Consider the following 110,524-nt stretch of genomic DNA (forward strand, 5'->3'; position numbering starts at 1 on the left):
TTCAGCCGCTCCATCTGCTCGTCCGTCAGCCAGAAAAGATTGCTCATCATGCCCCCCGTCAGCGCGGAGCGCTTGAATCACGCAGGGGCGGCGACATCAAGCCAATCAATGGGTCCTGACCCTAGGCCCGATTCAGCGCAGGATCCTCGGTCCACTGCGAGATTTTATAGGAGCTGCCGCCGAGCTGGAACTTGAAGTGATCTACGTGAAGTTTTTCGACAAGTCGGATAGCGGCATGCATGGGTTCCTCAGTAGGAACGGTGTGTCTCTGCCCGTCATATCTCGTCATAATCTCATGCAAAACGGACTGCCTTTTAGAAGTGGTGACATCTGCATAACTAGCCGCTTCCATTTTCACCTTCTCGCCTCTAGGCTTGGCGCGAAGGGTCTGGTTTTGCACGATGGAGGTAGCTACTATAGCGCCAAGCACAATTCTGTAATGGCGCTTGGTTCTAATTGGCAATATTTTTCGCAGCACCTTGAGCAGAATTCGGAGGTGAAAGTCGAAAATATTCGACCGCCTCAGATCGATGAAAGAACAAATCACGACTTGAAGGTCGACGTTATTAAGCCCCTGATTTCACTATACTCCTAAAATTAATCGGCGCCCTATCTGTGGCGCCGATTGCTTCAGTGTTTGACGCAAAGAAACCAGTTACTCAAGTAGGTCCGCGAGACCAGCAACACCGCGACGTCGCTTCGAAAAGCTATCGAGGGTTTTTCTTTCTGCTTCATCTAGAGGGCCAAGTGCGTCTAGGTATTGGCCTAGCATCGGCCCCGGAACCTTGTTCGCAATCATGGTGCGCATCTTTACCAGGTATTTTTGGCGGTCAACTGCCGGATGATACATGGTGTTCCCCATGTCATGATTCGCGACATCGAAAAACATATAAGGTCGCGAAGTTGAGAAAGTCTCCGAAAGCTGCGGGAAATAGTTAAATACGTCACCTACATCTAGACCGGCGAGCGCCGCTTCTGTCCCGACGAAGGCTTCGCAATGAGGCCACTGGTCGACGCCGGAGTTTGAAATTTCAACTCGTCTCTTGGTCATAAACTCCGCAGTTGCTTTTGAAAAGCCGAGGAAAATGATAAGAGCGCCATAAATGTCTTCATTTCCGTAAATTTTCTCGAGATTCTGGCGCCACTTCCAACGTCTCCCCCTGGTCTTGTAATTCGCCACCACAAGTTCATGCTTCGACATCTCTTCAAGTTTCGCTTTCCAAGCGGCAGGATCTTGAACGCTTGGAACAACGTCGTTTTCCACAACGTAACAAAACTCGTCATCTTCCATGGTGGAGGCGACGGCGGCCATTGTATAGTCACCGCAATACCATGCTGCCTTGCCCTCAGGTTTAGCTGGTAGCCCATCCTCGGACAGTTTATTGAGGTTAAAGCTAACCTTCTGGTAATTCGTATCAATAGTTTGATTTGTTTCATCCAAGAGCAGACCTACTCTCCCTGGCAGTACACCGCTCCATTTCTCGTAGAGAAAGTCGATACGAGGATCAATGTAGTGGGTTCTGATTAGCAGGCGCAACTTAGTTGACATTAGCCTCTACCTTTTCTCCTCGCTCCATAAGCCACTTGTTGGCCTTCTGAAGCGATTGATTGATTACTTGGTGCATGTCGAGATATTGGTAAGTGCCACATCTCCCGATAAATGCAGTGCGACCTTCAATCTCCATTGCGAGCGCTTTATATTTGTCATAGAGCAGTGTGGAGGCACCGTCTGACCGCTTTACAGGGTAGTAACGTTCGAAGTTGTTATCTCTGTAATCGCATGGCTCCTCCCGAGTAACGGGCTGAACAGAGCTCGGCTTCACAGCGTGACCTGGTAGACGGCGCCAGTAGGTCTCCCGTGTGTACGGTCCGGAATCTGTGAAGTTTAGTACGGATGCACCTGTTTCATCACCAACGTCTTGGATCCGGGTGTGAAACTTGATCGAGCGGTAAGGAAGGTCTCCTTCGCAAAAGCCGAAGTATTCATCAATAGGCATCGAGTTAAAGGTGTAGTCATAAAATTGCTCTCGCGACCTATCGAATGACTCATTGAGATGGACCTCAATGGAGGGGTGGTCGAATATGCGCCGGAACAGTTCCGTGTAGCCGTCCGCAGGAAGGCCTTGAAACGTGTCGTCTGGGAAATAATCTCTGTTATCGTCTGCTCTGAGCGGAATACGTTTCACTACGCTTGCGTCAAGATCTTCCAGGTCCAGATCCCACATCTTTTTCGTATACGGGCGAAAGAAAGTGTCGGTCAACTCGCGCCCGAGGCGGCTATTTAGGTATTCCGCCGCATTTGCGGGATTTGAGATTCCGACTGCTTGCGCGGCCAATAGATTGTTCACCGAACCTTCCCCGTCCAGTGACACATTAAAAAATCGTTCTAATGTTGTCTTGTTGATCGGAAGAGGGGCCAGCTGACCGGATGGCAAAAGGGCGTCAACGAAATGTCGATAGGGAAGCCACTCTGTGAAGCGAGACAGCCACTTAACGACTCCCATGTTCGATGTATGGAACAAGTGCGGACCGTAAACGTGCACTCGAGTGCCGGTGGCGTCAACCTCATCATATGCGTTACCTGCGATATGATGTCGCTTGTCTATAACCGTTATGTGATATCCGGCTTCCGCAAGTGTTCGCGCAAACACAGCGCCAGCAAAGCCAGCACCTACTACCAAGACACTTCTCAAAGGCATCTCCTTTTACTTTTATAAGTCACGTGTTGCGAAGCACGTGACGCTAGCTCTCCAAATCACGGTCTGAGGGAGTAGATGCGTTCTGACGCCGAGCCTCGAAAGCAGGCGCCAGCAGCTTCAGTTGGGGAAGAGCTTTAGCGGCAGCTGCTGAACGCTTCTTGGGGTTCTTCGCAAGAACCAAGGATATGAGCTGCTCCTCAATTGCTTGGACTGCGGCCAAGCCCGTGTCAGTCGAGGAGATTATCATCGCGCGGGAGGCTTCGTCAGATTCGTCAATTGAGATCAACTCCGCTGCCGCAAGTTTTCTAACTGACTGGGCTATCGCTTGCCGCGTAATGCCCATCTTTCGAGCAACTGCGAATGGCCTTGATGGACCTTCCGCCGCTAAAGTCTCAAGCAGCAGCCACTGCGACATCGTTAACGCTGGATCTTGCTTCCGTAAGAGCTTGTCGAGGTTTCCGCTCAATCGCCCAACGAAAAGCATCAATTCTCTGATCTGCTCACCAGACTCTTCGTCCCCAGCCGTAGAAGGGCTAACGTCGGTCATCTTATCCTCGTGATCCTGTGGCCTCGTCCTAAGGAACAGCTTGGGCCGGGGGTCCAATGGAGTCAAGTGAATTTACTACGGCGGCATGGGTCGCGCTTTGCTGTGGTACATGCGCATGAGCGTCTTGACGCGCTTAGATCTCTGGTTTCTACAGGTGTTGTGCTAAATTTTCCGGATCGTGCTTCGCTTCTAGTCGGTCTAGGGCGGCATGAGGGCTGATGTTGTAGCTGAGGCGATGACGGAGATGTACCGGCAGACGCCATAGCAATTGGAGCGACAATGACGAGTTTCAGTGATTTTAAGCGGTTGCCGGTTGAGGCTTACTGCAATCGGCTCCGGGCTTCCGGTGGCCTATGGATCTTTCATCACATCCCGAAGACCGCGGGCTCGTCTTTGACCCGGGAGTTAAGAATTATCTTGCCGCCATACCGTAACATCTGCGCAGAGGAGGTCCCGGGGCAAGCTGAGGACCGAAACGCTCAGTTGATGCAGGCCGTTGAAGTGTTTTTGCGGGACAGTTCGTCTACGAGCTTTAGATCGGCCTCGGGCCACCTGCGCTGGCCTCACATCCTTCGGATACAGGAAGGTTTTCCCAACGCAAAGCTATTCACCTTCTTGCGAGATCCGGTGGACCGCGTGGTATCCGACTATCGCTACGCAAAGACGCCTAAGCACCCGTCTCATGAGGTTTTTCAGAAGCGGTTTCCTTCGTTGGAGCACTACATCGAAAGCCCCGAAGCTCAGAATAAAATGTGGAAGTTCTTGACGGGAAAGAAAGATGCGGTCTCGACCTCCGTTCGTAGCGTGTTCGATTCCTACACCTTTGTGGGATTGCTCGAGAGCATCGAAAGCGATTTCCTCTTCTTCTCATCTATCAATGGCTGCCCGAGACGCATGGGGGCACGGGCCAACGTCACCAAACCCCAGACTGATAACGTCGTCGAGATGGATCGAAGCCTGAGAGAACGCATCGAATCGTTAAATCCGCGCGACATGGAGCTTTACTCAACAGTCAAGCAGGTGCTTGATGCCAAGAGGCAGGAAATGCAGGCTCAAGTGGAAGCCCGTCGCGCTCTTTGGTCATGACTTTCTGTGCTGTCGCATCGTTCTTAGGGGTGGTGCGGGTGTTGCGTTCGTCATGGGGCGGGTTTATTCGTCCTGTGCCGGAATGGGAGAATAATAATGCGGTTTAGTCAACTCAACGATGAAACTGTCCATGAGTACCTTTCGGCGAACACTGACTCTACAACCCCGTGGATTTTCCAGCACATTCCGAAGACGGCCGGTTCTTCCCTGACGGCCGAGCTTTCTCGCCATCGGTCGCCGTACGTGAACCTGTTCGTCGATGACTCGAGCGCCATCCCTTATAGGCAGCAAATGATGCAGCACGCTGCTAGCGTCGAGCCTGTGTCAGACGGGCGTCCGCTGAGGTCCCTCTCGGGCCACTTCACGCATGACGAAATTGACGTGCTTCAGGGGCGGCTTCCTGACGCCCGCCTCTTCACCTTCGTCAGGAGCCCGGTGGAACGAGTCATCTCGGATTTTCGCTACTCAAGAACACCTCAGCACCCTGATTGGCGGAAAGTCATTGAGGACTTCCCCACTTTGGACGCGTTCATTGAGCACTCGTCTGCCGCGCGCAATCAGATGGCGTTCTTCATGCTCGGTGTCCGGGAGGGGGATCCGACCGAGATCGCCACAGCGGCTATGAAGCGGTTCAACTTCGTCGGATCGCTCGACAGCTATGATGTGAGCTTCCGCGCGCTATCCCTGATGCTGTGGACGCAGTCTGAGCCGACGGTGCATGCCCGGCCCACGCGCGAGACAGCGGAGAACAAGGTCGAGATCACTAACGGACAGATCGCCAGGATCAAGGAGCAGAACGCGCTCGATCAGGCGATCTTCAACAGGGTGACGAAGAAGCTCAGCTTCATTGAACAATACCTGAACAAAGCCGCTGCTTAATCGAGTGAGGCGGGGCGAGGTCCCTCCTTTCAAGCTCCCTTCCGGAGCGCCTTCCGCTGGACGTCTGCGCGACTCGCCTTGCTCAGCCTCGTCACAACGGCGTTGAAATCATGACACAATCCAAGGATTGTGGATCTTGCGCCCCGTTTGAGCCGGGAAAGCCGTACCATCGCCGACTCCGCACTGGTTGGCTGAGCCGCGGAAAGCCGCCTTCTCACGATTTGACTCAGGCAGGCGACGCTTTATCACCCCCGCCCCTTGCAGGGGTTTCGCTGCGCCACTAAGACTCTGTCAAGCATCAGGCGATAGACAGACGGCACCAATAGCAGGCAGGCGCTTCCCATGAGAGATCCGATCGACACCTACATGAACACGCTCGTCCCAATGGTGGTCGAACAGACCAGCCGCGGTGAGCGCGCCTACGACATCTTTTCTCGCCTGCTGAAAGAGCGGATTATCTTCCTGTCCGGGCCGGTGCATGACGGAATGTCGTCGCTGATCGTCGCGCAGCTTCTGCACCTTGAGGCCGAGAATCCGTCCAAGGAAATCTCGATGTATATCAACAGCCCAGGCGGTGTCGTGACCTCCGGGCTGTCGATTTATGACACCATGCAGTATATCCGCCCCAAGGTTTCGACGCTGGTGGTGGGGCAGGCGGCCTCAATGGGATCGCTGCTCCTTGCGGCTGGCGAAAAGGGAATGCGCTTTTCGCTGCCGAACAGCCGCATCATGGTGCATCAGCCCTCCGGCGGGTTCCAGGGGCAGGCCACCGACATCGCGCTGCATGCGCGTGAGATCCTTGAACTCAAGGAGCGGCTCAACAAGATCTATGTGAAACATACTGGCCAACCGCTTGAGAAAGTCGAAGATGCGCTTGAACGTGACAACTTCATGACTGCGGAAAAGGCAAAAGACTGGGGGCTGATCGACGAAATCGTCGAGAGCCGCGGTAAAATGGAAGACACGTCAAAGTGATAATGGGGGTCTGTGGCGGAACTGCCGCAGCCACCAATTTGGCGTTGTGAAGGATGGGGGGCTGTCCTAGAGTCGAGGGGCAGACCGATCGGCCCAGGGCCGCCCACTGCGAAAGACAACCGCAGAGGTAACACATGGCGAATAATTCCGGCAGCGACGGCAAGAACACTCTCTACTGTTCCTTTTGCGGCAAAAGCCAGCATGAGGTCCGAAAGCTGATCGCCGGCCCCACCGTGTTCATTTGCGATGAATGCGTCGAACTTTGCATGGATATCATCCGTGAAGAGACCAAGAGTTCGGGTCTCAAGGCCACCGACGGCGTGCCCACGCCGCGCGACATCTGCAACGTGCTGGACGATTACGTCATCGGTCAGGCCCATGCAAAACGCGTGCTGTCGGTTGCGGTGCACAACCATTACAAGCGGCTGAACCACTCGGGTAAATCCGGCGATATCGAGCTGTCGAAGTCGAACATCCTGCTGATCGGGCCGACCGGCTGCGGCAAGACGCTGCTCGCCCAGACGCTTGCACGTATTCTCGACGTCCCCTTCACGATGGCGGATGCCACCACGCTGACCGAGGCCGGCTATGTTGGCGAGGACGTGGAAAACATCATCCTCAAGCTGCTGCAAGCGAGCGAGTATAATGTCGAGCGGGCCCAACGTGGCATCGTCTATATCGACGAGGTCGACAAGATCACCCGCAAGTCCGACAACCCCTCGATCACCCGCGACGTGAGCGGGGAGGGCGTTCAGCAGGCCCTGCTGAAGATCATGGAGGGCACTGTGGCCTCTGTGCCGCCGCAGGGCGGGCGCAAGCATCCGCAGCAGGAGTTCCTGCAAGTCGATACGACCAACATCCTGTTCATCTGCGGCGGCGCTTTTGCCGGGTTGGAGCGGATCATATCGCAGCGCAACAAAGGCTCCGCCATGGGCTTTGGCGCCGATGTGAAAGACAAGGACAGCCGCGGAGTTGGTGAACTCTTCAAGGAGCTTGAGCCGGAAGACCTTCTGAAATTCGGCTTGATCCCGGAGTTTGTCGGTCGTCTGCCTGTCATCGCCACTCTGACCGATCTGGATGAGGCGGCACTGATCACGATCCTGACCGAGCCCAAGAACGCGCTGGTCAAGCAGTATCAGCGGCTCTTCGACATCGAGGGTGTCAGTCTGACCTTCACCGACGATGCGCTGCGCGCGATTGCCAAGCGGGCGATCAAGCGCAAGACCGGTGCGCGTGGATTGCGTTCGATCATGGAGGATATCCTGCTCGATACCATGTTCGAACTTCCGGGTATGGATGGCGTCGAAGAGGTTGTCGTTAACGAGGAGGCTGTGTCCGCCGAGGTGAAGCCGCTCTTGATCTATGCAGAGCGCAAGGGCGAATCCGCGACGGCGGGCTGATCCGGCCATTTCACTGGACCTTTCGCTGCGTCTCGTCCATATGAGAGCCGTATCTTGGCGGCACTTTCCGGAGGCATGAATGGAAACCCTGAAGCGCATTCTGACCTGGTGGAACAGCCAGACGGTGGGGACGCAGTTCTTCACCTGGCGCTTCGGGAACAAGGTGGGCGAGGACGAATACGGCAACGTCTTCTATCGCAACGCCGATAACAGCCGCCGCTGGGTGATCTACAAGGGCGAATCCGAGGCGAGCAAGATTTCCCCGGAATGGCATGGCTGGCTGCATCACACCTGGAATGAGCCGCCGACCGAGCGTCCGCTTGCGCGCAAGGTGTGGGAAAAGCCGCATCAGGAAAACCTCACGGGCTCCGCGGCAGCCTATGCCCCGCCGGGCTCGATCCGCCGGGCTGCGCCAGAGCCAAAGAAGGACTATGAGGCGTGGCAGCCGGAGTGATGATGCGCTGGCTTGCCGTGCTTGCCGCATTGACCGTTGCGGCACCTGCGACAGCGCAGGAGGTCTCGCAGGCGAATGCTGCAGTCTTCCGTTGGCTCGACAAGGTGTCGGGCGTGGCGACCGACGTCGAGGTGCCGGCCGGGCAGGAGGTGACCGAGGGGCGCCTGCTGATCTCGCTTCGCGAATGCCGCTATCCGACGGAAGATCCGTCTTCCAACGCCTATGCCTATCTGGTGGTTCAGGATCAGCTCTACCCCGACTCGCCCGTGTTCGAGGGCTGGATGATAGCTGACAGCCCGGCGCTCAGCGCGCTGGATCATTCCCGTTACGATCTTTGGCTGCTGCGCTGCGTCACGCCCTGACGCGCGCGGACAGCAGTTCCTGTGGTGCCGGAATGGCCGTGGGAAAGGATGACGGCAGCCGCAAGGCCCAGGCCAGCCGCCGATGATATTCGCTGCGCGGGATTTCGACGGCGCCGAGGGTCGCCAGATGCGGGGTCAGGAACTGGGTGTCGAAGAGGACAAACCCGCCCGACCGCAAAATATGCACAAGATAGGCCAGCGCGATCTTTGAGCCGTCCCTACGGCGGGAAAACATGCTCTCCCCGAAAAACGCAGCCCCTAGCCGGACGCCATAGACCCCACCGGCAAGCATGCCCCCTTCCCACACCTCGACGGAATGGGCGTCGCCGGTTTCGTGCAGCGCCTGATAAAGTTCGCGGATCGAGGTGTTGATCCAGGTGTCGGGCCGGTCGGCGCAGGCGTCCACGACCTCGGCAAAGGCGCTGTCGATCCGGATGTCATGGGGCCGCGTCAGAAGGCTGCGCCGCAGCGAGCGGGAGATGTGAAAGCCGTCCAGCGGAATGATGCCGCGCCGGCGCGGATCGACCCAGTGCAATTCGGCAGAATGGCGCGAGTCTGCCATGGGAAAGATCCCTGCCGCATAGGCACCGAGCAATAGTTCGGGGGTGACGCGCATCATGACGATATCCGCGTGGAAGGGACCCCTGCCACGCGGACCGGTTTCATCAGCCGATATTCTCGGCCAGCCACTTTTCCAGCCAGTGGATGTTGTAATCGCCGGCGAGGATGTCGGGTTCGTCCAGCAGCGCGTGGAAGAGCGGGACGGTGGTATCGACGCCATCAACGATCAGTTCGCCAAGCGCGCGGCGCAGACGTGCCAGTGCCTCTGGGCGGTCACGTCCGTGGACGATCAGCTTGCCGATCAGGCTGTCGTAATAGGGCGGGATCCGGTAGCCGCCGTACAGCGCCGAATCCATCCGCACCCCCAGCCCGCCCGGCGCGTGAAACACATTCACGAGGCCGGGGCAGGGCGCGAAGTTCGGCAGCTTTTCGGCGTTGATCCGCACCTCAATGGCATGCCCGTTCAGCGACAGATCCTCCTGTCCGAAGGACATCGGCAAGCCGGAGGCCACACGGATCTGTTCCCGCACGAGATCGACGCCAAAGATCGCCTCGGTCACCGGATGCTCCACCTGAAGGCGGGTGTTCATCTCGATGAAATAGAACTCACCGTCCTCAAAGAGGAACTCGATCGTCCCCGCGCCGCGATAGCCGATCCGGGCGATGGCCTCGGCGCAGGTCTTGCCGATGCGCGCGCGGGTCTCGGCGTCGATGGCCGGCCCGGGGGCTTCCTCGAAAACCTTCTGGTGGCGGCGCTGCAGCGAACAATCCCGTTCGCCCAGATGCACCGCACCGCCATTGCCGTCGCCAAAGACCTGAATCTCGATGTGACGTGGGCGGCCCAGGTATTTCTCGATATAGACCTCGTCATTGCCAAAGGCCGCCTTGGCCTCGGCGCGGGCGGTGCGGAAGGCGGTCTCCAGCTCATCTGCGGCTTTGGCAAGCTTCATGCCGCGGCCACCGCCGCCGGCCGTCGCCTTGATGATGACCGGATATCCGATTTCCCCCGCCACGCGGCGCGCGGTGTCCATGTCGGGCACACCGCCGTCGGAACCGGGGACGCAAGGAACACCCAGCGCCTTCATCGTGTCCTTGGCGGTGATCTTGTCGCCCATCATGCGGATATGTTCCGCCGTGGGGCCGATGAAGGTGATCCCGTGATCCTCGACGATCTGCACGAAGTTGGCGTTTTCCGACAGGAAGCCATAGCCGGGGTGGATCGCCTCGGCGCCCGTGATCTCGCAGGCGGCGATGATGGCGGGGATGGACAGATAGCTGTCGGTCGAGGGCGGGGGGCCGATGCAGATCGCCTCATCCGCCATGCGGACATGCATTGCATCGCTGTCGGCGGTCGAATGGACGGCCACCGATTTGATCCCCATCTCGCGGCAGGCCCGGATGACGCGAAGCGCAATCTCGCCGCGATTGGCGATCAGGATCTTGTCAAACATACTGTCTGCCTTATTCGATGATCATCAGGGGCGCGCCGTATTCAACCGGGCTGCCATCGGCGACGAGGATGCGCTTGACCGTGCCGGACCGCGGCGCGGGAATGTGGTTCATGGTCTTCATCGCCTCGATGATCATCAGCGTCTGACCTTCGCGGACAGTGGCGCCGACCGAGACAAAGGCGTCAGCGCCGGGTTCGGGCGCCATATAGGCGGTGCCGACCATGGGCGAGGTGACGGCACCGGGGTGCTGCGCCGGATCGGCATCGGCCTGCGCCGGTGCGGCGGGGGGCGCCGAGGGGGCGGCGGGTGCCGCGACTGCGGCCGCCGGGGCCGCCGAAACGGTTGTCACCACATTCGTCTGCTTGGAGACGCGCACGTTCAGGCTGTCATTCTCGCCGTATTCGCGCTTCACGGAAAGCTCGGTCAGATCGTTCTTGTTGAGAAGCTCCGCCAGAGCCTGGATGAAGGCCACGTCAGCGGTATTGCGGTCTTTCGTCATGCCGTCCTCGAAATGTCTGGTAGGCGGGCTGCCCCAGGGGCAGGCCGTGCCAAGCTGAGCCGCTTATACGTCAGAGGCCCATGGGTGAAAAGCATCCTTTCTACCGGGCCGACCAGGGGGCATTTCCGAGGCGCCCGAAAAATCGGCAGATGCCTGCGGAACGGCGGTCTCTTTGACAGCTGTGCCTCGATTTTTCGCCCCCTGAAAAATTTACCGTTTGATAAAAAATGGACCCTGTGGCAGCGTTTTCCAAAAGAACAACGCCAACGGGAGATGAGATTTGACCAACAGCCAGCTGACCCCGGGCATCGTGCCGGGACGCCTGCCAGCAGAGGTGATCGCGCGTAACTTTCAGGATGTGGAGCCGCCGCTCGACCCGCATGAGGCGCTCGTCGCCGCGGACCGCTGCTATTTCTGCCATGACGCGCCCTGCATGACGGCCTGTCCGACCACGATCGACATCCCTCTTTTCATCCGCCAGATCGCGACCGGCACCCCCGAGGCTGCGGCGCGCACGATCCTGAACCAGAATATCCTGGGCGGCATGTGCGCCCGCGTCTGCCCGACCGAACAGTTGTGCGAGGAAGCCTGCGTGCGTGAGACCGCCGAGGGCAAGCCGGTCGAGATCGGGCGGCTTCAGCGCTATGCGACCGACCGGATCATGGCGCGGGGCGTCCATCCATTCACCCGGGCGACACCAACCGGCAAACGTGTGGCCGTCGTGGGTGCGGGCCCTGCGGGTCTTTCGGCCGCGCACCGGCTGGCGATGAAGGGCCATGACGTCACGATCTTCGATGCGCGGCCCAAGCCGGGTGGTCTTAACGAATACGGGATCGCCGCCTACAAGGCGACCAACGACTTTGCCCAGCAAGAGGTCGAGTGGCTTTTGTCCATTGGCGGGATCGTCGTGAAGAACGACATGGCGCTGGGGCGCGAGATCAGCCTCGAAACGCTGCGGGCCGAATACGACGCGGTGTTCCTGGGCGTGGGCCTTGCCGGGGTGAACGCCCTGCGGGTCGAGGGCGAGGAGAAGGAGGCCGTCACCAACGCCGTCGACTACATCGCCACCCTGCGGCAGGCGGATGACAAGTCGGCGCTGCCGGTGGGGCGTGACGTGGTGGTGATCGGCGGCGGCATGACGGCGGTCGATGTGGCGGTGCAGTCGAAACTGCTGGGCGCGGAAAACGTCACCATTGTCTATCGCCGCGGGCAGGACCGGATGAGCGCGTCGCGCCATGAGCAGGACCATGCCCTGTCTACCGGCGTGCGGATCATCTGCAACGCCGCGCCGCTCCGGGTGATCGGCAATGGCGCGGTGCGCGAGGTCGAATTTGCCTATACCCATGACAGCGGCGCAGGGCTGACCATCGGGAACGAGACCTTCCGCCTGAAGGCCGATCAGCTTTTCAAGGCGATCGGCCAGACGCTGGAAGGCGGGGCCGAGGGGCTTGCGATCGAGGGCGGCAAGATCGCCATAACCGGCGCGGGCCGCACGACCCTGCCGGGCGTCTGGGCGGGGGGCGACTGCGCCCAGGGCGGCGACGACCTGACCGTGACTGCGGTGGCCGAAGGCCGCGACGCCGCCGAGGACATCCACGCCGCGCTTACCGCCTGACACAAAGGCCTCCGGGCCAACCGGGGGCGCATCCGACATCAGGGAGACCAGCATCATGGCCAATCTCGCGACCGATTTCATCGGCATCAAGTCACCGAACCCGTTCTGGCTGGCCTCGGCCCCGCCGACGGACAAGGAATACAACGTCCGCCGCGCCTATGAGGCCGGCTGGGGCGGCGTCGTCTGGAAGACGCTGGGCGCCGAAGGCCCGCCCGTCGTCAACGTCAACGGCCCCCGTTACGGTGCGGTCTGGGGCGCGGACCGGCGGCTTCTGGGCCTCAACAACATCGAACTGATCACCGACCGCCCACTGGAGGTGAACCTGCGCGAGATCAAGTCGGTCAAGCGCGACTATCCGGACCGGGCGCTGATCGTCAGCCTCATGGTGCCCTGCGACGAGGAAAGCTGGAAAGCGATCCTGAAGCATGTCGAAGATACCGGCGCGGACGGGGTGGAACTGAACTTCGGGTGCCCGCATGGCATGGCCGAACGCGGCATGGGCAGCGCCGTCGGGCAGGTGCCGGAATATATCGAGATGGTGACGCGCTGGGTGAAACAGCACAGCCGCATGCCCTGCATCGTCAAGCTGACGCCCAACATCACCGATATCCGCAAACCGGCCGAGGCCGCAAAGCGGGGCGGTGCCGATGCGGTGAGCCTGATCAACACGATCAACTCGATCACCGGCGTGAACCTCGACAGCTTCAGCCCCGAACCGATGATCGACGGCAAGGGCACCCATGGCGGATACTGCGGGCCTGCGGTCAAGCCCATTGCGCTGAACATGGTCGCGGAAATCGCCCGCAGCCCGGAGACCCACGGCCTGCCGATCTCGGGCATCGGGGGGGTCACCACCTGGCGTGACGCGGCCGAGTTCATGGCGCTGGGGGCGGGCAATGTGCAGGTCTGCACGGCGGCCATGACCTATGGCTTCAAGGTCGTGCAGGAGATGATCTCGGGCCTGTCGCAGTGGATGGACGAAAAGGGGATCACCTCGGTTCAGGAGGTCGTCGGCCGCGCGGTACCGAATGTGACCGACTGGCAGTATCTGAACCTCAACTACGTCACCAAGGCGCGGATCGATCAGGATCTCTGCATCAAGTGTGGCCGCTGCTATGCTGCCTGCGAGGATACGAGCCACCAGGCCATCGCCATGAACCCCGGCCGCGTGTTCGAGGTGAAGGACGACGAATGCGTCGCCTGCAACCTTTGCGTCAATGTCTGCCCGGTGGAGGACTGCATCACGATGGAGCGTCTGGTCCCCGGCTCGGTCGATCCCCGCACGGGGCGAGTGGTCGAGGTCGCCGCGGCCGACTGGACGCAGCATCCGAACAACCCGATGGCCCGCGCGGCCGAGTGATCCCTATCCGCCGGGGGTCAAGGCCCGGCGGAAGAATGTCGTCAGGTGCGCCTCGGCGCTGGCAATCGGGTCGTCCTGGCCCAGGACAAGGCGCACCTGAATGTCGAAATCGGCGTAATGCTGGGTCGTGGCCCAGATCGTGAAGATCAGATGATGCGGGTCGAGCGCCGCGATCCGTCCGGCCGCAATCCAGTCGCGGATCGTTCCCGCCTTCTGGTCGACCAGCGGTTTCAGCTGCTCGACAATCGCCGCCTGCATCCGCGGCGCCCCCTGAAGAACCTCATTCGCGAACAGCCGGCTTTCCCGGGGAAAGTCGCGGCTCATCTCCAGCTTGCGGCGGATGTAGCCCAGAATCTCTTCGACCGGGTCGCCTGCGGGATCGAGTTCGCGCAACGGATCGAGCCATGTGTCCATCAGCCCGGTCAGCAGCGTGACATGAATCGCCTCTTTCGATGCAAAGTAATAAAGCAGGTTCGGCTTGGACAGCCCCGCCTGTTCCGCGATCTGGTCCAGCGTCGCGCCGCGGAACCCGTGCTGCGAAAAGACCTCGAGCGCGGCGTCCAGAATGGCCTGCATGTTCTTGCGCTGGATTCGTGTGCGGGGCCGGGGCGACATGGGAACTCCTGCCGGGGTGGGATGGTCCATTTCAGTCCTGTCCTTCCCGCCCGTTCAAGCGGTGCTTACAACTTCTTGCGTCTCGGCGTCGCGATGCCTTAAATTGAGGCAGCGGAAACGGGCTCCCGGGCGGGCGCCGATCTCTCGCCTTGACTGGTTCCGGTGCTCTGTTAGCGTCACCTTGACCATTTGGTCAAATATGGAAAGCAACCCGCGCCGGCGGCGCATCGGCAGCGGAACCAGAGGGGGTCGCCAGATGGCGCTCGATCGCAATGTAGTCCCGAACGATCTGAATGCGTTCTGGATGCCGTTCACCGCAAACCGTCAGTTCAAGAAGGCCCCGCGCATGTTCGTCGCGGCCGAGGGCATGTTTTACACCACCGCGGATGGGCGGCAGGTGCTGGACGGAACCGCGGGTCTCTGGTGCTGCAATGCGGGTCACAAGCGCCCAAGGATCGTCGAGGCGATCCAGAAGCAGGCGGCAGAGCTTGACTATGCGCCCGCCTTCCAGATGGGCCACCCCAAGGCATTCGAGCTTGCCAACCGTATCATCGACATCGCCCCCAAGGGCATCGAGCATGTGTTCTACACCAACTCTGGATCGGAGTCGGTCGAAACGGCGCTGAAGCTCGCCATCGCCTATCACCGCGCGCGGGGCGAGGGCACGCGGACCCGGCTGATCGGGCGTGAGCGCGGCTATCACGGGGTGAACTTCGGCGGGATTTCCGTCGGCGGGATCGTCAACAACCGCAAGTTCTTTGGCACGATGCTCGCGGGTGTCGATCATCTGCCGCATACGCATCTGCCGGAAAACGCCTTCACCAAGGGCCAGCCCGAACACGGCGCGCATCTGGCCGACGATCTGGAGCGGATCATCGCGCTGCACGGCCCGGAAACCATCGCCGCCGTGATCGTCGAGCCAATGGCGGGATCGACCGGCGTGCTGCTGCCGCCCAAGGGCTATCTGGAAAAGCTGCGGGCAATCACGAAAAAGCACGGCATCCTCTTGATCTTCGATGAGGTCATCACCGGCTTTGGCCGCCTGGGGAGCGCCTTTGCCGCGCAGCATTACGACGTGCTGCCCGACATGATGACGACGGCCAAGGGCCTCACGAACGGCGTCATCCCGATGGGCGCGGTGCTGACCACGGCCGAGGTGCATGACGCCTTCATGCAGGGGCCGGAGCACATGATCGAGCTGTTCCACGGCTATACCTATTCCGGCAACCCTATCGCCGCCGCCTGTGGCATCGCCACGCTGGAAACCTACAAGGAAGAAGGGCTGTTCGAACGCGCGGCGGAACTCGCCCCCTATTGGCAAGAGGCGCTGCATTCGCTCAAGGGCCTGCCGCATGTCATCGACATCCGCAACGAAGGCCTGATCGGCGCGGTGGAACTCGAACCCATCGCGGGGGAACCCACCAAGCGCGCCTTCAGCGCCTTCCTCGAATGCTATGAAAAGGGCGTGCTGATCCGCACCACCGGCGACATCATCGCCATGTCGCCGCCGCTGATCATCGAGAAGGAACATATCGACCAGTTGATCGGAACGCTGGGCGACGTTCTGAAATCCCTCGCCTGAAGAGGGCAAGACGACGAGAAGACGACGGTAAAGGGCGGCACAAGACCGCCTGCCGGAAATCCAACAGAGAGAATGAAGATGCCGGCACCCGCCGAGAACATGAAGATCAATGCCGACCGCCTGTGGCAAAGCCTCTCCGACATGGCCAGGATCGGCCCGGGCGTTGCAGGCGGCAACAACCGCCAGACGCTGACCGATGCGGATGCCGAGGGGCGCGCCCTTTTCCAGTCCTGGTGCGAGGATGCGGGCTGTTCCATGGGGCTTGACCAGATGGGCAACATGTTCGCGATGCGCGCGGGCACTGACCCCGACGCGCTGCCGGTCTATGTCGGCAGCCATCTGGATACCCAGCCCACCGGCGGGAAATATGACGGTGTGCTGGGCGTGCTGGGCGGGCTGGAGCTTATCCGCAGCCTGAATGACATGGGCATCCGCACCCGTCACCCGATCGTCGTCACCAACTGGACGAATGAAGAGGGCACGCGCTATGCCCCTGCCATGCTCGCCTCGGGCGTCTTTGCGGGCATCCATACGCAGGACTGGGCCTATGACCGCTTGGATGCCGATGGCAAGCGGTTCGGGGACGAACTGGCGCGGATTGGCTGGAAGGGCGACGAAGAGGTCGGCGCCCGCAAGATGAAGGCGTTCTTTGAACTCCACATCGAACAGGGTCCCATACTGGAGGCCGAGGGCAAGGACATCGGTATCGTTACCCATGGCCAGGGCCTTTGGTGGTTGCAGGTCACGCTGACCGGCAAGGACGCCCATACCGGATCGACGCCGATGCACATGCGGGTGAACGCAGGCCTCGGCATGGCGCGGATCACCGAACTGGTCCACCGCATCGCGATGGAAAACCAGCCTGACGCGGTGGGGGCCATCGGCCATGTCAATGTCTATCCGAACAGCCGCAACGTGATCCCGGGCAAGGCGGTCTTTACCATCGACTTCCGCTCGCCCGATCAGGCAAAGCTCGACCGGATGAAAACGCGGCTGGAGACCGAGGCGCCGCAGATCGCCGCCGAGCTGGGCCTGCAGATCGAGATCGAGGTCGCGGGACATTTTGACCCGGTGACTTTTGACGCCGGATGCGTCGACGCGCTGCGTCGGGCGGCGGACCGGCTGGGCTACAGCCATCGCGACATCGTTTCCGGCGCCGGGCATGACGCCTGCTGGATCAACCGGGTCGCGCCCACGGCTATGGTCATGTGTCCCTGCGTGGACGGTCTCAGCCATAACGAGGCCGAGGAGATCACACGGGACTGGGCCGCGGCCGGTGCGAACGTGCTGTTCCACGCCGTCGTCGAGACGGCCGGGATCGTCGAATAAGGCGGCAAACCGCCACCAGAAGACAGGGAGAGACCGATGACCACAGTCATCAAGAACGGGACCATCGTCACGGCCGATCTGACCTACAAGGCGGATGTGCTGGTCGAGGGGGGCAGGATCGCGAAGATCGGGCAGGGGCTTTCCGGCGACAAGGTGCTGGACGCCACCGGTTGCTATGTCATGCCCGGCGGGATCGACCCGCATACCCATCTGGAAATGCCCTTCATGGGGACCTATTCCGCCGATGATTTCGACAGCGGCACCCGGGCGGCGCTGGCCGGTGGCACGACGATGGTGATCGACTTCGCGCTGCCGTCGCCGGGGCAGGGGCTCCTGGATGCGCTGGCGATGTGGCACAACAAGTCCACCCGCGCGCATTGCGATTACAGCTATCACATGGCGATCACCTGGTGGGGCGAACAGGTCTTTGACGAGATGGCCGAGGTCGTGGATCGCGGCATCACCAGCTTCAAGCATTTCATGGCCTACAAGGGCGCGCTCATGGTCAATGACGATGAGCTGTTCGCGAGCTTCCGCCGCTGCGCCGAACTGGGCGCGCTGCCGATGGTCCATGCCGAAAACGGTGACGTGGTGGCAGAGCTTTCCGCCCGCCTTCTGGCCGAGGGCAACCGCGGACCCGAGGCCCATGCCTATTCCCGTCCGCCGCAGGTCGAGGGCGAGGCCACGAACCGCGCCATCATGATTGCCGATATGGCGGGCGTGCCGCTTTACGTCGTCCATACAAGCTGCGAGGAAAGCCACGAAGCCATTCGTCGCGCCCGGATGCAGGGCAAGCGGGTCTATGGAGAGCCGCTGATCCAGCACCTCACCCTTGACGAAACCGCGTATTTCAACGCCGACTGGGACCACGCCGCCCGCCGCGTGATGTCGCCGCCCTTCCGCAACAGGCAGCACCAGGACAGCCTTTGGGCCGGGCTTTCGGCAGGCTCGCTTCAGGTGGTCGCGACGGATCATTGCGCCTTCACCACCGATCAGAAACGGTTCGGCAAAGGCGATTTCACAAAGATCCCGAACGGCACCGGCGGGCTGGAGGATCGGCTGCCCATGCTCTGGACCCACGGGGTGAACACGGGCCGGATCACGATGAACGAGTTCGTCGCCGTGACCTCTACCAATGTCGCCAAGATCATGGGGATGTATCCGCGCAAGGGGGCGGTGCTGGAAGGGGCCGATGCCGATCTGGTCGTCTGGGACCCGCAGGCGGAAAAGACGATCAGCGCCAGCCGCCAGCAATCCGCCATCGACTACAACGTGTTCGAGGGCCAAAAGGTCAAGGGCCTGCCCCGCTTCACCCTGACCCGTGGCCATGTCGCCGTGACCGAGGGCGCGATGAGCAGCAAGGAAGGCCACGGCGAGTTCATCGCCCGCGCGCCGAACGGCCCGGTCAACCGCGCGCTCAGCCAGTGGAAGGAACTGACGGCGCCGCGCCCGGTGGAACGCAGCGGCATCCCGGCCAGCGGCGTCTGATGGCACCGCCTGTGATCGAGGCCCACGCGCTGGGCCTGACCTTTCAGACCAATGACGGCCCGGTCCATGCGCTCAAGGACGTGAACCTGACGATCGGCAAGGGCGAGTTCGTGAGCTTCATCGGCCCGTCGGGCTGTGGCAAGACGACCTTCCTGCGCGCGGTCGCGGCGCTGGAACATCCGACTGAAGGCACGCTGACCGTCAACGGGATGACGCCAGATGCGGCGCGGCAGGCCCGCGCCTATGGCTATGTCTTTCAGGCGGCGGGGCTTTACCCGTGGCGCACCATCGCCGGCAACATCAGGCTGCCGCTGGAGATCATGGGCTTTGACCGCGCCGAACAGGCCGCGCGGGTGGAACGGGTTCTTGAACTGGTGGAACTGGAGGGCTTCGGCAACAAGTTCCCCTGGCAGCTCTCGGGCGGGATGCAGCAGCGCGCCAGCATCGCCCGCGCGCTGGCCTTCGACGCCGATATCCTGCTGATGGACGAACCCTTCGGCGCGCTGGACGAGATCGTGCGCGACCACCTGAACGAGCAGCTTTTGCAGCTTTGGGCGCGCACCGGCAAGACGATCGGCTTTGTAACCCATTCGATCCCCGAGGCGGTCTATCTGAGCACGAAGATCGTCGTCATGTCGCCCCGCCCCGGCCGCATCACCGACGTGATCGAAAGCCCGCTGCCGCGCGAACGCCCGCTCGACATCCGCGATACGCCGCAGTTCATCGAGGTGGCGCACCGGGTCCGCGAAGGTCTGCGGGCGGGGCATGGCCATGACTAGGGTGCTGCCGGTCCTGACGGTGGTCCTGGCGATCCTTGCGATCTGGTATGCGGGCGCTGTCTGGATGAACGCGCAATGGACACGGGATCAGGCTGCGCGCGCGGGGCAGGAGGTGACCTTCCCCGACATCCTGCGCGATACGATGGTGCAGGACCGGCCCGTTCTGCCGGCGCCGCATCAGGTGGTGGCCGAGCTCTGGAATTCCACGGTGGTCGAGGAACTGACATCCCGTCGCGGGATCGTGCAGTCGGGGACGCTGTCGAACCGCAGCCTGATCTATCACGGCTGGATCACGCTTTCCGCCACATTGCTGGGGTTCCTGATCGGATCGGGGCTGGGGATCGTGCTTGCGGTGGGGATCGTCCACAACCGCGCGATGGATCTTTCGGTGATGCCTTGGGCCATCGCCAGCCAGACGATCCCGATCCTTGCCATCGCGCCGATGATCATCGTCGTGCTGAACTCGGTCGGGGTGACGGGATTGCTGCCCAAGGCGATCATTTCCGCCTATCTCTCGTTCTTTCCCGTGGTCGTCGGGATGGTCAAGGGCCTGCGCGCCCCCGATCACATGCAGCTCGACCTGATGAAGACCTACAACGCAAGCCGGGCGCAGGTCTTTGCCAAGCTGCGGCTGCCGTCCTCGATGCCCTATCTCTTTGCCTCGCTCAAGGTTGCCATCGCGGCCTCGCTGGTGGGGGCCATCGTGGGTGAGCTTCCGACCGGGGCGGTGGCGGGCCTGGGTGCGCGTCTGCTGGCGGGCAGCTACTATGGCCAGACGGTTCAGATCTGGGCGGCCCTGATCGCGGCGGCGGTGCTGGCGGGGCTGATGGTCGGGCTGATCGGGCTGATCCAGCGGCAGGCGCTGCGCCGCATGGGGATGGCACGATGAGGCGCGCGTTTATCGCCCCCGGCGCTGTGCAGCGGGCTGGCATGGCGGCCGCGCTTGTCGTGGCGCTGCTGCTTGGGGCGGCCCCGGTCGCGGGCTTTGCGCCACTGCTTGCGGCAATCGCCGTGGCCTTCGCCCTGCCCGGGGCCGCAGGCCTTCCGGTCTTTGGCCTCCTCCTGCTGCTCGGCGCCCTGGCGCTGGTGGGGGCGCCGCCCGCGCCGGCCTATTGGGCGGGGGTGGTCGCCGTCTGGCTGGGCGCGTGGATGCTGGTCGCGCGGCTCGCCGCGTTGCGGGTGCAGGGGTCGCTGGGCCGCGCCTTGCGTCTGGCTGCGCCGCTGATCTTTGGCCTGACCCTCTTGTGGTTGTGGGAGGCCATCGTGACGGGCGCCGCCGTCCCGCGGGTGATCCTGCCCGCGCCCTCGGCGATTGCAGAACGCTTTGCGGCCAGCACCTCGATCCTCTGGGTCGACTTCGTGCAGACCTTCGTCAAGGGGGCGCTGAGCGGATATGCGATGGGATGCGGCGCGGCGACCCTGCTTGCCATCCTGATCGACCGCTCGCCGTTCCTGACGCGGGGCCTGTTGCCGGTGGGCAATTTCGTCGCGGCGCTGCCGATCATCGGGATCGCACCCATCCTTGTGATGTGGTTCGGCTTTGACTGGCAATCCAAGGCGGCGGTCGTGGCCGTGATGGTGTTCTTTCCGGTCCTCGTGAACACGGTCGAGGGCTTGCGCGCCGCCGACCCGATGCAGCGCGACCTGATGCACACCTATTCCGCCAGCTACTGGCAGGCGCTGTGGAAGCTGCGCCTGCCCGCCGCCATGCCGTTCATCTTCAACGGGCTCAAGATTGCGACAACGCTTGCCCTGATCGGGGCGATTGTCGCCGAATTTTTCGGCAGTCCGATCCGGGGCATGGGTTTCCGCATTTCGACCGAGGTCGGGCGGCTGCGTCTTGACATGGTCTGGGCTGAGATCGCGGTGGCGGCAGCCGCGGGTTCGGCATTCTACGGAATTGTCGCGGCGATCGAACGCCGGGTGACCTTTTGGCACCCGTCGCAAAGGGGCCGTGGATGATGCAACAGGAGGTATGAAAAATGAAAAGACTGATGACAAGTGCACTGGCCCTTGGGGCGCTGACCGGCGCTCTGACGGGCGCGGCCCGGGCGGCCGACGACTTCACGCTTCAGCTCAAATGGGTGACGCAGGCCCAGTTCGCGGGCTACTACGTCGCGCTGGAGAACGGGTTCTATGAGGAAGAGGATCTGAACGTCACGATCCGCCCCGGCGGCCCCGATATCGCACCGCCACAGGTTCTGGCAGGGGGCGGGGCCGATGTGATCGTCGAATGGATGCCCGCCGCCCTGGCCGCGCGCGAGGCCGGCCTGCCGCTCGTGAACGTGGCGCAGCCCTTCAAGTCGTCGGGCATGATGCTGACCTGCCTTGCCGATACCGGCATCACCGGCCCCGAGGATTTTCCTGGCCGCACGCTAGGCGTCTGGTTCTTCGGCAACGAATACCCGTTCCTCAGCTGGATGAGCACGCTTGGCATCCCGACCGAAGGCGGGCCGGACGGGGTAGAGGTGCTGCGGCAGGGCTTCAACGTCGATCCGCTGTTGCAGCGGCAGGCCGATTGCATCTCGACCATGACCTATAACGAATACTGGCAGGTCATCGACGCGGGCATCGCCGAGGAAGACCTCATCACCTTCAAGTATGAGGATCAGGGCGTCGCGACGCTGGAAGACGGGCTTTACGTGCTTGAGGACCGGCTGAGCGATCCTGAATTCGAAGACCGCCTCGTGCGGTTCGTCCGCGCCAGCATGCGCGGCTGGAAATGGGCCGAGGAGAACCCGGAAGACGCGGCGATGATCGTGCTCGACTATGACGATACGGGCGCGCAGACCGAACAGCACCAGATCCGCATGATGACCGAGGTGGCAAAGCTGACCGCCGGGTCCGACGGCACTCTGGATCTGGAGGATTATGAACGCACGGTTGCGACGCTTTTGGGCGGCGGGTCCGACCCCGTGATCTCGGCCGAGCCGGAAGGCGCCTATACGCTGGACATCACCGAACAGGCGCTGGCCGACTAAGGTCTTGGCTGGGCTTGCAAAGCCTGTAAACTGCCCCGGCGCGCGCATCTGGCGCGCCGGGGATTTCCATGCCACGCGGTGCATTGACAGGCAGCCGCATCCGCGAACGGCGGATGCTATTGGGAATGCGGCAGGCGGAACTGGCCCGCGCCGCCGGGATATCGCCGTCCTATCTGAACCTCATCGAACATAACCGCCGCCGGGTGACGGATGCGCATCTGTCGGCGCTGGCGACGGCCCTTGATGTCGACCCCTCTGCCCTGACCGAAGGGGCGGGGGCGGCCGTGATCCAGGGCCTGCGCGGGGCGGCCGCGGCGGTCGCGACGCCGCCGATGCCCGAGCTTGACCGGATCGAGGAATTCGCCGGTCGTCTGCCCGGCTGGGCGGCCCTGCTTGCGGCGCAGCATCTGCGTATCCGGACGCTTGAACGGGCGGTGGTGCGGCTGACGGACCGGATGGCCCATGATCCGCATCTTTCGTCGGCGCTGCATGAGGTGCTGTCGGCCGTGACCTCGGTCCGGTCCACTGCCGCGATCATCACTGGGACCGAGGATCTGGAACCCGAATGGCGCGCGCGCTTTCACCGCAACCTGCAGGAGGATACCGAACGGCTTGCCGCCGGGGCCGAGGCGCTGGTGGCCTATCTTGACGCCTCGGACGCGGAAGAGGCAGGCCTTGCCTCGCCGCAGGAAGAGGTGGAAGGCTGGCTGGCCGGGACGGATTATCATCTTGCGGCGCTTGAACGGCCCGATCCGCCTGCGCCTGCGGCGTTTCTGGCCGGGGAACGGCTGCTGGCAAGCGGATCGGCCCGCATTCTGGCCGCGGCCCATGCGGCACGGTATCTCGCGGATGCAAGGGCCGTTCCCCTGCCGCGCCTGCGGGCCGCGCTGGCGGACCTGGGACCCGATCCGGGCGCGCTGTCGCAAAGGCTGGGCGTGGGGCTGCCTGTGATCCTGCGGCGGCTGGCTGCGCTGCCGGCGCAGGACCTCGCCGCCGGTCTGGTGATCTGCGACGGGTCGGGGACGCTCACCTTCCGCAAGCCGCTCGACGGCTTCGGGCTGCCGCGCTTTGGCGGGGCCTGTCCGCTCTGGCCGCTTTATCAGGCGCTTGCGCGGCCGATGACGCCGGTGCGGCAGGTGATCGAGATGGCGGACCGCGTGCCCCGCCGGTTTCTCTGCTACGCGATCTGTGCGCCGTCCCATCCGGGGGGCTTTGACGGCCCCGTTCTGGCCGAGGCGATGATGCTGATCCTGCCGTCGTCGCCGCCCCAGGATGCCGCCCCCGCGCAACCCGTGGGGACAAGCTGCCGCATCTGCCCGCGCGCGGCCTGCCCGGCACGGCGGGAACCGTCGCTGATGCCTGCTTCCGGTCCACCGGCGGGCGACGAACCGGATGCCGATCCGGGGCGCGGGGCGAACTTCCGGTGACGCAGCGGAACTCGGGTTTTGACAGCGGGCAGAATTCTGCCGATAGTCGTGCAACCGTGGGAGGACGGTCAGGGGGCGAGATGAAGAAGCATGTCCTTCTTGTCGAGGACGAACCGAATATTGTGGAGGCGCTGCGCTTCATCCTGTCGCGTGAAGGGTGGGAGGTGACGACCCATGCCGACGGGGCGACGGCGCTTTCGACAATCCGGCAGGCGGGCCCGGATCTCGTCATCCTCGACGTGATGCTGCCGGGCCAGAGCGGGTTCGACATCCTGACCGCGCTGCGCGCCGACGCGCGGTTTTCGGACCTGCCGGTGCTGATGCTGACCGCCAAGGGGCAAAGCCGCGACCGCGATCTGGCCGAACGCAGCGGCGCGAGCCTGTTCATGACCAAGCCCTTTTCCAATGCCGAGATGCTGGATTCCGTCCGCCAGCTTCTGGGGCAGGGGGCCTGAGGATGGCACCGGCCGGCCTGCCGGGGCGCCCGCTTTACCTCGCCCGGCAGAATTACCGGCGGCGGCGGATGATGGACCTTGCGCGGCTGCTGCCGCTGCTGGCCACGGGCCTCGTGCTGCTGCCGCTGTTGTGGCTGCCCGCGACCGGGGCGATCAACACCGTCGCGACCAAGATCTATCTCTTCGCGCTCTGGTTCGTGCTGATCGTGGCGGCGGCGATCCTGTCGCGGGTTCTGCCGGTGGATGACGACGGCCAGCATGGGGATGGCGCGCGTGGCGATGGCGCGCGCGGGGATGGCGGCAGGGCCCCCTGATGGTGGCCTTCAACATCCTTGTCCTCGTCTGCCTCGCCTATGTGGCGTTGCTGTTCCTCGTGGCCTTTCTGGTGGAACGACGGGCGGAGGCGGCGCGGATCGGCTGGTTGCGGTCCTCGGTGATCTATACGCTGTCGCTCTCGATCTACTGCACCGCCTGGACCTTTTACGGCGCGGTCGGCTATGCGGTGCGGTCGGGGCTGGAATTCCTGACGATCTATCTTGGCCCCACGATCGTCTTTGTCGGCTGGTGGTGGGTCCTGCGCAAGATGGTGCGGATCGGCCGCATCCATCGCGTGACCTCCATCGCCGACCTGATTTCAGCGCGATACGGGAAATCGAACCTGCTGGGTGTGATCGTGACGGTTCTCGCCGTGGTAGGGATCACGCCCTATATAGCGCTGCAGCTGCAATCCGTCACCCTGTCATTCGCGGTCTTCGCGGCGGAAACGCCGGAATGGGCGCCCGCGGATGTGAACGCGACGGCGGTCTGGGTGGCGGGGGGGCTTGCGCTTTTCACCATCCTCTTTGGGACGCGCAACCTCGATTCCAACGAACAGCATCACGGGGTGGTCATTGCCATCGCGGTCGAGGCGGTCGTCAAGCTCATCGCACTGCTCGCGGTGGGGGTTTTCGTCGTCTGGGCAATCGGCGGCGGTCCGCTGGAAATGGCCCGGCGGATCGAGGCCTCGGCCCTCTCGGACTGGTCGCCCGCCCCCGGACGCTGGGCGGCACTGACCTTCCTGTCCGGGGCTGCGATCCTGACGCTGCCGCGCATGTTTCAGGTGATGGTGGTCGAGAACTCGGACGAACGGCATCTTGCGACGGCGAGCTGGGCCTTCCCGCTCTATCTCTTCCTCATGAGCCTTTTCGTCATCCCGATCGCGGTGGTCGGGCTGGAGGTGCTGCCAGAGGGCACGAACCCGGATCTCTTCGTGCTGACCCTGCCGCTGGCGCTGGATCGCGGCGGTCTGGCGATGCTGGCGTTCCTGGGCGGGTTTTCCTCGGCCACGTCGATGGTGATCGTGGCGGCCATCGCGCTTTCGACCATGGTCTCGAACCATATCGTGATGCCGCTCTGGCTCTCCCTTGCCCGGCGGCAGGGGGGCGCGGGCGATGTGCGCAGGCTCGTGCTGCTGGCGCGGCGGGTTTCCATCGCGGCGGTGCTGGCGCTCGGCTATGCGTATTACCGCATCACCGGCGGGTCAGAGGCGCTGGCCTCCATCGGGCTGATCGCCTTTCTGGGGCTGGCGCAGATCCTGCCGGCGCTGATCGGCGGCATCTTCTGGCGTGGGGCGACGCGGGTCGGGGCGGCGGCGGGGCTCGGCGTGGGATTCCTGCTGTGGCTCTACACGCTTTTCCTGCCGAGCTTTGGCCCCGATGTGGTGTTTTCCGCGGCGTTGCTTGCCGATGGCCCGGCCGGGCTTGGCTGGCTGCGGCCCCGGGCTCTTCTGGGGCTCGACGGGCTGGACCCGCTGCTCCACGCGATGTTCTGGAGCCTCTCGTTGAACGCGACGGCGTTTTTCCTCGTGTCGATCTTTTCCTTCCCCAGCCCGATCGAACGGGTGCAGGGCGCGCAATTCGTGAACGTGTTCGACCTCGATGCCGGCGCCCGAAGCTGGAGCCAGAGCGCCGCAGAGGCCGAAGACCTTCTGGTGATGGCGCAACGTATCCTCGGGCCCGATGCGGCGCAGTCGTTTTTCCAGGCCGAGGCCGAGGCGCAGGGCAAGGGCGGGCTCTTGCCCGACACGACGCCGGAATTCCTCGGCCGGCTGGAACGTCAGTTGGCGGGATCGGTCGGGTCGGCCACGGCGCATGCGATGGTGGGGCAGATCGTGGGGGGTGCCCTTGTTTCCGTCGAGGATCTGATGGCGGTCGCGAACGAAACCGCGCAGATCATGGAATATTCCAGCCAGCTGGAGGCCAAGTCCGAGGAACTGACCCGCACCGCCCGCCAACTGCGCGAGGCGAATGAGAAGCTGACGGAGCTTTCGGTGCAGAAGGACGCGTTTCTGTCGCAGATCAGCCATGAATTGCGCACGCCGATGACTTCGATCCGGGCGTTTTCGGAGATCCTGCGCGACGGGGCGGCGACCGACGATGAGGCACGGCTGAAATTCGCGGGCATCATCCACGAAGAGGCGATCCGCCTGACGCGCCTGCTCGACGACCTTCTGGATCTGAGCGTTCTGGAACACGGTCAGGTCCAGCTGGATCATGAGACGGTGAATGTCCGCTCGCTGCTTGACCGCGCGCTGATGGCCTCGGCCTCGGCGCCGGGGCGTGAATTCGTGATCGACCGCGACCCGGCCACCGAGAATGTGCTGGTGACCACCGATCCGGGGCGGCTGGCGCAGGTGTTCATCAACGTGATTTCCAACGCGCGGAAATATTGCGACGCGCCGCAGCCGCGGCTCAGCATCCGGGTGCGCGAGCGGCGCGGGCAGGTTCGGGTCGATTTCACCGATAACGGGTCGGGCATCCCCAAGAAAAGCCAGGCGCTCATCTTCGAGAAATTCGCGCGGCTGACCGACACGACCAAGGCAGGCGGCGCGGGTCTTGGCCTTGCGATCTGCCGCGAGATCATGCGCAAGCTGGGCGGAGAGATCACCTATGTACCCGGACAGGGCGGCGCCTCGTTCCGCGTCAGCCTGCCCGCGCGCGCCGCATCGCACAGGCGGGCCGAGGCGCGCTAACCTTTTCATAACCCATCTGCGCGATGCTTTGTCCCGGCTGGGCAGAAACGGCTGCAGAAGGGGCATCATCATGCTGGATCAACAGATGATTTCGGTTCTCAGGCGCAAGACCGAGGCCATGCGCGCAAGGCCGGAGGCGCAGCCGTCGACGCCGCCGCGGGTCTTTGCGCTGGCGCTGGGTCGGGCGGCGCGGCAGGTGCTGCAACTCGATCTCTTCGTCACGGGCGTCGCCGCCGATCTGGTCACGCAGGCGGAGCTTCTGGAAATGCCCGAGGCCCTGTCCCTCGTCACCGTGCTGGAGGGGCCGCGCGACGCGCTTGGCATGATCGCGATTTCTCCGCCGGTTCTGGCCGGGCTGATCGAGATGCAGACCACGGGCCGGATCTCGGGGGGCGAGGCGCCGCCGCGCAAACCGACCCGCACCGATGCCGTGATGACCGCGACCTTCATCGACATGGTTCTGCAAGGATTGGAGCAGGATCTTTCCGGCTCTCCGGATGAAATCTGGGCCGGCGGTTTCCGCTATGCCTCTTTCCTCGCCGATACCCGGCCCCTGTCGCTGATCCTCGACGATGCGCCGATGCGGATCATGCGGGCCGATGTCGAACTGGGCGCGGGCGCGCGGGCAGGCTCGATCCTGCTCGCGCTGCCGGCGCAGGGGCGGGGCGTCCTGCGCAAGCCGCTGCGCGACGGGGCGGCGCGCGCGCAGTTGGCCCGCGAAGATGCGCGGACCTGGTCCGGTGCCATCACCCGCGCGGTCATGGCAGCCCCGGCCGAGGTTGAGGCCGTGCTCCACCGTCTGACCTTGCCGCTTTCCGCCGTCATGTCCTTTGCCCCCGGCACGGTCATTCCGCTGCCCGAGGATGTGTTGGACCGGGTTCAGTTGCAGGGGCCGGGCGGCGCGCCGCTGCCTGCCTCGACCGGGCAACTGGGCGCGCATCGCGGGTTCCGCGCGTTCCGCCTTGGCGCGCCCGAGCCCGAGGAGACCGCCCAGGGACTCGGCGGCCTTCAACTGGGCGACCTGTCTTCGGCCCAGCTTCCGGGGGCTCAGGTCGCGGCACCTCTTCCCCTGACCGACGGGTTCGGCATTGATCCTGACGACGGAGAGGATTTTCCCCGCCTCGCCCCGCTGATCGGCGACCCCCTGCTGAGCGGCGGGCCAGTCTGATCCGCAGTCTGATCCACCATCTGATCCGCCGCCTCGATTGTGATCCTGCCGCGCCGTTTTCCCTTGCCATCGCATCTGGCGCGGGCGTCTCTTTCGCGCTAGACTCCCGCCCGAGACCCGGAAAAACGGGCGAAACGAGGCAGACAGGCAGAAAAGGCAGAACCATGACGGAAATGGTCTATGGTGCCGTGCCGGCGAGACCGGGTGAACCGGTCATCCCGCGGTGGTGGCGCACGGTGGATAAGTGGACGCTGTGCTGCATCCTGCTGCTGTTCGGGGTGGGGCTGTTGTTGGGGCTCGCCTCTTCTCCGCCGCTTGCGACCCGCAACGGGCTCGATCCCTTCTACTATGTGCAGCGGCAAGCCTTCTTTGGCGGCATGGCGCTGATTGCGATGCTCTTCACCTCGATGCTGTCGCCGTCCCAGATCCGGCGGATCGGCGTGCTCGGGTTTCTTCTGTCCTTTGTCGCGCTCGCGTTTCTGCCGTTCCTCGGCACGGATTTCGGCAAAGGGGCGGTGCGTTGGTACTCGCTCGGCTTTGCATCGTTCCAGCCGTCGGAATTCCTCAAGCCGTTCTTCGCCGTTCTCGTCGCCTGGCTGATGGCGGCGAGCTTTGATCTGAACGGCCCGCCGGGGCGGCTCATTTCCTTTTTCGTCGCGATGGTGATCGTGGGCTTTCTGGTGCTTCAGCCAGACTTCGGACAGGGGGCGCTGGTGCTCTTTGGCTGGGGGGTCATGTATTTCGTGGCGGGCGCGCCGATGCTCCTGATCCTGATCATCGGCGGCTTCGTGGGTTTCATCGGGCTGATGGCCTATAACAACTCCGAACATTTCGCGCGTCGGATCGACGGCTTCCTCTCGCCCGAGGTCGACCCGCGCACGCAGCTCGGCTATGCCACCAACGCGATCCAGGAGGGCGGATTTTTCGGAGTCGGCGTCGGCGAGGGGCAGGTGAAATGGTCCCTGCCGGATGCGCATACCGACTTCATCATCGCCGTCGCCGCCGAGGAATACGGCCTGATCCTCGTCCTCGCCATCATCCTGCTTTACAGCTGCATCACGGTGCGGTCGCTTCTGCGCCTGATGCGCGAACGCGACCCCTTCATCCGGCTTGCGGGGACCGGCCTCGCCTGCATGTTCGCGGTTCAGGCGATGATCAACATGGGCGTCGCGGTGCGGTTGCTGCCGGCCAAGGGGATGACGTTGCCCTTCGTGTCCTATGGCGGCTCGTCCCTGATCGCGGCCGGGATCGGGGTCGGGATGCTGCTGGCCTTCACGCGCACCCGTCCGCAGGGCGAGATCGGGGACATCCTGTTGCGGCGGGGGCGGTGATGGGGGACCAGCCGCTTCTCGTGATCGCGGCCGGGGGGACCGGCGGCCACATGTTCCCGGCCCAGGCGCTGGCCGAGGCGATGGTCCGGCGGGGCTGGCGCGTCAAGCTGTCCACCGATGCGCGGGGCGCGCGCTATGCCGGCGGGTTTCCGCATGTGGTCAAGGTCGAACAGGTGGCCAGCGCAACCTTTGCCCGGGGCGGGCCGCTCGCCAAGGCGGCGGTGCCCTTGCGCCTGCTGGCCGGGATGGGCGGGGCGCTGACGCAGTTCCTGCGCGACCGGCCGCGTGTCGTCGTGGGCTTCGGCGGCTATCCGTCGATCCCGGCGCTGTCGGCGGCGATCCTGCTGCGGCTGCCGCGCATGATCCACGAACAGAACGGGGTGCTGGGGCAGGTCAACCGGCGGCTTGCGGGGCGGGTCGATGCGATTGCCTGCGGCACCTGGCCCACCGATCTGCCCGCCGGGGTCGAGGGGACGCATACCGGCAATCCGGTCCGCGCCGCCGTTCTGGAACGCGCCGGTGCGCCCTATATCCCGCCCGGCGATTATCCCATGAGCCTTCTGGTCTTCGGTGGCAGTCAGGGCGCGCGCATCCTGTCGGACGTGGTCCCGGCCGCGGTCGCGGCGCTACCGCAGGACCTGCGCGACCGCCTGCGCGTGGCGCAACAGGCCCGCCCCGAGGATCTGGAGCGTGTGCGCGCCGCCTATGCTGCGGCCGATATCGCCGCCGAGGTCGAACCCTTTTTCGCCGACATCCCCCGCCGGCTGAGCGAGGCGCAGCTTGTGATCTCGCGCGCGGGGGCCTCTTCGATCGCGGATATCAGCATCGTGGGGCGGCCTGCCATTCTGGTGCCCTTTGCGGGGGCTGCGGCGGATCATCAGTCCGCGAATGCGCGTGGATTGGTTGACGCGGGCGCCGCAATCCTGATACCCGAGGCCGCCTTGGCCCCGGACAGCCTTGGGGCGCAGATCGCCGGCGTGCTGAACGCGCCCGAGGCAGCAAAACAGATGGCGCGCAATGCGCTGGCTGCGGCGCGGCCCGATGCGACGGACCGGCTGGTGGCCATGGTCTTGTCGCTTGCAACGACAGAACGGAAACGGACATGAACGCGGCAACGAAACTTCCCGGCGAACTTGGCGCCATCCATTTTGTCGGCATCGGCGGCATCGGCATGTCCGGCATCGCCGAGGTGCTGATGACGCTGGGCTACCGTGTTCAGGGGTCCGACCTGCGCGAAAGCGCGATCACCAGGCGGCTGGAGGAGCTGGGCGCCCGCGTCTTCATCGGCCAGCGGGCCGAGAATGTGGCCGATGCCGAGGTCGTCGTCATTTCCTCGGCCATCCGCAAGGGGAACCCCGAGCTTGAAGAGGCGCGGCTGCGTGGCCTTCCGGTCGTCCGCCGGGCCGAGATGCTGGCCGAGTTGATGCGGCTGCGGTCGAACATCGCCATCGCCGGCACCCATGGCAAGACGACCACCACCACGATGGTCGCGACGCTGCTCGACAAGGGCGGGTTCGATCCGACTGTCATCAATGGCGGGATCATCCACGCCTATGGGTCGAACGCGCGGGCCGGCGCGGGCGAATGGATGGTGGTCGAGGCGGATGAAAGCGATGGCAGCTTCAACCGCTTGCCCGCCACAATCGCCATCGTCACCAATATCGACCCGGAGCATATGGAGCATTGGGGCAGCTTCGAGGCGCTGCGCAAGGGGTTCCTCGATTTCGTCTCGAACATCCCGTTCTACGGCATCGCCGTCTGCTGCACCGATCATCCGGAGGTTCAGGCCCTTGTCGGGCGCGTGACCGACCGGCGCGTCGTCACCTTCGGCTTCAATGCGCAGGCCGATGTGCGCGCGATCAACCTGACCTATGAAAACGGTGTCGCGCATTTCGACGTGGCCTTGCAGCAGGAAGATCAGGTGATCGAGGGCTGCACCCTGCCGATGCCGGGCGACCACAACGTCTCGAACGCGCTGTCGGCCATTGCAGTGGCCCGTCATCTGGGCATGAAGAAGGATGAAATCCGCGCGGCGCTGGCCGGTTTCGCGGGGGTCAACCGCCGCTTCACCAAGGTGGCCGAGGTGGACGGCGTCACGATCATCGATGATTACGGCCACCATCCGGTGGAAATCGCCGCCGTCCTGCGCGCGGCGCGGCAGTCGAGCAAGGGGCGCATCATCGCGGTCCACCAGCCGCATCGCTATTCGCGGCTCTCAAGCCTCTTTGAGGATTTCTGCACCTGCTTCAACGAGGCCGATGTGGTGGCTATTGCCGAGGTCTATGCCGCCGGCGAAGACCCGATCCCGGGCGCGAGCCGCGACGATCTGGTGACGGGCCTCATCCAGCACGGACACCGCCACGCGCGCGCGCTGATGTCCGAGGATGACCTGCTGCGGCTGGTGCGGGAACAGGCCCGCGCGGGTGACATGGTCGTCTGTCTGGGCGCGGGCACGATATCGGCCTGGGCGAATGCGCTGCCCGCGCGGCTGACCCGGAAGGAGGCCGTGGCGTGAGCGTGGCCGGGATGCTCGTGATCCTCTGGGTTCTGTTGGCGGCGCTGCTGGCGGTGTCGCCGGCGCGGCGTTGGGCGGGGGTGGCGGTGTGGGTGCTGCTGGCCTTCGGCATCCCGCTTCTGGGGCTTGTGACCTGGGAACACGGGCCTGTCGCCGGAAGCCTGCTGTTCGTGCTGGGCATCCTGCTCTTGTCCTGGCCGCGGATGCCGGTCTCGCGCAGGGTGCAGCGCTGGCTGTGGCGGGCGCAATGACGCTGCCTGCGGTGCGGGGCACGCTGACGCCGGGGCGGGCGCTCGCCGATCTCACCTGGCTGCGCGTGGGCGGGCCTGCGGACTGGCTGTTCCAGCCCGCGGATGAGGCTGATCTGGCGCAGTTTCTGGCAGCCTTGCCGCCCGATCAGCCGGTCTTTCCGATGGGCGTGGGGTCGAACCTGATCGTGCGCGACGGCGGGTTGCGCGCCGTCGTCATCCGGCTCGGGCGCGGCTTTAACGGCATCGAGATCGAGGGCGACCACGTGACCGCCGGGGCGGCCGCGCTCGACGCGCATGTGGCGCGGCGGGCGGCTCAGGCCGGGCTCGACCTTACGTTCCTGCGCACCATCCCGGGTTCGGTCGGCGGAGCGGTCCGCATGAATGCGGGCTGCTACGGCACCTATACGGCGGACCGGCTCGTCTCGGTCCGGATGGTGCTGCGCGACGGGCGGCTGGAGGAACGGGCGGCGGAAACGCTGAACCTGCGTTACCGGCAAAGCGATCTGCCCGAAGGCGCCGTGATCGTCGCCGCCACCTTCCGCGCCCCGGCCGGTGATCCGGAGGCGCTTGAGCGGAAAATGGCCGATCAGCTGGCGCGTCGGGATGCGACCCAGCCGGTCAAGGACCGCAGCGCGGGCTCGACCTTTCGTAACCCGGCCGGCTATTCCTCGACCGGCGAGGCGGACGATACCCATGATTTGAAGGCGTGGAAGCTGATCGACGCGGCGGGATTGCGCGGCCACAGGCTGGGCGGCGCGCAGATGTCGGAGAAACACCCGAATTTCCTGATCAACACCGGCACTGCCACTGCCGCCGAGCTGGAGGCGCTGGGGGAGGAAGTGCGAAAAAGGGTGTTCCAAACCGCCGGGATTCCGCTAGAGTGGGAAATCATGCGGGTGGGTGAACCACTTGCCGAATAACAAGATGCGATAACAAGGGCCGCAAAGGTCCAGAGGGCATGAGGGCGGTATGTCGGGCAGGACAACCCCCAAGGTCGCGGTGTTGATGGGTGGCCGCTCGGCAGAGCGCGAGGTCTCCCTGTCGACGGGGCGTGAATGCGCAGCCGCGCTGCGGGATGCAGGCTATGACGTGGTGGAACTGGACGCGGGTCCGGATCTGGCCGCGCGTCTTGCCGATATCTCGCCCGATGTCGCCTTCAATGCGCTGCACGGCCGCTGGGGTGAGGACGGTTGCGTCCAGGGCATCCTCGAATGGCTGCAGATCCCCTATACCCATTCGGGCGTGCTCGCCTCGGCGCTCGCCATGGACAAGACCCGCAGCAAGGAGGCGTTTCGCGCCGCCGGTCTGCCGGTGGTCGAAAGCGTGCTCGCCAGTGCCGATGAGGTGCGCGGCCGCCATGTGCTGGCGCCGCCCTATGTCGTCAAGCCGAACAACGAAGGGTCTTCGGTCGGCGTCTATCTGGTGGCGAACGGCGCGAACACGCCACCGCAGCTTGACCCGTCCATGCCGGGCACCGTGATGGTCGAAACCTATGTGCCGGGGCGGGAACTGACCGTGACGGTGATGGGGGACCGGGCGCTTGCCGTGACCGACATCGTGACCGACGGCTGGTATGACTATGACGCGAAATACAAGCCCGGCGGGTCGCGCCATGTCGTGCCGGCGGAGATCCCCGCCGAGATCGCCGCGGCCTGTGCCGACTATGCGCTGCGGGCGCATCGCGCGCTTGGCTGCCGGGGGCTGTCGCGCAGCGATTTCCGTTGGGATGAGGCGCGCGGCCTGCCGGGGCTCGTGCTGCTGGAGGTCAATACGCAGCCGGGGATGACGCCCACCTCGCTGTCGCCCGAACAGGCGCAGCATGCGGGTTATTCCTTTCCCGAGCTTTGCCGCTGGATGGTCGAGGACGCGTCATGCAACCGGTAGGCCTGCGTCGCGATCCCGCGCCAAGCCGCTGGCAGTATCGCTGGCACCGCCTGTGGCTGACCCCGATTTTTCGCAAGTTCCTCCGGGTGGGGCTGCCCGCCTTCGTGCTCGCCTTCGTCGTCGGGCTGTTCCTTGCCAGCGCGGATCGCCGTGCGGCGCTGGTCGCGCAGTATGAGACGCTGCGCCAGGCGATCCAGGACCGGCCGGAATTCATGGTGTCCGAGGCGGTCGTGATCGGCGCCTCGCCCGAGTTGGCCGAGGCGATCCGTGCAGGGCTGGGCCTCACCTTTCCCGTCAGTTCCTTCGCGCTGGAGCCCGACCGGTTGCGCCAGCAGATCGAGGCGATGGCCCCGGTCGAGCGTGCCGAATTGCGGCTGCGTCCCAGCGGCAGCCTCGATATCCGCGTGACCGAAAGGGTGCCGGTGGTGGTCTGGCGGCACCGGGACGGGCTGTCGCTCCTGGACCGGCGTGGAGTCGAGGCGGGTCAGATCGAGCTTCGCCCGGCGCGGGCCGACCTGCCGCTGATCGTCGGCGAGGGGGCGGAGGCGCATGTGGAAGAGGCGCTGGCGCTCTTTGCCGCGGCGGCGCCGATCAGCGACCGGCTGCGCGGATTGGTGCGCATGGGCGAGCGTCGCTGGGACATCGTGCTCGACCGCGATCAGCGCATCCTCTTGCCCGAGGATGACCCGGTCGCGGCTCTGGAACGGGTGATCGTGCTCGATCAGGCGCGGGATCTGCTGTCGCGGGATGTCGCGGTGGTCGACCTGCGGTCGGCGCAGCGGCCGACGTTGCGGCTGGGGGGCGACGCGATGATGGAATACCGCCGTGTGCGGGGATGGACCAACGGGGGATAGGATGACCGATCTGTATCAGTCGCAACGGGCCATGCGGAACATGCGTCGTGCCGCCATGCAACGCGGCGTGATCGCGGTGCTCGACATCGGCACATCCAAGATTGCCTGTCTCATCCTGCGGTTCGACGGGCCGGAACGGTTCCGCGAGACCGACGGCGTGGGCTCGATGGCGGGGCAGTCGTCGTTCCGGGTGATTGGCGCTGCCACGACCCGGTCGCGCGGCGTGCGCTTTGGCGAGATCCACACGATGCAGGAGACCGAGCGCGCGATCCGTACCGCCGTTCAGGCCGCGCAGAAGATGGCGCAGGTGCGGGTTGATCACGTGATCGCGACCTTCGGCGGCGCGCGTCCCCGGTCCTATGGCCTTGCCGGAGAAATCGATCTCGGCGGCGTGCCCGTCAATGAACAGGATGTGGCAAGCGTCCTTGCCGCCTGCGACGTGCCCGATTTCGGGCATGAGCGTGAGGTGCTGCACGCACAGCCGGTGAACTTCGCGCTCGACCATCGCAGTGGTCTTGGCGACCCGCGCGGCCAGATCGGCAACCGTCTGGCCTGTGACATGCATGTCGTCACGGTCGAGGCGGCGGCGGTCCAGAACATCCTCCACTGCATCAAGCGCTGCGACCTGGAGCTCGCGGGGCTCGCGTCCTCGGCCTATGTCTCCGGCATCTCTTCGCTGGTCGAGGATGAACAGGAACTTGGCGCGGCCTGCATCGACCTTGGCGGCGGTGCGACCGGGCTGTCGATCTTCATGAAGAAACACATGATCTATGCCGACAGCGTGCGTCTGGGCGGCGATCATGTCACCAGCGACATCGCCAAGGGGCTTCAGGTGCCGGTCACGACGGCCGAGCGGATCAAGACATTCTATGGCGGCGTGGTCGCGACGGGAATGGACGACCGGGAGATGATCGAGATCGGCGGCGACAGCGGCGACTGGGAAAAGGACCGCCGCACCGTCAGCCGGGCCGAGCTGATCGGCATCATGCGCCCCCGCGTCGAGGAGATCCTGGAAGAGGTGCGCGCAAGGCTCGACGTCGCCGGGTTCGAGCATCTGCCAAGCCAGCAGATCGTGCTGACCGGTGGGTGCAGCCAGATCCCGGGCCTTGACGGCCTTGCGGCGCGCATCCTGGGGCAGCAGGTGCGGCTGGGCCGGCCGCTGCGGGTGCAGGGGCTGCCGCAGGCGGCGACCGGCGCGGCCTTTGCCAGCGCGGTGGGCCTCTGTCTGTTTGCGGCGCATCCGCAGGACGAATGGTGGGACTTCGATATCCCGAGCGGCCGGCTTCCGGCGCGGTCGCTGAAAAGAGCCTTCAGGTGGTTCAGGGATAACTGGTAGGACGCAATATCGTGACGGTTAGGCGAAATGCCGCCTGACTCGGCAAAAACTGTGCTAGATTTTGTGTTGAGATGGCGATTCACCCGTGACCAGCCCGGCTGGTGCCTGTAGAATCGCTGAAAATGCGGACCCTTCGGCCCCGGTCGAACATAAGCAGGCGGAAAAGCGATGGCATTGAATCTCATGATGACCGAGCGGGAAGAGCTCAAGCCGCGGATCACGGTGTTCGGCGTGGGCGGCGCGGGTGGCAACGCGGTGAACAACATGATCGAGCAGCAGCTCGAGGGGGTGGAGTTCGTCGTCGCCAATACCGACGCGCAGGCGCTGCAGCAGTCGAATGCCCCGGTCCGTATCCAGATCGGCGTCAAGGTCACCGAAGGTCTGGGCGCGGGCGCCCGCCCCTCGGTTGGCGCGGCGGCGGCCGAGGAAACGATCGAGGAAATCGTCGATCACCTTGCCGGCGCGCATATGTGCTTCATCACCGCCGGGATGGGGGGCGGCACCGGCACCGGCGCAGCCCCGATCATCGCCCAGGCGGCGCGTGAGCTTGGCGTGCTGACGGTCGGCGTCGTGACCAAGCCGTTCCAGTTCGAAGGCTCCAAGCGGATGCGCCAGGCCGAAGAAGGGGTCGAGGCGCTCCAGAAGGTCGTGGACACGCTCATCATCATTCCGAACCAGAACCTGTTCCGGCTGGCGAATGAAAAGACCACCTTCACCGAAGCCTTCGCGATGGCGGACGATGTGCTCTATCAGGGCGTCAAGGGCGTGACGGACCTGATGGTGCGTCCGGGTCTCATCAACCTCGACTTTGCCGATGTGCGCGCCGTGATGGACGAGATGGGCAAGGCGATGATGGGCACGGGCGAGGCATCGGGCGAAAACCGTGCCATTCAGGCGGCCGAAAAGGCGATCGCGAACCCGCTGCTGGACGAAATCAGCCTGCGCGGCGCCAAGGGCGTCCTGATCAACATCACCGGTGGCTACGACCTGACCCTGTTCGAACTGGACGAGGCCGCGAACCGTATCCGCGAAGAGGTCGATCCCGATGCGAACATCATCGTGGGTTCGACGCTCGACACGGCGATGGAGGGGATGATGCGCGTCTCGGTCGTGGCGACCGGCATCGACGCAGCCCCCAGCCAGGTCGAGGTTCCGGTGCCGCGCCGCCGCCTGGCAGAGCCGCTGCAGCCCGCCCAGCAGGCGGAACCCGTGGCGGCGGCCCGCCCTGCGGCCCCGCAGCCCCGCGCGCCGCAGCCCAAGGCACCGCCCCAGCGCGCCGAGCCGCAGCATACGCTGTTCGAGCATCCGGTCGAGGAAGAACAGTATTTCGAACCCGAGGCTGAGGATGAGATGCCCGCCCCGGCCTATCGTCCGCAGGCACCGGCCCCGCAGCCGCAGCAGGCCCGCCCCGCGGCCCAGAACTACGGCAGCGAACAGGATGCGGCGGCCTTCGTCGCGCCGCGCCCTGCCGCCCCCGCGCGTCAGCCCGGCACCCCCACGCCCGAGGCGATGGCGCGGCTGCAGGCGGCAGTCAACAAGGTGCCCGCCCGTCAGCCGCAGCAGGCCCAGCCCGCAGCACCCCGGGCCGAGGAAAAACCGCGCTTCGGGATCAACTCGCTCATCAACCGCATGACTGGCCATAGCGAGGAAAAACCGCGCGCGGCCCAGCAGCCGCTGCGCCAGCCGCCGCAGATGACCCAGTATGAGGAAGAGAACGAGGCCGATCCCGAGCAGGAGCGTATCGAGATCCCCGCGTTTCTGCGCCGTCAGGCGAACTGACACGCGTCATCCTCGTGATGTAACAGGCAGGAGAGGTCGGCGTGAGCCGGCCTTTTCTCTTTTATGAACAAGAGCTTGTGTCTTCACACCCCCGTGCGCCTTGGTGATCCGTTCCTATGTTACACGACCGTAGGAATGTTTGAGTTGTGATAAGGTTAGCGTGCATTTACCTCCAATCTTGCAGCGGCGGGAATTTGTGCCGCGCAGGAAAAATGAGGCGAGAGCAGTGCAGACCACCATCCTCCATCCGGTAAGCTTTACGGGTGTCGGGCTCCATTCCGGGGTTCCGGTCACGATGACGGTGCGTCCTGCGCGTGCGGATGCAGGTATCTGGTTTCGCCGCACCGACCGGATCGAGGGCGACCGGCTGATCCGCGCCAGCTGGGACACGGTCGTGCCCTCGCGGCTCTGCACGCTGGTCGCGAATGCCGACGGCAACACGGTCTCCACCATCGAACATATCATGGCGGCGCTAGCGGGCTGCGGCATCCATAACGCGCTGATCGAGATCGACGGCCCCGAGGTTCCGATCCTCGATGGCAGCGCCGCCTGTTTTGTCGCCAAACTGATCCCCGCCGGTCTGCGCCAGTTGGCCCGCCCTGTGCGGACCTTGCAGATCCTGGCGCCGGTCGAGGTGCGGCAGGGTGAAGCGGTTGCCCGGCTCGAACCCGCCGACACGTTCGAAATCGACTTCCGGATCGACTTTGAAGACGCGGCGATCGGGCGTCAGGCCAAGACGCTGAACATGGCGAACGGCGCCTTTGTCCGTGAACTCGCCAGCAGCCGCACCTTCTGCCGGCAGGCCGATGTGGATGCGATGCGTGCACGCGGGCTGGCGCTTGGCGGCACGCTCGACAACGCGGTCGTGGTCGATGGCGACCGGGTGCTGTCGCCGGGCGGCCTGCGCTTTGCCGATGAGCCCGTGCGCCACAAGATGCTGGATGCGCTGGGGGATCTGTTCCTCGCCGGTGGCCCGATCCTTGGCCGCTATGTCGGCAACCGCGCCGGTCATGCAATGACCAACTCCCTTTTGCGTGCGGTGTTCGCCCAGCCCCGGTCCCATGTCTGGGTGGAATCCACGCCCCTTGCCGGGCGCAAGCTTCCGGGCGTGGGCGTGACTCTTGCCGATTTGCCCCGCGCGGTTTAAACGGGGATTTCCTTCCCGCGCTTTCCTGCCAAAGGCGTTTTGCGCAGGGAATTTTTCTGTGCTAGACGAAGCCAACTGGTGCCGGTTCAGGCCGGCGCGGAAGGAAATGGGGTAGGCGGATCATGGCATTCGGCAGGGGATGGGCGCGGGTCGCCGGCGCTCTATTGCTCGCGGCGACGGTGGCCGCCTGTGGCGGTTCGAATCGTGATGTCCCGCTCGAAAGCTTCACTGCCGAAGAAATCTATCGCCGTGGCGAGTTCGAGCTGGAAAGCGGCGCCCGTGCCGGTGTCGCCGCGAACTACTTCGGTGAGGTCGAGCGGCTTTATCCCTATTCGGAATGGGCGCGCCGGGCGCTTGTGATGCAGGCCTATGCCCATCACCGCGACCGCAACTACCCGGAGGCGCGCGCCTCCGCGCAGCGTTTCCTCGATTTCTATCCGGCGGATGAGGATGCGCCCTATGCGCAATACCTGCTCGCGCTGTCCTATTATGACCAGATCGACGCGATTGGCCGCGATCAGGGGCTGACCTTCCAGGCGCTTCAGGCGCTGCGCGCGGTGATCGAGCGTTACCCGGACAGCGAATATGCGCGTTCGGCGACGCTCAAGTTCGACCTGGCCTTCGATCACCTCGCCGCCAAAGAGATGGAGATCGGCCGCTATTACCTGCGGCGGGGCCATTACACGGCGGCGATCAACCGCTTCCGCGTCGTGGTCGAGGATTTCCAGACCACCACCCACACGCCCGAGGCGCTGCACCGTCTGGTCGAGGCCTATCTGTCGCTCGGCCTGACCGATGAGGCGCAGACGGCCGCCGCGATCCTGGGTTACAACTTCCAGTCGAACCCCTTTTATCAGGACACCTATCGCCTGATGACCGGACGCGGGCTGGAGCCGGAGGCGCGGGGCGAAAGCTGGCTTTCGGCGATCTATCGCCAGACCGTCCGGGGCGACTGGCTCTGACCGCGTATGCTGCGCGGGCTTGAGATACGGGACATGCTGATCATCGACCGGCTGGAGCTTGCGTTCCAGCCGGGCCTCAACGTGCTGACCGGGGAAACCGGGGCGGGCAAGTCGATCCTTCTCGATGCGCTCGGCTTTGTGCTGGGTTGGCGCGGGCGGGCGGAACTGGTCCGCAGCGGCGCGGCGCAGGGCGAGGTTGTCGCCTGGTTCGATCTGCCCCCCGGTCACGCGGCGCGCGGCGTGCTGCAGGAGGCCGGGCTGCCCGAGGGGGATGAACTGATCCTGCGCCGGGTGAATACTTCCGACGGTCGCAAGACCGCCTGGGTGAACGACCGCCGCGCCAGCGGCGACGTGCTGCGCGCCCTGTCCGAGGTTCTGGTGGAACTGCACGGACAGCATGACGACCGGGGGCTGCTGAACCCACGCGCCCACCGCCAGATGCTAGACCTCTTTGCCGGCGTTGATGCGGCTGCCGTCCGCAGCGCCTGGGGCCGCCTCGGCGCCGCCCGCAAACGGCTGGCAGAGGCCGAGGCGGCGCTTGCCGCCGTGCGCGACGAAGAGGATTTCCTGCGGCACGCGGTTCAGGAACTCGACCGGCTTGATCCGCAGGCGGGCGAAGAGGCGGTGCTCGACAGCCGGCGCCGGTCGATGCAGGCGGCAGAGCGTATCCGCGACGATGTTGCGCGCGCCCATGCCGCCCTTGGCCTTGACGGTGCCGAGGCGCTGATGGGTGACGCCCTGCGCTGGATGGAGGGGGCGGCCGACCGCGCCGAGGGTGCGCTGGAGGGGGCGATCGCCGCGCTCAACCGTGCCTTCATCGAACTGGGCGAGGCGCAGCAGGGCGTCGAAACCTGTCTGGAGGCGCTCGATTTCGACCCGAGAGAGCTGGAAGACCTCGAGGAACGGCTCTTTGCGATCCGGGCGCTGGCGCGGAAACATTCGGTCCTGCCTGACGATCTCGCGGGATTTGCCGCGACCCTGCGGGACCGGCTGGCGGCGCTGGACGGGGGCGAACGACGGATCGGCGAGCTGCGCGCAGAGGTGGGGGCGGCCGAGGCCGCCTATGCCTCCGAGGCTACGGCGCTGTCGCAGCTCCGGCACGCGGCGGCGGCACGGCTCGATGCGGCGATGGCCGCCGAATTGGCACCGCTCAAGATGGAACGCGCGGTTTTCACGACCCAGGTGACCGGGGCCGAGCCTGGTCCGGACGGGCAGGATGCCGTGGCCTTCGTCGTTGCCACCAATCCGGGCGCGCCGGCAGGGCCACTCAACCGCATCGCCTCGGGTGGCGAACTTTCGCGGTTTCTGCTGGCGCTCAAGGTCTCGCTTTCGCGCGAGGGGCAGGGCGTGACCATGATCTTCGACGAGATCGACCGGGGCGTCGGGGGTGCGACCGCGGATGCGGTGGGTCGCCGTCTGCGCGCGCTCGCCCAGGGGGCGCAGGTTCTGGTCGTGACGCATTCGCCGCAGGTGGCCGCGCTGGGGCAGCATCACTGGCGCGTCGAAAAGCGGGTGGAGCAAGGCACGACCTTCTCGACCGTGGTGCCCCTGGGCGTCGAGGAGAGGGTCGATGAAATCGCCCGCATGATCTCGGGCGATGTCATCACCGATGCGGCGCGGGATGCGGCACGGGCGCTGCTCGATACGCCGGCACCTGCATAGGCGCCCGCACGCAGCTCAGGTGCGGGGGTAAGCGCCCCTCAGTCCGCCCCGTGCACGGCCTGCGCCGAAAGCGCCTGCCATCCGCTGCGGGTCTTGCGCAGGACAAAGCCATAGATCACGGCGCGCCGGGGTGCCTCGGTCCCGTCAGCCCGCAAGAGACCCGAGAGGATATAGCGCTGCCAGACCTGCACCAGACCGGGCGCAAGATCGCGCACACGCGCCTTGCCGGTCACCAGCCGCGCCTTGCGCCAGACGGTGGCAAAGCCCTCTTCATGTCCCTCGGCGATGGCCTGCGCGCCTTCCCACCAGCCATGCTCGGGTGTGATGAAATCCGCCTCGGGCACAAAGAGGGCGGCCATCCGGCCGGCATCCCGCGCGGTGAAGGCGTCCGAGAACGCCTTGGCAAAGGCGTCGGGTGTGGCGGGCAGCGCCAGCGTCTGTGATTGCGGCGCGGCTTGCGCCGCACGGTTCGCGGCGCTCTTGATCGTCGTCATGGTGTCTCGGGGGTGCGGGGGTGGCGTAGGGGGTGGTTCGGAATGCCCGCCACCATACGCGAAGCGGCGGCCGTGGGAAAGGCCCGCGCGCCCGCTTTCATCACACCCTTTCGACGGTCACGCGGTCGGGATAGAAGGACAGATAGCCGCCGATCCGCTCGGCACCCGGCAGCGGGTCTTCATAGGACCAGCAGGCATCCGGGATCGTGGCGCTTTTGGCCACGAGGTTGAAATAGCTCGCCTCGCCCTTGCGCGGGCAGCGGGTGCGGCTGTCGGACCGGTCAAGGAACGCCATCGCGACATCTTCGCGCGGGAAGTAGATGACGGGGGCCAGCCCGGCCTCGATCACCTCCAACCCGTTAACGGACTCCGCGATGACGGCGCCGCCCGCCCGGACGACCCATGTCCCCTCGGCCTTCCGGATCACAAGGTCTCTTGTCATGATCTTCCTCCACGCAATCGCGGGTTCAGTAACCATGCACAGGATGACATTAACATGTCACCCGGCGCAGCATGTCAGACCGGCGCGGTCGCGGCGATCAGCCAGTCCGCCGTCTCGCCCCCCATCTCGCCGCTCAAAAGCGGGAGGAGTTCGTCCCGAACCCGCGCGTGATAGGCGTTCAGCCAGTCGCGTTCGTCACCCGAAAGCATCTCGGCCACGATCAGCCGCCGGTCGATCGGGCAGAGCGTCAGCGTCTCGAAGGAGAGCATTGCCCGGTCGTCGGCGCCAGCGAGCGGGGGCGCCTCTTGCACCACGATCAGGTTCTCGATCCGGATGCCGAAGGCGCCGGGGCGGTAATAGCCCGGCTCATTGGACAGGATCATCCCGGGTTCCAGCGGCACCTCACCCGTGCGGGCGATCCGTTGCGGACCTTCATGCACCGAAAGGAACGCGCCCACCCCGTGCCCCGTGCCATGATCGTAATCCTGCCCGGCCAGCCAGAGCGGATAGCGCGCCAGCGCGTCGATATCGCGCCCGGCCCGACCTTTCGGAAAGCGCGCGCGGGAAATCGCGATCATCCCCTGCAGGACGCGGGTGAAGGCGCGGCGTTCGTCCTCGCCCGCCCGACCACGGGCGACCGTCCGGGTGATGTCGGTCGTGCCATCGGCATATTGCCCGCCTGAATCGACCAGCAGGATCTGCCCGTCCGCGACCGGGCGGTTCGTATCCTCGGTCACGCGGTAATGGACGATGGCGCCGTTCGGACCCGCACCGGCGATGGTATCAAAGCTGATGTCGCGCAAGAGGTCGGAGGCCGCGCGAAAGGCTTCCAGCTTGCGCGCCACGTCGATTTCCGTCAGCGCCCCGGTCTCGCCGTCAAGCCAGGCGAGGAATTTGACCATCGCCACCCCGTCGCGCAGATGCGCCGCCCGGGCGCCGGCCAGTTCGGCCGCGTTCTTGCGCGCCTTTGGCAGGATGCAGGGGTCCGCTGCCCAGACCGGTGGCTCTGACAGCCAGTCAGACACGGCAAGGGGGGCGCTTGCCTTGTCCACGCGCACCGGGCCAGAGAGGGCCTGCAGCGCGTGACCAAAGGCGGAAGGCGGATGAATATCGACGCCTTCGGTCACCTCGGGCGGCAGCCCTTCGATCTTGGCCGGGTCGATGAAAAGGGAAAGGCGCGCATCGGCGTGCAGGATTGCAAAAGCATGGACGACCGGGTTGCGGGGGATGTCCGCGCCGCGGATGTTGAGCAGCCAGCAGATGCTGTCGGGCAGGGTGATGACCGCGGCGCGCTGGCCCTGGTCCCTCAGGGTCTGGGCCAGCCGCGCGCGTTTGTCGGCGCTGCTTTCCCCGGCGAGGTCCAGCGGATGCGCTGTCACGGGCGCGGCAGGCGGGGCGGGCTGATCCGGCCACACGCGGTCGATCAGGTTTTCGCAGCGGCGCAGGGCAACGCCCGTCCCGGCCAGCGCGGTTTCCAGTTTCTGGATTTCCTCGGCGCTGTGCAGCCAGGGGTCAAAGCCCACCACACCCTCGCCGAGGTTCCGGGCAAGCCATTCCCCATGCGAGGTTTCCGGCCAGTCGACCGGGCTGAAGGCCGAAAGATCGACCTGCGACCGCACCTGAAGCCGGTAGCGCCCGTCGACGAAGACCGCCGCCCGGTCTTCCAGCGCGATGCAGAACCCCGCCGATCCGGTAAAGCCCGTCAGCCAGGCCAGCCGGTCATCGCGCGGCGCCACATATTCGCCCTGATGTGCATCGCTGCGCGGGATCAGGAAACCGGCAAGCCCCTCATCGCTCATCGCCGCCCGCAGCGCGGCAAGGCGCGGCGGCCCCTGTTCCGGGCGGGTCGTGGCCGTGAAACCCTGAAATGTCACCGTCTGATCCCCATCACCCGGGCCCGCGCGCGCGGGTCCGCATCGAAAAGCGCGGCCAGTTGTTCGGTCATCGCACCGGCCAGTTGTTCCACATCGGTGATCGTGACGGCCCGGTCGTAGTAACGGGTCACATCATGGCCGATCCCGATTGCAAGAAGCTCGACCGCCTTGCGGCGTTCGACCATGCCGATCACGTCGCGCAGGTGCTTTTCCAGATAGCTGGCGGGATTGACCGAGAGGGTGGAATCATCGACAGGCGCACCGTCGGAAATCACCATCAGGATCTTGCGCGCCTCGGGCCGTGTCAGCATCCGGCGATGCGCCCATTCCAGGGCCTCGCCGTCGATGTTTTCCTTGAGCAGCCCCTCTTTCATCATCAGGCCCAGATTGGGCCGGACCCGTCGCCAGGGCGCATCGGCGGATTTGTAGATGATGTGCCGCAGATCGTTGAGCCGCCCGGGCTGCTGGCTCCGCCCCTCGGCCAGCCAGCGTTCGCGGCTCTGGCCGCCCTTCCAGGCGCGGGTTGTAAAGCCCAGGATCTCGACCTTGACCTGACACCGTTCCAGCGTGCGGGCCAGAACATCGGCGCAGATCGCCGCGATCGAGATCGGCCGCCCCCGCATCGAGCCCGAATTGTCGAGGAGCAGCGTGACGACCGTGTCGCGGAACTCGGTATCCTTTTCCACCTTGAAGCTGAGCGGCGTTGTCGGGTTTGCCACCACACGCGCCAGACGTCCGGCATCGAGCACGCCTTCCTCCCGGTCGAATTCCCAGCTCCGGCTCTGTTGCGCCTGAAGCCTGCGTTGCAGCTTGTTCGCAAGCCGGCTGACCGCCCCCTTGAGCGGTTCGAGCTGCTGGTCGAGATAGGCCCGCAGCCGTTCGAGCTCGGCCGGTTCGGCGAGCTCTTCGGCGCGGATCTCCTCATCGAACGCGGTGGTGAAGACCTTGTAGGCCGGGTCCGCGTCGGAATGGGGGGCAGGGGGCGGCGGTTCATGCGGGGCCTCGCCCTCGGGCATGTCCGCGTCTTCCTGCATCTCCAGTTCGGCACTGTCGTCGACCGTGGCCTGCGCCTGGCTCATGTCCTGGTTCTGCTCGGCGGGCTCTTCGTTGCCGCTCTCGGATTCGTCGGTCTTCTCGTCGTCCTGCGACTGCTTGTCCGGGTTTTCCTCTTCTTGCGTCTCGGCCTCGTCGCCCTCATCCTCATCGGGCTGGTCGGGGTCGTCGCCAAGCTGATCGCCATAGCCAAGATCGGTGATGACCTGCCGGGCAAAGCGGGCAAAGGCCTTCTGGTCGCCCAGCACCTCTTCCAGCGCGCCGAGCGTGCCGCCGGCCTGCTGTTCGATGAAGGGGCGCCACAGCTCCATCACGTTGGCCGCGTCGCGGGGCAGCGCCCGCCCGGTTGCCAGATGGCGCAGCAGATAGCCGGCCGCCGTGGCAAGGGGCGCATCGGCGGGCTGGGTGATCTGGCCATAACCCTTGCGCGCGGCATCATGGGCGATGCGCGCGTCGATATTGCCGGCGGTGCCGGGCATGTGCCGGGCGCCCACCGCCTCGCATCGCGCGGTTTCCAGCGCCTCGTAAAGGTCGCGGGCCACGTTCCCTTCGGGGGCATAGCGGCTGTGGGTCGCCGTGTCGTGGAACCGGCGGCGCAGCGCAAAGGCATCCGCCGTGCCGCGCGCCAGCAGGACCTCGTCGCGCGTCATGCGGCGGCTGACCTGCGGCAGGCGCATCGCATCGCCGGTCATGCCCGGCGGGTCGACCGAATAGGTGACGGCCATATCCGGATCATGCGCCATGGTGCGCGTGGCCTCGGCCAGGGCCTTCTTGAACGGTTCGGCGGGGTTGTCGTCGCGCCTTGTCATGGCCTCGGGCCCTGTTCGATGCGGACCGCGTCAGCCAAGGCTGCCGCTCACCGCGCTTTCGGGAAGCTCCTCATCAAAGCAGCGCTGATAGAACTCGGCCACGGTCTGGCGTTCCAACTCGTCGCATTTGTTCATGAAGGTCAGCCGGAACGCATAGCCCACGTCCCGGAAGATGCGTGCATTTTCCGCCCATGCGATCACGGTGCGCGGCGACATCACGGTGGACAGATCGCCGTTCATGAAGGCCGTGCGGGTCAGGTCCGCAACCGTCACCATCTGGCTGATCTGGCGGCGACCCTTTTCGTTGTTGTAATGCGGGTTCTTGGCCAAGACGATCGCGGCCTCGGCGTCATGGCTGAGGTAGTTGAGCGTCGCGACAAGACTCCAGCGGTCCATCTGGCCCTGGTTGATCTGCTGCGTACCGTGGTAAAGGCCGGTCGTGTCGCCCAGGCCGACGGTGTTCGCCGTCGCAAAAAGCCGGAAGCAGGGATGCGGGGTGATGATCTCGTTCTGGTCAAGGAGTGTGAGCTTGCCGTCGGTTTCCAGAACCCGCTGAATCACGAACATCACATCGGCGCGGCCGGCATCGTATTCGTCAAAGACGATGGCACAGGGGTTGCGGAGCGCCCAGGGCAGGATGCCCTCCTGGAACTGGGTCACCTGCTTGCCGTCGACCAGCTTGATCGCGTCCTTGCCGATCAGGTCGATCCGGCTGACATGGCTGTCGAGGTTCACGCGTACGCAGGGCCAGTTGAGCCGTGCCGCAACCTGTTCGATATGGCTCGATTTCCCGGTGCCGTGATAGCCCTGGATCATCACGCGGCGGTTGTACTGGAACCCGGCAAGGATGGCGAGCGTGGTGTCCCGGTCGAACTTGTAGGTGGTGTCGATATCCGGAACGCGGTCGCTGCGTTCGGCAAAGCCCTTGACGACCATGTCGCTTTCGATGCCGAACACATCGCGGACCGAAAGCTCCTCGGTCGGTTTGCCCATCTTCTCCATCGTTCCGTCCGCCATCGTGTCCTCTTTAGCCGCGCGTGCCGTCACCCGCTTTGTGTAAACATATCCGTCGCCCCCGCAAGGGCGGGCTGCGATCAGTCGCGGAAGTTGCGGCTGTCCTTGATCTGGTCCCAGGCCCAGACGACCTCTTGCAGGCGGTCCTCGTCGTCGCGGTTGCCGCCGTTCATGTCCGGGTGCAGGTCCTTCACAAGGCTCTTGTACTGCTTGCGGATCTCGGTGCGGGTCCAGTGATCGCGGGCCTCCAGGATCTCGATCGCGCGGCGTTCCGTGGGCGGCAGGCGCCGGGCCTGCGCGGCGGCCGCAGCCGGGTTCGGGGTGGCCTTCTCGCCCAGAAAGCTGTGCGGGTCCTCGATGCCCAGCCGCGCCCAGGAGCGGCTGTCTTCGCGCATCGGTTTCGTCTCCCGGCCCCAGACGCGGTCGGTGTTCATGAACTTCTGGAATTCCTCTTCGGTCTGGCCGGTGAAGAAGTTCCACTTGGTATTGTATTCGCGCACATGGTCCTTGCAGAACCAGTAATATTCATCCAGCCGCTCGGGCGAGCGCGGCGCGCGATATTGCCCGACCTCGTTGCAGCCGGGGCTTTCGCATTTCCGCGTCGACGTCTCGAACGCGCCGGACATGCCACGCTTTCCCTTGTTGCGCCGCTTTTTGTCGCTGGAAACGCGCATGTCAAAATCAAATGGCGATCGACTTGTCATCGGAGAGGCCCTTTTCGACTCGGACGCAGCAGTCTAAGCCTTTGCGCGGTGTGTTGAAGGGGTTGACAGGAAAAAATGAAACTCAGCGATCAAATTCACGCTGCGCTGCAGGCCGCTTTCTCACCGCGTCAGCTGGAAGTCGTCGACGACAGTGAGTCCCACCGCGGCCATGGCGGCTGGCGCGAGGGTGGCGAGACCCATTTCAATGTGTTGATCCGCGCGGACGTGTTCAAGGGCATGTCCCGGGTCGCGCGCCACCGCGCGGTTCATGCGGCACTGGGACAGCCGGTCATCGACCGGATTCACGCGCTGTCGCTGGATATCGACGCCTGATGGGCGAGCCGCGCGGTCACTCGCCGCGCGGGGTCGGGCCCTCGGGCTGGATGCGCTGGATCGGCGTTATGGTGGCCTGTTTCGCCGCAGGACGCGCCGGGCGGATCGGGCCAAGACGCGGCGCGCGTCCGTCTTCCGCATCCGGGCGGAGCGAGGCTGCAGCCGCCGCCGGAGAAGGCGCGGCGGACCCATGCGCTTGCGGAGGCGGTGCGACGGGCTGAACCTGCGGCTCGCGGAACTCGGCCGCGGGGCTGTGCCGTTCCAGCGCGGGCTCCTTCAGGCGCGGTGTGTCGGACAAGACGGCGTCCTGGGCTTCGTCATGCTGCGCACGGCGAAACACCAGAAGGTTCTGGTAAGAGGTTTCCCGCTTGAACAGGCCCTTGCGTTCCTCGCAGGGGAGCGTCTCGGCACGCTGATATTCCCAGCCCTGCAGCGCCATGTCGTTCATCACCTGGCTGATCGTCTGGGCAAAGCGTTCCCGCTCATCCCGCACGCCGCGCAGCTTGGCCCCCCGGACGGGGGCGGGGATCACCTTGTATTCGTAACGTGCCATGGCCCGACTCCTTGGTTCCGGCAGTGTAACACGGGCCCCGCCGGACGCGCCCGATATCTCAACGCGCAAGGGCCTGCGTCAGTTGCCGAGTTTCTTTGCCACCAGTTCATTCACCAGCGCGGGGTTCGCCTTGCCGCCCGTCGCCTTGAGCACCTGACCCACGAACCAGCCCGCAAGCTTGGGATTGGCCTTGGCCTTTTCGACCTGCGCCGGGTTGGCTGCGATGATCTCATCCACCGCGGCCTCGATGGCGCCGGTATCCGTCACCTGCTTCATCCCGCGCGACTCGACGATTTCTGCCGGGTCGCCGCCTTCGGACCAGAGGATCTCAAAGAGGTCCTTGGCGATCTTGCCCGAGATGTCGCCCTTGGCCATCAGGTCCAGAACCCCGCCAAGCTGCGCCGCCGAAACGGGGCTTTCCGCCACCGTCAGTCCCTGCTTGTTCAGCCGGCCAAAGAGTTCGTTGATGACCCAGTTCGCGGCTTGCTTGCCGTCGCGGCCAGTGGCGACCTCTTCGAAAAAGGCCGCATTCTCGGCCTCGGCGGTCAGGACGCCCGCGTCATATTCCGTCATGCCGTAGTTCAGCACGAACCGCGCCTTCTTTTCATCCGGCAGTTCGGGCAAGGACGCCGCGATGTCGTCGACCCAGGCCTGCTCCAGTTCCAGCGGCAGCAGGTCGGGATCGGGGAAGTAGCGATAGTCATGCGCCTCTTCCTTGGACCGCATCGAGCGGGTTTCGCCCTTGTCCGGGTCATAGAGCCGCGTTTCCTGCACCACCGTGCCCCCATCCTCGATGATGGCGATCTGGCGACGGGCCTCATATTCGATTGCCTGCTGGATGAAGCGCATGGAGTTCATGTTCTTGATCTCGCAGCGCGTGCCCAGATAGCCGAAATCGCCCGTTTCGATGAATTTCTCATAGGCGCCGGGGCGGCAGACGGACACGTTCACGTCGGCGCGCAGGTTGCCGTTCTGCATGTTGCCGTCGCAGGTGCCAAGGTAACGCAGCATCTGGCGCAGCTTGACCACATAGGCCGCGGCCTCTTCGGGGCCGCGAATGTCGGGGCGGCTCACGATTTCCATCAGGGCGACGCCGGTGCGGTTCAGGTCCACGAAGGACATGTTCGGGTCCATGTCGTGGATCGACTTGCCCGCGTCCTGCTCAAGGTGGATGCGCTCGATCCGCACGCGGCGCGCGATGCCGGGCGCCATGTCCACGAGGATCTCACCCTCACCCACGATGGGGTGGTAAAGCTGGCTGATCTGGTAGCCCTGCGGCAGATCGGGGTAAAAGTAGTTCTTGCGGTCGAAGGCCGAAAAGAGGTTGATCTGCGCCTTCAGCCCCAAGCCCGTCCGCACCGCCTGTTCGACGCAGAACTCGTTGATGACCGGCAGCATCCCCGGCATCGCCGCGTCGACAAAGGAGACGTTGGAATTCGGCTCGGCCCCAAAAGCGGTCGAGGCCCCCGAGAAGAGCTTGGCATTCGACGCGACCTGGGCATGCACCTCCATCCCGATCACGAGTTCCCAATCGTCCTTGGCGCCGGCGATCACTTTGGGTTCGGGGGATTTATAGGCAAGGTCAAGCATCGGTCATCCTTTCGGGCTTGCGCTGTTCTAGGGCAGGCGCCCGAACGGGGCAAGAGCCGCCGCACCGGCGCCCGCACCGGCGCCCCATGTGCAGGATTCCGCCGACGCTCTCGCGGCTTTCCGCCAATGGCGCGCCGTGCCTGAAACTGGGTTGTTGATGTAGGGCGGGGTTCTCTGCATCGTCCGCAAGCCGCGCAACGGGCTGCGGTGCTGACACGGGTTACCGATGTTTCCTGCCAAGATCCTCCGCCGCGCCATTCTGGCCATGGTCATCGCTCTGCCGGCCGCCTGTGGCGCGACCGTCGAGCAAAGCGAAAGCACCGCCCTTCCCGTGACGCGCTGGGATCACCGCCCCGAGGCCGAGCTCTGGACCCGGGCCGCGCTTGACGCAGTCGAAAGCCACGGCGCGGCGCTGCCTGCCACCCTGCCTGCGGATATCGAGACTTTCTGCCCCGGCTATGCGAGCGCCTCGGAAGAGGATCGCGCGGCGTTCTGGGTGGGCCTCATGTCGGCGTTGGCCCGGTATGAAAGCACCTGGCGCCCCGAGGCTGCGGGTGCTGGTGGACGCTACCGTGGCCTGCTGCAGATCTCGCCCGATACCGCGCGGAACTATGGCTGTGCCGCGACAGGCAGCGGCCTTTACGACGGGGCCGCCAACCTGTCCTGCGCGATCCGCATCGCGTCGCGTCAGGTCTCGCGCACGGGCGTCGTCGCAGGCCGCCCCGGCGCATGGGGCGGTGTCGCCGCCGACTGGATGCCGATGCGGGATGCCAGCAAGCGCGCCGAGATCGCGCGCTGGACGTCCAGCCAGAATTACTGCCAGCGCCGCGCCTGACCTTCAGGGCAGGGGACGCAGCCTTTCAGACCGGGCCACAGCTTCACGGCGGTCCGGCTGCAGCCAGTTGCGGATCGTGACATAGGCGAAACCGAGGATCAGCAGACGTATCAGCATGGGAGTGCTCCGCTTGGGGTTTGGGGATCATTCCCTCAACACTGGGGCGCGCCCCCGGTTCCCCCTCAGGCTGTTCCGCTGGTCTGGACCGGACGGCGCAGCCATTGCGGCAGGCCCGTCATCTGCACGATGGACACCGCCGGCGCATGGCTTCCGCCCAGCCGCAGCGTCTCATGCCGCAAGAGGTCGATGCCGTCCTGCGCGTTTTCCGGCAAGCGGTCCGGCGCCACCGGGACACCCACGGTCACCGCAAAGGGCTGACGATGCTTGTTCAGCGTCTCATGGAACAGCGTGATGTCGCGCAGCGTCGGGTGGATGAGGTCAAAGAGGTAGAACAGCGAGGAATTCCGCGCCCGGATATTGATCGGCACGACCGGCAGATCGAACTTGCGCGCGATCATCGCCGCCGAGGTCATCCAGGGACGTTCGTGCAGCCGAAGCCCGCGCCGTTGCGCCAGCCGCCCCGACGGAAAGATCACGCCAAGCCGCCCGGCCTCGATCGCGCGGCGGGTATATTCCATCGTTTCACGGGTCTTGGCGCGGCTGCGCTTTTCCGCGCGCCATTCCACCGGGGCTATCAGATCTTCCATCTGCGGCAGGACGCGCAGGATGTCGCGGTTGGCGTAAAAGAACAGGTCCGGACGCAGCGGCGCGAGCAGCGAATGCAGGATTATCCCGTCCGCAATCCCGGTCGGATGGTTCGCCACGACCAGCGCAGGGCCCTGACGGGGCAGGTTTTCAAGCCCGCTCACCGTCACCTGGCGGGCGATCATGCGCGCCATCTGCGCCATGATATAGGGCGTGGGCAGGTCGCGGATTTCGTCCGCGATCCGGATGGTGCGGCCATATCCCAACATCGAGGACAACAGCCGCAGGGCCATCGCGTGATGGGGGCGCCCGCTGAAAAGCCAGGGCGCGCGTTCCGCGATCAGGGGGTCGATTCGATCTTTCATCATCACTGGCATCTTTGCAGGGCGCCAAACTGTCGCAGCTTCCTCACAAAGCTATGACATCGTCGAACTTTGTCGAGGGGGCGGGGAAATTTCCTTGTCCCCGGCCCCCCGCGCCGGCGGGATTCAGCCAAGCATCCGCATCACCATCTCGCGCAGGTCGCGGCTCAGCCCTTCGGTCGCCTCGATCCGCGAAAGCTCTTGCCGGATCAGGGTCTGGCGCCCGCCGTCATAGCGTCCCCAGGTCTCGAACGCGGTGGACATGCGCGCGGCCATCTGCGGGTTGAGCGGGTCGAGCCGCAGAAGCCAGTCGGCGACAAAGCGATAGCAGTCGCCCGAGGGGTCGTGAAAGCCCGCCGCATTCGCCGCAAGGCCGCCGATCAGCGCCCGGAACCGGTTCGGGTTCTTCCAGTCGAAGGCGGGATGACCGGCAAGGGTGCGGGCGACGCTGGCCGCACGGTCGGGCGGGGCAAGCATGGCCTGAAGGCTGAACCACTTGTCCATGACCAGCCGGTCGCCCTTCCAGCGGTCGTGGAAGGCCGCCAGTTCGGTTTCGCCCGCCCCGATTTCAAGCAGCGCCGAAAGCGCCGCAAGCTGTTCGGTCATGTTGTCGGCGCCGTAAAACTGCTCGGCCGCCCGCGCCCCACCGTCCAGTTGGGACAGCGCGGCCAGCGCTGCGTTGCGCAGGGCGCGGCGTCCGGCGGGGCCTGCATCGGGGGAATAGGGGCCGGGCACCATCATTTCATGATACCGGCACCCCAGATCGGCGGCCAGATCCTGCGCCCGCAGCAGCGACAGCCGCCGCCGTGCGGTGTGGATCGCGGCCGGGTCGGGCGTATGCCCCTGCCCATGCAGATGCTCCGCAATCGCCTCTTCCGACGGGAGCCGAAGCGCCAGCGCCACGAAGGCCGGGTCGAGCGTCCGGTCGCCCAGCAGCGACCGCAGCCCGTCAAAGAAAAGCTGCGGCGGCTCGGAGCCATTCGTCGCCATATCTGCCAGAACGTCGCGCGCCAGGCTGCGCCCGGCTTCCCACCGGTTGAAGGGGTCGGTGTCATGCGCCAGAAGAAAGGCACGTTCCTCGACCGACTGGTCGCGTTCCAGAATGACCGGCGCGGAAAAGCCGCGCAGGATCGACGGGACCGGCCGTTCTGCCAGCCCCTCGAACCGGAAGCTCTGTTCCGGGTCGGTCAGTTCCAGCACGACGGTCGGCTGCACCTCGGTTCCGTCCGGCGCCAGAAGGCCAAGCGCGACCGGAATGGGCATCGCCTCTTTCAGCGGTTGGCCGGGGGTGGGCGGGACCCACTGACGGAAGGTAAGCGTCAGCGTGCCATCGTCCCAATCCTCGGACACGCGCAGGCGCGGCGTGCCGGCCTGCGTATACCAGCGCTTGAACTGCGACAGGTCGCGATGGGTCGCATCCTCGAACACCGCGATCCAGTCCTCTATCGTGCAGGCCTGCCCGTCATGGCGCTCGAAATAAAGCCGCAGCGCCGCATCATAGGCATCGGCACCGACCAGCCTGCGCAGCATTCCGATGACCTCTGCCCCTTTTTCATAGACCGTGGCGGTGTAGAAATTGTTGATCTCCACATAGCTTTCGGGTCGCACGTTATGGGCCAGCGGGCCGCCATCCTCGCGGAACTGGCGGGTGCGCAGGGTCAGCACATCCTCGATCCGCTTGACTGCATGGCTGCGCATGTCGCCGCTGAACTGCTGGTCGCGATAAACCGTCAGCCCTTCCTTGAGGCATAGCTGGAACCAGTCGCGGCAGGTGATGCGGTTGCCGGTCCAGTTGTGGAAATATTCATGGGCGATGATGCGCTCGATATTCTCGTAATCCTGATCGGTCGCGGTTTCCGGGCTGGCCAGAACATAGCGGGAGTTGAAGATGTTCAGCCCCTTGTTCTCCATCGCGCCCATGTTGAAATCGTCCACGGCGACGATGTTGAAGACGTCGAGGTCGTATTCGCGGCCATAGACCTCTTCGTCCCAGCGCATCGACCGGATCAGGGAGTCGAGCGCATAGGCGCATTTCGTCTCATCCCCCGGGCGCACCCAGATATTGAGCGCGACATCCCGCCCCGACGCGGTGGTGAAGCTGCCAGAATGGGCCACCAGATCGCCTGCGACCAGCGCGAACAGATAGGACGGCTTGGGCCAGGGGTCTTCCCATTCCGCCCAGCCATCGCCCGACCCGGCGGGGTTTCCGTTCGACAACAGGACGGGCAGGTCGCCCTCGATCCGGACATGGAACCGTGCCATGACATCGGGCCGGTCGGGGTAATAGGTGATCTTGCGAAAGCCCTCGGCCTCGCATTGGGTGCAATACATGCCCTTGGACATGTAAAGCCCCATGAGCGTGGTATTCTCGGCGGGCGCGATGCTGACCTCGGCGGTCCATTCGAACCCGTCGGCCGGAAGCAAGGCTGCCGGGACGCGCAGGCCGGTGCTCTCGGGCACAAGGTCCAGCGGCTGGCCGTCAATGGCCGCACGCGTCAGCGTCAGCTTTTCGCCGTCGAGCCAGAGGTCGTGGTCGCCCGGAACCGCCGGATTGCGGCGGAACCGGATGCGTGACAGCACGCGCGTCGACTGCGGGTCGAGCCGGAAGGTCAGATGGACCGTCTCGACCAGCCATGGCGGCGGCGCATAGTCAGAGAGATGGATTGCCTGCGGGCCTGCGTCCTTCATCATCTTCCTCCTGCGGGTTCACCGGAACCCGGCGCGCGCCCTGACGTTATGCCTGTAGGATTTGCTTCGCAACCCGGGCGACCCGTCGTCCGTGAACGAATTTGCACCACATATCAAGGAGACAGACGTGTCGGCACCCGATACCAACCTCAACAAGCAGAAACGGCGGCATATCGTTCCTCTGGTGGGGATGGGCGTGATCGCAGTCATCTTCGTTTTCCTCATCCTCGTCTACTGGCCCGCTGAAGAGGCGGTGGAATCCGACGGCCCGCAGGGCGCCGCGACCCAGATCGATGGCCGGACCGGTGAACCCACCACGACCGAGCCTTTTACCGCCACCTCGCCCGAGATGCAGGGCGACGCGATCGCGCCGCCGCCCGCAACTTCGGAACCCGCACCCCCGGTCGTCGATCCGGCGGCCGACCCGCTGGTCGAGGATCCGCTGGTCCCCGAAGGCACCACGCCGCCCGCTGATGGCCAGCCGAACGCGCCCGCGAACTGACTCGATAGCTACGAATATCGTGGGCGCCTTCTTTTGCCGCTTGGCGCCGAAACCACGGGCGATTTGTAAAACCGTGATGAAAAACGTGCCGCTGCCCCATGGACCGGGGCGGCGGCCATGCTTATTCTGGGTCCAAATCCGGGGGTAAGCATGAACCGGCCCGTCATAGGCATCATATCGAACAGCTTTCTGATAAACGATCAGTACCCGGCCCATGCGGGGGGCACCATGAACACCCAGGCGGTGGCAGAGGTTGCGGGTTGCATCCCGCTCATCATTCCCGCCGATCCGCGCTATGTCTCGGTCAATGAACTGCTTGATGCCTGCGACGGGTTTCTGCTGACCGGCGGGCGCCCGAATGTCCACCCCGAGGAATATGGCGAGCCCCCGACCGAGGCGCATGGTACCTTTGACCGGGCGCGCGACGGGGTGACGCTGCCGCTTGTCCGGGCCTGCGTGGAGAGGGGCCAGCCGTTTTTCGGCATCTGCCGTGGTTTCCAGGAGGTCAACGTGGCCATGGGCGGGACGCTCTATCCCGAAATCCGCGACCTGCCGGGGCGGATGAACCACCGGATGCCCCCTGATGGTACGCTTGAAGAGAAATTCGCGCTGCGCCATTCCGTACGCCTGACGGCTGGCGGGGTCTTTCACCGCCTGCTGGGCGCGGAAGAGGTGATGACCAACACGCTGCACGGGCAGGGGATCAAGACAGCCGGGCGCCGCATCGTGATCGAGGGCAAGGCCCCCGACGGCACGCCCGAGGCGATCCATGTGGAAGGCGCGCCGGGTTTCACGCTGTCGGTTCAGTGGCACCCGGAATGGAACGCCGCGAACGATCCGGTGTCGCGCCCGCTTTTCTCGGCCTTCGGACAGGCGGCGCACGCGTTTGCGCGCAGCCGGCGGCAACCGGGTCGCCTGTCGGCCTGAGGCCTTTGGCCGATCAGACCACGATGACGGTTGCGCCGGCGCGCACCCGGTCGAACAGGTCGACGACATCGTGGTTTATCATCCGGAAACAGCCCGACGAACTGGCCTGACCGATCGACTGCCATTCCGGGGTGCCGTGGATGCGGTAGCCCGTGTCGCGCCCGTCGATGGCGAGGTAGATCGCCCGCGCGCCCAGCGGATTGCGGGGCCCGCCCGGCTGTCCGTCCGCCCAGCGGGCGAGTTCCGGCTGACGGCGGATCATTTCCGGCGGGGGCGTCCAGGTCGGCCAGGACCGGCGCGCAAAGACATCCGTCGCGCCCCGCCAGCCAAAGCCGTCGCGCCCGACCCCGATTCCGTAGCGCAGGGCATAATCGTTCTCCATCAGCAGATAGAGATGCCTTGTGTTCGTATCGACGATCATCGTGCCCGGCGGATGTTCCGACTGCATCGGCACGATCTGGCGGTGAAACGCCTCGGGCACCTGTTCGATGGGCACGGCCGGAATGGTGAACGCGCCGTCGCGGCGGGCGGCGTAGGAAATCGGTTCCAGCACCGGCGGCGGGGGCGGGGGTTCCACGCAGCCCGCGACGGGCAGCGCCATGAGCATGAGGCAGAGGGAACGGCGGTCGATCATCGTCAGATCCAGTGCGGGACAGATGCGTTTCCCTGTCAACGCCTTGGTGGCAGCTTTGGGTTCCGATCCGGTTAAGATCAGGTGACCCGGCGCCTTTCGCGATATTCGAGCCTGTCCCAGAGCCTCTGTTCCATGACCTCAGCCAGAACCGCGACGGCGCGGTCCACGTCACCCGCGTCGATGTAAAGGGGCGTGAAGCCAAAGCGCAGGATATCCGGCGCGCGGAAATCGCCGATCAGACCGCGCGCGATCAGCGCCTGCATGATCGCATAGCCATCGGGATGGCGGAAACTCACCTGGCTGCCCCGCTGCGCATGATCCCGGGGGGTCACGAGCGTAAGGGCGGGGCAGGCGGCCTCGACCCCGGCGATGAAGCGGTCGGTCAGTGCCAGCGAGGCCCGGCGCAGGGCGTCCATGTCCACGCCGTCCCAGATATCCAGCGCGGCCTCCAGCGCCGCCAGTTGCAGGATCGGGGGCGTTCCGACGCGCATCCGCTCAACCCCTGGCGCGGGGCGATAGGCGGGGTCAAAGGCAAAAGGCGCCTCATGCCCCAGCCAGCCGGAAAGGGCGGGGCGCACATGGTCCGCATGGCGCGGCGCGACATAGATGAAGGCCGGGCCGCCGGGGCCGGAATTGAGGTATTTATAGGTGCAGCCGACCGCGAAATCGGCGCCTTCTTCGGCGACGGCAACGGGCAGCGCACCCGCCGAATGGGCAAGATCCCAGATCGCCAGCGCCCCCGCCCGATGGGTGCGCGCCGTCAGGTCGGCCAGATCGTGACGTCGCCCGGTGCGATAATCGACCTCGGTCACCAAGAGCGCGGCCACGCTGTCATCGACGGCATCGGCCAGATCCTCGGGCGCCACGACGCGCAACTCGTGTCCCCGGCCAAGGCTCCGGATCAGCCCCTCGGCCATATAGAGATCCGACGGAAAGTTGCCGCTGTCCGACAGGATCACCGGGCGGTCGGGCCGCATTTCCAGCGCCGAGGCGAGCGCCTGATAGACCTTGATCGACAGCGTGTCGCCCAGCACGACGCTGCCCGGTTCCGCACCGATCAGCCGTCCGATCCGGTCGCCCAGCCGGCGGGGCTGGTCCATCCAGCCCGCCTTGTTCCAGGCGGTGATCAGCATGTCGCCCCATTCCTGCTGCATCATTGCGCCGACCCGCGCGGGTGCCGCCAGCGGCAGCGGGCCCAGCGAATTGCCGTCGAGATAGATCACACCCCCGGGCAGGTGGAACATGGCCTTGGTCGCGGCGAAATCGGTCATCGGGGCCCCCTTTTGCCGATCCGCTTTGACGTGCCATGCCCCCTTTCGTCAAGCCGGTTTCCGGGGCATAAACTGGCGCTGCGACGCGGCGTAACCGGCGCTTGCCGTAAAGGGCACGTCCGGCTTGTGAAACTTTCTTGCGCAATGTTATGTGGGCGGGCAGCAGGGGCAGCAGGACAGGGCTGCGGTTCAGAAGGGGGACAAGGGCTTGAAGATCGGGGCACCGAGGGAACAGTTCGACGGGGAGGCCCGTGTGGCCATGACCCCCGACAGCGCGCTGCAGCTGCAAAAGCTGGGGCATGAGTGTTTTGTCGAGGCGGGCGCAGGGGCAAAGGCCGGCTTTGCCGATACCGCCTATGCAGCGGCGGGCGTCACCGTGCTGCCGGATGCCGCGGCGCTTTACGCGGCGGTGGATATCGTCGCCAAGGTCCGTCCGCCCTCGGAGGCCGAGGTAGACCTGCTGCGGTCCGGGCAGACGCTGATTTCCTTCTTCTATCCGGCGCAGAATGGCGCGCTTCTGGACCGCGCGCGGGACAAGGGCGCGACCGTCATCGCCATGGACATGGTGCCGCGCATCAGCCGGGCGCAAAAGATGGACGCGCTGTCCTCGATGGCGAATATCGCCGGCTACCGCGCGGTGATCGAGGCGGGCAACAACTTTGGCCGCTTCTTCACCGGTCAGGTGACGGCGGCGGGCAAGGTGCCCCCGGCCAAGGTGCTGGTGGTGGGCGCGGGCGTCGCGGGTCTTGCCGCGATCGGCACCGCGACAAGCCTTGGCGCGATCACTTATGCCTTCGACGTGCGCCCGGAGGTGGCAGAACAGATCGAGTCGATGGGCGCGGAATTCGTGTTCCTCGACTTCGAGGACAACCAGGACGGCGCCGCCACCGGCGGTTACGCCGCCCCGTCGAGCCCCGAATTCCGGGAAAAGCAGCTTGAGAAATTCCGCGAGCTTGCCCCCGACATGGACATCGTCATCACCACGGCGCTGATCCCCGGGCGCGATGCGCCGAAGCTCTGGCTGGAAGACATGGTCAAGGCCATGAAGCCGGGCTCTGTCGTCGTCGATCTTGCGGCGGAACGCGGCGGCAACTGCGACCTGACGGTGCCCGACCAGAAGATTGTGAGCGACAATGGCGTCACGATCATCGGCTACACCGATTTCCCCAGCCGGATGGCCGCGCAGTCCTCGACGCTTTATTCCACGAATATCCGGCACATGCTGACGGACCTGACGCCGGCCAAGGACGGCGTCATCAACCACAACATGGAAGATGACGTGATCCGCGGCGCGACCGTGACACATGCCGGCGAGATCACCTTCCCGCCGCCGCCACCCAAGGTCGCGGCCATCGCCGCCGCCAGACCGAAAGAGCGGCCAAAGGAACTGACGCCAGAGGAACGGCGCGCGGCCGAAACCGCTGCCTTCCGCAAGCAGACGGTGAACCAGGTGACACTGCTTGGCGTTGGCGCGGTGCTGCTGCTGGGCCTTGGCCTTGTCGCGCCGGCCAGCTTCATGCAGCATTTCATCGTCTTCGTGTTGGCCGTGTTCGTCGGCTTCCAGGTGATCTGGAACGTCTCGCACAGCCTTCACACGCCGCTGATGTCGGTCACGAACGCAATTTCGTCGATCATCATCCTTGGGGCGCTGATGCAGGTGGGGTCGGGGTCGTTCCTCGTGATCCTGCTTTCGGCGCTGGCGATCTTCATGGCCGGGATCAACATCTTCGGCGGCTTCCTCGTGACACGGCGCATGCTCGCCATGTTCCAGAAATCCTGAAGGGGAAACACAGGGTCATGGATTTTGGATTCACCACGGCCGCCTATGTCGTTGCGGCCATCCTGTTCATCCTCTCGCTGGGCGGGCTTTCGGGACAGGAAAGCGCCAAGCGCGCCGTCTGGTACGGTATCGCCGGCATGGCGCTTGCGGTCATCGCAACGCTGATCGGTCCGGGGTCGGGCCTGTGGCTTTTGTCGCTGATCCTGATCGCCGGCGGCGGCGTCATCGGCTGGACCGTCGCGCAGCGCGTCCAGATGACCGAGATGCCGCAGCTTGTCGCTGCCATGCACTCGCTCGTCGGTCTGGCGGCGGTACTGATCGGCTTCAACACCCATTTCGAACTTGGCCGCGTTCTGGCGATGGACCCGGCGGCGCGCGCCCTTCTGGACGGATTTGCCGGCGTGCTTGCCCATAAATCGCCGGTCGAGGTTTCGATCCTGCGGGTCGAGACCTTCCTCGGCGTCTTCATCGGCGCGGTGACATTCACCGGCTCGGTCGTGGCCTTTGGCAAGCTGGCCGGCAAGGTCGATACCAAAGCCACGAAACTGCCGGGCGGGCATCTCCTGAACGCGGCGGCGGCGGCGATCTCGCTGATCCTGCTGATCGTCTATCTTCAGACCGGCTCGCCCTTTGCGCTGATCGTCATGACGCTGGCCGCGCTCTTCATCGGCTATCACCTGATCATGGGCATCGGCGGGGCGGACATGCCGGTCGTGGTGTCGATGCTGAACAGCTATTCCGGCTGGGCGGCGGCGGCCATCGGCTTTTCGCTTTCGAACGATCTCCTGATCGTGGTGGGGGCGCTGGTCGGTTCGTCGGGTGCGATCCTGTCCTACATCATGTGCAAGGCCATGAACCGCAGCTTTGTCAGCGTGATCGTGGGTGGTTTCGGCGGCACCACCGGCCCCGCGGCGGCGATCGAGGGCGAACAGATCGCCATCGATGCCGATGGCGTGGCGGCGGCGCTGAACGATGCCGACAGCGTGGTGATCGTGCCGGGATACGGGATGGCCGTCGCGCAGGCGCAGCAATCGGTGTCGGAACTCACGCGCAAGCTGCGTGCCAAGGGCAAGAACGTGCGCTTTGCGATCCATCCCGTTGCAGGCCGCCTGCCGGGGCACATGAACGTGCTTCTGGCCGAGGCCAAGGTCCCCTATGACATCGTGCTGGAAATGGATGAGATCAACGAGGATTTTCCGGAAACGGATGTGGCCATCGTCATCGGCTCGAACGACATCGTGAACCCGGCCGCGCAGGAAGACCCGAACAGCCCCATCGCCGGGATGCCGGTGCTGGAGGTCTGGAAGGCCAAGCAGGTCTTCGTGTCGAAACGCGGGCAGGGCACCGGCTATTCCGGGATCGAGAACCCGCTGTTCTACAAGGAAAACACGCGGATGTTCTATGGCGACGCCAAAAAGTCGATCGACGCGCTGCTGCCGATGATCGAGTGACGCGAGGGGCGTTGCAGGAAACACGCCATGCGACAGTATGCAAAGGGGCCGCGTTGAAAAGCGCGGCCCCTTCGCTGATGATGGCGCCGGATCTCTCGCGGGCAGGCCAATGGCACAGATCGACGACCATCCGCTGCGCTATGCGCTGGCGAACGAGCTTCACGCCCGGCCCTTTCCGGCGCTTCGTGCCCCGTGCGAGGCCGTTTTCCTTGCCGTCAAGGAACCGCAGGATGCGGCGGGGCGCGACCGGGCCCGCGACCGGGCGCATCTGACCGACCTGCTGGATCGTCACGCGGCGGCCCATCCCGCACCCGATGCCACGCATTATTTCGGCGATATCGGGCGCCACAGCCTGAAATGGGAAAACCACACCGAATTCGTGACCTACACCGCCTTTGCGCAGGGGCTCTCGCCACGCCCCTTCGACCCGGCGGGTTTTGACGTCTTTCCGGCGGACTGGCTGGCGGCGGCGCCGGGAAGCCGCGTGACCTCGATCCTCATCCGGGTCGATTTCATGCCCGAGGACGAGGCCGGGATCGCCCGTAAGCTTGCGGACTGGTTCGTGCCCGAAAGCCTTGCCGCCGCCCGGGTGATCGACGGCGCTGCGATCATCGCGGCCGATTTCCGGATCGATCCGGCCGGCCACATGCGCATGGCCATCTTTGTGCGCCCCGATTGCGGCGAGCGGCGGGTCGGGCGCATCGTGCAGCGTCTTTGCGAGATCGAGACCTACAAGAGCATGTCGATGCTCGGGCTGGCCCGCGCCCGGGCGCTGGCGCCGCGGATGGGGGCGCTCGATGTGCGGCTCTCGGGGCTTGTCGCGGACATGAGCGGCGACAACCGCAGCGCAGAGGATACGTTGAACGATCTCCTTGCGATCTCGTCCGAGCTTGAGACGCTGCTCGTGCATTCCTCGTTCCGCTTTGGCGCGACGGCGGCCTATGAGGCGCTGGTCAACCAGCGCATCGCTGTCCTGCGCGAGGAACGTCACCGGGGCGGGCAGACATTCGCGGAATTCATGATGCGCCGCTTTGACCCGGCCATGCGAACGGTCAAGGCGGCCGAGGCGCGGCTGAACCTGCTGGCGGAACGGGCCGTGCGCGCGGCCGAACTGCTCCGGACCCGCGTCGATGTGGAGCGTTCCGCCCAGAACCAGAAGGTGCTGGCCAGCATGGACCGGCGGGCGGATCTGCAACTCCGGCTTCAGCACACGGTCGAGGGGCTGTCGGTGGTCGCGATCAGCTATTACGCGCTGGGGATCGCCGGCTACCTGATCTATCCGCTGACCGTCGCGCTGGGGATCGCCAAAGAGGTGACGATCGCGGCGCTGGTGCCGCCCGTCGTTCTGGGCGTGTGGCTGGGCCTGCGCCATGTGCGCCGGCGGCTGCATTAGGCCCTTATCGCTCGGGTCCCCATCTCTCGGTGCGCAGGTTCCCGAGGCGCAGCAGGATCACGCCCATGACAAGGATGCCCACCGCAGCGAGCGCCGCGATGGCGGGCGCGCGGGACCAGTTCGCGGCGACCAGTCCGGCCAGCGCCCAGATCACCGTCAGCCCGTATTCCGGCGCGCGCCCCAGCCAAAGCTGAAAGATCGCGGCAAAGGCGATCGCCAACGGCAGCGCGACCAGTGCCGCCGTGACCGGCCCCAGCACGCCCCAGCCGCCCAGCAGAAGCCCTATCGACACCCAGCTTGCCGCCGTCAGCCACCCGGTATAAAGCCCGATCGGCACGCGCCCAAGCCAGCGGTTCGCGGCAGGGGCGGGGCTCGCGCCCGCATCGGTGACCAGATGGCGCCCCGGTGACAGCACAAGTGCTGCCAGCGCGCTGACCAGCATCACCCAGATCAGAACCGTGGCGATGATCGGGCTGACATTCGCGACCGCGAGCCACAGGCTGCCCACCCCGAGGCTAAGGATCAGGGGCCAGCGCAGATCGTCCCAGGCCGGGTCGTCCCGGTGCCGCCACAGCCCGTAGGCCGCATGGGACACCAGCAACAGGTAGATCGGCCCCCAGATCGCAAAGGCCCACCCTGCAGGCTGCACCGGCGGGTCAAGCTGCGGCACCGGGAACCGGTCGGGGTCGAACCCGTCAAAGCCAGGCGAAAGGGCAGGTGCCGCCGCAAAGGCAAGCGCCGCAAGAACGAGGAAGATGGCCTTGGCACGATGCTTCATCCCGGAAGGACGCCCCAGCCCCGCAGCTTGTTCCCTCCCATGTCGCCTGCGCCCTGCGCCGCGCAGCGGCGCCCGGCCCAACGGGATGAACGGCGCGCCCGCGCCGTGAAGACGGGCGGGAGGGCACGTTCCCTATTCCAGCACGCCTTGGGCCGTGATCCGGGTCTTGCCGCCCATCCACGGATGCAGCGCCTGCGGCAGATGCACCGAGCCGTCCGCCTGCTGCCCGTTCTCCAGGACCGCGATCAGGCAGCGCCCCACCGCCAGCCCCGACCCGTTCAGCGTATGGACGAATTCGGGCTTGCCGCCTGCGGGGCGATAGCGCGCGTTCATGCGGCGCGCCTGGAAATCGCCGCAGACCGAGACCGAGGAAATCTCGCGGTAGCAGTTCTGCCCGGGCAGCCAGACCTCGATGTCGTGGGTCTTTTGCGCGCCGAACCCCATGTCGCCGGTGCAAAGGACGACCGTGCGATAGGGCAGGCCAAGCCGTTCGAGCACCGTCTCGGCGCAGCGGGTCATGCGCTCATGTTCCTCAAGGCTCGTCTCCGGGGTGGTGATGCTCACCATCTCCACCTTCTCGAACTGGTGCTGGCGCAGCATCCCGGCCGTGTCCTTGCCAGCCGACCCCGCCTCGGACCGGAAGCAGAGCGTGTGCGCCGTCATCCGGATCGGCAGGGCGCCCTCATCAAGAATGTCGCCGGCGACCGTATTGGTCAGCGTCACCTCCGACGTCGGGATCAGCCACCAGCCATTGGTGGTCTGATAGCTGTCCTCGGCGAATTTCGGCAGCTGGTTCGTGCCATACATCGCCTCGTCCCGCACAAGAACCGGCGTCATCGTCTCGGTCAGGCCATGTTCGGTCGTGTGCAGGTCCAGCATGAACTGCGCCAGCGCCCGGTGCAGCCGCGCCATCGCGCCGCGCAGCAGCACGAACCGACTGCCCGACAGCTTGGCGGCCGTCTCGAAATCCATCCCCGGTCTGGCGGCGGGCAGGTCGTAATGCTCGCGCGGGGCAAAGTCGAAATCGCGCGGGGTGCCCCAGCGGCGCAGTTCGACATTGTCGGTCTCATCCGCTCCCTCGGGCACCTCGGCCAGGGGCAGGTTGGGGATGGTCAGCAACAGGTCGCGCAGTTCTGCATCGCGTGCCTTTGCCTCTTCCTCCAGCCGGGCAAGCTCGCCCTTCTTCTCGGCGACCAGCGCCCGCAGCCGCTCGAATTCGGCGTCGTCGCCGCGGGCCTTGGCGGCGCCGACCTCTTTGGACGCGGCATTCTGTTCCGCCTTGGCGGTTTCGGCGGCAAGGATCGTGGCGCGCCGTGCCTCATCCAGCGCCAGCACCTGCGGCGACAGTGCCGATAGCCCGCGACGACCGAGTGCCGCGTCGAACGCCGCTGGATTGTCCCGGATGATGCGGATGTCGTGCATGTGACCAGCCCTTGATTGATGGTGCGGAATTCGATCCTCATATGCCCCATGCGAACGGGTATTTGAACCGGGAAAACGCCGCATCCGGCTTTGCTTGCCAAGGCTGACCCTCAAAGATAGGGTGCGCGCCAGTCAAAAAGGCGGGGCAGCCCGCGTCACAGCCGAGAGGACCAAGATGTTCGTCACACCCGCCTATGCCCAGGCCGCCGGCGGCGGCGCCGCCGCTTTCACCAGCTTCGTGCCGCTGATCCTGATCTTTGCGATCATGTATTTCCTGCTGATCCGTCCGCAGCAGAAAAAACTGAAGGAACATCGCGCGATGGTCGAGGCCGTGCGCCGGGGCGATGAGGTCGTGACCTCGGGCGGGCTGATCGGCAAGGTCACCAAGGTCAAGGACAACGGTGAGCTTGAGGTCGAGATCGCCGATGGCGTCCGGGTCCGCGTGCTGCGTCACACCATCTCGCAGGTCGTGTCGAAGACCGAGCCTGCCGCCACCACGGGCTGAGGCCCGTCCTGAACTCTCGCTGCGAGGCGTCTGTTAATGCTGAACATTCCTGTCTGGAAACGGGTTCTGATCTGGGGCGTCTGTGCCTTGGGCCTGTTGATGGCCATGCCGAACCTCTTTTACAACCGGGTCGAACAGCATAACGACGCCGTTGCCGCGATCGAGGCGCAGGGCGGCGAGGCGACGCCGGATCAGGCCGCCGCGCGCGGGCTCTGGCCGTCCTTCCTGCCGTCGAACCTCGTCAATCTGGGGCTCGACCTGCGGGGCGGCGCGCATCTTCTGGCCGAGGTTCAGGTCGCCGATGTCTATGCCGGCCGTGTCGACGGGCTCTGGCCCGATGTCCGCGACGGGCTGCGGGAGGAACGTGCGACCGTCGGAAACATCCGCCGGGTGGACTCGCCCCGGGGCGAATTGCGGGTGCAGATATCGAACCCGCAGGGCATGGGCCGGGCGCTGGAAATCGTCCGCGGGCTGGCGCAGCCGGTCGCCGGGCTGACGGGTTTCGGGTCTTCGGACCTGGAGGTGCGGGCCGTCACCGAAGATGAATTCGTCGTCAGCCTTTCCTCGGCGGAACGGCAGGCGACGGATGAACGCACGATCCAGCAATCGCTCGAAATCATCCGCCGCCGCGTCGATGAGGTGGGCACCCGCGAACCGACGATCCAGCGCCAGGGTGAGGACCGGATCCTGATCCAGGTGCCGGGGCTTGGGTCGGCGGCGGAACTGAAGGACCTGATCGGCACGACCGCGCGGCTGACCTTCCATCCCGTCGTGGGCACCGCCGAAAGCGCGGGCGCCGATCCGGGGCCGCGGAATGCGATCTACCCGTCGCTCGACACGCCGGGTCTTTACTACATCGTTCAGCAGAACCCCGTGGTCACGGGTGAGGATCTGGTCGATGCGCAGCCCGCATTCGACCAGAACGGGCGCCCGGCGGTGAACTTCCGATTCAACGCCTCGGGCGGGCGGCGGTTCGGCGACTTCACCGCCCAGAACATCGGCGCGCCCTTTGCCATCGTCCTGGACGAAGAGGTGATCTCGGCCCCCGTGATCCAGAGCCACATCCCGGGCGGGTCCGGCATCATCACCGGCCGCTTCAGCGTTGAGGAAAGCACCCAGCTTGCCGTCCTGCTGCGGGCGGGCGCCCTGCCGGCCGAGATGACGTTCCTTGAGGAACGCACCATCGGCCCCGAACTGGGGCAGGACAGCATCGAGGCCGGCCGTATTGCTTCGCTCATCGCGATGGGGGCGGTCCTCTTTTTCATGATCGCTAGCTATGGCTGGTTCGGTGTGATCGCCAACCTGGCCCTGCTGATCAACGTCGGCATGATGTTCGGCCTTCTGTCGCTCATCGGCGCGACCCTGACCCTGCCGGGTATCGCGGGCATCGTGCTGACCATCGGCATGGCGGTCGATGCGACGGTGCTGATCTTTGAACGTATCCGGGAGGAGTTGCGCGGCGGCAAGGGCCCGAGCCGGGCCATCGAGCTTGGCTATGAAAAGGCGCTGTCCGCGATCCTCGATTCCAACGTCACGACCTTCATCACGGCCGTGATCCTCTTTGCCATCGGGTCCGGCCCGGTGCGGGGGTTCGCGGTCACGCTGGGCCTTGGCATCCTTACATCGGTCTTCACCGCGATCTTCGTGACGCGGCTGATCATCGTGACCTGGTATGAGCGCCGTCGCCCCAAGATGATTACGGTATAGGGAAAGTCACCATGCGTCGTCTCAAACTCGTTCCCGACAATACCGACTGGAAATTCTTCAAGTACTGGCGGATCACCTTCGGCATTTCCGGGGCGGCCATCGTCCTCTCGATCGTCGCGTTCCTGACCATGGGGCTGAACTTCGGCATCGACTTTCGCGGTGGCACGACGATCCGGACGGAGTCGGTCCAGCCGGTCGATATCGCCGCCTATCGCGGGGCAATGGCGGATCTCGGCCTTGGCGACGTGACGATCACCGAGGTGTTCGACCCGACCTATGGCCCCGACCGCAACGTGGCGATGGTCCGCATACAGGCGCAGGACGGCGAGGAAAGCGTCTCGCCGCAGATGATCGCGGCGGTCGAGGCGGCGTTGCAGACCGTCGATCCCTCGATCACCTTCCCGTCGGTCGAATCCGTCGGGCCCAAGGTTTCGGGCGAACTGGTGCAGACCGCGATCCTTGCGGTCGTTCTGGCGAATGCCGCAGTGCTTTTCTACATCTGGCTCCGGTTCGAATGGCAGTTCGCGGTGGGTGCGGTGGCGGCGCTGGTCCATGACGTGATCCTGACCATCGGCATCTTTTCGGTGCTTCAGATCCGGTTCGATCTGGCGATCATCGCGGCGCTCTTGACCATCGTCGGCTATTCGCTGAACGACACGGTCATCATCTTCGACCGCGTGCGCGAGAACCTCGTGAAGTTCAAGAAGCGTCCCTTGCAGGAGCTCCTTGACCTTTCGATCAACGAGACCATGTCGCGGACGGTGATGACCTCGGGCACGACGCTGATCGCGCTCATCTCGCTCTTTGTGCTGGGCGGCGACGTGATCCGGGGCTTTGTCTTCGCGATGATCTGGGGTGTCGTGGTCGGAACCTATTCGACGATCTTCGTCGCCTCGGTCGTGCTGCTGCGGCTGGGGGTGAAACGCGACTGGTCCAAGCCCGAGACCGAGGCTGCGGGCACCCAGTTCAAGACCGGCGCCTGAGCGACGAGGGAGACGGGACATGCGGCTGAACGAGATCGACTTTCGCAACGCCCTGCCCGTGACCGGCTATGGGCCGGGGTTCTTTCGCGTGGGCGATACGGTCTGGCAGGGGCCGGTCCTTCTGACCTGGGGGTCGGTCGCGGGATGGGGCGGCTATGCCGATCCGGCGCCGTTGCTGGCGCTGGCGGGGCAGGCGGATGTGCTCTTTATCGGCACCGGCCCCGATATCGCCCATCTGCCCCCCGATCTGCGGGCAGCACTCGATGAGGCCGACCTGCCCTATGAGGTGATGGCCAGCGCCGCCGCCGCACGCAGCTACAATGTACTCCTGTCCGAGGGGCGGCGTATTGCCGCCGCGCTCCTTCCGGCCGCATAAGCCGCTTTCCGCCTCTGCGCCCTTGGGCTAAGCGGGTGGGATGGAGATGATCGTATCCGACCTTGCCTGCGCCCGTGGTGGCGTTCCCGTGCTGGAAGGCGTGGGGTTTCGCCTTGGCGCGGGGCAGGCGGTGATATTGCGCGGGCCGAACGGGATCGGCAAGACGACGCTTTTGCGGACGCTGGCCGGGCTTCAGCCCGCGCTTCGCGGCGACATCTCGGTCCCGGCCGAAACGATCGCCTATGCGTCCCATGCCGACGGGTTGAAGGCCACGCTGAGCGCGCGGGAAAACCTGGCCTTCTGGGCCGCCGTCTATGGTGGCGCCGATGTCGACGCCGCGCTGGGGGCCATGAATCTTTCGGCGCTGGCCGACCGTCAGGCACAGAACCTTTCGGCCGGCCAGAAACGGCGGCTGGGGCTGGCGCGGCTTCTGGTGACGGGGCGCGCGATCTGGATGCTGGACGAGCCGACCGTGTCGCTCGATGCGGCTTCGGTCGCGCTGTTCGCTGGCGTCGTGCGGGGGCATCTGGCGCGGGGCGGCGCGGCATTGATCGCCACCCATATCGACCTGGGCCTGCCCGAGGCGGAGGTGCTGGAGCTTTCCCCCTTCCGCGCCCGTCCACGGGCCGAGGGCGGGATCGGCGGCGCCTTTGACGAGGCTTTCGTATGATCGCCCTGCTGCTGCGCGACCTGCGGCTGGCGATCCGCGCGGGTGGCGGGTTCGGCCTTGGCCTTGCGTTTTTCCTGATCGTCACCGTGCTGGTGCCCCTTGGTGTCGGGCCTGAGGGCGGGATGCTGTCGCGGATCGCGCCCGGCATCCTCTGGGTGGGCGCGCTGCTGGCCTGTCTTTTGTCGCTCGACCGGATCTTTGCGCTGGATCATGAGGACGGCTCGCTCGATCTTCTCGCCACGGCGCCCTTGCCGCTGGAGGCGGTCGTGACGATGAAGGCCGCCGCACACTGGATCACGACGGGCCTGCCGCTGGTTCTGGCGGCGCCGGTGCTCGGGCTGCTTCTGAACCTGCCATGGCCAGGCTATCCTTGGCTTCTGGTCTCGCTTGGCGTCGGCACACCCGCCCTTTCGGTGATCGGGACCTTTGGCGCGGCGCTGACGGTGGGCTTGCGGCGCGGCGGGCTATTGCTGTCGCTGCTGGTGCTGCCGCTTTACGTTCCCACCCTGATCTTCGGCGCCGAAACCCTGCGCCGGGGCGCCGAGGGTCTGTCGGTCGCCACCCCGCTTCTGATGCTGGGCGGCATCACGGCGGGGGCGGTCGCACTTTTGCCCTTTGCCTCGGCTGCGGCAATCCGCGTCAATCTGCGTTGAGCGTTTCACATGCTATTCAGTTGAGTGCTGGATGGTCAGACTTTAAGTAGGCATCATGTCGATCTGGGAATACGCAAACCCGAAGAAATTCATGGAAACGTCGGCGACAGCGCTGCCATGGATCACCGGTCTGGCCGGGCTGACCCTGATCGTCGGGCTGGTCTGGGGCTTTTTCTTTACGCCCGACGATTACCGCCAGGGATCGACGGTCAAGATCATCTACCTGCATGTGCCCGCCGCGATGATGGCGATCAATGCCTGGATCATGATGCTGGTCGCCTCGCTGATCTGGCTGATCCGGCGCCATCACGTCTCGGCGCTCGCGGCCCGCGCGGCGGCCCCTGTGGGGATCACGATGACGCTGATCGCGCTCTTCACCGGCGCGATCTGGGGGCAGCCCATGTGGGGCACCTGGTGGGCCTGGGATCCGCGGCTGACCTCGTTCCTGATCCTCTTTCTCTTCTATCTCGGCTACATGGCCCTGTGGGAGGCGATCGAGGACCCGGACACCGCCGCCGACCTGACCAGCGTGCTTTGTCTCGTGGGGTCGGTCTTTGCGCTTCTGTCCCGTTACGCGGTGAACTTCTGGAACCAGGGGCTGCATCAGGGCGCCTCGCTTTCGGTCGCGCCGGGGGAACGGATGCACCTTGTGTTCCGGATGCCGCTTTATGTGTCGATGGCGGGCTTTGCGCTGCTCTTTGTGACGCTGGTGCTGCTGCGGACCCGCACGGAAATCCGGGCGCGGCGGATCAAGGCGCTTCTGGCGCGGGAAAGGATGGGATGATGCCCGATCTTGGTCGTTATGCGCTTGAGGTCGCGTTGGCCTATGGCGTGTCGCTCGCGCTTCTGGGCGCGCTGATTGCAGGGACGCTCTGGCGGGGGGCGCGGGTACGCCGCGCGTTGGCAGAGGTCGAGAAAAGGCAGGAACGTTAGGAATGGCAAAGGTTTCACCCCTGATGCTGGTGCCGCCGGTACTGTTCGCCGGGTTGGCCGCGCTTTTCTACTTCGGGATGCAGCGGGAAAACCCGGATGAGCTGCCTTCGGCGCGCGAAGGCAGCATCGCGCCCGCCGTGGCCCTTGCGCCGCTGGGCGACGGCCCCGCGTTCGAGGATGCCGACTTGCGCGGGGGCGGGGTAAAGCTGGTCAATTACTGGGCAAGCTGGTGCGCCCCCTGCCGGGCGGAGCATCCTTTGCTGGAGGAACTGGCCGCCGAGGGTATCCCGATCTACGGCATCAACTACAAGGACAGGCCGGAGAACGCGCTCGGCTTTCTGGATGAGCTCGGCAACCCCTATGCGGCACTTGGCGCGGATGAGGGGCGCACGGCGCTGGAATGGGGCCTTTACGGCGTGCCCGAGACCTATGTGCTGGATGGCGAGGGGCGGATCGTCCTGCGTCTGGCCGGCCCCATCACCGCCCGGATCATGGAGGACACGATCCGGCCGGCACTGGCCCGGGCGGCCGGCGAAGGGTAACGCCGGCCTTCCCTCTTACCTTCACCCTCAGGCCAGTTCGGACGCCCAGGGCGGGTTGGCCCCGGCGCGCGACACCGTGACAGCCGCCGCGCGGGCGCCGAGGTCAAGCGCGTGGCGCAGGGTTTCGGCGTTGATCTGCGCGATGCCCTCCTTGCCCAGCAGTCCCGCACCGTTCAGCGCCGCAAGGAAACCTGCGTTGAACGTGTCGCCGGCGCCGACCGTATCCACCACCTCGACCCGCTGGCCGGGGACCGATACGGCCTCGCCCGCCCAATGGGCGGTCGCGCCGCGCGCGCCTTCCGTTATTACAACGACCTTGGGCCCCCTGGCGATCAGACCCTGCGCCAGCATCGCCGCATCGCCGTTCCCGCAGAGCCAGTGCAGGTCTTCGTCGGAAAGCTTGACGATATCGGCAAGGGCGATCATCCGGTCGATCCGCGCGCGATAGGCGGGCTCATCCTGGACAAAGCCGGGGCGGATGTTGGGATCGAGCATCGTCACGCGGCCCGAGGCGCGGGTCATCATCGCCTCGAACGCGCTGCCGCAGGGTTCGGAGACCAGGCTGATCCCGCCAAAAAACAGCGCCTGCACGCTGTCGGGCAGGGGCGGCAGCGCATCCGGTGTCAGGCTGCGCAGCGCCGTGTTTTCATCGTAGAACGCATAGCGCGCCTGACCGTCGACCAGTTGCACGAAGGCGAGCGTGCAAGGCGCCGCGGGGCGGGGGCAGAGGCTGATATCGACGCCCGAGGCGGCGAGCGCGTCGGCAAGCATGGTGCCAAAGAGGTCGTCCGACAATCCGCACCAGAAACTGACCGGCGCACCCAGCCGCCCCAGCGCAATTGCCGTGTTGAAGACCGCACCGCCGGGATAGGGGGCAAAGGCGGGTTCGTCCGCCGTGGTGCGGCGGGGCAGCATGTCGATAAGGGCTTCGCCGCAGCAGAGGATCATCGGTCGCTCCTGTCACTCGTCCAGCGGCAGATAAAAGGGTTGCGGGGAAGGGTTCAAGCAAAAGAAAAGGGCCGCCCCGAAGGGCGGCCCCTGTCGTTGTGGCTGGCGTCGATCAGTCCGCGCCCTTGGCGAGCGTCTTGGTCCCCACGATGTTGCGCTGAACCACAAAGACGATGACCGCTGCGGCAAGGCCGATGGCGTCGGTCAGCCAGCTTCCCTCGATCATCGAGAGCGCCGCGACCAGCAGGACGATCCGCAGGATCGGGTTCAGGCTGCCGAAGAACCAGCCCTGCACCGCCGCCGACAGAAGCATCACGCCAAAGCTCGCGCTGACGAAGACATGCAGGATGTCGATCCATTCGCCCTGCATCAGCAGTTCGTGCGAGCTGAAGAACATGAACGGCACGATGAAGGCGGCAAGGCCCAGCTTGAACGCCTCGACCGAGGTGCGCATCGGTTCCGACCCGGAGATCGCGGCCCCCGCATAGGCGGCCAGCGCCACCGGCGGGGTGATCGCCGACATCACAGCGTAGTAGAACACGAAGAAATGCGCGACCAGCACCGGGATGCCAAGCTGCACGAGCCCCGGCGCCACCACCGCTGCGGCAACCGCATAGGCGGCCGTCGTCGGCATCCCCATCCCGAGGATGATCGAGATGCACATCGCGAAGAAGAGCGCGAGCACCTGGCTCTGGTCCGCGAGGCCGAGAAGCAGCGAGGAAAAGCGCGCGCCCACGCCGGTCAGCGCGATGACGCCCACGATGATGCCCGCCGCCGCACAGACCGCGACAAGCTGGATCGACATCTTGGCCGCCAGATCGAGCGCCCGGTAGATGGCCGTTGGCCCCATGCGATAGGGCGTGAGCCAGGACACCACCGCCGCCGAGGCCATGGCGAGCGTGCCCGCCCGGATCACCGTGTAGCCGGAAAAGAGCGTGTAGATCAGGATGATGATCGGCAGGAACAGGTAGACCTGACGCACCAGCACCGCGAACTTGGGCAGTTCGTCCTTGCGCATCCCCTTCATGTCGAGCTTCCGCGCCTGGAAATCGACCATGAAATAGACCGAGATGAAGTAGAGCACGGCCGGGATCACGGCGGCGACCACGATCTCGGTATAGGGAATGCCCGTCACCTCGGCCATGATGAAGGCGCCGGCGCCCATGATCGGCGGCAGGATCTGCCCGCCCGAGGATGCCGTGGCCTCGATCCCCGCCGCGCTGCGCGCCGGATAGCCCACCTTTTTCATCAGCGGAATGGTCAGCGAGCCGGTGGACACGACGTTGCCCGCCGAGGTGCCGTTGATCATCCCCATGAGGCCCGAGGCAAAGATCGCGACCTTTGCCGGGCCGCCCCGCGCGCGCCCTGCGGCGGCAAAGGCGAAGTTGACGAAATAGTCGCCCACCCGGCTGGCCTGAAGGAAGGCCGCGAAGGTGATGAAGAGGATGATATAGGTCGATGACACCGCCACCGGCGCGCCAAGGATGCCCTGATCGGTGAAGATATAGGTGAAGAAGCGCGTCGGCGAATAGCCGCGGTGGTTGAGAAAGCCGGGCAGGTAGGGGCCGAAGAACGAATAGCCGATGAAGACGGCCGCGATCACCACAAGCGCCAGCCCCGCCACTCGCCGGGTGAGTTCAAGGATCAGGAGAACGCCCGCGACGGCGGCGTAGAAATCGGCCGGTTGCGCCATGCCCGTGCCGGCACGAAGCCGGATCGGCCCGACGTTGAACAGGATATACCCGGTCATCGCGACTGTCGCGATCCCAAGCAGCCAGTCCGTGGGCTGGACGCCGGTGCGGTCGTTCCCGCCCCAGACCCAACCCGCGACGATGGCGGCAACGATCCCGATCACCAGCGGCAGGCCGTAGGTGGTAAAGACGAAGTCCGCCGGGCGCGAGATGCCCGCGAACCAGTAGCCGAGCCAGGCCCAGCCGATCAGCGCCGCGCCATAGCCGATGCCCGCGATCGCGACCGCCAGAAATGCCCATTCGCCGATGCCACGGGCGGGCGCGGGCTCACCTGCTGCGCGCGGTTTCAGCGTCAGGGCCGAGTAGGTCAGAAACCCGATGAAAAGCCCCCCCGCGATATGGAGCATCCGGTAGGTCCAGGTCTCCAGCGGATAGAGGTTCATCACGGCGATGTGGAAAAGTGTATAGACCACGCAGATCAGCGCCACGAGCTGCCTGAGCAGCCCGCCAAGGTCGCGCTGGTTGGAGGCCAGAGCTTCCTCGTCAACGCCCTGCGCGATCATCGGCCCGGCATCCACGGCGGGGCTCGTCTGCGGCTGGGACATGGTCTTCTCCCTGATGCGGCGGCCTTTGGTGGCGCGCATATGTCTGGAAACGGGGGAAGGGGCAGCACGGGCTGCCCCTCGGGTCGCCCGCGCCGTCAAGGGCGCGGGCAGGCGGCGATCAGCCGCGCAGGTCTTCCGGAATTTCCACGCCCGCTTCGTCAAAGTAGCGGACGGCGCCCGGGTGGTAGGGCAGGAAGGTGTTCTTGTCGACGTTCTCGGCGGTGGTTTCGGCCGCCGTCGCATGGATCTGCAGCATGCGCGGGTTGTTTTCCATCACCAGCTTGGTGATTTCATAGGCCAGCGTTTCCGGCATGTCCGCGTTCACGACCGCAAAGTTCCACAGCGCGACCGTGCCGCTTTCATCCGGGAAGCCCTGATAGAGACCGCCGGGCACATCGAAGGCCGCCAGTTCCGGCATCGCCTCGAGCACTTGCGCCCGCTCTTCTTCGCTGAAGCCGAAGATGTTGACCTGCGTTTCGGCCGCGATCTGTGCAAAGGCGGAAATCGGCACGCCGGCGGCAAAGGCAAAGGCGTCGATCAGACCGTCCTGAACCTGACCCACCGCGTCGCTGGCACCGGAGTAGCTGATATTGGCCGAAACGCCCAGTTCCTCGAAAAAGCGCGGCCAGTAGGTCGCGGCGGTGCCGCCGGCCGGACCGACCGAGACGCGGCGGCCGTTCATGTCGGCGACCGAGGCAATCCCCGAGGATTGCAACGCCACAACCTGGAACGGCGTCTGATACATCGGGAAGAGCGCGCGGAGGTTTTCATGCTCCAGCCCCGGCGCAAGCTCGCTGTTGCCGGTCCAGGCGTCATAGGCCGGGCCCATGGTCACCAGGCCGATCTGGTGGTCGCCGGTTTCCACCAGCGTCGCGTTCTGCACCGGGCCGCCGGTCACCTCGGCCGAGGCGTTGACGCCCAGGGCTTCAGTGATCAGACCGCCGAGGCCCGTGCCATAGATGAAGTAGGTGCCGCCCTGGCTTGCCGTGCCGATGGTCAGGCTTGACGGCCAGCCGTCACGATCCTGGGCGACCGCTGCGCCGGACAGCGCAATGGAGGCCGCGGCAGCGGCGGCAAAAGTCGTAAAACGCATGATGTTCCTCCCGAACGGGTTATAGCGATCAGGCTTCCCGCACGCGGACCTCCTCCGGTGCCGGATGCGCGATCAGAAACGCGCTGAGGGGCCGGTCTGGCAATGGGCTTGGTGGGGGCAGCTTTATCTTTTCGTCACTCACGCCGGCGCGATGGGTGGAAAAGGTGACATCGGGGCCGATGCGTGGGGGAATTTCCCCCCATCAATCCTCGTCCGCGTCGGGGCTGCCGCCATACTGGGCCTTATCGATCCCGTGTTTCTGCATCTTTTCATAAAGCGTCTTGCGCGACAGGCCGAGCGATTCATAGACCGGGCGCAGCCTGCCCCCATGCGCGACCAGCGCCGAGATGATCGCGCCGCGCTCGAACTCCGCCACCCGGTCGGCGAGGCGGCCGGGGGCGTCCGGGCTGCCCGCACGTTCTTCCCCGTCAAGGCCGATCCCGAGGGCAAACCGGTCGGCGGCGTTCCGCAGCTCGCGCACATTGCCCGGCCAGTCGCGGGCGGCGATGGCGGCCAGAACCTGCGGCGGCACCGGCGCCGGGTCACGGCGGTAGCGCGCCGCCGCCTCGGACACGAGCTTGAGGAACAGGAGCGGCACATCCTCTCGCCGCGCGGTGAGCGGCGGCACGTTCAGCGTGATGACATTGAGCCGGTAGAGCAGGTCGGCGCGAAAGCGGCCGGCGGCGACCTCATCCTCCAGGGGCGTGCGGCTGGTCGCAAGGAACCGCACGTCGAGCGGCCGCGCCTCGTTCCCGCCCAAAGGGTGGATCACCCGTTCCTGGATCACGCGGAGCAGCTTGCCCTGAACCTCATAGGGCATCGACCCGATCTCATCGAGCAGGATGGTCCCGCCCTGGGCATGTTCGAACTTGCCATAGCGCGCCCGCAGCGCACCGGGAAACGCGCCCGCCTCATGCCCGAAAAGCTCGCTCTCGATCAGGGTGGCGGGCAGGGCGGCGCAGTTGATCGCGATGAAGGGGCGCGCGGCGCGGGGTGACAGATCGTGCAGCGCGCGGGCCACGACCTCCTTGCCCGCGCCGGTTTGGCCCACGATCAGCACATCGGCATCGGCGGGGCCGATGGTGCGGACCCGGCGGCGCAGGTCGATCATCACGTTCGACCGCCCGACAAGCCGCTGTTCCAGATCGTCGCTCTGGCCGGCGGCAGCGCGCAGCACCCGGTTTTCCAGCACCAGCCGCCGGTAATCCAGCGCCCGGGTCGCGATTTCCACCAGTTGCGAACTGCTGAAGGGCTTTTCGATGAAGTCATAGGCCCCTTCGCGCATCGCCTTGACGGCAAGCTGCACGTCGCCATGACCGGTCACGAGGATCACGGGAATGTCGCGGTCCATGTCATGGATGCGGTTCATCAGGCTCAGCCCGTCGAGGCCGGGCATCCGGATATCGGTGATGACCACCCCGCGAAAGCCGAAACCCACGAGGTCGAGCACCCGTTCCGCCGCCGCAAAGGGTTCGACCCCGAACCCCGCGAGGTCGAGCGCCTGCGCGGTGGAATCCCGCAGGTCGGGGTCATCGTCAACCAGAAGGATCTTGCCTGTCGCCATCCGCCCGCCCCTGTCCGGCTCGCCCCTGACCGGCCCGCCCCACAGCGAGAAGTTCGACCACAAAGCAGGCCCCCCCGCCCGGCGCGGGGTCGAGCCGCAATTCGCCGCCGAAATCCTTGATGATGTTATAGGAAATGGAAAGCCCGAGCCCCAGCCCGCGCCCGACCCCCTTGGTGGTGAAGAACGGATCGAAGATACGTTCGGCAATCGCCGGGGGGACGCCGGGCCCGTGATCCCGGACGGTGATCGTGACGCGCCCCTTGGCCTGCCCCTCGTCCTGCCGGGCGACCAGATGGATGCGCCGGTCCGCGCTCCCCTCGACCGCGTCGGCGGCATTGGTGATGAGGTTCACCAGCACCTGCTGCAACCGGACCGAGCCTGCCCTGATGTGAATGGGCTGCGGCCCCGTATCCACCAGCAGTTCTGCCCCCGCCGCGCGGAGGCGAAAGGCCACGATTTCCTGCGTCTCGGCCAGAACATCGGACAGCGCGATATCGTCCAGCCGGTCGTTCGGCTTGCGCGCGAAATTGCGCAGATGACGGCTGAGCGCGGCCATCCGGTCGACCAGCCCCACCACCTTGCCGATGTTCAGGCCGGCTTCGGACACACGGTCACGCTCGATCAGGACCAGCGCGTTGTCGGCATAGTTCCGGGCGGCGGCCAGCGGCTGGTTGAACTCGTGGCTCAGTGCCGCCGACATCTGCCCCAGCGCCGCAAGCTTGCCCGCCTGCACAAGGCTCGCCTGGGTCCGCCGCAGCTCGGCCTCGGTGGCGCGGCGCTCGGCTACCTCGCCCTCCAGCCGGTGGTTGACAGTGGCGAGCTCCTGCGTGCGCTCGATCACGCGGCGTTCCAGTTCGGCGCGCGCCTCTTGCTGCATCTGCATCCGGTCGCGCAGTCGGGCGCGGCGTTGCAGCCAGGTGGCGGCCCCCATCGTGCCCAGCCCCACCAGCAAAAGCGCAACCATGATCGCCGTCAGCGCCTGCGTGCGCACCGAAGCCGTGTCGAGCAGCACCTGCACCGTCCAGCCCGCCTCGGGCATTTCTTCTGCGCGGATCAGGTATTCCCGCATTCCGGTCGGCGTCGTCAGGCCCATCAGGCTGTGGCCCGCGAATTCCTCGCGCGTGATGGGCAGTTCGCGGAGCCTTGCATTCGCATAGCGCTGGGTCGCGGCGGTGCGGGCGCGCCGGTCCGAGGTGAGCGGCAGGGTCGAGGCGAAGTGCCAGTCGGCGCGGCTGGACATGAAGATGATGCCCTCGGGGTCGGTCACGATGATCTCGTAATCGCCGCCGCGCCAGGTTTCCTCGATCGCGTCCACGTCGATCTTGAAGGCGACGACGCCCAGCACCGCGTCCCCCTCGCGGATCGGCGCGCCGAAGTAATAGCCGCGTTTGAGCGAGGTGGTGCCAAGCGCAAAGAACCGCCCCTCACCGCCCGATGCCGCGTCGAAGAAATAGGGACGATAGGCGAAGTTCTGGCCGACGAAGGAAAAATCGGTGTCGTGGTTGTTCGCCGCGATGGTGGTCCCGTCCGGCAGCATCACATAGATGTCGGAGGATTGCAGAAGCGTGTTGATCTCGGCCAGATAGGCGTTCGCCTCGGCCACCGCCCCGGGGTCGTCGGGCCGGGTGACGACGGCGCGCACTATATCGTGGTCGGCAATGAGTTGCGGCAGCCGCTCGAACCGTTCCATCTGGCCCCGCAGCACGGCGATGGCCAGGCGCAACGTATTCTCGCCCCGCTGGGCGGCTGCATCAAAGCTTACTTGCGTCGCATAACGCCCGCCGAACGTGCCGATCCCGACAAAGAGCGCCAGCGCCAGCAGGGTCAGCCAGCGCCAGTTGTGCCGGAACGCTGCCGGGCGCAGGCCCGTGACGGGCGCGGGGGATGTCAGATCGCTCATCCCACCGTTCTAGCGCCGGCGGACCGGTCTGGGAACAGGCTGCGACGGGGATCAGGCGTCAAGGTCGACCCAGATCGGCACATGGTCCGACGGCTTGTCGCCCGCCCGCTCGGCGCTGTCGATCTGGCAGTCCCGCAGCAGATCCGCGGCCTGCGGCGTCAGCAGCAGATGGTCGATCCGGATGCCGTCATTGCGGCGCCACGCCCCGGCCTGATAATCCCAGAAGGTATAGTGGCCCGGCCCATGGTGACGTGCCCGGAACGCATCGGTAAAGCCCAGGTTCACGACCCGGCGGAACGCCTCGCGGCTTTCGAGCCGGAAAAGCGCATCCTCGCGCCAGGCTTCGGGGCGGGCGGCATCCTCGGCTTGCGGAATGATGTTGTAGTCGCCCAGCATCACCGCCGGTTCCTCGGCGGCCAGCAGATCTCGCGCGCGCCGCTCAAGCCGGGCCATCCAGGCGAGTTTGTAGTCGTATTTCGGCCCCGGCGCCGGGTTGCCGTTGGGCAGATACATCCCGCAGATGCGGATCGCCCGTTTGCCGGTCACGGTCGCCTCGATCCAGCGGGCCTGATCGTCGCCGTCGTCGCCGGGCAGGCCGCGGCTTACATCCTCCAGCGGGAATTTCGACAGGATCGCGACGCCGTTGAAGCCCTTTTGCCCATGGGTTTCGACGTTATAGCCGCGGTCCTCGAACATCTCGCGCGGGAAGGCTTCGTCCTGCGACTTGATTTCCTGCAGCACGACGACATCCGGATGGGCATGGTCAAGCCAGCGCGGCAGGGCCTCGGCCCGGGCCTTGATGCCGTTGATGTTGAAGCTCGCGATCTTCATGTCCACCCCCTGACTGTGCCCTGACTGTGCCGGCATGCTGCCGCCACTGGGCCGCCAAGGGATAGCGCGGCTGGCTCAGATTGAAAAGCTGACGCCGCACCCGCAGGAGCTGGAGGCGTTCGGGTTCTCGATCACGAAGCGCGCGCCGATCAGTTCTTCGGAAAAGTCGATCACCGCGTTTTGCAGGAACGGCAGCGACACCGGATCGACCAGCACCCGCTGGCCGTTCTTTTCCAGCACCAGATCATCGGGCGCGGGGTCGTCCAGCTTGATGTCATACTGAAAGCCGGAACAGCCGCCCCCCTCGACCGCGACGCGCAGCGCGCAGGGGTTGCCCGCAGTTTCGGCGATTTCGGCAAGGCGTTCAAAGGCCCGGTCGGTGACTTTGGGCGGAAGCGTCAGGTCCATGGCGGTCCATTTCGGCATTTCAGGCGGTTACATCATGCAATATAAGCAAGCGTGATGGCCACGACAAGAACGGGACCCCATGCTTGCCAGCTATGCCTCGGACCCTGCGCAGACGCGCGGCCGCCTGCACCCCGAACGGATGAGCACCTTTCGCAGCGAGTTTCAGCGCGACCGCGACCGCATCATCCATTCCTCGGCCTTCCGGCGGCTCAAGCACAAGACGCAGGTCTTTGTGGAGCATGAGGGCGATTACTATCGCACCCGCCTGACCCATTCGATCGAGGTGGCGCAGGTCGCCCGCACCATTGCCGGTGTCCTTGGCCTGAACGAGGAACTGGCAGAGGCGGTGGCGCTGGCCCATGACCTGGGCCACACGCCCTTCGGCCACACCGGCGAGGATGCGCTGAGCGAACTGATGGCCCCCTATGGCGGGTTCGACCACAATGCGCAGGCGATCCGGATCGTCACCTCGCTGGAACGGCATTATGCCGATTTCGACGGGCTGAACCTGACCTGGGAAACGCTGGAAGGGATCGCCAAGCATAATGGCCCCGTGAAAGGCGACATCCCCTGGGCGCTGGCCGAGGTCAATGCCGGCTGGGATCTTGAGCTTCACACCCATGCCAGCGCCGAGGCGCAGGTGGCGGCCATCGCCGATGACGTTGCCTATTCCCATCACGACCTGCATGACGGGCTGCGTTCGGGTCTTTTCACCGAGGCGGATCTGATGGAACTGCCCGTGACCGGCCCCGCCTTCGAGGCTGTGGACAGGCTCTATCCCGGGCTCGACCCGATGCGGCGCCGGCATGAGGCGCTGCGGCGGGTCTTCGGCATTCTGGTCGAGGATGTGATCGCCGTCGCCCGCGCGCGGCTCGACGCCGCCCAACCGCAAAGCGCCGATGACATCCGCGCCATGGGCACGACGATGATCCGCTTTTCCAAGAAGCTCTACATGGAGCTGAAATCGATCCGGTCGTTCCTCTTCACCCGAATGTATCGCGCCCCGAGCGTGATGGAGGAACGCGCGCGTGTGACGGCCGTGGTGCGCGGGCTCTTCCCGCTCTACCTTTCACGCCCCGAGCTTTTGCCCGCCGAATGGCGCGAGGATGTGACGCGCGCGCAGGACGAAACGGCGCTGGCGCGGATCGTGTCGGATTACGTTGCGGGCATGACCGACCGCTTCGCGATCCAGGAACACGCCCGCCTGTTGGGCTAAAGCCGCGCCAGCGCCGGTTCCAGGTCGCCATAGCCGGTAAAGCGGCGCTCATAGCGCAGCCCGAGCCGGGCGGCGCAATCGCGCGCCTTTGCGTCCAGCGCCGGGTCGTCGGTCTGCGCCTGATAGATGAGCCGGTCGTAATGGGCGAAATACATGTCCCGCAATTCCGGATGCCGGTCGAGGCCCATGGGCCGCCAGACAAAGGCGTCGAACTGCCGGACCAGAAAATCGGTAAGATAGAAGGCCGTGAACTCCTCCTCCGCCTTGGCGGCAAAGGCGGCGTTGCCCTCGAAGAACGAGTAGCAATGCGGGCCCTCGACCATCTCGACACCCAGTTCCGCGCATTTCGCCTGCAAAAGGCCCCCGGTCCCGCAATCGGCATAGACGACGAAGATCCGGTCATACCGGGCGCGGTGGTGCCGTACGGCCTGCTCGACCGCCGCAGGAATACGGTCGGGCCAGAGATGCAGGTTCGCGGGCAGGCAGGTCAGGTCAAGGTGATCCCAGCGGTTCGCGCCCTTCAGCGCGAGGATTTCCCGCGCAAGCGCGCCGCAGGCGATCAGCAGGACAGTCCCGCCACCCGTCGCGGACAGGCCGGCCTCTGTAAGCTGCTCATCGGACGGAAGCGCGCCGGGGGGTACGCCCTGGGGGTGCAGGTCAGTCATTTCCATCGCCTGCCTGCGACAAACGCCCCGGCCGCCGCCAGCAGAAGGGCGAGGGGAAGCGCCGGTTCAACCGCGGAACCGGGCACGATGAGGCTCGCCGCTAGGATGGTCAGCCCCGCCGCACCGATCACGCCGGCAAGGAGAATGGCAAAGCGGGCAGGGGGCATGGGCAGACCTTTCGCGGGATGTTCCGTGATGGCCTTTATATCGGGACGAAGGGCGACCCTGTGAAGGGTCGTCACAATATCCGAACGCAGGACGACCCCGAAAAGGATCGCCCCGGCATCACATGGGATCGGTTACGCGCCGGCATCCATCTGGTTGTGTTTGCGCGCGATGAACTGCTTGGCGGTTTCGACCGCCACGGCCGCGTCGCGGCAATAGGCGTCGGCGCCGATGGCGCGGCCGAATTCCTCGTTCAGGGGGGCGCCGCCCACCAGCACGATATAGTCGTCGCGGATGCCCTTTTCCTTCATCGTGTCGATCACGACCTTCATGTAGGGCATGGTGGTGGTCAGCAGCGCCGACATGCCGAGGATATCGGCCTTCTCGCGCTCCAGCGCCTCCAGATAGGTTTCGACGGGGTTGTTGATGCCCAGATCGACGATCTCGAAGCCCGCGCCCTCCATCATCATGCCGACGAGGTTCTTGCCGATGTCGTGGATGTCACCCTTGACGGTGCCGATCACCATCTTGCCAACGCGCGGCGCGCCGGTCTCGACCAGCAAGGGCTTGAGGATGGACATGCCGCCCTTCATCGCATTGGCCGCCAGCAGGACCTCGGGGACGAACAGGATGCCGTCGCGGAAGTCGTTGCCGACGATCGTCATGCCGGCGACCAGGGCCTCGGTCAGGATGCGATAGGGCGTCCAGCCCCGGTCGAGCAGGATGTGAACCGCCTCTTCGATCTCTTCCTTGAGCCCGTCATAGAGGTCGTCATACATCTGCAGGACAAGATCCTCATCCGACAGTTCGGACAGGATGATCTCTTCGTCGTCATTGGCCATTTCGCATTCCCCAGCTTTCTGGCGTGTCCCCACGCCTGACCATCCCCTGAAGGCATCCATGAGGCCAAAGGCCGCGGCAGACTGCGACGATTGCGACGCGCGACCCGCCTGAACCGACCTCAGCCGCGAAGGCGGCACCAGACCCCAGCCGCACCGGTGGCACCAGAGGTCAGCCGCGCCGGCGGCGGCGCGTGCGGGTTTCCTCGGGGGTGTCGCCGGTGCCGTCGCTGGCCGAAGAGAAGGGCCCGAGCTGCGCCGTGATCTGGTCGAGCGTCGGGCGCGGCCCCTGAGGACGAGTTTCGAGCGCTGCCCGCATCGCGCGCAGATGCTCGGGCATCGTGCCGCAGCAGCCGCCGATGATCCGCGCCCCCGCATCGCGGACCAGCACCGCATATTCCGCCATCAGCGCCGGTGTGCCGTCGTAGTGGATATGTCCGTCGTGGTATTTCGGGATGCCGGCATTGCCCTTGGCGATCACCGGGTGTTCGGTTCCCTGCGCGGCAAAGCCCAGCACGGTGCGGACCAGATCGGATGCGCCCACGCCGCAATTCGCGCCGAAGGCGAGCGGCGGGTAGGGCAGTTTCTCGACCAGATCGGCCAGCTTGGCCGAGGTGATGCCCATCATCGTGCGCCCGGCGGTATCAAAGCTCATGGTGCCGCACCAGGGCATCCCGGCCAGCCGTGCGGCCTCGGCCGCGGCGCGGAATTCCTCGGCCGCGGAAATGGTCTCGACCCACAGCACATCGGCGCCGCCGGCCTTCAGACCTTCGGCCTGTTCGTGGAACATCTCGACGGCGAGCTCATGGGTCAGCGACCCCATCGGGGCCATGATCTCGCCGGTCGGGCCCACCGACCCCGCGACGACCACGGGCCGGCCTGCGGCATCCGCGATCTCGCGTCCCAGCGAGGCAGCGATTCGATTGAGTTCATGCACCCGGCCCTCGGCCTGATGCAGTTTCAGCCGGCTCGCATTGCCGCCAAAGCTGTTGGTGAGGAAGATGTCCGAGCCGGCCTCGACCGACCCCCGGTAAAGCGCGCGGATCTTGTCCGGTTCCGTCACGTTCCAGAGCTCGGGCGCGTCACCTGACGAGAGGCCCATGTTGAACAGGTTGGTTCCGGTCGCGCCATCGGCAAGCAGCCAGTCGCGCTGTTCCAAGAGCCGGGAAAGTGCGTCGCCCATCGAAAGGCCCCTTCAGATACCAAAGGGGCGGCATGGCTGCCGCCCGTTGCGTCTGGCCTCAGCGCCAGCCTTTGCCGCCTGGCTTCGCCGCCAGCCCTTGCCGCAGTCTCTGCCACAAGGGTTAACCTGAGGCAAATTCATATCCGGCATAATCTTCATGAGGCTCGTTCATGAACGAGCCCCCGAGAATGCGACCACGGGGGTCATTCCGTGGCCAGTTGCCCCTTTGCCTCGATCAGCGCCGCTGCAAGGCGGGTACGGATATCGGCCTCGGTCGCCTTGTCGCCCAGATCGGCCGAAAGCTTGCGGATCACGTCTTCATGCCCCGCCTCCTCGAAATCGGCGCGCACGACCTCCATCGCATAGGCATCCGCGTCGGCGCCCGATTTGCCCAGAAGCCCCGCCGCCCAGAGACCGACGATCTTGTTGCGCCGCGCCACGGCCTTGAAGGCCATTTCCTCGTCATGGGCAAATTTGGCTTCGAATGCGCGTTCACGTTCGTCGAAGGTGGACATCGGCCGCTCCTTGTTGTCGATATGGTCGGAATATGGCCTTGGCCGCGCGGCGCCGCAAGGGTTCTGCGTCCTTGCGGCATTGGGCCGCTTGGCCTATAGGGATCGCAAACGCGCGCCGCTTGGCGCCGATACCTCCGGAGTTCCCATGGCACCACGTCGCACCAAAGTTTACGAGGGCAAGGCGAAGATCCTCTACGAGGGCCCCGAGCCGGGTACGCTCATCCAGTATTTCAAGGACGACGCCACCGCCTTCAATGCGCAGAAGAAAGACGTGATCGACGGCAAGGGCGTGCTGAACAACCGGCTGTCGGAATTCTTCATGTCGGGGCTGAACGCGATCGGGGTTCCGACGCATTTCATCCGTCGCCTGAACATGCGCGAACAGCTCATCCGCTCGGTCGAGATGATTCCCCTTGAGGTGGTCGTGCGCAACTTTGCCGCCGGATCGCTGTCGAAGCGTCTGGGTCTGGAAGAAGGCACGCCGCTGCCGCGCCCGATCGTCGAGTTCTATTACAAGGACGATGCCCTGGGCGACCCGATGGTGTCCGAGGAACACATCATCGCCTTCGGCTGGGCCAGCCAGCAGGATCTCGACGACATGGTGGCGCTGGGTCTGCGCGTGAACGACTTCATGTCGGGCGTGATGATGGGCGTCGGTATCCGTCTGGTCGATTTCAAGATCGAGATCGGCCGGATCTGGGAAAACGACTATCAGCGCCTTGTTGTCGCGGACGAGATCAGCCCTGACAGTTGCCGCCTGTGGGATATCGAGACGGGACGCAAGCTCGACAAGGACGTGTTCCGCCGCGATCTTGGCAACCTCGCCGATGCCTATACCGAGGTCGCCCGGCGGCTTGGCGTCCTGCCGCGCAACGCGACGAATGTCAGCAAGCCCACCCTGATCAACTGAGAGGCCCCCATGTCGCAGAAGATGAAGGCACGCGTGCATGTCATGCTCAAGGACGGGGTCCTCGACCCGCAGGGCGAGGCTGTGCGCCACGCGCTCGGCACGCTCGGCTTTGCCGGTGTGGAAGGCGTGCGTCAGGGCAAGGTGATCGAGCTTGACCTGATCGCCGGCGACATCGCCAGCGCCGAGGCCGAGGTGCGGGCGATGTGCGAAAAGCTGCTCGCCAACACCGTGATCGAGAAATACACGGTCGAGATCGCCTGATCCGACCCGCTGCAAGGGGCCGCCCATGAAAGCCGCTGTCATCACTTTTCCCGGCTCGAACTGCGACCGCGATCTGGCCGTGGCGCTGGAAAAATCGGGGGCCGAGGTCGTGCGGATCTGGCACAAGGACACCGATCTGCCGGGCGGACTGGACCTTGTGGCGGTGCCGGGCGGGTTTTCCTTTGGCGACTATCTGCGCTGCGGCGCGATCGCGGCCCGTTCGCCCATCGCGCCCGCGGTCGTTGCCCATGCGGAACGGGGCGGTTTCGTGCTGGGCATCTGTAACGGCTTTCAGATCCTGACGGAAACCGGGCTTCTGCCGGGCGCGCTGATGCGCAACGCGGGCTTGAAATTCGTCTGCAAGCCGGTCGCGCTGCGCATTGCCACCTCTGACAGCCCCTATACGTCGGGCTGGGCTGCGGGCGACACGGCGGTCGTTCCTGTCGCGCATCATGACGGGAACTACACCGCCGATGCCGATACGCTCGCGCGGCTGCGCGACGAGGACCGTGTGGCCTTTACCTATGTGGATAACCCGAACGGTTCGGCGCAGGATATCGCCGGGGTCCTGTCGGAAAACCGCAGGGTTCTGGGAATGATGCCGCACCCCGAACGCGCCATCGAACCTGCGCAAGGGAGTGCCGATGGCTCGGTGCTTTTCCGCTCGCTTCTCGGGGCGCTGACCGCTGCCTGACGCGCACCGCCGCTTGAGGGGGCTGCGCGCGCGGCGTATCCTGCGCGCCATGACATTCCGCGACGATCTTCACGACCCGGACCGGGCCGTCCCCCCGGGGGAGAGGCTGACATGGCGCATGCGCGCCGTGATCGGGCTGCTGGTCGTTGTCGCTGTGGTCGTGATCTGGGCCACGAATATCTGGCTGACCGACCGCTTTACCGAGCCGACCCGCAGCCGCGCGGAACTGCGTCTCGCGCTCTATTCCGGCAATGTCCAGAGCGAGCTGCAGCGGAACTCGGTCGTGCCGCTTTTGCTGTCCCGCGATCCTGAGCTGATCAACGCGCTGCGGGCCGAGGATTTTTCGCGCACCTCGCAGCGGCTGATCTCGTTCCAGTCCGAGATCGGCGCGGCGGCGATCGTGCTGCTGGACGGGTCGGGACGCACGGTGGCCGCGACGGACCGGAACCTGCTGGGCACCAACCACCGGCAGGATATCTACTTCGTGGATGCGATGCGGTCGCGCGACACGGTCTTTGGGGTCGCGCGCCGGGACTCGGGTGCCTATGAGTTCACCTTTGCCCGCTCGATCTATCACGAGGGCCGGGTGATCGGCGTCGTCGCGGTCGAGGTCGATCTGTTCAAATACGAACGCGCCTGGGCCGGGCTGACCGATGCGGTCGCCGTGACCGACAGCGAGGGCCGCGTGATCCTCTCGACCGAGCCGCGCTGGCGCGGCCTGCGCCTGGATGAAGCGCTGGCGGTGCGCGATGCGCCCTCGGCGATCCAGCGGGCCCTGCGCGCGCCCGCCGACTGGGGGCAGGAACGGCCCGACGCCTATCTCTCGGGTGAGGCTGTGATGCGGAACGAGGCGCGGATTCCGTTTCGCGGCTGGCGGATCGTGTCCTTCACCCGTTACGATTCTGTCCGCGAACGGGTGAACGGCGTTCTGGCGCTGGAGATCATGGGCTTTGCCATGCTCCTTGCCTTTACCTTTTACATGATGTCCCGGCGGGCCTGGTCGCAATCGGCGGTCTTTCAGCAGGAATCGGCGGAATTGCGGCGTCTGAACGCCCGGCTCCAGCGGGAAATCGCGGAACGCGAAAAGGTGCAGAAGGACCTCGCCGTAGCCGAACAGACGCTGGCGCAGTCCTCGAAGCTCGCCGCCTTGGGTGAGATGTCGGCCGCCGTGAGCCATGAGCTCAACCAGCCGCTTGCCGCGATGAAGACCTATCTGGCGGGTGCGCGGCTCCTCTTGCAACGCAAGCGGCCCGATGAGGCGATGGCCTCGTTCCAGCGGATCGACGACCTGATCGAGCGGATGGGCGCGATCACGCGGCAGCTGAAATCCTATGCGCGCAAGGGCGGCGAGGCGTTCGAGCCGGTCGATCTGCGCGCCTGCATCTCTTCGGCGCTGGCGATGATGGAGCCGCAGTTGCGCGAACGCGAAGTCAAGATCACCCGCACCCTGCCGCGCCGCCCGGTGATGGTGATGGCGGACCGGCTGCGGCTGGAACAGGTCATCATCAACCTTCTGCGCAACGCGCTGGATGCGACCAAGGGTGTGGCCGAACCCCATATCGACCTTCTGCTGAGCCAGGGCGAAACCGCCATTCTGGCGGTGCGCGACAACGGTCCGGGGATCGAGGATCTGGATAATCTCTTTGAACCTTTCTACACGACCAAGAAGCCGGGCGAGGGTGTCGGTCTTGGTCTTGCGATCTCTTCCGGGATAGTAAACGATCTTGGCGGGCGGCTTACCGCGCGCAATGGTGAGGCGGGCGGGGCTGTTTTCGAGGTCCAGCTTCCCATATTGACGAGTGAGACACAGGCAGCCGAGTGAGGAAATATGGCCCGTTCCATGAAAGTGGCGATTGTCGATGACGAACAGGATATGCGGCAGTCGATCAGCCAATGGCTGGCGCTTTCGGGTTTCGACACCGAAACCTATCCTTCCGCCGAGGATGCGCTGAAGGCGCTCGGGCCGGAATATCCCGGCGTGGTCGTCTCGGACATCAAGATGCCCGGGATGGACGGGATGGCCTTTCTCAAAAGGCTGATGAGCATGGACAGCGGCCTGCCGGTCATCATGATCACCGGGCATGGCGATGTGCCGATGGCGGTCGAGGCGATGCGGATCGGCGCCTACGACTTTCTGGAAAAGCCCTTCAACCCCGACCGGATGACCGAGCTTGCCAAGCGCGCCACCCAGGTTCGGCGGCTGACGCTCGACAACCGTGCCCTGCGGCGCGAGTTGTCGGACGGCTCTGTCCTGATGAAAAAGCTGATCGGGACCTCGCCGGTGATGGAGCGCCTGCGCGAGGATATCCTCGATCTCGGTCAGGCGGACGGCCATGTGCTGATCGACGGCGAGACCGGCACCGGCAAGACGCTGGTGGCCCATGCGCTGCACGCCGTGGGGCCGCGGGCGGGCAAGAAGTTCACCGTGATCTCCTGCGGGGCCTATGCCGAGGATGTGCTTGCCGCCAAGCTCTTTGGTCCGACCGAAGAGGGCGACGGCCTGCCCCTGGTCGAAGAGGCGCGGGGCGGAACCCTTTGTCTTGAGGACGTGGAGGCGCTGAGCCAGTCGCTTCAGGCGCGGCTTCTGACCTTCATCAACGATCAGGGCGCGCCGGCCGAAACCCGGATCGTCGCGATCTGCAACGAACATGCACCGGACAAGACGGTCGAGGATGCGCTGCGCCCCGATCTCTATTACCGGCTCGCCGCGCTCAAGATCACCCTGCCGCCCCTGCGGATGCGGGGTGAGGACATCCTGACGCTCTTCACCCGCTATTCCGAGCAGTTTTCCGAGGAATATGGCTGCGACGCGCCCGAGGTGACGGCGCAGGAGGCCGCCCAGCTCTTGCAGGCGCCCTGGCCGGGGAACGTGCGCCAGCTGATCAACATCGCCGAACGGGCGGTCTTGCAGAACCGGCGCGGGTCGGGGTCGATTGCCTCGCTCCTGATGGCGGATAACGAGGCCGCGGGCCCGGCGCTGACGACCGAGGGCAAGCCGCTCAAGGAATATGTCGAGGCGTTCGAGCGGATGCTGATCGACAACACGATGCGTCGCCACAAGGGCCAGATCACGGCGGTGATGGACGAACTTTGCCTGCCGCGCCGGACCCTGAACGAAAAGATGGCGAAGTACGGGCTGTCGCGCGGCGACTACCTCTGATTGTGTGCCGGCCCCGGGCTGTGCGGCCCTCTGTGGAAAAAAGCGATTGTAATTTCCATGCGGGTGCCGATAAGGTCTGCGAATGTGGGCCGGCATCATTTGCGACCCAATAGTGAGTTTCGCTGTTTCAGGACGATGCGCCCGCTCTGGCTGCCCGCCTCTGTGACAGACATTCTGGCCGCAAGGCCGCAAGATCGCCCGATGTGCCGTATGGCCCGGGTTCATTCGAACGGGCGCCGCGATCGCGGCCCCTTTGCAGGACTGCGATGACGCGCGCTGAAGTTGACAGGCAGGGAAAGGGTGGGCGTAACGCCCGCTTGCTGCACTGTCCGTCAGGCCCCATCGCCTCAACAAGTCACCACCCGCGGTTGTTAACCGGCCCGCCCCTGGCGGGTCGCAGGCGATTGCGCCGGTGCAATGGAAGACCATGGCAAAGAAAATGCTTATTGACGCTACCCACGCGGAAGAAACCCGCGTGGTCGTGGTGGACGGAACGCGCGTCGAGGAATTCGATTTCGAGACCGCAAGCCGCCGGCAGCTTGCCGGCAACATCTATCTCGCAAAGGTAACGCGGGTCGAGCCGTCGCTTCAGGCGGCCTTCGTCGATTACGGCGGCAACCGGCACGGGTTTCTCGCCTTTTCCGAGATCCACCCGGATTACTACCAGATCCCGACCGCCGACCGGCAGGCGCTGATCGAGGAAGAACGCGCCTATGCCCGCGCGATGGAAGAGGAAGAGAACCGCGGCCGCCGCAAATCCGCCCCCAAGGCCGAAACGGCCCGGCGGGGCGATGCGGTCCAGACCGGTACTGCCGAGGCAGCGCCCGGCGGAATGGACGTGGTCGATCTGGATGAGGAAGGCGGCGACAGCACGCTTTTCGACCCCGAGGCCCCCGGCGGCGACCTGAGCGAGGATGCCGACCGGAACGGCGATGACGCGCCCTATGCGGCGGTCGATCACGCGACCGAGGTGGATTCCGAGATCGAGTCTGTCGCCGAAGAAGACGTGACCGAGGAAATCCGGCAGCCGCGCAAGCCCCGCCCGCGCCGCTACAAGATCCAGGAGGTCATCAAGGTCCGCCAGATCATGCTGGTGCAGGTCGTCAAGGAAGAGCGTGGCAACAAGGGCGCCGCGCTGACGACCTACCTTTCGCTGGCCGGGCGTTACTGCGTGCTGATGCCGAACACGGCGCGCGGGGGCGGCATCTCGCGCAAGATCACCAATGCGGCGGATCGCAAGAAGCTCAAGGAAATCGCCGCCGAGATCGAGGTGCCGGATGGCGCCGGGCTGATCGTGCGGACCGCGGGCGCGCAGCGCACCAAGACCGAGATCCGGCGCGATTACGAATACCTCGTGCGGCTGTGGGAACAGATCCGCGAGCTGACGCTCAAGTCGATTGCGCCCGCGCCGATCTATGAGGAAGGCAACCTGATCAAGCGGTCGATCCGCGACCTTTACAACCGTGACATCGACGAGGTTCTGGTCGAGGGCGCCGAGGGTTATCGCGCCGCCAAGGACTTCATGAAGATGATCATGCCGTCCCACGCCAAGAACGTGAAGCATTACGCCGATGCCTTGCCGCTGTTCGCGCGCCACCAGGTCGAGAGCTATCTTTCGGGCATGTTCAACCCGACGGTTCAGCTGAAATCGGGTGGTTACATCGTCATCGGCGTGACCGAGGCGCTCGTTGCAATCGACGTGAACTCCGGCCGGGCGACCAAGGAAGGCTCGATCGAGGATACGGCGCTCAAGACCAACCTCGAGGCCGCCGAAGAGATCGCCCGCCAGCTGCGTCTGCGCGATCTTGCCGGTCTGATCGTGATCGACTTCATCGACATGGAAGAGCGCAAGAACAACGCCGCCGTCGAGAAGCGTCTCAAGGAAAAACTCAAGACCGACCGCGCCCGTATCCAGGTCGGTCGCATTTCCGGCTTCGGCCTGATGGAGATGAGCCGCCAGCGGCTGCGCCCGGGGATGATCGAAAGCACGACGCAGCCCTGTTCGCATTGCCATGGCACGGGTCTGATCCGGTCCGATGACAGCCTCGGCCTCTCGATCCTGCGCCAGCTGGAGGAAGAGGGTACGCGCAAACGCTCGCGCGAGGTGCTGCTGAAGGGGCCGGTGCAGGTGGTCAACTTCCTCATCAACCAGAAGCGTGAACATATCGCCCAGATCGAGGCGCGCTATGGCATGGCGGTGCGGATCGAGGCCGATGCGGGTCTGGTGAGCCCCGATTTCACGATCGAGAAGTTCAAGACGGCAACGCGGATGGTGGCGGAACTGACCGCGCCGGTCGTGTCGGTCGATACCTCGGCCATGCCCGAGATGGACGAGGACGATATCGAGGAGATCGAGGCCGAAGAGATCGCCGCAACCCCCGAACCGCGCGAGGCCGAGGCGAACGGGGACGCCGGGGAAGGGGGCGGCAAGAAGCGCCGTCGCCGCCGTCGCCGTCGCCGCAATGGCCAGAACGGTGAGGGCGAAGGCGTAGAGAACGCCAATGTCGATACGGCTACCGATGACGCGCCGTCCGAAGAGCCCGAGACAGAGGCATCCGAGACGGAGGCAGAGCCCCCGATGGCCGATGCCGCGCCGGCAGAGGCAGGTGAGGTTGCGCCGGAACCCGAGGCCGAAGCGCCCGCGAAAAAGCCCAGCCGGTCGCGCAGCCGCAGCCGGTCCAAAAAGGCAGCGCCCGAGGATCAGGCCGAGGCCGTGGCGTCCGAACCCGCCAAGGCCGCAGCCGAGGCCGCGCAGCCCGAGGCCGAGGTCACGACCGCCGAGGCGCCGAGCGAGGTCACAGAGGCGACAACGGAGACGCCAACCGAGACTCCGGCCAAGCCGAAGCGGACCCGCAGCCGCAAGACCAAGGCGCAGCTTGCCGCCGAGGCCGAAGAGGCCGCGCGCCAAGCCGAGGCCGCTGCCGCGACCGAGGCGCAGGCGAGCTTTGAGGCGGCCGAGCCCGAGCAGCCTTCGGTAGCCGTGGCGCAAGCGATTGCGGAACCTGCCGAGATTGCGGAGCCCGCCCCGTCGGAGCCCGAACCGGTGGTCGCGGCCGAACAACCCGAGGCGCCCGCTGCACCAGGGACCCCGGAGTCCGAGGCCGTCACGACGGAAGAGGCCGCCGCAGCCTCGGCCGCGCCAGAGGACCTCGCCCCCGCCGGGACGGACGAGGCGAAGGACGACGACAAGCCGCGGCGACGCGGCTGGTGGAACCTCGGCCGCTGAGCCGGAATCGCTGAGCCGAAATCGGAAAGCGCCGGGCATCGTCCCGGCGCTTTGCTTTCGGGCCGTCTGCTTACGCTGATGTGACACCGCGCCACGTGACGCCGCGCGCCCCATCGCGTAAGTGGGACGGGCAAGGGGTGAACCATGTTCGGCATCGATATCTTCAGCGCGGACCTGTTGCCGGCCATGACGGTCGCGCTGGCGGCCGGCGTGCTCTCGTTTCTCAGCCCCTGCGTTCTGCCGATCGTGCCGCCCTATCTCGCGTATATGAGCGGGATTTCCATGGGCGACCTGCGGGAAAAGCGGCGCAGTGCCCTGCTGCCGGCGATCTTCTTCGTGCTGGGACTTTCCACGGTCTTCCTGATCCTCGGTTTCACCGCCTCGGCGATGGGGATGTTCTTTCTGCGCAACCAGCAGATCTTCATGCAGGTCTCGGGCGCGGTGGTGATCGTCTTCGGGCTCCATTTCCTGGGCGTCTTCCGCATTCCGCTGCTGAACCGCGAGGCCCGGCTCGATGCGGGCGATCAGGGCGGGTCGGCGTTGGGCGCCTATGTGCTGGGGCTGGCCTTTGCCTTTGGCTGGACGCCCTGCATCGGCCCGCAGCTGGGGGCGATCCTGTCGCTTGCCGCGTCCGAGGCGTCCGTGGAGCGGGGAACGGCGCTGCTCGGGGTCTATGCGGCGGGGCTCGGGATACCGTTTCTTCTGTCCGCGCTCTTTATCGAGCGGTCGATGGGCCTGATGAACCGGATCAAGCGGCATATGCGCCTGATCGAGCGGATTTCCGGCGTCCTTCTGATCATCGTGGGGGTCGCGCTGGTGACGGGTGCCTTTTCCGCCTTTTCCTGGTGGCTCTTGGAGACGTTCCCCGCGCTCAGCACCCTTGGCTGAGGTGAGGGGGGCTTACGCTCCGCCCCGATTTGGCCTAGCCTGTCGCGGGTAAGGGTGACGATCGCGGAGCGTGTTTGATGCCAGAGGGGCCGGTGCATCGACGGGTCGTGTTCTACCTGCCCGGCTACGATCCCTTTCCCCCCCGCCGCTACCGGGAAATCTATCGCCGCGAAGGCGCCGCGCAGGCCGCGATCTCGGGATACAGCCTGACGATCGGCGCGACCGGGCGCCCCGATCTACCCTATGGCTGGACGGTGACGGCCGACCCGGACGGCACACCCGCCGATACGCGGGTCCATGTGCTGCACTGGACCGATATCGTGCGGCAGTCGATGGGGGGCGGGGTGCTGGCGACCTATCTTCTGCTGCTGCGGACCTTCTGGATTTACCTTTCGACCGGGGCGATGGGGCGGCTTTTCCGTCTGCGCAAGGGGCCGGTTCTGACGGCGATGTATCCGGTGGTGATGTTGCTGGGGCAGTTGGCCATTGCGATGCTGGTCGGGTTCGGGCTCGGGTTTCTGCTGTCGCTCTGGCTGCCCGGCTGGATGGCGCTCCCACTGGGGATGCTGGTGCTGCCGCCGGTCCTCTGGTGGTTCCGCCGGATCGACGGGCGCCTTTACGCCTATTACCTGCTGCATGACTACGGCTTCACCGCGCGCCATTACGGTGCCAATCCGCCCGCGCTTGAGGCGCGCATGTCCGAGTTCACGGCGCTTGTCGCGGCGGCGCTGCGCGAGGATGTGGACGAGGTGCTTGTGGTCGGCCATTCCTCGGGCGTGCATCTGGGCGTGTCGATCCTCGCCGATGTGCTGCGCGGCGGCCATGTACGCGATGGCGGGCCGGCGCTCTCGTTCCTGTCGCTGGGGCAGGCCGTCCCGATGCAGAGCTTCCTGCCCCGGGCCGACCGGCTGCGCGCGGATCTGCATTACCTCTCGCGGTCCGACCAAGTGGTCTGGGTCGATGTCTCGGCCCCCGCCGATCCCTGCTGCTATGCGCTCTGCGATCCCGTCGCCGTTTCCGGGGCAGGGGGTGAGGGCAAGCGCTGGCCGCTTGTCCTGTCGGCGGCGTTCAGCCAGACGCTCCGGCCCGAGACCTGGGCGCGGCTGCGGCATCGGTTCTTCCGGCTGCATTTCCAGTATCTCCACGCCTTCGACCGACCCGGTGACTATGATTATTTCGCCATCACGGCGGGCAGCGTGACGCTCGGCGCGCGGTTCGGGCATCGTCAGCCCTCTGCGCAGCGGAAGGAAACCGTGCTGTCGCCGCATCTGTCCCGCGGGGCCGCATGACGCGCCCGCCCAAGCCCGCCGCCCGCCCCGACAAGGTGTCGTTCTGGCGCTATGTGCGGCTTTTCCGCCGGGATCTCTTGTCGGCGCATCCGGCGCGGCTTTACCGCGCCTGGATGGCGGAATTCCGCACACCGTTCTTTCGCAGCTTTGTCGTCAACGATCCGTCCGTCCTGCGGGTGATCCTGAACGAACGCCCCGATGCCTTTCCCAAAAGCGACCGCGTGCGCGAAGGTCTTGCACCGCTGCTTGGAAATTCGGTCTTCGTGACCAATGGCGAGATCTGGAAACGCCAGCGCCGGATCATCGACCCCGCCTTCGAGGGCGGGCGGCTGCGCGACACCTTTCCCGCTATGTGGGAGGCCGCAGAGGCCGCCACGGCCCGCCTTCGCGCGCAAGCCCCGGCCGTGATCGAGATCGAGGCCGAGGCGAGCCACGCCGCCGCCGACGTGATCTTTCGCACGCTCTTCTCGATCCCGATCGAGCACCGGATCGCGGCGCAGGTCTTTCGGGAGTTCCGCAGCTATCAGCGCTTGCAGCCCATCGTGAACCTTGCGGCCTTTCTGCCGCTTCCGCGTTGGCTGCCCCGGTTTCACAGGCGGGGCACATACCGGGCGGCGCGGGCGATCCGCGGGCTGATCACCGAACTGACCGCCGCGCGGATGGCGGCGATCAAGGCTGGGACCGCGCCGGACGACCTGGCGACCAAGATCATGACGACCCCCGACCCCCTGACCGGCGCGCGGTTCGACACGGCGGAAATGGTCGATCAGGTGGCGATCTTCTTTCTGGCGGGGCATGAGACCAGCGCCTCGGCGCTTGGCTGGGCGCTGTATCTGCTCGCGCTCTTCCCCGAGGCGCAGGACCGGGTGGCGGCGGAATCGGCGCAGCTTTCGCCGGATTTCGGCAGCCTCGCCCGCCTGCGTTTCACGCGCGACGTGTTCCGCGAAACGCTGCGGCTCTATCCTCCGGTCCCGATGATGGTACGCGAAAACCATGGGGCCGAGAGGTTCCGCGACCGCGATATCGCGCCCGGTGCGCAGTTCGTGTTGTCGCCCTGGCATCTGCACCGGCATGAACGGTTGTGGGACGATCCCGATGGTTTCGACCCCGATCGCTGGCAGCGCAGCGAGGGGCGCCAGTCGTCGCGCGAGGCCTATATGCCGTTTTCCACCGGCGCCCGCGTCTGCCCCGGCGCGGGCTTTGCCATGGCCGAGGGTGTCCTGCTGCTGGCGATGCTGGTGCGCAGTTTCCGGTTCGAGACGGTCGCGGGGCGGGTTCCGGTGCCCGAAGCGCATCTGACCGTGCGGGCGCGAGACGGGATCTGGTTGCGGATCAGCCCGCGCGAAAGTGCTTCGACAGCTTGAGCCCCTGACCCTGATAGTTGGAGGCGATGCCCGCGCCGTAAAGCGTTTCGGGCACCTCGGCCATGCGTTCATAGATCAGGCGGCCCACGACCTGTCCATGTTCCAGGACGAAGGGTGCCTCGTGGCAGCGGACCTCGAGCACGCCGCGCGACCCCGATCCGCCCGCTGCCGCATGGCCGAAGCCCGGGTCGAAAAAGCCTGCGTAATGGACCCGGAATTCGCCCACCATCGCCAGATAAGGCGCCATCTCGGCGGCGTATTCAGGCGGGATATGCACCGCCTCGCGGCTGACCAGAATGTAGAACGCGCCGGGGTCGAGGATGATCTTGCCGTCACGGCTGCGGATCTCTTCCCAGAACTCGGCCGGGTCATAGGCGCCGATCCGGTCGAGGTCGATAACCCCCGTATGCGGCTTGGCGCGCCAGCCCACGAGGTCCGTTCCCTCGGGGCGCAGGTCCACGGAAAAGCCGAGACCGTCCGAGATCACGGCCTCACCGGAAACCAGCCGCGAACGGTCGTGAAGGCTGCGCAGCTCTGCATCCGTCAGGATGGATTGCCCGCGCCGGAAGCGGATCTGGTTGAGCCGCATCCCCGTCCGCACCAGCACCGAGAAAGAGCGCGGGCAGATCTCGGCGTAAAGCGGGCCGTGATAGCCTGCGGGAATGCGGTCGAACTCGGTCCCGCCGTCGATGATGGTGCGGGTCAGAAGATCCAGCCGCCCGGTCGAGCTTTTGGCATTCGCCACGGCCTGAACATCATGGGGCAGGGCGAGCGACTCGAGCAGCGGAACGAGGTAGACGCAGCCCTTTTCCAGAACCGCGCCCCCGGTCAGATCGACCTGATGCATCTCGAACTCGGCAAGGCGGTCGGCGATCTTGCGCCCGGCCCCTGCCAGAAACGAGGCGCGGACCCGATAGGCGGTCTTGCCCAGCCGGAGATCAAGGCTCGCGGGCTGGACCTGCCCTTCGGCCAGGGGCGCGTCGGTCAGGATTTCACCCCGCGTGACCATGCCCTGCAATGCCTGAACTGGCAGCACGCCGATCCGATCCATTCCCGTCCCCTTTCGCCTACGCGCCGTTTTCCGGCTGCGGATAGAGGAACGCCCGCGGCATTGCTGCCACGGGCGTTTCCTTGTTGGTCGGGCCGGCGAGATTCGAACTCGCGACCTTCCGCCCCCCAGACGGACGCGCTAACCAGGCTGCGCCACGGCCCGACGGGGGCATACATACCCGGTCTGACGGCGGGGGCAAGCAGAAATCCGACGCCCGGCGCACATTCGCATCCGGGCGCAGCCGGGGCCGTTTCAGCCCGGCAGACCGTCCTGCAGCCGCGTCCGCAGCCCGCGCAGACGGTCGCGCAGCACAGCCATTGCGTCCGCATCGGCAAGCGGTTTGCCCCGTAGCCGGCGGAGGCGGGCCACCAGCCGTTCCTCTTTCGATTCCGCCGGGCTGCTGATCCGGCCGCGAGTCGGAAGCGCGACGACATTCCCCTGCGCCAGCCGCGTGTCCTCTTCCTCGGCATCGAGAATCATCGGGGCTTCGTCCTCGCCCGCACCCTCATCGGCAGTGCCCGGCCATGCGTCATCGGCCCGGGGCGTCCCGGCCAGCGAGGCGACATGGCGCACGCCCTGTTCACCCAGCACCTTCTGCACCCCGCGGATGGTCATCCCGTCTTCGTGCAGCAGCTTCTTGATCCCGGCGATCAGCGCGATATCGGCGGGCCGGTAATAGCGACGCCCCCCCGCGCGCTTGAGCGGCCGGATCTCGGGGAACTTGCTTTCCCAGAAGCGGAGCACATGGGTGGGCGTGTCCAGCCAGTCGGCCACTTCGCTGATCGTGCGAAAGGCGTTGCGCGATTTTTCCATTGTTCCGGCCAGTGTCCCGATCCTCAGCCCTTGTTGCCCGCGGCGACGCGATCCTTCATCAGATGCGAGGCGCGGAAGGTCAACACCCGGCGCGGAGAGATCGGAACCTCATCCCCGGTCTTCGGGTTGCGGCCCACGCGGGCGGCCTTGTCCCGGACGCTGAAGGTCCCGAAAGAGGAGATCTTGACCTGCTCACCGGCGACAAGCGCGTCGGACATGTGCTGCAGGACAGATTCGACGAGTTGCGCGGATTCGTTGCGCGACAGGCCCACTTCGCGGAAGACGGCCTCGCTCAGATCCATGCGGGTGACGGTTTTTTCGCCCATATTCTCCCCCAGATTTCGACGAAGCATGGGAGAATCAAAAACCGCTGTCAATATCAATGACTTGGGGCCGGCGATTACCAGCGCAGAACGACCGATCCCCAGGCAAGACCGCCGCCGATCGCCTCGGTTACGATCAGGTCGCCCTCTTTGATCTGGCCGCGCGCCTTTCCGACCGAAAGCGCCAGCGGGATCGACGCGGCCGAGGTATTCCCGTGGTCCTGCACCGTCACCACCACGCGGTCCATCCCGACGCCCATCCGTTGGGCGGTGCCCTTGATGATACGCAGATTGGCCTGATGCGGCACGATCCAGGTGACATCCTCGGGGGTCAGCCCCGCGCGGTCCAGGGCGGTGTGGGCCGTCTGCGCAAGCTTTTCGATGGCGTGGCGGAACACTTCCTTGCCCTGCATCCGCAGGACGCCGGTGCTCTGGTTGCTCGAAACGCCGCCGTCGACGTAAAGAATGTCCCGGTGCCGCCCGTCGGAATGAAGGTCGAGCGACAGAATCCCGCGATCCCGGTTCGTGCCCTGGCCTTCCTGCGCCTCGAGGACCAACGCGCCCGCACCGTCGCCAAAGAGGACGCACGTCGACCGGTCGGACCACTCCATGATCCGGCTGAAAGTCTCGGACCCGATGACCAGAACCCGCCGCGCCTGACCCGTCTGGATCATCGCATTCGCATTGGCGAGCGCAAAGACAAACCCCGCGCAGACCGCCTGCACGTCAAAGCCGAAGCCCGAGGTCATCCCCAGGTTTCCCTGCACGATCGTGGCGACGGCGGGAAAGGTGAAGTCGGGGGTCGAGGTCGCAAGGACGATGGCGTCGATATCGGTCGCATCCATCCCGGCATCGGCCAGCGCGGCGCGGGCAGCATGGGTGGCAAGATCGGAGGTCGTTTCCCCCTCGGCGGCGAAATGGCGCCGCTCGATCCCGGACCGGGTGCGGATCCATTCGTCGCTGGTGTCGATCCTGTCCTCGAATTCGGCGTTCGGGACGATCCTTTCAGGCAGATAGTGCCCGACGCCCCTGACAACGGCGCGTAACGTCATGCGGCACCACCATTTCCTTCGTTTTCCTGTGTCGCATCCTGACCCGACTGGACCGCAGATGCAACACGCGCGGCCAGACGATCCTGAAAACCGGACTGCGCAAGGCGAAAGGCGAGCTTGACTGCCGCCGAAACCCCGGTCGCATCGGCGCTGCCATGCGATTTCACGACTGTGCCGTTCAGGCCGAGGAACACCCCGCCATTGACCCGGCGCGGGTCGATCCGCTTTTGCAGCCGCTTCAGAGAGGGGAGCGCGAGCAGAGCCGCCACGCGCGAAAGGGGGGTTTTCTGGAACGCCTGCCGCAACAAGAGGCTGATGAGCGTCGCCGTCCCCTCACCGGTCTTGAGCGCGATGTTGCCGGTATAGCCGTCGGTCACGATCACGTCGCAGCGGGCACCGGGGATGTCGCCACCCTCGACATAGCCGACATATTCGTAGCCGCCCGCCTGCGCGGCGCCAGCGATACGGTCGGCCGCGACCTTGAGTTCCGGGCGGCCCTTGTGTTCTTCGGTGCCGACATTCAGCAGGCCCACACGCGGACAGGCGAGCGCGAGGCCGTTCCTGGCATAGGCCGCGCCCATCAGCGCATATTGCAGCAGGTCCTCGGAATCGGCGCGGATATCGGCGCCCACGTCCAGCATCACGTTGAACCCGTGCGGGTTGCGCGAGGGCCAGAGGCAGGCGATGGCGGGCCGGTTGACCCCCGGAAGCCGCCGGAGCCGCAACATCGACAGCGCCATCAGCGCGCCGGTATTGCCGCAGGAAACCGCGACCGTCGCCTCCTTGTTGCGGACGGCCTCGATGGTGGACCACATCGAGGTGCCTTCGCCATGGCGCACGACATGGCTGGGCTTTTCGTGCATCTGCACGACACGTTCCGCATGACGTATCTCGCAGCGACCGGCAAGATCGCGGCGGCGGCGCACAAGGCGCGTCAGTTCCGCTTCGTCGCCATGCAGGATGAAGGCGATGTCGGGATTCTTATGGGCGGAATAGGCAATGCCGGCGACCACAGCCGCCGGGCCGCGATCCCCGCCCATCGCATCGACCGATATGACGATCCGGCCTGCACCCTTTCCGTGAGGATCGCGCGTATCCATCATCTGGGTGCCGGCCGTGCTTATGCTGCGTCTTCGTCCAGTTCGACCTCTTCGGTCACTGCAACGACCTGACGGTCGTCATAGTGGCCGCAGGCGCCACAGACGTGGTGCGGGCGCTTGAGCTCGCCGCAGTTGCTGCATTCGTTCGGGTTGCCCGCGACCAGCGCGTCATGCGACCGGCGCATGTTACGGCGCGAACGGGTTACTCGGTTCTGAGGGACAGCCATGTCACAACCTCGGGTTATGGGGGGCCGGGGCCCCAGATTCTTATAGAGTTTCGACGCAATTTCCCGCAGGGCCGCGTCACGAAACCCACACTTCAAACGAGGCCGGGAACATACTGGGATTCTGCGCCGGCGCAAGTCTTTTCTGGGGCCGTTCAATCGTCTTTCGACAGGCCGCCACCGGGCTTTGCAGCGGCCTTTCCATCGACCCCCCCATCGGCCTCGGAGCCGGGCGCTTCTTCTGCGCCGTCACCCTGTGCCGGGGCCGTGCCGAGCTTGTCACGCAGCGCGGCGAGCGCGGCAAAGGGCCGGATCTTGTCCTCGCTCAGCGGTTCGGCCCCGGGCGGGGCGAAACCGGCCTCACCCAGTTCGGCGCCGGGCGCGCGGGGATAAAGCGGCAGCGCCAGCGCCAGAGCCTCGGTCAGCACGATGCCGAGGTCGATGACGGGACCAAGCGGTTCGGCCCCGTCATCGGCGGGCATTTCAGCCTCATCCCCCGCGGGTTCGGGCATGTCGCGCAGCCAGCGCCGGCTGAGCGGCTCGTCGATGCGGGTGGTGACGGGCGCAAGCGTCACGATGCAGGGCTGCACGACGGTTGCGCCCAGTTCCGCCTCCAGTTCCCAGTCGGTCCGGCCCAGGGGGCGCAGTTCGCCCTTCATCCGGACCTTGCGCAGGTTGCTTGCCCCGATCGCGGCGGCAATCGCCTGAAGCTGGCCGTCATCCGGCACGATCTCGAACCGCGAGGGCTTGCGCCCCGGCAGGTCGGCGACCCGGAGCGGGTGGGAATAGGGTTGGTCGGTTACCTGATCGGTCATGGCGCGGTTCCCCTGATCGTGAACGGTGGGCGTGGGGGCCGCTGGCCGCGGCACGGTTCAATGCGGCTGTCTGCTTGCAGTGCAGCCAAAGCTTCTGTAATCGGAGATATGAGGCTTGGGCACACAAGGCAAGGGGGCGGAATGGACAGGCTGGGGCGCATTGCGCGCGGCGTTGTGGCGGGCTTTGCCCTGCTTTCGGTCGTCGCCTGTGCAGATATCTATCGCGACCACGGATACGCGCCGAGCGAGTATGACCTCGCGCAGATCGCCGTGGGCCGCGATACCCGCGACACCGTGGCCGAGGCCGTGGGCCGACCCTCGACCGGGGGGCTCTTGACAGATGACGCTTGGTATTACGTCCAGAGCCGCTATCGCCGGTCGGGCGCGCGCGCCCCGCAGGAAATCCAGCGTCAGGTGGTCTCGATCAGCTTTGCCCCGAACGGCACGGTCGCGAATGTGGAACGCTTCGGGCTGGAACAGGGCCGGGCGGTCGTGCTGTCGCGCCGCGTGACGGACACCAATATCCGCGGTGTCAGCGCCTTGGGTCAGATTCTGGGCAACCTGGGCAACCTGCGCGCCGAGGATCTGATCGACTGAGGGCAGGGGGCGTCAGGTGGGGGCGCCAGATGGGCGCCACGGGGGCGCCCACCTGATAGGGGTCGTCAGGCTTCGGGTTCGAACCGAAGCGCGACCCCGTTCATGCAATAGCGCAGGCCGGTTGGCTGCGGCCCGTCGGGAAACACGTGGCCCAGATGCGCCTCGCAGCGGGCACAATGAACCTCGGTGCGGCGCATGAAATGGCTCGTATCCTCTGACAGGCCGACCGCATCCTGATCCAGCGGTGCATAAAAAGAGGGCCATCCGCTGCCGCTGTCATATTTCGTTTCCTGATCGAACAGCGCCGCACCGCAGCAGGCGCAGCGGAACGTTCCCGGATCTTTCGGGAAATCGTCGTTGGTAAAGGCGCGTTCGGTCCCGTGATTGCGCGTCACCTCATAGGTGAGCGGGTCGAGCTCCTGCCGCCATTCCTCGTCGGACTTGATGATCTTGTCAGGCATGGGCTTTACTTTCTTCGCAAGGCTGTCACATTTGCCATGGTAGTTGGTCACATCGTTATGTAGGCGGCGCGCCCTGCGACGCCAAGTCAGGAGAGGGCCGGCCATGCAGCTGGCACTGCGCAAGGGTCGTTACAGCGCAAGGCTTGCCGCGACGCAGCAGGATGTCGCGGCGGCACAGCGGCTTCGATACCTCTGCTTCATCTCGAACCGCGGGCTGACCGGCAGCGGCCCCGGGCCTGACCGCACCCCCGACGATGCCCGCGATTGCGACGCATTCGACGACCGCTGCCACCATGTGCTGGTGGAAGAAGCTGCTTCGGGCACGCTCGTCTGTTGCTTCCGGCTTCTGGAACTCGCCGATGGGGCCGAGATCGGGCAAAGCTATTCCGCGCAGTATTACGAACTTTCCGCCCTGCGCAGCTATGGCGGCCGCATGGTCGAGATGGGGCGGTTCTGCATCCACCCGGCCTGGCATGACCCTGATATCCTGCGCGTGGCCTGGGGGGCGCTGGCGCGGATCGTCGACCAGGAGCGGATCGAGATGCTGTTTGGTTGTTCGTCCTTCAACGGCACCGAGGCAGAGGCCTATCGCGACGCCTTTACCGTTCTGGCGCAGCGGCATCTTGCGCCGAAATGCTGGCTGCCCAAGGTCAAGGCGCCGGACGTCTTTCGGTTTGCCCGGCTTTTTCGCCGGAACAAGCCCGACGCGCGCCTTGCGATGCGGGGGATGCCGCCGCTCTTGCGCAGCTATCTGGTGATGGGCGGCTGGGTCAGCGACCATGCCGTGGTCGACCGGGATCTGGGCACGCTGCATGTGTTCACCGGGCTTGAAATCCGGGCGATCCCGCCGTCGCGGGCGCGGCTGATGCGGGCGGATGCCACCTGACATCGCCTGACACGGGGGCCCGCCCGGTGGCGCGCGACCTTGACGCGGGGCAGGCGCGTCGATAGCTGACCGGCATGGCACGCGCACCCCTTCTTCAGCTTTCCGGTATCTCGCTCACCTTTGGCGGCGAGCCGCTTTTCGACAATCTCGATCTTGTGGTGCAGGAAGGCGACCGGGTGGCGCTGGTCGGGCGCAACGGGTCGGGGAAATCCACGCTCATGAAGATCATGGCGGGGCTGGTCGAGGCCGATCAGGGCAGCCGCGTCATCCCGCCGGGCGTCAAGGTCGGCTACATGGAACAGGACCCTGACCTGTCTGGCTTTGCGACGCTTGGAGATTATGCCGCGGCGACCCTGCCCGAGGGCGAGGAATATCGCGTCGCGATGGTTGCCGAGGGGCTCAAGTTCGACCCGACCGCGTCGGTCGCCACGGCATCGGGCGGCGAGCGGCGTCGGGCGGCGCTGGCGCGGCTTCTGGCCGAGGCGCCGGAACTGATGCTGCTGGACGAGCCGACGAACCACCTCGATATCGAGGCGATCCAGTGGCTTGAGGCAGAGCTGTCGCAGACCCGCACCGCCTTTGTCCTGATCTCGCACGACCGAGCCTTCCTGCGGGCGCTGACGCGCGCCACGCTCTGGATCGACCGGGGCGTCGCGCGGCGGCAGGACCGGGGCTTCGAGGGGTTCGAGACCTGGCGGGATGAGGTCTGGGCCGCCGAGGACGAGGCCCGCCACAAGCTCGACCGCAAGATCAAGGCCGAGGCTCGCTGGGCCGTCGAGGGGATCAGCGCAAGGCGCAAGCGCAATCAGGGCCGGCTGCGTGCCCTTGCCACCCTGCGCGAGGAGCGCGCGGGCCAGATCCGCCGTCAGGGCGTTGCCGCAATGGCGCTGGAGGCGGGGCCGCAATCGGGCAAGCTGGTGGTCGAGGTGCGCGACCTGTCGAAATCCTTTGGCGACCGCGCGATCGTGCGCGATTTCTCGTTCCGGGTGCAGCGTGGCGAACGGATCGCCTTTGTCGGCCCCAACGGGGTGGGCAAGACGACGCTGCTCCGGATGCTGACCGGAGAGATCAAGCCCGATGCCGGCGAGGTGCGGCTGGGCACCAATCTGGAGATCGCGGTCTTCGATCAGGCCCGGGCGCGGCTCGACCCCCACGCTACGCTGTGGGAAAGCCTGACGGGCGATCCGCTGATGGGCGTGTCCGGGCAGGCCGATCAGGTCATGGTGCGCGGTCAGCCCCGGCATGTCGTGGGCTATCTCAAGGAGTTTCTCTTTGACGAGCGGCAGGCGCGGGCGCCGGTGCGGGCGCTGTCGGGGGGCGAACGGGCGCGGCTCCTGCTCGCGCGGATCATGGCGCGGGAATCGAACCTCCTGATCCTCGACGAACCGACCAACGATCTGGATGTCGAGACGCTGGATCTCTTGCAGGATCTTCTGGGCGATTATGATGGAACGGTGATGCTGGTCAGCCACGACCGCGATTTCATCGACCGGGTGGCCACGACCACTGTCGCGATGGAGGGGAATGGCCGCGCGATCGTCTATGCCGGGGGTTGGAGCGACTATCGCGCCCAGCGGGCCGAGACGGAAGAGGCCACGCCCGAGCCCGCCACAAAGGCCCGGAAAGCCGTCGCCGCCCCGGAACCCACCGCGCGGCCCGCGCCATCCCGCAAGCCGGCGCAAGGCCTGAGCTACACCGAACGGCACCGGCTCGATTCCCTGCCGGGTGTGATCGAGCGGTTGGAGGGCGAGATCGCCAAGCTGGAACAGCTTCTGTCCGATCCGGAGCTTTTCACCCGCGAACCCGTCAAGTTCCGCAAGGCGACCGAGATGCTGGCCGAACGGCAGTCGAGCCTGTCGGCGGCCGAGGAAGAGTGGCTGATGCTGGAGGAAAAGGCCGGAAACTGACTTGCCAGTCCGCTGCAACGCGCCCATCTTCCCATCATGGAAAGACGCAGCGCCGCCCGCATCGACCCCTTGACGCATGAGGCCCCCGGCCTTGGGGCGCCGCCCGAGTTGCTGGTTGCATCTTATAACGTGCACAAGGGCGTCGGGCTCGACATGCGCCGCGATCCCGCGCGGATCGCCCGCGTCATCGGCGAAATCGCCCCCAACGTCATCGCGCTGCAAGAGGCCGACCGCCGCTTTGGCGACCGGGCCGGGGTGCTCGACCTCGACGCGCTGAAGGACCTTGCGGGGCTGGAACCCGTGATGCTCCCCACCCGCAGGGGCCGGCTTTCCCATGGCTGGCACGGGAATGTGGTTCTGCTGCGCGATGCCGAGGTCGAGGATGTGCGGCCCATCGACCTGCCGGGGTTGGAGCCGCGTGGCGCGGTCATGGTCGATCTGCGGATCGGTGACGCGCCCCTGCGGGTGATCGCCGCGCATCTGGGGCTGCTCAAGGGGTCGCGGCTGTTGCAGGCGCGGGCGCTGGTGGCGGCGCAGGCCGGGGCGGATGACCGGCCGACGATCCTTCTGGGCGATCTGAACGAATGGCGGCGCGGGCCGGGCTGTTCGTTGACGCCGCTGCGCGACCACTACGGCGCCGAGGGCGCGATGGTCGCAAGCTTTCCTGCCCGCAGGCCGATGCTGCCGCTCGACCGGATCTTTGCCTGTTCCCGGGCCGAGGTGGTCGATATCGAACCGCATATGAGCCCGCTTTCCCGCATCGCCTCGGACCACCTGCCGGTCAAGGCACGCCTGCGACTGCGCCCCTGATGCAGCGGAACACCTGATGTTCTGGGCATGGTGGGTTCTGCTGGCGGTCGCAGCCTTTGCCGCGGCATCGGCGCTCGCGCTCTGGTCCTTTGGCCGCTTCGCGCGGCAGGCGAGGGGGGCGCAGTCCTTCGCGCTGCCCCTGGCCGGCAACAGCGCGCTCGACCGGCTTGTGCTGCCTTTGCTTGCGGAACGACCCGGCCAGACGGGGCTGTCGCTGGTGGTGGACAACCTGCGCGCCTTTTCCCTGCGGCAGGAGGCGGTGCAGAAGGCCGGACGCAGCCTCGATGCGCTTTACTACATCTGGCGCGACGACCTGACGGGGCGGTTGCTGCTGCACGAACTGCTTTCGGCTGCCGACCGCGGGGTGCGGGTGCGGCTGCTTCTGGACGATGTGAACACGCAAGGATTCGACCGCATCTATCTGGCGCTGAACCGTCACCCGATGATCGAGGTGCGGGTCTTCAACCCGGTGCTGAACCGGCGCAACGCGCTGCGGCGCGGGGCCGAGATGTTGCTGGCGCTGGTGCGCTATAACCGCCGGATGCATTGCAAGGCCTGGATCGCCGACGGGCGGGTCGCGATCGTCGGCGGGCGCAATATCGGCGACACCTATTTCGGGGCGCGGCGTACGCGGCGGCGCAGTTCCCGCGACTATGATCTTGTGGTCGCGGGGGCGCTGCTGCCTGCGGTCCAGAAGAGCTTTGACGCTTATTGGAACTGCAGCATGGCCCTGCCCATCGCCGCGCTCTGGATGGGGTATGAGGCCGATCTGGGCCGCGCAAGAACGCGCCTGCGCGCGGTGGCCGCCGGGCAGGGCGCGCGGGACTACCTTGCGCGCCTGCCCCCGCCAGGGGGCCTGACTGCGGGGCTGCACTGGACCGACAAGGCCGAACTGCTGGTCGATCCACCCGAAAAGGCGCAGGGGCAGGAAAGGCAGGCCTGGATTACCCAAAAGCTCCGCCCGGTATTTGACGGCGCCACCGCGCGGCTGCAGATGGTCACGCCCTATTTCGTCCCGGGAAAGGAGGACGTGGCCTTTCTCCAGGATCTCGCGCAGCGGGGCGTTTCGGTCGAGGTCGTGACGAACGCCCTTGCGGCGACCAACCACATGGTCGTCCATGGCGCCTATCGCCGCTATCGCAAGCCGCTGCTGGAAAAGGGGGTGCGCATCCACGAATTCGCGCCGCCCGATGAACAGGGCCGCCGGGGCGAGATGCTGCATGGCAAGGCCTTTATCGTGGACGGCCGCGCGGGTTTCATCGGGTCCTTCAACTACGACCTGCGATCCGCGTTTCTGAACACCGAAATGGGGGTGTTGTTCGAACATCCCGATCTGGTGGCCGAGCTGGAGGCCGAGGTCGCGCGGCTGGTCCGGCCCGAGGTAGCCTTTGCCCTGTCGCTTGAGGGGCGGCGCCTGCGCTGGAACCTGCCGGACGGGTCGCAGATGGGGCACGAACCCGATGCGCCCTACATGCGGCGGTCCCTGTCATGGTTCATCGGGCATCTGCCGATTCATCGCTTCCTCTGACCGGCGCTGATAGTGACGCAGCACGTGCAGCCGGATCGCCGAGGCGAGGCCGATATCGCCTTCGCGTTCCGCATCGATCTCGGCGGCCAGAACGTTGATCGGCAGGTCGCGTTCGGCGGCAATCGCGCGGAAGGCGCGCCAGAACTCGGCCTCCAGAGAAACGCTGGTTCGATGACCCCTTAGCGTAAGCGAGTGTTTCTCGGGCCGCCCTGACATCGGGGCTGCTCAGCCCGGGTCGCGCTTGTGGGCGTCGAGATGGGCACGGGCCTTTTCGGCCCGCGCCGCCTCCTGATCGCGTTCGGCCTTGCTGCGGCCGAACTTTGCGGCATTCTCGTCCCCCTTGGCCCGCTTGTCGGTGCGGGCGCGGTCCTTGCGGACCTGACGCAGGTTGACGAGCTTTGCCATCAGCCCTTGGGCCCGATCATGTCCTCGGGGCGGACGACGCGGTCAAAGGTCTCCTCGTCCACGAAACCGAGCGCGATGGCCTCTTCCTTGAGGGTCGTGCCGTTCTTGTGGGCGGTCTTGGCCACCTTGGTCGCGTTGTCATAGCCGATGGTGGGCGCGAGCGCCGTCACCAGCATCAGGCTTTCCTTCATCAGCTTGTCGATCCGCTGGGTATTCGCCTCGATCCCCACGACCATGTTGTCGGTGAAGGCCGACGCGCTGTCGCCCAGAAGCTGCATGGATTGCAGCACGTTGTAGCTGATCATCGGCTTGAAGACGTTGAGCTCGAAATGCCCCTGCGACCCGGCAAAGCCCACGGCTGCGTCATTGCCCATGACATGGGCGCAGACCATGGTCAGCGCCTCGGCCTGGGTCGGATTCACCTTGCCCGGCATGATCGACGACCCGGGTTCATTCTCGGGCAGGATCAACTCGCCCAAACCCGAGCGCGGGCCGGAGCCGAGGAAGCGCAGATCGTTCGCGATCTTGAAGAGCGAGGCCGCCGCGACCTTCACCGCGCCCGACATTTCCACCATCGCGTCATGGGCGGCCAGCGCCTCGAACTTGTTCGGCGCGGTGACGAAGGGCAGGCCGGTGATTTCGGCCATGTTGGCGGCGACCATTTCGCCCCAGCCCTTCTTGGTGTTGAGCCCGGTCCCCACCGCGGTCCCG

General features: G+C 65.5%; 107 protein-coding genes and 1 tRNA gene (1 of these 108 cut by a window edge). 63 read left to right on the forward strand and 45 right to left on the reverse strand.

What is annotated here, in order from left to right; all coding sequences use genetic code 11:
* Positions 1 to 655: 655 nt before the first annotated feature.
* Genes ACFSGJ_RS18910 through ACFSGJ_RS18920 form a run of 3 tightly spaced genes read right to left on the reverse strand, consistent with a single transcriptional unit; the run spans position 656 to position 3,246 of the window.
* Positions 656 to 1,549: a hypothetical protein gene (locus ACFSGJ_RS18910; protein WP_390265502.1), complete on the reverse strand. Its 894-nt coding sequence runs from the start codon at positions 1,547 to 1,549 to the stop codon at positions 656 to 658.
* Positions 1,539 to 2,693, reverse strand: coding sequence for a UDP-galactopyranose mutase (locus ACFSGJ_RS18915; RefSeq protein ID WP_390265504.1), 1,155 nt, complete (start codon positions 2,691 to 2,693; stop codon positions 1,539 to 1,541). Before ACFSGJ_RS18915 ends, ACFSGJ_RS18910 begins: the two co-directional genes overlap by 11 nt.
* Positions 2,694 to 2,742: 49 nt before the next feature.
* Positions 2,743 to 3,246 carry a MarR family winged helix-turn-helix transcriptional regulator gene (locus tag ACFSGJ_RS18920; protein WP_390265506.1) on the reverse strand — a complete coding sequence of 168 codons (504 nt, stop codon included), beginning with the start codon at positions 3,244 to 3,246 and terminating at the stop codon, positions 2,743 to 2,745.
* Positions 3,247 to 3,525: 279 nt separating this feature from the next.
* Here ACFSGJ_RS18920 and ACFSGJ_RS18925 point away from each other — a divergent pair, with 279 nt between their 5' ends.
* From ACFSGJ_RS18925 to ACFSGJ_RS18950, 6 genes are all read left to right on the forward strand, one after another.
* Entirely contained in the window at positions 3,526 to 4,332 is an 807-nt protein-coding gene (locus ACFSGJ_RS18925) for a sulfotransferase family 2 domain-containing protein (RefSeq protein ID WP_390265508.1), read from the forward strand.
* 96 nt (positions 4,333 to 4,428) lie between these two features.
* The gene (locus ACFSGJ_RS18930) at positions 4,429 to 5,211 is read left to right on the forward strand and encodes a sulfotransferase family 2 domain-containing protein (protein ID WP_390265510.1); all 783 of its coding nucleotides are present in this window, start codon (positions 4,429 to 4,431) and stop codon (positions 5,209 to 5,211) included.
* A gap of 342 nt (positions 5,212 to 5,553) precedes the next feature.
* Positions 5,554 to 6,186, forward strand: a complete 633-nt coding sequence (gene clpP / locus ACFSGJ_RS18935) for an ATP-dependent Clp endopeptidase proteolytic subunit ClpP (protein ID WP_390265512.1) — start codon at positions 5,554 to 5,556, stop codon at positions 6,184 to 6,186.
* Between the two features lie 134 nt (positions 6,187 to 6,320).
* Entirely contained in the window at positions 6,321 to 7,586 is a 1,266-nt protein-coding gene (clpX, locus tag ACFSGJ_RS18940; protein WP_390265514.1) for an ATP-dependent Clp protease ATP-binding subunit ClpX, read from the forward strand.
* A gap of 79 nt (positions 7,587 to 7,665) precedes the next feature.
* Positions 7,666 to 8,040 (forward strand): NADH:ubiquinone oxidoreductase subunit NDUFA12, encoded by a 375-nt coding sequence (locus ACFSGJ_RS18945; protein WP_390265516.1) that lies wholly within the window; start codon positions 7,666 to 7,668, stop codon positions 8,038 to 8,040.
* The gene (locus ACFSGJ_RS18950) at positions 8,025 to 8,402 is read left to right on the forward strand and encodes a DUF2155 domain-containing protein (protein WP_390265518.1); all 378 of its coding nucleotides are present in this window, start codon (positions 8,025 to 8,027) and stop codon (positions 8,400 to 8,402) included. The genes ACFSGJ_RS18945 and ACFSGJ_RS18950 overlap by 16 nt, the downstream gene beginning before the upstream one ends.
* On the opposite strand, the gene aat is transcribed toward ACFSGJ_RS18950, so the two are convergent.
* Genes aat through accB form a run of 3 tightly spaced genes read right to left on the reverse strand, consistent with a single transcriptional unit; the run spans position 8,392 to position 10,913 of the window.
* Entirely contained in the window at positions 8,392 to 9,018 is a 627-nt protein-coding gene (gene aat, locus ACFSGJ_RS18955) for a leucyl/phenylalanyl-tRNA--protein transferase (protein ID WP_390265767.1), read from the reverse strand. The two genes, ACFSGJ_RS18950 and aat, sit on opposite strands and share 11 nt — an antisense overlap.
* 49 nt (positions 9,019 to 9,067) lie before the next feature.
* Positions 9,068 to 10,414 carry an acetyl-CoA carboxylase biotin carboxylase subunit gene (gene accC, locus ACFSGJ_RS18960; RefSeq protein ID WP_390265520.1) on the reverse strand — a complete coding sequence of 449 codons (1,347 nt, stop codon included), beginning with the start codon at positions 10,412 to 10,414 and terminating at the stop codon, positions 9,068 to 9,070.
* A 10-nt stretch (positions 10,415 to 10,424) separates the two neighbouring features.
* Entirely contained in the window at positions 10,425 to 10,913 is a 489-nt protein-coding gene (accB, locus tag ACFSGJ_RS18965; RefSeq protein ID WP_390265522.1) for an acetyl-CoA carboxylase biotin carboxyl carrier protein, read from the reverse strand.
* Positions 10,914 to 11,193: 280 nt separating this feature from the next.
* Between accB and ACFSGJ_RS18970 the strand changes: the two genes are divergently transcribed.
* Both ACFSGJ_RS18970 and preA read left to right on the forward strand, forming a co-directional pair.
* The gene (locus tag ACFSGJ_RS18970; RefSeq protein WP_390265524.1) at positions 11,194 to 12,528 is read left to right on the forward strand and encodes an NAD(P)-dependent oxidoreductase; all 1,335 of its coding nucleotides are present in this window, start codon (positions 11,194 to 11,196) and stop codon (positions 12,526 to 12,528) included.
* A gap of 55 nt (positions 12,529 to 12,583) precedes the next feature.
* Complete coding sequence (preA, locus tag ACFSGJ_RS18975; RefSeq protein ID WP_390265526.1) at positions 12,584 to 13,888, forward strand: NAD-dependent dihydropyrimidine dehydrogenase subunit PreA; 1,305 nt, start codon at positions 12,584 to 12,586, stop codon at positions 13,886 to 13,888.
* Positions 13,889 to 13,891: 3 nt separating this feature from the next.
* On the opposite strand, the gene ACFSGJ_RS18980 is transcribed toward preA, so the two are convergent.
* Entirely contained in the window at positions 13,892 to 14,503 is a 612-nt protein-coding gene (locus ACFSGJ_RS18980) for a TetR family transcriptional regulator C-terminal domain-containing protein (protein WP_390265528.1), read from the reverse strand.
* 256 nt (positions 14,504 to 14,759) lie between these two features.
* On the opposite strand from ACFSGJ_RS18980, the gene aptA reads away from it, so the two are divergent.
* The 24 genes from aptA to recN all read left to right on the forward strand — a co-directional run bounded on the left by aptA (position 14,760) and on the right by recN (position 42,443).
* Entirely contained in the window at positions 14,760 to 16,085 is a 1,326-nt protein-coding gene (aptA, locus tag ACFSGJ_RS18985; RefSeq protein ID WP_390265530.1) for an omega-aminotransferase AptA, read from the forward strand.
* 78 nt (positions 16,086 to 16,163) lie between these two features.
* Complete coding sequence (locus ACFSGJ_RS18990; protein ID WP_390265532.1) at positions 16,164 to 17,414, forward strand: Zn-dependent hydrolase; 1,251 nt, start codon at positions 16,164 to 16,166, stop codon at positions 17,412 to 17,414.
* A 36-nt stretch (positions 17,415 to 17,450) separates the two neighbouring features.
* Entirely contained in the window at positions 17,451 to 18,902 is a 1,452-nt protein-coding gene (hydA, locus tag ACFSGJ_RS18995; RefSeq protein WP_390265534.1) for a dihydropyrimidinase, read from the forward strand.
* Entirely contained in the window at positions 18,902 to 19,681 is a 780-nt protein-coding gene (locus ACFSGJ_RS19000) for an ABC transporter ATP-binding protein (RefSeq protein ID WP_390265536.1), read from the forward strand. Before hydA ends, ACFSGJ_RS19000 begins: the two co-directional genes overlap by 1 nt.
* Positions 19,674 to 20,570: an ABC transporter permease gene (locus ACFSGJ_RS19005; protein ID WP_390265538.1), complete on the forward strand. Its 897-nt coding sequence runs from the start codon at positions 19,674 to 19,676 to the stop codon at positions 20,568 to 20,570. The genes ACFSGJ_RS19000 and ACFSGJ_RS19005 overlap by 8 nt, the downstream gene beginning before the upstream one ends.
* Before the next feature lie 260 nt (positions 20,571 to 20,830).
* Positions 20,831 to 21,643: an ABC transporter permease gene (locus tag ACFSGJ_RS19010; RefSeq protein WP_390265769.1), complete on the forward strand. Its 813-nt coding sequence runs from the start codon at positions 20,831 to 20,833 to the stop codon at positions 21,641 to 21,643.
* A 20-nt stretch (positions 21,644 to 21,663) separates the two neighbouring features.
* Entirely contained in the window at positions 21,664 to 22,662 is a 999-nt protein-coding gene (locus tag ACFSGJ_RS19015) for an ABC transporter substrate-binding protein (protein ID WP_390265540.1), read from the forward strand.
* 68 nt (positions 22,663 to 22,730) lie between these two features.
* Entirely contained in the window at positions 22,731 to 24,089 is a 1,359-nt protein-coding gene (locus tag ACFSGJ_RS19020) for a short-chain fatty acyl-CoA regulator family protein (protein ID WP_390265542.1), read from the forward strand.
* Between the two features lie 80 nt (positions 24,090 to 24,169).
* The gene (locus tag ACFSGJ_RS19025; protein ID WP_390265544.1) at positions 24,170 to 24,544 is read left to right on the forward strand and encodes a response regulator transcription factor; all 375 of its coding nucleotides are present in this window, start codon (positions 24,170 to 24,172) and stop codon (positions 24,542 to 24,544) included.
* A 2-nt stretch (positions 24,545 to 24,546) separates the two neighbouring features.
* Positions 24,547 to 24,858: a hypothetical protein gene (locus tag ACFSGJ_RS19030; protein WP_390265546.1), complete on the forward strand. Its 312-nt coding sequence runs from the start codon at positions 24,547 to 24,549 to the stop codon at positions 24,856 to 24,858.
* Entirely contained in the window at positions 24,858 to 27,554 is a 2,697-nt protein-coding gene (locus ACFSGJ_RS19035) for an ATP-binding protein (protein WP_390265548.1), read from the forward strand. The genes ACFSGJ_RS19030 and ACFSGJ_RS19035 overlap by 1 nt, the downstream gene beginning before the upstream one ends.
* Positions 27,555 to 27,624: 70 nt before the next feature.
* Positions 27,625 to 28,722, forward strand: coding sequence for a FliM/FliN family flagellar motor switch protein (locus ACFSGJ_RS19040; RefSeq protein ID WP_390265550.1), 1,098 nt, complete (start codon positions 27,625 to 27,627; stop codon positions 28,720 to 28,722).
* A 164-nt stretch (positions 28,723 to 28,886) separates the two neighbouring features.
* The gene (gene ftsW / locus ACFSGJ_RS19045; RefSeq protein ID WP_390265552.1) at positions 28,887 to 30,053 is read left to right on the forward strand and encodes a putative lipid II flippase FtsW; all 1,167 of its coding nucleotides are present in this window, start codon (positions 28,887 to 28,889) and stop codon (positions 30,051 to 30,053) included.
* Positions 30,053 to 31,159: a UDP-N-acetylglucosamine--N-acetylmuramyl-(pentapeptide) pyrophosphoryl-undecaprenol N-acetylglucosamine transferase gene (locus tag ACFSGJ_RS19050; protein ID WP_390265554.1), complete on the forward strand. Its 1,107-nt coding sequence runs from the start codon at positions 30,053 to 30,055 to the stop codon at positions 31,157 to 31,159. Before ftsW ends, ACFSGJ_RS19050 begins: the two co-directional genes overlap by 1 nt.
* Positions 31,156 to 32,568 carry a UDP-N-acetylmuramate--L-alanine ligase gene (gene murC / locus ACFSGJ_RS19055; protein ID WP_390265556.1) on the forward strand — a complete coding sequence of 471 codons (1,413 nt, stop codon included), beginning with the start codon at positions 31,156 to 31,158 and terminating at the stop codon, positions 32,566 to 32,568. The genes ACFSGJ_RS19050 and murC overlap by 4 nt, the downstream gene beginning before the upstream one ends.
* Positions 32,565 to 32,819 carry a DUF2484 family protein gene (locus ACFSGJ_RS19060; RefSeq protein ID WP_390265558.1) on the forward strand — a complete coding sequence of 85 codons (255 nt, stop codon included), beginning with the start codon at positions 32,565 to 32,567 and terminating at the stop codon, positions 32,817 to 32,819. The genes murC and ACFSGJ_RS19060 overlap by 4 nt, the downstream gene beginning before the upstream one ends.
* Positions 32,816 to 33,739, forward strand: coding sequence for a UDP-N-acetylmuramate dehydrogenase (gene murB, locus ACFSGJ_RS19065; protein ID WP_390265560.1), 924 nt, complete (start codon positions 32,816 to 32,818; stop codon positions 33,737 to 33,739). The genes ACFSGJ_RS19060 and murB overlap by 4 nt, the downstream gene beginning before the upstream one ends.
* A 49-nt stretch (positions 33,740 to 33,788) precedes the next feature.
* On the forward strand, positions 33,789 to 34,703 hold the full coding sequence (locus ACFSGJ_RS19070) for a D-alanine--D-alanine ligase (protein ID WP_390265562.1): 915 nt from the start codon (positions 33,789 to 33,791) through the stop codon (positions 34,701 to 34,703).
* Positions 34,691 to 35,557, forward strand: a complete 867-nt coding sequence (locus tag ACFSGJ_RS19075; RefSeq protein ID WP_390265564.1) for a cell division protein FtsQ/DivIB — start codon at positions 34,691 to 34,693, stop codon at positions 35,555 to 35,557. The genes ACFSGJ_RS19070 and ACFSGJ_RS19075 overlap by 13 nt, the downstream gene beginning before the upstream one ends.
* A 1-nt stretch (position 35,558) precedes the next feature.
* The gene (gene ftsA / locus ACFSGJ_RS19080; protein WP_390265566.1) at positions 35,559 to 36,893 is read left to right on the forward strand and encodes a cell division protein FtsA; all 1,335 of its coding nucleotides are present in this window, start codon (positions 35,559 to 35,561) and stop codon (positions 36,891 to 36,893) included.
* A 168-nt stretch (positions 36,894 to 37,061) separates the two neighbouring features.
* Entirely contained in the window at positions 37,062 to 38,672 is a 1,611-nt protein-coding gene (gene ftsZ, locus ACFSGJ_RS19085) for a cell division protein FtsZ (protein ID WP_390265568.1), read from the forward strand.
* Between the two features lie 226 nt (positions 38,673 to 38,898).
* Positions 38,899 to 39,819, forward strand: coding sequence for a UDP-3-O-acyl-N-acetylglucosamine deacetylase (lpxC, locus tag ACFSGJ_RS19090; protein WP_390265570.1), 921 nt, complete (start codon positions 38,899 to 38,901; stop codon positions 39,817 to 39,819).
* Between the two features lie 122 nt (positions 39,820 to 39,941).
* On the forward strand, positions 39,942 to 40,781 hold the full coding sequence (locus ACFSGJ_RS19095) for an outer membrane protein assembly factor BamD (protein ID WP_390265572.1): 840 nt from the start codon (positions 39,942 to 39,944) through the stop codon (positions 40,779 to 40,781).
* Between the two features lie 6 nt (positions 40,782 to 40,787).
* Positions 40,788 to 42,443, forward strand: coding sequence for a DNA repair protein RecN (recN, locus tag ACFSGJ_RS19100; protein ID WP_390265574.1), 1,656 nt, complete (start codon positions 40,788 to 40,790; stop codon positions 42,441 to 42,443).
* Positions 42,444 to 42,481: 38 nt separating this feature from the next.
* Here recN and ACFSGJ_RS19105 read toward each other — a convergent pair whose 3' ends face one another.
* The 6 genes from ACFSGJ_RS19105 to ACFSGJ_RS19130 all read right to left on the reverse strand — a co-directional run bounded on the left by ACFSGJ_RS19105 (position 42,482) and on the right by ACFSGJ_RS19130 (position 48,833).
* The gene (locus ACFSGJ_RS19105) at positions 42,482 to 42,937 is read right to left on the reverse strand and encodes a YybH family protein (protein WP_390265576.1); all 456 of its coding nucleotides are present in this window, start codon (positions 42,935 to 42,937) and stop codon (positions 42,482 to 42,484) included.
* A gap of 100 nt (positions 42,938 to 43,037) precedes the next feature.
* A complete protein-coding gene (locus ACFSGJ_RS19110) occupies positions 43,038 to 43,379 on the reverse strand; it encodes a DUF427 domain-containing protein (RefSeq protein WP_390265578.1) in 342 nt (113 codons plus the stop codon).
* Between the two features lie 74 nt (positions 43,380 to 43,453).
* The gene (locus tag ACFSGJ_RS19115; RefSeq protein WP_390265580.1) at positions 43,454 to 45,253 is read right to left on the reverse strand and encodes an aminopeptidase P family protein; all 1,800 of its coding nucleotides are present in this window, start codon (positions 45,251 to 45,253) and stop codon (positions 43,454 to 43,456) included.
* Positions 45,250 to 47,115, reverse strand: coding sequence for a cobaltochelatase subunit CobT (cobT, locus tag ACFSGJ_RS19120; protein WP_390265582.1), 1,866 nt, complete (start codon positions 47,113 to 47,115; stop codon positions 45,250 to 45,252). Before cobT ends, ACFSGJ_RS19115 begins: the two co-directional genes overlap by 4 nt.
* Positions 47,116 to 47,145: 30 nt before the next feature.
* Positions 47,146 to 48,132, reverse strand: coding sequence for a cobaltochelatase subunit CobS (gene cobS, locus ACFSGJ_RS19125; protein WP_390265584.1), 987 nt, complete (start codon positions 48,130 to 48,132; stop codon positions 47,146 to 47,148).
* Positions 48,133 to 48,209: 77 nt separating this feature from the next.
* Positions 48,210 to 48,833 carry a DnaJ domain-containing protein gene (locus ACFSGJ_RS19130; protein ID WP_390265586.1) on the reverse strand — a complete coding sequence of 208 codons (624 nt, stop codon included), beginning with the start codon at positions 48,831 to 48,833 and terminating at the stop codon, positions 48,210 to 48,212.
* Between the two features lie 75 nt (positions 48,834 to 48,908).
* On the opposite strand from ACFSGJ_RS19130, the gene ACFSGJ_RS19135 reads away from it, so the two are divergent.
* Positions 48,909 to 49,166 (forward strand): BolA family protein, encoded by a 258-nt coding sequence (locus ACFSGJ_RS19135; protein WP_390265588.1) that lies wholly within the window; start codon positions 48,909 to 48,911, stop codon positions 49,164 to 49,166.
* Between the two features lie 16 nt (positions 49,167 to 49,182).
* On the opposite strand, the gene ACFSGJ_RS19140 is transcribed toward ACFSGJ_RS19135, so the two are convergent.
* Both ACFSGJ_RS19140 and gatB read right to left on the reverse strand, forming a co-directional pair.
* Positions 49,183 to 49,719 (reverse strand): DUF4177 domain-containing protein, encoded by a 537-nt coding sequence (locus ACFSGJ_RS19140; protein ID WP_390265590.1) that lies wholly within the window; start codon positions 49,717 to 49,719, stop codon positions 49,183 to 49,185.
* 78 nt (positions 49,720 to 49,797) lie between these two features.
* Complete coding sequence (gene gatB / locus ACFSGJ_RS19145; RefSeq protein WP_390265592.1) at positions 49,798 to 51,309, reverse strand: Asp-tRNA(Asn)/Glu-tRNA(Gln) amidotransferase subunit GatB; 1,512 nt, start codon at positions 51,307 to 51,309, stop codon at positions 49,798 to 49,800.
* A 226-nt stretch (positions 51,310 to 51,535) separates the two neighbouring features.
* Between gatB and ACFSGJ_RS19150 the strand changes: the two genes are divergently transcribed.
* Complete coding sequence (locus ACFSGJ_RS19150; RefSeq protein WP_390265594.1) at positions 51,536 to 52,144, forward strand: transglycosylase SLT domain-containing protein; 609 nt, start codon at positions 51,536 to 51,538, stop codon at positions 52,142 to 52,144.
* A 182-nt stretch (positions 52,145 to 52,326) separates the two neighbouring features.
* On the opposite strand, the gene ACFSGJ_RS19155 is transcribed toward ACFSGJ_RS19150, so the two are convergent.
* Together ACFSGJ_RS19155 and pepN are read right to left on the reverse strand one after the other, a co-directional pair.
* Positions 52,327 to 53,226 (reverse strand): lysophospholipid acyltransferase family protein, encoded by a 900-nt coding sequence (locus tag ACFSGJ_RS19155; RefSeq protein WP_390265596.1) that lies wholly within the window; start codon positions 53,224 to 53,226, stop codon positions 52,327 to 52,329.
* Between the two features lie 111 nt (positions 53,227 to 53,337).
* Positions 53,338 to 55,899 (reverse strand): aminopeptidase N, encoded by a 2,562-nt coding sequence (gene pepN / locus ACFSGJ_RS19160; RefSeq protein WP_390265771.1) that lies wholly within the window; start codon positions 55,897 to 55,899, stop codon positions 53,338 to 53,340.
* Positions 55,900 to 56,026: 127 nt separating this feature from the next.
* Here pepN and ACFSGJ_RS19165 point away from each other — a divergent pair, with 127 nt between their 5' ends.
* The gene (locus ACFSGJ_RS19165) at positions 56,027 to 56,401 is read left to right on the forward strand and encodes a hypothetical protein (RefSeq protein ID WP_390265598.1); all 375 of its coding nucleotides are present in this window, start codon (positions 56,027 to 56,029) and stop codon (positions 56,399 to 56,401) included.
* Between the two features lie 150 nt (positions 56,402 to 56,551).
* Positions 56,552 to 57,328: a gamma-glutamyl-gamma-aminobutyrate hydrolase family protein gene (locus tag ACFSGJ_RS19170; protein ID WP_390265600.1), complete on the forward strand. Its 777-nt coding sequence runs from the start codon at positions 56,552 to 56,554 to the stop codon at positions 57,326 to 57,328.
* Positions 57,329 to 57,341: 13 nt separating this feature from the next.
* Here the strand turns inward: ACFSGJ_RS19170 and ACFSGJ_RS19175 are convergent, their stop codons facing one another.
* Together ACFSGJ_RS19175 and kynU are read right to left on the reverse strand one after the other, a co-directional pair.
* On the reverse strand, positions 57,342 to 57,962 hold the full coding sequence (locus ACFSGJ_RS19175) for a L,D-transpeptidase (protein WP_390265602.1): 621 nt from the start codon (positions 57,960 to 57,962) through the stop codon (positions 57,342 to 57,344).
* Between the two features lie 77 nt (positions 57,963 to 58,039).
* Positions 58,040 to 59,233 carry a kynureninase gene (gene kynU / locus ACFSGJ_RS19180; RefSeq protein WP_390265604.1) on the reverse strand — a complete coding sequence of 398 codons (1,194 nt, stop codon included), beginning with the start codon at positions 59,231 to 59,233 and terminating at the stop codon, positions 58,040 to 58,042.
* 208 nt (positions 59,234 to 59,441) lie between these two features.
* On the opposite strand from kynU, the gene ACFSGJ_RS19185 reads away from it, so the two are divergent.
* The 3 genes from ACFSGJ_RS19185 to ACFSGJ_RS19195 all read left to right on the forward strand — a co-directional run bounded on the left by ACFSGJ_RS19185 (position 59,442) and on the right by ACFSGJ_RS19195 (position 63,857).
* Positions 59,442 to 61,013: a Re/Si-specific NAD(P)(+) transhydrogenase subunit alpha gene (locus tag ACFSGJ_RS19185; RefSeq protein WP_390265606.1), complete on the forward strand. Its 1,572-nt coding sequence runs from the start codon at positions 59,442 to 59,444 to the stop codon at positions 61,011 to 61,013.
* A 17-nt stretch (positions 61,014 to 61,030) separates the two neighbouring features.
* A complete protein-coding gene (locus tag ACFSGJ_RS19190) occupies positions 61,031 to 62,464 on the forward strand; it encodes an NAD(P)(+) transhydrogenase (Re/Si-specific) subunit beta (protein WP_390265608.1) in 1,434 nt (477 codons plus the stop codon).
* 109 nt (positions 62,465 to 62,573) lie between these two features.
* Positions 62,574 to 63,857: a DUF3422 family protein gene (locus tag ACFSGJ_RS19195; protein ID WP_390265610.1), complete on the forward strand. Its 1,284-nt coding sequence runs from the start codon at positions 62,574 to 62,576 to the stop codon at positions 63,855 to 63,857.
* A gap of 4 nt (positions 63,858 to 63,861) precedes the next feature.
* On the opposite strand, the gene ACFSGJ_RS19200 is transcribed toward ACFSGJ_RS19195, so the two are convergent.
* Both ACFSGJ_RS19200 and serS read right to left on the reverse strand, forming a co-directional pair.
* A complete protein-coding gene (locus ACFSGJ_RS19200; protein ID WP_390265612.1) occupies positions 63,862 to 64,635 on the reverse strand; it encodes a hypothetical protein in 774 nt (257 codons plus the stop codon).
* Positions 64,636 to 64,767: 132 nt separating this feature from the next.
* Complete coding sequence (serS, locus tag ACFSGJ_RS19205; protein ID WP_390265614.1) at positions 64,768 to 66,057, reverse strand: serine--tRNA ligase; 1,290 nt, start codon at positions 66,055 to 66,057, stop codon at positions 64,768 to 64,770.
* A 175-nt stretch (positions 66,058 to 66,232) separates the two neighbouring features.
* Between serS and yajC the strand changes: the two genes are divergently transcribed.
* Genes yajC through ACFSGJ_RS19250 form a run of 9 tightly spaced genes read left to right on the forward strand, consistent with a single transcriptional unit; the run spans position 66,233 to position 72,426 of the window.
* Complete coding sequence (yajC, locus tag ACFSGJ_RS19210) at positions 66,233 to 66,562, forward strand: preprotein translocase subunit YajC (RefSeq protein ID WP_390265616.1); 330 nt, start codon at positions 66,233 to 66,235, stop codon at positions 66,560 to 66,562.
* A gap of 36 nt (positions 66,563 to 66,598) precedes the next feature.
* Complete coding sequence (gene secD, locus ACFSGJ_RS19215; protein WP_390265618.1) at positions 66,599 to 68,269, forward strand: protein translocase subunit SecD; 1,671 nt, start codon at positions 66,599 to 66,601, stop codon at positions 68,267 to 68,269.
* An 11-nt stretch (positions 68,270 to 68,280) separates the two neighbouring features.
* The gene (gene secF / locus ACFSGJ_RS19220) at positions 68,281 to 69,252 is read left to right on the forward strand and encodes a protein translocase subunit SecF (RefSeq protein ID WP_390265620.1); all 972 of its coding nucleotides are present in this window, start codon (positions 68,281 to 68,283) and stop codon (positions 69,250 to 69,252) included.
* A gap of 19 nt (positions 69,253 to 69,271) precedes the next feature.
* Positions 69,272 to 69,628, forward strand: coding sequence for an Mth938-like domain-containing protein (locus ACFSGJ_RS19225; protein ID WP_390265622.1), 357 nt, complete (start codon positions 69,272 to 69,274; stop codon positions 69,626 to 69,628).
* Positions 69,629 to 69,668: 40 nt separating this feature from the next.
* Complete coding sequence (ccmA, locus tag ACFSGJ_RS19230; protein WP_390265624.1) at positions 69,669 to 70,298, forward strand: heme ABC exporter ATP-binding protein CcmA; 630 nt, start codon at positions 69,669 to 69,671, stop codon at positions 70,296 to 70,298.
* Positions 70,295 to 70,951 (forward strand): heme exporter protein CcmB, encoded by a 657-nt coding sequence (ccmB, locus tag ACFSGJ_RS19235; RefSeq protein ID WP_390265626.1) that lies wholly within the window; start codon positions 70,295 to 70,297, stop codon positions 70,949 to 70,951. Before ccmA ends, ccmB begins: the two co-directional genes overlap by 4 nt.
* Before the next feature lie 55 nt (positions 70,952 to 71,006).
* On the forward strand, positions 71,007 to 71,735 hold the full coding sequence (locus ACFSGJ_RS19240; protein WP_390265628.1) for a heme ABC transporter permease: 729 nt from the start codon (positions 71,007 to 71,009) through the stop codon (positions 71,733 to 71,735).
* The gene (gene ccmD, locus ACFSGJ_RS19245; RefSeq protein WP_390265630.1) at positions 71,732 to 71,884 is read left to right on the forward strand and encodes a heme exporter protein CcmD; all 153 of its coding nucleotides are present in this window, start codon (positions 71,732 to 71,734) and stop codon (positions 71,882 to 71,884) included. The genes ACFSGJ_RS19240 and ccmD overlap by 4 nt, the downstream gene beginning before the upstream one ends.
* A gap of 2 nt (positions 71,885 to 71,886) precedes the next feature.
* Positions 71,887 to 72,426, forward strand: a complete 540-nt coding sequence (locus ACFSGJ_RS19250) for a DsbE family thiol:disulfide interchange protein (protein WP_390265632.1) — start codon at positions 71,887 to 71,889, stop codon at positions 72,424 to 72,426.
* Positions 72,427 to 72,453: 27 nt separating this feature from the next.
* Here the strand turns inward: ACFSGJ_RS19250 and ACFSGJ_RS19255 are convergent, their stop codons facing one another.
* From ACFSGJ_RS19255 to ACFSGJ_RS19285, 7 genes are all read right to left on the reverse strand, one after another.
* Entirely contained in the window at positions 72,454 to 73,374 is a 921-nt protein-coding gene (locus ACFSGJ_RS19255) for a carbohydrate kinase family protein (protein WP_390265633.1), read from the reverse strand.
* Positions 73,375 to 73,486: 112 nt separating this feature from the next.
* Positions 73,487 to 75,670 carry a TRAP transporter permease gene (locus ACFSGJ_RS19260; protein ID WP_390265635.1) on the reverse strand — a complete coding sequence of 728 codons (2,184 nt, stop codon included), beginning with the start codon at positions 75,668 to 75,670 and terminating at the stop codon, positions 73,487 to 73,489.
* A gap of 118 nt (positions 75,671 to 75,788) precedes the next feature.
* Positions 75,789 to 76,763 carry a TAXI family TRAP transporter solute-binding subunit gene (locus tag ACFSGJ_RS19265; RefSeq protein WP_390265637.1) on the reverse strand — a complete coding sequence of 325 codons (975 nt, stop codon included), beginning with the start codon at positions 76,761 to 76,763 and terminating at the stop codon, positions 75,789 to 75,791.
* 202 nt (positions 76,764 to 76,965) lie between these two features.
* Entirely contained in the window at positions 76,966 to 78,327 is a 1,362-nt protein-coding gene (locus ACFSGJ_RS19270) for a sigma-54-dependent transcriptional regulator (RefSeq protein ID WP_390265640.1), read from the reverse strand.
* Positions 78,299 to 80,227, reverse strand: a complete 1,929-nt coding sequence (locus tag ACFSGJ_RS19275; RefSeq protein ID WP_390265642.1) for an ATP-binding protein — start codon at positions 80,225 to 80,227, stop codon at positions 78,299 to 78,301. Before ACFSGJ_RS19275 ends, ACFSGJ_RS19270 begins: the two co-directional genes overlap by 29 nt.
* Before the next feature lie 51 nt (positions 80,228 to 80,278).
* On the reverse strand, positions 80,279 to 81,058 hold the full coding sequence (gene xth / locus ACFSGJ_RS19280; protein ID WP_390265644.1) for an exodeoxyribonuclease III: 780 nt from the start codon (positions 81,056 to 81,058) through the stop codon (positions 80,279 to 80,281).
* Positions 81,059 to 81,133: 75 nt separating this feature from the next.
* Positions 81,134 to 81,460, reverse strand: coding sequence for a HesB/IscA family protein (locus ACFSGJ_RS19285; RefSeq protein WP_390265773.1), 327 nt, complete (start codon positions 81,458 to 81,460; stop codon positions 81,134 to 81,136).
* 85 nt (positions 81,461 to 81,545) lie between these two features.
* Between ACFSGJ_RS19285 and ACFSGJ_RS19290 the strand changes: the two genes are divergently transcribed.
* Positions 81,546 to 82,682, forward strand: coding sequence for a deoxyguanosinetriphosphate triphosphohydrolase (locus ACFSGJ_RS19290; RefSeq protein ID WP_390265646.1), 1,137 nt, complete (start codon positions 81,546 to 81,548; stop codon positions 82,680 to 82,682).
* Here ACFSGJ_RS19290 and ACFSGJ_RS19295 read toward each other — a convergent pair.
* The 5 genes from ACFSGJ_RS19295 to ACFSGJ_RS19315 all read right to left on the reverse strand — a co-directional run bounded on the left by ACFSGJ_RS19295 (position 82,679) and on the right by ACFSGJ_RS19315 (position 86,049).
* Positions 82,679 to 83,347 (reverse strand): DUF1638 domain-containing protein, encoded by a 669-nt coding sequence (locus ACFSGJ_RS19295; protein WP_390265648.1) that lies wholly within the window; start codon positions 83,345 to 83,347, stop codon positions 82,679 to 82,681. The two genes, ACFSGJ_RS19290 and ACFSGJ_RS19295, sit on opposite strands and share 4 nt — an antisense overlap.
* Entirely contained in the window at positions 83,344 to 83,514 is a 171-nt protein-coding gene (locus tag ACFSGJ_RS19300) for a hypothetical protein (RefSeq protein WP_390265650.1), read from the reverse strand. The genes ACFSGJ_RS19295 and ACFSGJ_RS19300 overlap by 4 nt, the downstream gene beginning before the upstream one ends.
* A gap of 132 nt (positions 83,515 to 83,646) precedes the next feature.
* Positions 83,647 to 84,354 (reverse strand): corrinoid protein, encoded by a 708-nt coding sequence (locus tag ACFSGJ_RS19305; protein ID WP_390265652.1) that lies wholly within the window; start codon positions 84,352 to 84,354, stop codon positions 83,647 to 83,649.
* 169 nt (positions 84,355 to 84,523) lie between these two features.
* Positions 84,524 to 85,534 carry a betaine--homocysteine S-methyltransferase gene (gene bmt / locus ACFSGJ_RS19310; RefSeq protein WP_390265654.1) on the reverse strand — a complete coding sequence of 337 codons (1,011 nt, stop codon included), beginning with the start codon at positions 85,532 to 85,534 and terminating at the stop codon, positions 84,524 to 84,526.
* 203 nt (positions 85,535 to 85,737) lie between these two features.
* A complete protein-coding gene (locus ACFSGJ_RS19315) occupies positions 85,738 to 86,049 on the reverse strand; it encodes a DUF1476 domain-containing protein (RefSeq protein ID WP_390265656.1) in 312 nt (103 codons plus the stop codon).
* 145 nt (positions 86,050 to 86,194) lie between these two features.
* On the opposite strand from ACFSGJ_RS19315, the gene purC reads away from it, so the two are divergent.
* The 9 genes from purC to ACFSGJ_RS19360 all read left to right on the forward strand — a co-directional run bounded on the left by purC (position 86,195) and on the right by ACFSGJ_RS19360 (position 97,841).
* On the forward strand, positions 86,195 to 86,959 hold the full coding sequence (gene purC, locus ACFSGJ_RS19320; RefSeq protein ID WP_390265658.1) for a phosphoribosylaminoimidazolesuccinocarboxamide synthase: 765 nt from the start codon (positions 86,195 to 86,197) through the stop codon (positions 86,957 to 86,959).
* Between the two features lie 21 nt (positions 86,960 to 86,980).
* Positions 86,981 to 87,220 carry a phosphoribosylformylglycinamidine synthase subunit PurS gene (purS, locus tag ACFSGJ_RS19325; RefSeq protein ID WP_390265775.1) on the forward strand — a complete coding sequence of 80 codons (240 nt, stop codon included), beginning with the start codon at positions 86,981 to 86,983 and terminating at the stop codon, positions 87,218 to 87,220.
* Between the two features lie 25 nt (positions 87,221 to 87,245).
* Positions 87,246 to 87,914 (forward strand): phosphoribosylformylglycinamidine synthase subunit PurQ, encoded by a 669-nt coding sequence (gene purQ / locus ACFSGJ_RS19330; RefSeq protein ID WP_390265660.1) that lies wholly within the window; start codon positions 87,246 to 87,248, stop codon positions 87,912 to 87,914.
* A gap of 49 nt (positions 87,915 to 87,963) precedes the next feature.
* On the forward strand, positions 87,964 to 89,736 hold the full coding sequence (locus ACFSGJ_RS19335; protein WP_390265777.1) for a sensor histidine kinase: 1,773 nt from the start codon (positions 87,964 to 87,966) through the stop codon (positions 89,734 to 89,736).
* Positions 89,737 to 89,742: 6 nt separating this feature from the next.
* Positions 89,743 to 91,074 carry a sigma-54-dependent transcriptional regulator gene (locus ACFSGJ_RS19340; RefSeq protein WP_390265662.1) on the forward strand — a complete coding sequence of 444 codons (1,332 nt, stop codon included), beginning with the start codon at positions 89,743 to 89,745 and terminating at the stop codon, positions 91,072 to 91,074.
* 427 nt (positions 91,075 to 91,501) lie between these two features.
* Positions 91,502 to 94,300, forward strand: a complete 2,799-nt coding sequence (locus ACFSGJ_RS19345; protein WP_390265664.1) for an Rne/Rng family ribonuclease — start codon at positions 91,502 to 91,504, stop codon at positions 94,298 to 94,300.
* Positions 94,301 to 94,444: 144 nt separating this feature from the next.
* Positions 94,445 to 95,188, forward strand: a complete 744-nt coding sequence (locus ACFSGJ_RS19350) for a cytochrome c biogenesis CcdA family protein (protein WP_390265666.1) — start codon at positions 94,445 to 94,447, stop codon at positions 95,186 to 95,188.
* 77 nt (positions 95,189 to 95,265) lie between these two features.
* Positions 95,266 to 96,477 (forward strand): hypothetical protein, encoded by a 1,212-nt coding sequence (locus ACFSGJ_RS19355; protein WP_390265668.1) that lies wholly within the window; start codon positions 95,266 to 95,268, stop codon positions 96,475 to 96,477.
* A complete protein-coding gene (locus ACFSGJ_RS19360) occupies positions 96,474 to 97,841 on the forward strand; it encodes a cytochrome P450 (protein WP_390265670.1) in 1,368 nt (455 codons plus the stop codon). The genes ACFSGJ_RS19355 and ACFSGJ_RS19360 overlap by 4 nt, the downstream gene beginning before the upstream one ends.
* On the opposite strand, the gene ACFSGJ_RS19365 is transcribed toward ACFSGJ_RS19360, so the two are convergent.
* The 8 genes from ACFSGJ_RS19365 to ACFSGJ_RS19400 form a co-directional block, all read right to left on the reverse strand.
* Complete coding sequence (locus tag ACFSGJ_RS19365; protein ID WP_390265672.1) at positions 97,810 to 98,892, reverse strand: 2'-deoxycytidine 5'-triphosphate deaminase; 1,083 nt, start codon at positions 98,890 to 98,892, stop codon at positions 97,810 to 97,812. The genes ACFSGJ_RS19360 and ACFSGJ_RS19365 overlap by 32 nt on opposite strands.
* Before the next feature lie 84 nt (positions 98,893 to 98,976).
* Positions 98,977 to 99,054: transfer RNA gene (locus ACFSGJ_RS19370), tRNA-Pro, on the reverse strand.
* Between the two features lie 90 nt (positions 99,055 to 99,144).
* Positions 99,145 to 99,705 (reverse strand): MerR family transcriptional regulator, encoded by a 561-nt coding sequence (locus ACFSGJ_RS19375; protein ID WP_390265674.1) that lies wholly within the window; start codon positions 99,703 to 99,705, stop codon positions 99,145 to 99,147.
* Between the two features lie 23 nt (positions 99,706 to 99,728).
* Positions 99,729 to 100,031 (reverse strand): integration host factor subunit alpha, encoded by a 303-nt coding sequence (ihfA, locus tag ACFSGJ_RS19380; protein WP_390265676.1) that lies wholly within the window; start codon positions 100,029 to 100,031, stop codon positions 99,729 to 99,731.
* Between the two features lie 74 nt (positions 100,032 to 100,105).
* Complete coding sequence (locus tag ACFSGJ_RS19385) at positions 100,106 to 101,080, reverse strand: beta-ketoacyl-ACP synthase III (RefSeq protein WP_390265678.1); 975 nt, start codon at positions 101,078 to 101,080, stop codon at positions 100,106 to 100,108.
* A complete protein-coding gene (plsX, locus tag ACFSGJ_RS19390) occupies positions 101,077 to 102,183 on the reverse strand; it encodes a phosphate acyltransferase PlsX (RefSeq protein ID WP_390265680.1) in 1,107 nt (368 codons plus the stop codon). The genes ACFSGJ_RS19385 and plsX overlap by 4 nt, the downstream gene beginning before the upstream one ends.
* 17 nt (positions 102,184 to 102,200) lie before the next feature.
* Positions 102,201 to 102,407: a 50S ribosomal protein L32 gene (gene rpmF, locus ACFSGJ_RS19395; protein ID WP_390265682.1), complete on the reverse strand. Its 207-nt coding sequence runs from the start codon at positions 102,405 to 102,407 to the stop codon at positions 102,201 to 102,203.
* A gap of 152 nt (positions 102,408 to 102,559) precedes the next feature.
* Positions 102,560 to 103,219 carry a YceD family protein gene (locus tag ACFSGJ_RS19400; protein WP_390265684.1) on the reverse strand — a complete coding sequence of 220 codons (660 nt, stop codon included), beginning with the start codon at positions 103,217 to 103,219 and terminating at the stop codon, positions 102,560 to 102,562.
* A gap of 141 nt (positions 103,220 to 103,360) precedes the next feature.
* Here ACFSGJ_RS19400 and ACFSGJ_RS19405 point away from each other — a divergent pair, with 141 nt between their 5' ends.
* On the forward strand, positions 103,361 to 103,816 hold the full coding sequence (locus tag ACFSGJ_RS19405; RefSeq protein WP_390265686.1) for an outer membrane protein assembly factor BamE: 456 nt from the start codon (positions 103,361 to 103,363) through the stop codon (positions 103,814 to 103,816).
* A 65-nt stretch (positions 103,817 to 103,881) separates the two neighbouring features.
* Here the strand turns inward: ACFSGJ_RS19405 and msrB are convergent, their stop codons facing one another.
* A complete protein-coding gene (gene msrB / locus ACFSGJ_RS19410) occupies positions 103,882 to 104,277 on the reverse strand; it encodes a peptide-methionine (R)-S-oxide reductase MsrB (protein WP_390265688.1) in 396 nt (131 codons plus the stop codon).
* Between the two features lie 103 nt (positions 104,278 to 104,380).
* Between msrB and ACFSGJ_RS19415 the strand changes: the two genes are divergently transcribed.
* The 4 genes from ACFSGJ_RS19415 (at position 104,381) to ACFSGJ_RS19430 (ending at position 109,408) form a co-directional block, all read left to right on the forward strand.
* On the forward strand, positions 104,381 to 105,163 hold the full coding sequence (locus ACFSGJ_RS19415; protein WP_390265690.1) for a GNAT family N-acetyltransferase: 783 nt from the start codon (positions 104,381 to 104,383) through the stop codon (positions 105,161 to 105,163).
* Between the two features lie 74 nt (positions 105,164 to 105,237).
* The gene (locus tag ACFSGJ_RS19420) at positions 105,238 to 107,070 is read left to right on the forward strand and encodes an ATP-binding cassette domain-containing protein (RefSeq protein ID WP_390265692.1); all 1,833 of its coding nucleotides are present in this window, start codon (positions 105,238 to 105,240) and stop codon (positions 107,068 to 107,070) included.
* Between the two features lie 36 nt (positions 107,071 to 107,106).
* A complete protein-coding gene (locus tag ACFSGJ_RS19425) occupies positions 107,107 to 107,880 on the forward strand; it encodes an endonuclease/exonuclease/phosphatase family protein (protein ID WP_390265694.1) in 774 nt (257 codons plus the stop codon).
* A gap of 16 nt (positions 107,881 to 107,896) precedes the next feature.
* A complete protein-coding gene (locus tag ACFSGJ_RS19430) occupies positions 107,897 to 109,408 on the forward strand; it encodes a phospholipase D-like domain-containing protein (protein ID WP_390265696.1) in 1,512 nt (503 codons plus the stop codon).
* Here ACFSGJ_RS19430 and ACFSGJ_RS19435 read toward each other — a convergent pair.
* The 3 genes in view from ACFSGJ_RS19435 to fumC are tightly spaced (at most 9 nt apart) and all read right to left on the reverse strand, a layout consistent with a single transcriptional unit that may run on beyond the window.
* Complete coding sequence (locus ACFSGJ_RS19435; RefSeq protein WP_390265698.1) at positions 109,367 to 109,624, reverse strand: ribbon-helix-helix domain-containing protein; 258 nt, start codon at positions 109,622 to 109,624, stop codon at positions 109,367 to 109,369. The genes ACFSGJ_RS19430 and ACFSGJ_RS19435 overlap by 42 nt on opposite strands.
* Before the next feature lie 9 nt (positions 109,625 to 109,633).
* Positions 109,634 to 109,813, reverse strand: coding sequence for a DUF4169 family protein (locus ACFSGJ_RS19440; RefSeq protein WP_390265700.1), 180 nt, complete (start codon positions 109,811 to 109,813; stop codon positions 109,634 to 109,636).
* Positions 109,813 to 110,524: the 3' portion of a class II fumarate hydratase gene (fumC, locus tag ACFSGJ_RS19445; RefSeq protein ID WP_390265702.1), read on the reverse strand. It continues 683 nt past the right edge of the window; only the last 712 of its 1,395 coding nucleotides appear in the window; its start codon lies off the right edge, out of view — the gene reads right to left on this strand; the stop codon is at positions 109,813 to 109,815. The genes ACFSGJ_RS19440 and fumC overlap by 1 nt, the downstream gene beginning before the upstream one ends.

It is taken from the genome of Halodurantibacterium flavum (genome assembly GCF_042681825.1).
Taxonomy (GTDB): Bacteria; Pseudomonadota; Alphaproteobacteria; order Rhodobacterales; family Rhodobacteraceae; genus Halodurantibacterium; species Halodurantibacterium flavum.

What these genes read in the sequence shown, in the direction of transcription:
- ACFSGJ_RS18910 (WP_390265502.1), bottom strand. Translation starts at nt 1,549, where the DNA reads ATGTCAACTAAGTTGCGCCTGCTAATCAGAACCCACTACATTGATCCT.
- ACFSGJ_RS18920 (WP_390265506.1), bottom strand. Translation starts at nt 3,246, where the DNA reads ATGACCGACGTTAGCCCTTCTACGGCTGGGGACGAAGAGTCTGGTGAG.
- ACFSGJ_RS18925 (WP_390265508.1), top strand. Translation starts at nt 3,526, where the DNA reads ATGACGAGTTTCAGTGATTTTAAGCGGTTGCCGGTTGAGGCTTACTGC.
- ACFSGJ_RS18930 (WP_390265510.1), top strand. Translation starts at nt 4,429, where the DNA reads ATGCGGTTTAGTCAACTCAACGATGAAACTGTCCATGAGTACCTTTCG.
- clpP (WP_390265512.1), top strand. Translation starts at nt 5,554, where the DNA reads ATGAGAGATCCGATCGACACCTACATGAACACGCTCGTCCCAATGGTG.
- clpX (WP_390265514.1), top strand. Translation starts at nt 6,321, where the DNA reads ATGGCGAATAATTCCGGCAGCGACGGCAAGAACACTCTCTACTGTTCC.
- ACFSGJ_RS18945 (WP_390265516.1), top strand. Translation starts at nt 7,666, where the DNA reads ATGGAAACCCTGAAGCGCATTCTGACCTGGTGGAACAGCCAGACGGTG.
- aat (WP_390265767.1), bottom strand. Translation starts at nt 9,018, where the DNA reads ATGCGCGTCACCCCCGAACTATTGCTCGGTGCCTATGCGGCAGGGATC.
- accC (WP_390265520.1), bottom strand. Translation starts at nt 10,414, where the DNA reads ATGTTTGACAAGATCCTGATCGCCAATCGCGGCGAGATTGCGCTTCGC.
- accB (WP_390265522.1), bottom strand. Translation starts at nt 10,913, where the DNA reads ATGACGAAAGACCGCAATACCGCTGACGTGGCCTTCATCCAGGCTCTG.
- preA (WP_390265526.1), top strand. Translation starts at nt 12,584, where the DNA reads ATGGCCAATCTCGCGACCGATTTCATCGGCATCAAGTCACCGAACCCG.
- ACFSGJ_RS18980 (WP_390265528.1), bottom strand. Translation starts at nt 14,503, where the DNA reads ATGTCGCCCCGGCCCCGCACACGAATCCAGCGCAAGAACATGCAGGCC.
- aptA (WP_390265530.1), top strand. Translation starts at nt 14,760, where the DNA reads ATGGCGCTCGATCGCAATGTAGTCCCGAACGATCTGAATGCGTTCTGG.
- ACFSGJ_RS18990 (WP_390265532.1), top strand. Translation starts at nt 16,164, where the DNA reads ATGCCGGCACCCGCCGAGAACATGAAGATCAATGCCGACCGCCTGTGG.
- hydA (WP_390265534.1), top strand. Translation starts at nt 17,451, where the DNA reads ATGACCACAGTCATCAAGAACGGGACCATCGTCACGGCCGATCTGACC.
- ACFSGJ_RS19000 (WP_390265536.1), top strand. Translation starts at nt 18,902, where the DNA reads ATGGCACCGCCTGTGATCGAGGCCCACGCGCTGGGCCTGACCTTTCAG.
- ACFSGJ_RS19005 (WP_390265538.1), top strand. Translation starts at nt 19,674, where the DNA reads ATGACTAGGGTGCTGCCGGTCCTGACGGTGGTCCTGGCGATCCTTGCG.
- ACFSGJ_RS19010 (WP_390265769.1), top strand. Translation starts at nt 20,831, where the DNA reads ATGCTGGTCGCGCGGCTCGCCGCGTTGCGGGTGCAGGGGTCGCTGGGC.
- ACFSGJ_RS19015 (WP_390265540.1), top strand. Translation starts at nt 21,664, where the DNA reads ATGAAAAGACTGATGACAAGTGCACTGGCCCTTGGGGCGCTGACCGGC.
- ACFSGJ_RS19020 (WP_390265542.1), top strand. Translation starts at nt 22,731, where the DNA reads ATGCCACGCGGTGCATTGACAGGCAGCCGCATCCGCGAACGGCGGATG.
- ACFSGJ_RS19025 (WP_390265544.1), top strand. Translation starts at nt 24,170, where the DNA reads ATGAAGAAGCATGTCCTTCTTGTCGAGGACGAACCGAATATTGTGGAG.
- ACFSGJ_RS19030 (WP_390265546.1), top strand. Translation starts at nt 24,547, where the DNA reads ATGGCACCGGCCGGCCTGCCGGGGCGCCCGCTTTACCTCGCCCGGCAG.
- ACFSGJ_RS19035 (WP_390265548.1), top strand. Translation starts at nt 24,858, where the DNA reads ATGGTGGCCTTCAACATCCTTGTCCTCGTCTGCCTCGCCTATGTGGCG.
- ACFSGJ_RS19040 (WP_390265550.1), top strand. Translation starts at nt 27,625, where the DNA reads ATGCTGGATCAACAGATGATTTCGGTTCTCAGGCGCAAGACCGAGGCC.
- ftsW (WP_390265552.1), top strand. Translation starts at nt 28,887, where the DNA reads ATGACGGAAATGGTCTATGGTGCCGTGCCGGCGAGACCGGGTGAACCG.
- ACFSGJ_RS19050 (WP_390265554.1), top strand. Translation starts at nt 30,053, where the DNA reads ATGGGGGACCAGCCGCTTCTCGTGATCGCGGCCGGGGGGACCGGCGGC.
- murC (WP_390265556.1), top strand. Translation starts at nt 31,156, where the DNA reads ATGAACGCGGCAACGAAACTTCCCGGCGAACTTGGCGCCATCCATTTT.
- murB (WP_390265560.1), top strand. Translation starts at nt 32,816, where the DNA reads ATGACGCTGCCTGCGGTGCGGGGCACGCTGACGCCGGGGCGGGCGCTC.
- ACFSGJ_RS19070 (WP_390265562.1), top strand. Translation starts at nt 33,789, where the DNA reads ATGTCGGGCAGGACAACCCCCAAGGTCGCGGTGTTGATGGGTGGCCGC.
- ACFSGJ_RS19075 (WP_390265564.1), top strand. Translation starts at nt 34,691, where the DNA reads ATGCAACCGGTAGGCCTGCGTCGCGATCCCGCGCCAAGCCGCTGGCAG.
- ftsA (WP_390265566.1), top strand. Translation starts at nt 35,559, where the DNA reads ATGACCGATCTGTATCAGTCGCAACGGGCCATGCGGAACATGCGTCGT.
- ftsZ (WP_390265568.1), top strand. Translation starts at nt 37,062, where the DNA reads ATGGCATTGAATCTCATGATGACCGAGCGGGAAGAGCTCAAGCCGCGG.
- ACFSGJ_RS19095 (WP_390265572.1), top strand. Translation starts at nt 39,942, where the DNA reads ATGGCATTCGGCAGGGGATGGGCGCGGGTCGCCGGCGCTCTATTGCTC.
- recN (WP_390265574.1), top strand. Translation starts at nt 40,788, where the DNA reads ATGCTGCGCGGGCTTGAGATACGGGACATGCTGATCATCGACCGGCTG.
- ACFSGJ_RS19105 (WP_390265576.1), bottom strand. Translation starts at nt 42,937, where the DNA reads ATGACGACGATCAAGAGCGCCGCGAACCGTGCGGCGCAAGCCGCGCCG.
- ACFSGJ_RS19110 (WP_390265578.1), bottom strand. Translation starts at nt 43,379, where the DNA reads ATGACAAGAGACCTTGTGATCCGGAAGGCCGAGGGGACATGGGTCGTC.
- cobT (WP_390265582.1), bottom strand. Translation starts at nt 47,115, where the DNA reads ATGACAAGGCGCGACGACAACCCCGCCGAACCGTTCAAGAAGGCCCTG.
- cobS (WP_390265584.1), bottom strand. Translation starts at nt 48,132, where the DNA reads ATGGCGGACGGAACGATGGAGAAGATGGGCAAACCGACCGAGGAGCTT.
- ACFSGJ_RS19130 (WP_390265586.1), bottom strand. Translation starts at nt 48,833, where the DNA reads ATGACAAGTCGATCGCCATTTGATTTTGACATGCGCGTTTCCAGCGAC.
- ACFSGJ_RS19135 (WP_390265588.1), top strand. Translation starts at nt 48,909, where the DNA reads ATGAAACTCAGCGATCAAATTCACGCTGCGCTGCAGGCCGCTTTCTCA.
- ACFSGJ_RS19140 (WP_390265590.1), bottom strand. Translation starts at nt 49,719, where the DNA reads ATGGCACGTTACGAATACAAGGTGATCCCCGCCCCCGTCCGGGGGGCC.
- gatB (WP_390265592.1), bottom strand. Translation starts at nt 51,309, where the DNA reads ATGCTTGACCTTGCCTATAAATCCCCCGAACCCAAAGTGATCGCCGGC.
- ACFSGJ_RS19150 (WP_390265594.1), top strand. Translation starts at nt 51,536, where the DNA reads ATGTTTCCTGCCAAGATCCTCCGCCGCGCCATTCTGGCCATGGTCATC.
- ACFSGJ_RS19155 (WP_390265596.1), bottom strand. Translation starts at nt 53,226, where the DNA reads ATGCCAGTGATGATGAAAGATCGAATCGACCCCCTGATCGCGGAACGC.
- pepN (WP_390265771.1), bottom strand. Translation starts at nt 55,899, where the DNA reads ATGAAGGACGCAGGCCCGCAGGCAATCCATCTCTCTGACTATGCGCCG.
- ACFSGJ_RS19170 (WP_390265600.1), top strand. Translation starts at nt 56,552, where the DNA reads ATGAACCGGCCCGTCATAGGCATCATATCGAACAGCTTTCTGATAAAC.
- ACFSGJ_RS19175 (WP_390265602.1), bottom strand. Translation starts at nt 57,962, where the DNA reads ATGATCGACCGCCGTTCCCTCTGCCTCATGCTCATGGCGCTGCCCGTC.
- kynU (WP_390265604.1), bottom strand. Translation starts at nt 59,233, where the DNA reads ATGACCGATTTCGCCGCGACCAAGGCCATGTTCCACCTGCCCGGGGGT.
- ACFSGJ_RS19190 (WP_390265608.1), top strand. Translation starts at nt 61,031, where the DNA reads ATGGATTTTGGATTCACCACGGCCGCCTATGTCGTTGCGGCCATCCTG.
- ACFSGJ_RS19195 (WP_390265610.1), top strand. Translation starts at nt 62,574, where the DNA reads ATGGCACAGATCGACGACCATCCGCTGCGCTATGCGCTGGCGAACGAG.
- ACFSGJ_RS19200 (WP_390265612.1), bottom strand. Translation starts at nt 64,635, where the DNA reads ATGAAGCATCGTGCCAAGGCCATCTTCCTCGTTCTTGCGGCGCTTGCC.
- serS (WP_390265614.1), bottom strand. Translation starts at nt 66,057, where the DNA reads ATGCACGACATCCGCATCATCCGGGACAATCCAGCGGCGTTCGACGCG.
- yajC (WP_390265616.1), top strand. Translation starts at nt 66,233, where the DNA reads ATGTTCGTCACACCCGCCTATGCCCAGGCCGCCGGCGGCGGCGCCGCC.
- secD (WP_390265618.1), top strand. Translation starts at nt 66,599, where the DNA reads ATGCTGAACATTCCTGTCTGGAAACGGGTTCTGATCTGGGGCGTCTGT.
- secF (WP_390265620.1), top strand. Translation starts at nt 68,281, where the DNA reads ATGCGTCGTCTCAAACTCGTTCCCGACAATACCGACTGGAAATTCTTC.
- ACFSGJ_RS19225 (WP_390265622.1), top strand. Translation starts at nt 69,272, where the DNA reads ATGCGGCTGAACGAGATCGACTTTCGCAACGCCCTGCCCGTGACCGGC.
- ccmA (WP_390265624.1), top strand. Translation starts at nt 69,669, where the DNA reads ATGGAGATGATCGTATCCGACCTTGCCTGCGCCCGTGGTGGCGTTCCC.
- ccmB (WP_390265626.1), top strand. Translation starts at nt 70,295, where the DNA reads ATGATCGCCCTGCTGCTGCGCGACCTGCGGCTGGCGATCCGCGCGGGT.
- ACFSGJ_RS19240 (WP_390265628.1), top strand. Translation starts at nt 71,007, where the DNA reads ATGTCGATCTGGGAATACGCAAACCCGAAGAAATTCATGGAAACGTCG.
- ccmD (WP_390265630.1), top strand. Translation starts at nt 71,732, where the DNA reads ATGATGCCCGATCTTGGTCGTTATGCGCTTGAGGTCGCGTTGGCCTAT.
- ACFSGJ_RS19250 (WP_390265632.1), top strand. Translation starts at nt 71,887, where the DNA reads ATGGCAAAGGTTTCACCCCTGATGCTGGTGCCGCCGGTACTGTTCGCC.
- ACFSGJ_RS19255 (WP_390265633.1), bottom strand. Translation starts at nt 73,374, where the DNA reads ATGATCCTCTGCTGCGGCGAAGCCCTTATCGACATGCTGCCCCGCCGC.
- ACFSGJ_RS19260 (WP_390265635.1), bottom strand. Translation starts at nt 75,670, where the DNA reads ATGTCCCAGCCGCAGACGAGCCCCGCCGTGGATGCCGGGCCGATGATC.
- ACFSGJ_RS19265 (WP_390265637.1), bottom strand. Translation starts at nt 76,763, where the DNA reads ATGCGTTTTACGACTTTTGCCGCCGCTGCCGCGGCCTCCATTGCGCTG.
- ACFSGJ_RS19270 (WP_390265640.1), bottom strand. Translation starts at nt 78,327, where the DNA reads ATGGCGACAGGCAAGATCCTTCTGGTTGACGATGACCCCGACCTGCGG.
- ACFSGJ_RS19275 (WP_390265642.1), bottom strand. Translation starts at nt 80,227, where the DNA reads ATGAGCGATCTGACATCCCCCGCGCCCGTCACGGGCCTGCGCCCGGCA.
- xth (WP_390265644.1), bottom strand. Translation starts at nt 81,058, where the DNA reads ATGAAGATCGCGAGCTTCAACATCAACGGCATCAAGGCCCGGGCCGAG.
- ACFSGJ_RS19290 (WP_390265646.1), top strand. Translation starts at nt 81,546, where the DNA reads ATGCTTGCCAGCTATGCCTCGGACCCTGCGCAGACGCGCGGCCGCCTG.
- ACFSGJ_RS19295 (WP_390265648.1), bottom strand. Translation starts at nt 83,347, where the DNA reads ATGACTGACCTGCACCCCCAGGGCGTACCCCCCGGCGCGCTTCCGTCC.
- ACFSGJ_RS19300 (WP_390265650.1), bottom strand. Translation starts at nt 83,514, where the DNA reads ATGCCCCCTGCCCGCTTTGCCATTCTCCTTGCCGGCGTGATCGGTGCG.
- ACFSGJ_RS19305 (WP_390265652.1), bottom strand. Translation starts at nt 84,354, where the DNA reads ATGGCCAATGACGACGAAGAGATCATCCTGTCCGAACTGTCGGATGAG.
- bmt (WP_390265654.1), bottom strand. Translation starts at nt 85,534, where the DNA reads ATGGGCGACGCACTTTCCCGGCTCTTGGAACAGCGCGACTGGCTGCTT.
- ACFSGJ_RS19315 (WP_390265656.1), bottom strand. Translation starts at nt 86,049, where the DNA reads ATGTCCACCTTCGACGAACGTGAACGCGCATTCGAAGCCAAATTTGCC.
- purC (WP_390265658.1), top strand. Translation starts at nt 86,195, where the DNA reads ATGGCACCACGTCGCACCAAAGTTTACGAGGGCAAGGCGAAGATCCTC.
- purS (WP_390265775.1), top strand. Translation starts at nt 86,981, where the DNA reads ATGAAGGCACGCGTGCATGTCATGCTCAAGGACGGGGTCCTCGACCCG.
- purQ (WP_390265660.1), top strand. Translation starts at nt 87,246, where the DNA reads ATGAAAGCCGCTGTCATCACTTTTCCCGGCTCGAACTGCGACCGCGAT.
- ACFSGJ_RS19335 (WP_390265777.1), top strand. Translation starts at nt 87,964, where the DNA reads ATGACATTCCGCGACGATCTTCACGACCCGGACCGGGCCGTCCCCCCG.
- ACFSGJ_RS19340 (WP_390265662.1), top strand. Translation starts at nt 89,743, where the DNA reads ATGGCCCGTTCCATGAAAGTGGCGATTGTCGATGACGAACAGGATATG.
- ACFSGJ_RS19345 (WP_390265664.1), top strand. Translation starts at nt 91,502, where the DNA reads ATGGCAAAGAAAATGCTTATTGACGCTACCCACGCGGAAGAAACCCGC.
- ACFSGJ_RS19350 (WP_390265666.1), top strand. Translation starts at nt 94,445, where the DNA reads ATGTTCGGCATCGATATCTTCAGCGCGGACCTGTTGCCGGCCATGACG.
- ACFSGJ_RS19355 (WP_390265668.1), top strand. Translation starts at nt 95,266, where the DNA reads ATGCCAGAGGGGCCGGTGCATCGACGGGTCGTGTTCTACCTGCCCGGC.
- ACFSGJ_RS19360 (WP_390265670.1), top strand. Translation starts at nt 96,474, where the DNA reads ATGACGCGCCCGCCCAAGCCCGCCGCCCGCCCCGACAAGGTGTCGTTC.
- ACFSGJ_RS19365 (WP_390265672.1), bottom strand. Translation starts at nt 98,892, where the DNA reads ATGGATCGGATCGGCGTGCTGCCAGTTCAGGCATTGCAGGGCATGGTC.
- ACFSGJ_RS19375 (WP_390265674.1), bottom strand. Translation starts at nt 99,705, where the DNA reads ATGGAAAAATCGCGCAACGCCTTTCGCACGATCAGCGAAGTGGCCGAC.
- ihfA (WP_390265676.1), bottom strand. Translation starts at nt 100,031, where the DNA reads ATGGGCGAAAAAACCGTCACCCGCATGGATCTGAGCGAGGCCGTCTTC.
- ACFSGJ_RS19385 (WP_390265678.1), bottom strand. Translation starts at nt 101,080, where the DNA reads ATGACGTTACGCGCCGTTGTCAGGGGCGTCGGGCACTATCTGCCTGAA.
- plsX (WP_390265680.1), bottom strand. Translation starts at nt 102,183, where the DNA reads ATGATGGATACGCGCGATCCTCACGGAAAGGGTGCAGGCCGGATCGTC.
- rpmF (WP_390265682.1), bottom strand. Translation starts at nt 102,407, where the DNA reads ATGGCTGTCCCTCAGAACCGAGTAACCCGTTCGCGCCGTAACATGCGC.
- ACFSGJ_RS19400 (WP_390265684.1), bottom strand. Translation starts at nt 103,219, where the DNA reads ATGACCGATCAGGTAACCGACCAACCCTATTCCCACCCGCTCCGGGTC.
- ACFSGJ_RS19405 (WP_390265686.1), top strand. Translation starts at nt 103,361, where the DNA reads ATGGACAGGCTGGGGCGCATTGCGCGCGGCGTTGTGGCGGGCTTTGCC.
- msrB (WP_390265688.1), bottom strand. Translation starts at nt 104,277, where the DNA reads ATGCCTGACAAGATCATCAAGTCCGACGAGGAATGGCGGCAGGAGCTC.
- ACFSGJ_RS19415 (WP_390265690.1), top strand. Translation starts at nt 104,381, where the DNA reads ATGCAGCTGGCACTGCGCAAGGGTCGTTACAGCGCAAGGCTTGCCGCG.
- ACFSGJ_RS19420 (WP_390265692.1), top strand. Translation starts at nt 105,238, where the DNA reads ATGGCACGCGCACCCCTTCTTCAGCTTTCCGGTATCTCGCTCACCTTT.
- ACFSGJ_RS19425 (WP_390265694.1), top strand. Translation starts at nt 107,107, where the DNA reads ATGGAAAGACGCAGCGCCGCCCGCATCGACCCCTTGACGCATGAGGCC.
- ACFSGJ_RS19430 (WP_390265696.1), top strand. Translation starts at nt 107,897, where the DNA reads ATGTTCTGGGCATGGTGGGTTCTGCTGGCGGTCGCAGCCTTTGCCGCG.
- ACFSGJ_RS19435 (WP_390265698.1), bottom strand. Translation starts at nt 109,624, where the DNA reads ATGTCAGGGCGGCCCGAGAAACACTCGCTTACGCTAAGGGGTCATCGA.
- ACFSGJ_RS19440 (WP_390265700.1), bottom strand. Translation starts at nt 109,813, where the DNA reads ATGGCAAAGCTCGTCAACCTGCGTCAGGTCCGCAAGGACCGCGCCCGC.